Source organism: Chryseobacterium sp. BGA-UO-ETr-SB22 (assembly GCF_059567885.1).
This window is the reverse complement of record NZ_JCAQOV010000005.1, coordinates 922,612-1,037,954: the sequence shown is the minus strand read 5'-3', so window position 1 is coordinate 1,037,954 and position 115,343 is coordinate 922,612. Positions and strand designations below refer to the sequence as shown.

103 protein-coding genes, 1 tRNA gene and 2 riboswitches (2 of these 106 only partly in view) are annotated in these 115,343 nt (G+C 36.6%); of the genes, 51 read left to right on the top strand and 53 right to left on the bottom strand.

The annotated features are described in order from the left end of the window. Window positions 1-508, top strand: partial view of a tRNA (5-methylaminomethyl-2-thiouridine)(34)-methyltransferase MnmC2 gene (gene mnmC2, locus AC57AW_RS11970; protein ID WP_496352057.1) — the 3' portion only. It extends 167 nt beyond the left edge of the window; the window shows 508 of its 675 coding nt (coding positions 168-675); its start codon lies beyond the left edge, outside the window; the stop codon is at window positions 506-508. A 128-nt stretch (window positions 509-636) separates the two neighbouring features. Then, on the top strand, window positions 637-1,053 hold the full coding sequence (locus AC57AW_RS11965) for an NUDIX domain-containing protein (protein ID WP_318846183.1): 417 nt from the start codon (window positions 637-639) through the stop codon (window positions 1,051-1,053). Between the two features lie 21 nt (window positions 1,054-1,074). Here AC57AW_RS11965 and AC57AW_RS11960 read toward each other — a convergent pair whose 3' ends face one another. Beyond that, window positions 1,075-1,779, bottom strand: a complete 705-nt coding sequence (locus tag AC57AW_RS11960; RefSeq protein WP_318846184.1) for a DUF4294 domain-containing protein — start codon at window positions 1,777-1,779, stop codon at window positions 1,075-1,077. A gap of 51 nt (window positions 1,780-1,830) precedes the next feature. Here AC57AW_RS11960 and chrP point away from each other — a divergent pair, with 51 nt between their 5' ends. After that, window positions 1,831-2,904: a chryseobasin maturation metalloprotease ChrP gene (gene chrP / locus AC57AW_RS11955; RefSeq protein ID WP_496352056.1), complete on the top strand. Its 1,074-nt coding sequence runs from the start codon at window positions 1,831-1,833 to the stop codon at window positions 2,902-2,904. 108 nt (window positions 2,905-3,012) lie between these two features. Continuing rightward, entirely contained in the window at window positions 3,013-3,663 is a 651-nt protein-coding gene (rpe, locus tag AC57AW_RS11950; RefSeq protein ID WP_318846185.1) for a ribulose-phosphate 3-epimerase, read from the top strand. Between the two features lie 218 nt (window positions 3,664-3,881). Here rpe and chrI read toward each other — a convergent pair whose 3' ends face one another. Genes chrI through chrA form a run of 3 tightly spaced genes read right to left on the bottom strand, consistent with a single transcriptional unit; the run spans window position 3,882 to window position 5,725 of the window. After that, a complete protein-coding gene (chrI, locus tag AC57AW_RS11945) occupies window positions 3,882-4,367 on the bottom strand; it encodes a chryseobasin maturation helper ChrI (protein ID WP_496352055.1) in 486 nt (161 codons plus the stop codon). A 35-nt stretch (window positions 4,368-4,402) separates the two neighbouring features. Next, window positions 4,403-5,500 carry an MNIO family chryseobactin maturase gene (chrH, locus tag AC57AW_RS11940; RefSeq protein ID WP_496352054.1) on the bottom strand — a complete coding sequence of 366 codons (1,098 nt, stop codon included), beginning with the start codon at window positions 5,498-5,500 and terminating at the stop codon, window positions 4,403-4,405. A gap of 3 nt (window positions 5,501-5,503) precedes the next feature. Continuing rightward, on the bottom strand, window positions 5,504-5,725 hold the full coding sequence (gene chrA, locus AC57AW_RS11935; protein ID WP_047422663.1) for an MNIO class RiPP chryseobasin precursor ChrA: 222 nt from the start codon (window positions 5,723-5,725) through the stop codon (window positions 5,504-5,506). 235 nt (window positions 5,726-5,960) lie between these two features. On the opposite strand from chrA, the gene AC57AW_RS11930 reads away from it, so the two are divergent. Then, window positions 5,961-7,808 (top strand): alpha-L-fucosidase, encoded by a 1,848-nt coding sequence (locus AC57AW_RS11930; protein ID WP_496352053.1) that lies wholly within the window; start codon window positions 5,961-5,963, stop codon window positions 7,806-7,808. Between the two features lie 87 nt (window positions 7,809-7,895). On the opposite strand, the gene AC57AW_RS11925 is transcribed toward AC57AW_RS11930, so the two are convergent. The 9 genes from AC57AW_RS11925 to AC57AW_RS11885 form a co-directional block, all read right to left on the bottom strand. Beyond that, window positions 7,896-8,312: a nucleoside-diphosphate kinase gene (locus AC57AW_RS11925; RefSeq protein ID WP_034687444.1), complete on the bottom strand. Its 417-nt coding sequence runs from the start codon at window positions 8,310-8,312 to the stop codon at window positions 7,896-7,898. A 589-nt stretch (window positions 8,313-8,901) separates the two neighbouring features. Then, window positions 8,902-9,828, bottom strand: coding sequence for a ribosome small subunit-dependent GTPase A (rsgA, locus tag AC57AW_RS11920; RefSeq protein ID WP_318846189.1), 927 nt, complete (start codon window positions 9,826-9,828; stop codon window positions 8,902-8,904). 197 nt (window positions 9,829-10,025) lie between these two features. Next, complete coding sequence (locus AC57AW_RS11915) at window positions 10,026-11,108, bottom strand: chorismate mutase (protein ID WP_318846190.1); 1,083 nt, start codon at window positions 11,106-11,108, stop codon at window positions 10,026-10,028. 401 nt (window positions 11,109-11,509) lie between these two features. Further along, on the bottom strand, window positions 11,510-12,085 hold the full coding sequence (locus AC57AW_RS11910; protein WP_318846191.1) for a DUF8439 domain-containing protein: 576 nt from the start codon (window positions 12,083-12,085) through the stop codon (window positions 11,510-11,512). Window positions 12,086-12,123: 38 nt separating this feature from the next. After that, window positions 12,124-13,209: a DNA polymerase III subunit gamma/tau gene (gene dnaX / locus AC57AW_RS11905; RefSeq protein WP_318846192.1), complete on the bottom strand. Its 1,086-nt coding sequence runs from the start codon at window positions 13,207-13,209 to the stop codon at window positions 12,124-12,126. 97 nt (window positions 13,210-13,306) lie between these two features. After that, entirely contained in the window at window positions 13,307-13,939 is a 633-nt protein-coding gene (locus AC57AW_RS11900) for a TetR/AcrR family transcriptional regulator (protein WP_318846193.1), read from the bottom strand. Window positions 13,940-13,945: 6 nt separating this feature from the next. After that, complete coding sequence (locus AC57AW_RS11895) at window positions 13,946-15,202, bottom strand: aminotransferase class I/II-fold pyridoxal phosphate-dependent enzyme (protein ID WP_496352052.1); 1,257 nt, start codon at window positions 15,200-15,202, stop codon at window positions 13,946-13,948. Window positions 15,203-15,629: 427 nt separating this feature from the next. Continuing rightward, entirely contained in the window at window positions 15,630-15,986 is a 357-nt protein-coding gene (locus tag AC57AW_RS11890; protein WP_496352051.1) for a helix-turn-helix domain-containing protein, read from the bottom strand. A 93-nt stretch (window positions 15,987-16,079) separates the two neighbouring features. Then, window positions 16,080-16,817, bottom strand: a complete 738-nt coding sequence (locus AC57AW_RS11885; RefSeq protein ID WP_496352050.1) for a LuxR C-terminal-related transcriptional regulator — start codon at window positions 16,815-16,817, stop codon at window positions 16,080-16,082. Between the two features lie 89 nt (window positions 16,818-16,906). Between AC57AW_RS11885 and AC57AW_RS11880 the strand changes: the two genes are divergently transcribed. The 3 genes from AC57AW_RS11880 to AC57AW_RS11870 all read left to right on the top strand — a co-directional run bounded on the left by AC57AW_RS11880 (window position 16,907) and on the right by AC57AW_RS11870 (window position 21,905). Then, complete coding sequence (locus AC57AW_RS11880) at window positions 16,907-17,554, top strand: DUF1349 domain-containing protein (protein ID WP_318846197.1); 648 nt, start codon at window positions 16,907-16,909, stop codon at window positions 17,552-17,554. Between the two features lie 743 nt (window positions 17,555-18,297). Beyond that, window positions 18,298-21,288 (top strand): sensor histidine kinase, encoded by a 2,991-nt coding sequence (locus AC57AW_RS11875; RefSeq protein ID WP_496352049.1) that lies wholly within the window; start codon window positions 18,298-18,300, stop codon window positions 21,286-21,288. Between the two features lie 5 nt (window positions 21,289-21,293). Continuing rightward, complete coding sequence (locus tag AC57AW_RS11870; RefSeq protein WP_318846199.1) at window positions 21,294-21,905, top strand: response regulator; 612 nt, start codon at window positions 21,294-21,296, stop codon at window positions 21,903-21,905. Between the two features lie 127 nt (window positions 21,906-22,032). On the opposite strand, the gene AC57AW_RS11865 is transcribed toward AC57AW_RS11870, so the two are convergent. Beyond that, a complete protein-coding gene (locus AC57AW_RS11865) occupies window positions 22,033-22,878 on the bottom strand; it encodes a phage tail-like protein (RefSeq protein ID WP_496352048.1) in 846 nt (281 codons plus the stop codon). 256 nt (window positions 22,879-23,134) lie between these two features. On the opposite strand from AC57AW_RS11865, the gene AC57AW_RS11860 reads away from it, so the two are divergent. From AC57AW_RS11860 to AC57AW_RS11850, 3 genes are all read left to right on the top strand, one after another. Then, window positions 23,135-24,091, top strand: a complete 957-nt coding sequence (locus AC57AW_RS11860) for a helix-turn-helix domain-containing protein (RefSeq protein ID WP_496352047.1) — start codon at window positions 23,135-23,137, stop codon at window positions 24,089-24,091. A gap of 115 nt (window positions 24,092-24,206) precedes the next feature. After that, entirely contained in the window at window positions 24,207-25,409 is a 1,203-nt protein-coding gene (locus tag AC57AW_RS11855) for an MFS transporter (RefSeq protein ID WP_496352046.1), read from the top strand. Between the two features lie 197 nt (window positions 25,410-25,606). Beyond that, window positions 25,607-26,020 carry a hypothetical protein gene (locus AC57AW_RS11850; RefSeq protein ID WP_318846203.1) on the top strand — a complete coding sequence of 138 codons (414 nt, stop codon included), beginning with the start codon at window positions 25,607-25,609 and terminating at the stop codon, window positions 26,018-26,020. 95 nt (window positions 26,021-26,115) lie between these two features. Here AC57AW_RS11850 and AC57AW_RS11845 read toward each other — a convergent pair whose 3' ends face one another. Continuing rightward, the gene (locus tag AC57AW_RS11845; protein WP_496352045.1) at window positions 26,116-27,756 is read right to left on the bottom strand and encodes a serine hydrolase domain-containing protein; all 1,641 of its coding nucleotides are present in this window, start codon (window positions 27,754-27,756) and stop codon (window positions 26,116-26,118) included. Window positions 27,757-27,874: 118 nt separating this feature from the next. Further along, window positions 27,875-28,915 carry a helix-turn-helix domain-containing protein gene (locus AC57AW_RS11840; protein ID WP_496352044.1) on the bottom strand — a complete coding sequence of 347 codons (1,041 nt, stop codon included), beginning with the start codon at window positions 28,913-28,915 and terminating at the stop codon, window positions 27,875-27,877. A 210-nt stretch (window positions 28,916-29,125) separates the two neighbouring features. On the opposite strand from AC57AW_RS11840, the gene AC57AW_RS11835 reads away from it, so the two are divergent. The 5 genes from AC57AW_RS11835 to AC57AW_RS11815 all read left to right on the top strand — a co-directional run bounded on the left by AC57AW_RS11835 (window position 29,126) and on the right by AC57AW_RS11815 (window position 32,673). Continuing rightward, window positions 29,126-29,725 (top strand): Crp/Fnr family transcriptional regulator, encoded by a 600-nt coding sequence (locus tag AC57AW_RS11835; protein WP_496353882.1) that lies wholly within the window; start codon window positions 29,126-29,128, stop codon window positions 29,723-29,725. Window positions 29,726-29,789: 64 nt separating this feature from the next. Continuing rightward, on the top strand, window positions 29,790-30,410 hold the full coding sequence (locus tag AC57AW_RS11830; protein ID WP_496352043.1) for a hypothetical protein: 621 nt from the start codon (window positions 29,790-29,792) through the stop codon (window positions 30,408-30,410). 13 nt (window positions 30,411-30,423) lie between these two features. Further along, entirely contained in the window at window positions 30,424-30,825 is a 402-nt protein-coding gene (locus AC57AW_RS11825; protein WP_496352042.1) for a DoxX family protein, read from the top strand. Between the two features lie 241 nt (window positions 30,826-31,066). Continuing rightward, window positions 31,067-31,408: a YciI family protein gene (locus AC57AW_RS11820; protein ID WP_496352041.1), complete on the top strand. Its 342-nt coding sequence runs from the start codon at window positions 31,067-31,069 to the stop codon at window positions 31,406-31,408. A gap of 32 nt (window positions 31,409-31,440) precedes the next feature. Next, window positions 31,441-32,673, top strand: a complete 1,233-nt coding sequence (locus AC57AW_RS11815; RefSeq protein ID WP_496352040.1) for an RNA polymerase sigma factor — start codon at window positions 31,441-31,443, stop codon at window positions 32,671-32,673. A gap of 44 nt (window positions 32,674-32,717) precedes the next feature. Here AC57AW_RS11815 and AC57AW_RS11810 read toward each other — a convergent pair whose 3' ends face one another. After that, window positions 32,718-33,365 carry a DUF1062 domain-containing protein gene (locus AC57AW_RS11810; RefSeq protein WP_496352039.1) on the bottom strand — a complete coding sequence of 216 codons (648 nt, stop codon included), beginning with the start codon at window positions 33,363-33,365 and terminating at the stop codon, window positions 32,718-32,720. 508 nt (window positions 33,366-33,873) lie between these two features. Here AC57AW_RS11810 and AC57AW_RS11805 point away from each other — a divergent pair. Then, entirely contained in the window at window positions 33,874-35,289 is a 1,416-nt protein-coding gene (locus AC57AW_RS11805) for an aldehyde dehydrogenase family protein (protein WP_496352038.1), read from the top strand. A 126-nt stretch (window positions 35,290-35,415) separates the two neighbouring features. Further along, window positions 35,416-36,213: a helix-turn-helix domain-containing protein gene (locus AC57AW_RS11800; RefSeq protein WP_496352037.1), complete on the top strand. Its 798-nt coding sequence runs from the start codon at window positions 35,416-35,418 to the stop codon at window positions 36,211-36,213. Between the two features lie 113 nt (window positions 36,214-36,326). Here the strand turns inward: AC57AW_RS11800 and metE are convergent, their stop codons facing one another. Next, on the bottom strand, window positions 36,327-38,630 hold the full coding sequence (gene metE, locus AC57AW_RS11795; RefSeq protein WP_496352036.1) for a 5-methyltetrahydropteroyltriglutamate--homocysteine S-methyltransferase: 2,304 nt from the start codon (window positions 38,628-38,630) through the stop codon (window positions 36,327-36,329). A 176-nt stretch (window positions 38,631-38,806) separates the two neighbouring features. Then, window positions 38,807-38,991, bottom strand: a riboswitch (cobalamin riboswitch). 194 nt (window positions 38,992-39,185) lie between these two features. Between metE and AC57AW_RS11790 the strand changes: the two genes are divergently transcribed. Beyond that, window positions 39,186-39,647: an Lrp/AsnC family transcriptional regulator gene (locus tag AC57AW_RS11790; protein WP_496352035.1), complete on the top strand. Its 462-nt coding sequence runs from the start codon at window positions 39,186-39,188 to the stop codon at window positions 39,645-39,647. Window positions 39,648-39,730: 83 nt separating this feature from the next. On the opposite strand, the gene AC57AW_RS11785 is transcribed toward AC57AW_RS11790, so the two are convergent. The 10 genes from AC57AW_RS11785 to AC57AW_RS11740 all read right to left on the bottom strand — a co-directional run bounded on the left by AC57AW_RS11785 (window position 39,731) and on the right by AC57AW_RS11740 (window position 50,850). Beyond that, entirely contained in the window at window positions 39,731-40,513 is a 783-nt protein-coding gene (locus tag AC57AW_RS11785) for an enoyl-CoA hydratase/isomerase family protein (RefSeq protein ID WP_496352034.1), read from the bottom strand. 2 nt (window positions 40,514-40,515) lie between these two features. Continuing rightward, complete coding sequence (gene mmsB / locus AC57AW_RS11780; RefSeq protein ID WP_496352033.1) at window positions 40,516-41,400, bottom strand: 3-hydroxyisobutyrate dehydrogenase; 885 nt, start codon at window positions 41,398-41,400, stop codon at window positions 40,516-40,518. Window positions 41,401-41,439: 39 nt separating this feature from the next. Next, the gene (locus AC57AW_RS11775; protein WP_496352032.1) at window positions 41,440-42,537 is read right to left on the bottom strand and encodes an enoyl-CoA hydratase/isomerase family protein; all 1,098 of its coding nucleotides are present in this window, start codon (window positions 42,535-42,537) and stop codon (window positions 41,440-41,442) included. A 195-nt stretch (window positions 42,538-42,732) separates the two neighbouring features. After that, window positions 42,733-43,893, bottom strand: a complete 1,161-nt coding sequence (locus tag AC57AW_RS11770; RefSeq protein WP_496352031.1) for an acyl-CoA dehydrogenase family protein — start codon at window positions 43,891-43,893, stop codon at window positions 42,733-42,735. A gap of 97 nt (window positions 43,894-43,990) precedes the next feature. Next, window positions 43,991-45,487 carry a CoA-acylating methylmalonate-semialdehyde dehydrogenase gene (locus AC57AW_RS11765; protein ID WP_496352030.1) on the bottom strand — a complete coding sequence of 499 codons (1,497 nt, stop codon included), beginning with the start codon at window positions 45,485-45,487 and terminating at the stop codon, window positions 43,991-43,993. A gap of 105 nt (window positions 45,488-45,592) precedes the next feature. Next, window positions 45,593-47,044: a bifunctional 2-methylcitrate dehydratase/aconitate hydratase gene (locus AC57AW_RS11760; protein ID WP_496352029.1), complete on the bottom strand. Its 1,452-nt coding sequence runs from the start codon at window positions 47,042-47,044 to the stop codon at window positions 45,593-45,595. A 74-nt stretch (window positions 47,045-47,118) separates the two neighbouring features. Beyond that, window positions 47,119-48,273: a bifunctional 2-methylcitrate synthase/citrate synthase gene (prpC, locus tag AC57AW_RS11755; RefSeq protein WP_318846219.1), complete on the bottom strand. Its 1,155-nt coding sequence runs from the start codon at window positions 48,271-48,273 to the stop codon at window positions 47,119-47,121. Window positions 48,274-48,275: 2 nt separating this feature from the next. Then, window positions 48,276-49,172, bottom strand: a complete 897-nt coding sequence (gene prpB / locus AC57AW_RS11750; protein ID WP_496352028.1) for a methylisocitrate lyase — start codon at window positions 49,170-49,172, stop codon at window positions 48,276-48,278. Beyond that, window positions 49,159-49,392, bottom strand: coding sequence for a hypothetical protein (locus AC57AW_RS11745; protein WP_496352027.1), 234 nt, complete (start codon window positions 49,390-49,392; stop codon window positions 49,159-49,161). The genes prpB and AC57AW_RS11745 overlap by 14 nt, the downstream gene beginning before the upstream one ends. A 233-nt stretch (window positions 49,393-49,625) precedes the next feature. Continuing rightward, window positions 49,626-49,816: riboswitch (cobalamin riboswitch) on the bottom strand. A 491-nt stretch (window positions 49,817-50,307) separates the two neighbouring features. Further along, complete coding sequence (locus tag AC57AW_RS11740; protein WP_496352026.1) at window positions 50,308-50,850, bottom strand: hypothetical protein; 543 nt, start codon at window positions 50,848-50,850, stop codon at window positions 50,308-50,310. Window positions 50,851-51,291: 441 nt separating this feature from the next. Between AC57AW_RS11740 and AC57AW_RS11735 the strand changes: the two genes are divergently transcribed. The 8 genes from AC57AW_RS11735 to AC57AW_RS11700 all read left to right on the top strand — a co-directional run bounded on the left by AC57AW_RS11735 (window position 51,292) and on the right by AC57AW_RS11700 (window position 59,406). Then, window positions 51,292-51,729 (top strand): transposase, encoded by a 438-nt coding sequence (locus AC57AW_RS11735; RefSeq protein ID WP_496352025.1) that lies wholly within the window; start codon window positions 51,292-51,294, stop codon window positions 51,727-51,729. A 372-nt stretch (window positions 51,730-52,101) separates the two neighbouring features. Next, window positions 52,102-53,490, top strand: coding sequence for a hypothetical protein (locus AC57AW_RS11730; protein WP_496352024.1), 1,389 nt, complete (start codon window positions 52,102-52,104; stop codon window positions 53,488-53,490). A gap of 289 nt (window positions 53,491-53,779) precedes the next feature. Then, window positions 53,780-55,078 (top strand): helix-turn-helix transcriptional regulator, encoded by a 1,299-nt coding sequence (locus AC57AW_RS11725; RefSeq protein WP_496352023.1) that lies wholly within the window; start codon window positions 53,780-53,782, stop codon window positions 55,076-55,078. Window positions 55,079-55,400: 322 nt separating this feature from the next. Next, window positions 55,401-56,222 (top strand): phage tail-like protein, encoded by an 822-nt coding sequence (locus tag AC57AW_RS11720; protein WP_496352022.1) that lies wholly within the window; start codon window positions 55,401-55,403, stop codon window positions 56,220-56,222. 11 nt (window positions 56,223-56,233) lie between these two features. Then, window positions 56,234-57,094, top strand: coding sequence for a phage tail-like protein (locus tag AC57AW_RS11715; protein ID WP_496352021.1), 861 nt, complete (start codon window positions 56,234-56,236; stop codon window positions 57,092-57,094). 17 nt (window positions 57,095-57,111) lie between these two features. Continuing rightward, window positions 57,112-57,879 carry a hypothetical protein gene (locus AC57AW_RS11710; RefSeq protein WP_496352020.1) on the top strand — a complete coding sequence of 256 codons (768 nt, stop codon included), beginning with the start codon at window positions 57,112-57,114 and terminating at the stop codon, window positions 57,877-57,879. Window positions 57,880-57,902: 23 nt separating this feature from the next. Beyond that, window positions 57,903-58,226 carry a helix-turn-helix domain-containing protein gene (locus AC57AW_RS11705; RefSeq protein WP_496352019.1) on the top strand — a complete coding sequence of 108 codons (324 nt, stop codon included), beginning with the start codon at window positions 57,903-57,905 and terminating at the stop codon, window positions 58,224-58,226. Window positions 58,227-58,560: 334 nt separating this feature from the next. Beyond that, window positions 58,561-59,406, top strand: coding sequence for a glycosyltransferase (locus AC57AW_RS11700; protein ID WP_496352018.1), 846 nt, complete (start codon window positions 58,561-58,563; stop codon window positions 59,404-59,406). Window positions 59,407-59,686: 280 nt separating this feature from the next. On the opposite strand, the gene AC57AW_RS11695 is transcribed toward AC57AW_RS11700, so the two are convergent. From AC57AW_RS11695 to AC57AW_RS11685, 3 genes are read right to left on the bottom strand one after another with little or no spacing between them, the layout of a single operon-like run. Further along, complete coding sequence (locus tag AC57AW_RS11695) at window positions 59,687-60,052, bottom strand: VOC family protein (RefSeq protein WP_496352017.1); 366 nt, start codon at window positions 60,050-60,052, stop codon at window positions 59,687-59,689. A gap of 47 nt (window positions 60,053-60,099) precedes the next feature. Beyond that, entirely contained in the window at window positions 60,100-60,693 is a 594-nt protein-coding gene (locus AC57AW_RS11690) for a dihydrofolate reductase family protein (protein ID WP_496352016.1), read from the bottom strand. Window positions 60,694-60,727: 34 nt separating this feature from the next. Continuing rightward, entirely contained in the window at window positions 60,728-61,600 is an 873-nt protein-coding gene (locus AC57AW_RS11685) for an alpha/beta fold hydrolase (protein ID WP_496352015.1), read from the bottom strand. 286 nt (window positions 61,601-61,886) lie between these two features. On the opposite strand from AC57AW_RS11685, the gene AC57AW_RS11680 reads away from it, so the two are divergent. The 4 genes from AC57AW_RS11680 to AC57AW_RS11665 all read left to right on the top strand — a co-directional run bounded on the left by AC57AW_RS11680 (window position 61,887) and on the right by AC57AW_RS11665 (window position 65,096). After that, entirely contained in the window at window positions 61,887-62,030 is a 144-nt protein-coding gene (locus tag AC57AW_RS11680; protein WP_002980068.1) for a bacteriocin-like protein, read from the top strand. 27 nt (window positions 62,031-62,057) lie between these two features. Next, window positions 62,058-62,204, top strand: coding sequence for a bacteriocin-like protein (locus AC57AW_RS11675; protein ID WP_167375285.1), 147 nt, complete (start codon window positions 62,058-62,060; stop codon window positions 62,202-62,204). Between the two features lie 543 nt (window positions 62,205-62,747). Next, on the top strand, window positions 62,748-63,467 hold the full coding sequence (locus tag AC57AW_RS11670; RefSeq protein ID WP_496352014.1) for a hypothetical protein: 720 nt from the start codon (window positions 62,748-62,750) through the stop codon (window positions 63,465-63,467). Between the two features lie 87 nt (window positions 63,468-63,554). Next, window positions 63,555-65,096 (top strand): DHA2 family efflux MFS transporter permease subunit, encoded by a 1,542-nt coding sequence (locus AC57AW_RS11665; protein ID WP_496352013.1) that lies wholly within the window; start codon window positions 63,555-63,557, stop codon window positions 65,094-65,096. A gap of 53 nt (window positions 65,097-65,149) precedes the next feature. Here AC57AW_RS11665 and AC57AW_RS11660 read toward each other — a convergent pair whose 3' ends face one another. Then, entirely contained in the window at window positions 65,150-68,113 is a 2,964-nt protein-coding gene (locus tag AC57AW_RS11660) for a response regulator (protein ID WP_496352012.1), read from the bottom strand. Between the two features lie 443 nt (window positions 68,114-68,556). On the opposite strand from AC57AW_RS11660, the gene AC57AW_RS11655 reads away from it, so the two are divergent. From AC57AW_RS11655 to AC57AW_RS11610, 10 genes are all read left to right on the top strand, one after another. Then, window positions 68,557-69,099, top strand: coding sequence for a peptidoglycan-binding protein LysM (locus tag AC57AW_RS11655; protein WP_318846233.1), 543 nt, complete (start codon window positions 68,557-68,559; stop codon window positions 69,097-69,099). 200 nt (window positions 69,100-69,299) lie between these two features. Beyond that, window positions 69,300-69,845: a peptidoglycan-binding protein LysM gene (locus AC57AW_RS11650; protein WP_496352011.1), complete on the top strand. Its 546-nt coding sequence runs from the start codon at window positions 69,300-69,302 to the stop codon at window positions 69,843-69,845. Between the two features lie 362 nt (window positions 69,846-70,207). Beyond that, window positions 70,208-70,753 carry a peptidoglycan-binding protein LysM gene (locus tag AC57AW_RS11645; RefSeq protein WP_496352010.1) on the top strand — a complete coding sequence of 182 codons (546 nt, stop codon included), beginning with the start codon at window positions 70,208-70,210 and terminating at the stop codon, window positions 70,751-70,753. 202 nt (window positions 70,754-70,955) lie between these two features. After that, window positions 70,956-71,501, top strand: a complete 546-nt coding sequence (locus tag AC57AW_RS11640) for a peptidoglycan-binding protein LysM (protein WP_318846235.1) — start codon at window positions 70,956-70,958, stop codon at window positions 71,499-71,501. A gap of 81 nt (window positions 71,502-71,582) precedes the next feature. Next, window positions 71,583-72,383: a fimbrial biogenesis chaperone gene (locus AC57AW_RS11635; protein ID WP_496352009.1), complete on the top strand. Its 801-nt coding sequence runs from the start codon at window positions 71,583-71,585 to the stop codon at window positions 72,381-72,383. Window positions 72,384-72,392: 9 nt separating this feature from the next. Then, entirely contained in the window at window positions 72,393-75,197 is a 2,805-nt protein-coding gene (locus AC57AW_RS11630; RefSeq protein WP_496352008.1) for a hypothetical protein, read from the top strand. Window positions 75,198-75,207: 10 nt separating this feature from the next. After that, window positions 75,208-76,641 (top strand): hypothetical protein, encoded by a 1,434-nt coding sequence (locus tag AC57AW_RS11625; RefSeq protein ID WP_496352007.1) that lies wholly within the window; start codon window positions 75,208-75,210, stop codon window positions 76,639-76,641. 27 nt (window positions 76,642-76,668) lie between these two features. Beyond that, window positions 76,669-78,666: a response regulator gene (locus tag AC57AW_RS11620; protein WP_496352006.1), complete on the top strand. Its 1,998-nt coding sequence runs from the start codon at window positions 76,669-76,671 to the stop codon at window positions 78,664-78,666. 61 nt (window positions 78,667-78,727) lie between these two features. Next, window positions 78,728-79,462 carry a sensor histidine kinase gene (locus AC57AW_RS11615; protein ID WP_496352005.1) on the top strand — a complete coding sequence of 245 codons (735 nt, stop codon included), beginning with the start codon at window positions 78,728-78,730 and terminating at the stop codon, window positions 79,460-79,462. Next, window positions 79,462-80,106, top strand: a complete 645-nt coding sequence (locus AC57AW_RS11610; protein WP_496352004.1) for a response regulator — start codon at window positions 79,462-79,464, stop codon at window positions 80,104-80,106. Before AC57AW_RS11615 ends, AC57AW_RS11610 begins: the two co-directional genes overlap by 1 nt. Window positions 80,107-80,530: 424 nt before the next feature. On the opposite strand, the gene AC57AW_RS11605 is transcribed toward AC57AW_RS11610, so the two are convergent. From AC57AW_RS11605 to AC57AW_RS11570, 8 genes are all read right to left on the bottom strand, one after another. Continuing rightward, a tRNA-Ser gene (locus tag AC57AW_RS11605) sits at window positions 80,531-80,615 on the bottom strand. Between the two features lie 216 nt (window positions 80,616-80,831). Continuing rightward, window positions 80,832-81,326 carry a hypothetical protein gene (locus tag AC57AW_RS11600; protein ID WP_318847819.1) on the bottom strand — a complete coding sequence of 165 codons (495 nt, stop codon included), beginning with the start codon at window positions 81,324-81,326 and terminating at the stop codon, window positions 80,832-80,834. 64 nt (window positions 81,327-81,390) lie between these two features. Continuing rightward, entirely contained in the window at window positions 81,391-81,981 is a 591-nt protein-coding gene (locus tag AC57AW_RS11595; RefSeq protein ID WP_496352003.1) for a hypothetical protein, read from the bottom strand. A 6-nt stretch (window positions 81,982-81,987) separates the two neighbouring features. Next, window positions 81,988-86,781, bottom strand: coding sequence for an RHS repeat-associated core domain-containing protein (locus tag AC57AW_RS11590; RefSeq protein ID WP_496352002.1), 4,794 nt, complete (start codon window positions 86,779-86,781; stop codon window positions 81,988-81,990). A gap of 18 nt (window positions 86,782-86,799) precedes the next feature. After that, window positions 86,800-88,059, bottom strand: coding sequence for a tetratricopeptide repeat protein (locus tag AC57AW_RS11585; protein WP_496352001.1), 1,260 nt, complete (start codon window positions 88,057-88,059; stop codon window positions 86,800-86,802). Between the two features lie 6 nt (window positions 88,060-88,065). Further along, the gene (locus AC57AW_RS11580; RefSeq protein WP_496352000.1) at window positions 88,066-90,228 is read right to left on the bottom strand and encodes a type VI secretion system Vgr family protein; all 2,163 of its coding nucleotides are present in this window, start codon (window positions 90,226-90,228) and stop codon (window positions 88,066-88,068) included. Window positions 90,229-90,784: 556 nt separating this feature from the next. After that, on the bottom strand, window positions 90,785-92,551 hold the full coding sequence (locus AC57AW_RS11575; protein WP_496351999.1) for a S41 family peptidase: 1,767 nt from the start codon (window positions 92,549-92,551) through the stop codon (window positions 90,785-90,787). A 72-nt stretch (window positions 92,552-92,623) separates the two neighbouring features. Continuing rightward, window positions 92,624-93,127, bottom strand: a complete 504-nt coding sequence (locus AC57AW_RS11570) for a DinB family protein (protein ID WP_496351998.1) — start codon at window positions 93,125-93,127, stop codon at window positions 92,624-92,626. Between the two features lie 171 nt (window positions 93,128-93,298). Between AC57AW_RS11570 and AC57AW_RS11565 the strand changes: the two genes are divergently transcribed. From AC57AW_RS11565 to AC57AW_RS11555, 3 genes are all read left to right on the top strand, one after another. Next, window positions 93,299-94,432: a tetratricopeptide repeat protein gene (locus tag AC57AW_RS11565; RefSeq protein ID WP_496351997.1), complete on the top strand. Its 1,134-nt coding sequence runs from the start codon at window positions 93,299-93,301 to the stop codon at window positions 94,430-94,432. Between the two features lie 88 nt (window positions 94,433-94,520). Beyond that, window positions 94,521-94,856, top strand: coding sequence for a nuclear transport factor 2 family protein (locus AC57AW_RS11560; RefSeq protein ID WP_496351996.1), 336 nt, complete (start codon window positions 94,521-94,523; stop codon window positions 94,854-94,856). 100 nt (window positions 94,857-94,956) lie between these two features. Then, window positions 94,957-95,298, top strand: a complete 342-nt coding sequence (locus AC57AW_RS11555; protein ID WP_496351995.1) for a YciI family protein — start codon at window positions 94,957-94,959, stop codon at window positions 95,296-95,298. Here AC57AW_RS11555 and AC57AW_RS11550 read toward each other — a convergent pair. From AC57AW_RS11550 to AC57AW_RS11535, 4 genes are all read right to left on the bottom strand, one after another. Then, entirely contained in the window at window positions 95,295-95,858 is a 564-nt protein-coding gene (locus tag AC57AW_RS11550) for a DUF6624 domain-containing protein (protein ID WP_496351994.1), read from the bottom strand. The genes AC57AW_RS11555 and AC57AW_RS11550 overlap by 4 nt on opposite strands. A gap of 62 nt (window positions 95,859-95,920) precedes the next feature. After that, window positions 95,921-96,475: an AAA family ATPase gene (locus AC57AW_RS11545; protein ID WP_496351993.1), complete on the bottom strand. Its 555-nt coding sequence runs from the start codon at window positions 96,473-96,475 to the stop codon at window positions 95,921-95,923. Between the two features lie 52 nt (window positions 96,476-96,527). Next, on the bottom strand, window positions 96,528-97,523 hold the full coding sequence (locus AC57AW_RS11540; protein ID WP_496351992.1) for an MsnO8 family LLM class oxidoreductase: 996 nt from the start codon (window positions 97,521-97,523) through the stop codon (window positions 96,528-96,530). A 51-nt stretch (window positions 97,524-97,574) separates the two neighbouring features. Further along, complete coding sequence (locus AC57AW_RS11535) at window positions 97,575-97,931, bottom strand: winged helix-turn-helix transcriptional regulator (protein ID WP_047384292.1); 357 nt, start codon at window positions 97,929-97,931, stop codon at window positions 97,575-97,577. A 109-nt stretch (window positions 97,932-98,040) separates the two neighbouring features. Between AC57AW_RS11535 and AC57AW_RS11530 the strand changes: the two genes are divergently transcribed. Continuing rightward, window positions 98,041-99,183: an MFS transporter gene (locus AC57AW_RS11530; protein ID WP_496351991.1), complete on the top strand. Its 1,143-nt coding sequence runs from the start codon at window positions 98,041-98,043 to the stop codon at window positions 99,181-99,183. 52 nt (window positions 99,184-99,235) lie between these two features. On the opposite strand, the gene AC57AW_RS11525 is transcribed toward AC57AW_RS11530, so the two are convergent. From AC57AW_RS11525 to AC57AW_RS11510, 4 genes are all read right to left on the bottom strand, one after another. Continuing rightward, window positions 99,236-99,400, bottom strand: a complete 165-nt coding sequence (locus AC57AW_RS11525; RefSeq protein ID WP_496351990.1) for a bacteriocin-like protein — start codon at window positions 99,398-99,400, stop codon at window positions 99,236-99,238. 96 nt (window positions 99,401-99,496) lie between these two features. Continuing rightward, the gene (locus tag AC57AW_RS11520; RefSeq protein WP_496351989.1) at window positions 99,497-100,132 is read right to left on the bottom strand and encodes an ABC transporter ATP-binding protein; all 636 of its coding nucleotides are present in this window, start codon (window positions 100,130-100,132) and stop codon (window positions 99,497-99,499) included. Then, window positions 100,119-101,030, bottom strand: a complete 912-nt coding sequence (locus AC57AW_RS11515) for a hypothetical protein (protein WP_496351988.1) — start codon at window positions 101,028-101,030, stop codon at window positions 100,119-100,121. The genes AC57AW_RS11520 and AC57AW_RS11515 overlap by 14 nt, the downstream gene beginning before the upstream one ends. A gap of 368 nt (window positions 101,031-101,398) precedes the next feature. After that, window positions 101,399-102,700 carry an Ig-like domain-containing protein gene (locus AC57AW_RS11510; RefSeq protein WP_496351987.1) on the bottom strand — a complete coding sequence of 434 codons (1,302 nt, stop codon included), beginning with the start codon at window positions 102,698-102,700 and terminating at the stop codon, window positions 101,399-101,401. A gap of 237 nt (window positions 102,701-102,937) precedes the next feature. On the opposite strand from AC57AW_RS11510, the gene AC57AW_RS11505 reads away from it, so the two are divergent. From AC57AW_RS11505 to AC57AW_RS11485, 5 genes are all read left to right on the top strand, one after another. Continuing rightward, a complete protein-coding gene (locus AC57AW_RS11505; RefSeq protein WP_318847837.1) occupies window positions 102,938-103,819 on the top strand; it encodes a cupin-like domain-containing protein in 882 nt (293 codons plus the stop codon). Between the two features lie 134 nt (window positions 103,820-103,953). Then, window positions 103,954-104,667: a hypothetical protein gene (locus AC57AW_RS11500; RefSeq protein WP_496351986.1), complete on the top strand. Its 714-nt coding sequence runs from the start codon at window positions 103,954-103,956 to the stop codon at window positions 104,665-104,667. A gap of 53 nt (window positions 104,668-104,720) precedes the next feature. Further along, a complete protein-coding gene (locus AC57AW_RS11495; RefSeq protein ID WP_496351985.1) occupies window positions 104,721-105,257 on the top strand; it encodes a TetR/AcrR family transcriptional regulator in 537 nt (178 codons plus the stop codon). 224 nt (window positions 105,258-105,481) lie between these two features. Continuing rightward, window positions 105,482-108,292: a TonB-dependent receptor gene (locus AC57AW_RS11490; protein ID WP_496351984.1), complete on the top strand. Its 2,811-nt coding sequence runs from the start codon at window positions 105,482-105,484 to the stop codon at window positions 108,290-108,292. A 6-nt stretch (window positions 108,293-108,298) separates the two neighbouring features. Beyond that, a complete protein-coding gene (locus AC57AW_RS11485; RefSeq protein ID WP_496351983.1) occupies window positions 108,299-109,333 on the top strand; it encodes a phytase in 1,035 nt (344 codons plus the stop codon). 117 nt (window positions 109,334-109,450) lie between these two features. On the opposite strand, the gene AC57AW_RS11480 is transcribed toward AC57AW_RS11485, so the two are convergent. Next, window positions 109,451-111,700 carry an ATP-binding cassette domain-containing protein gene (locus AC57AW_RS11480; RefSeq protein WP_496351982.1) on the bottom strand — a complete coding sequence of 750 codons (2,250 nt, stop codon included), beginning with the start codon at window positions 111,698-111,700 and terminating at the stop codon, window positions 109,451-109,453. A gap of 51 nt (window positions 111,701-111,751) precedes the next feature. Here AC57AW_RS11480 and AC57AW_RS11475 point away from each other — a divergent pair, with 51 nt between their 5' ends. Next, on the top strand, window positions 111,752-112,174 hold the full coding sequence (locus tag AC57AW_RS11475; RefSeq protein ID WP_496351981.1) for a MarR family winged helix-turn-helix transcriptional regulator: 423 nt from the start codon (window positions 111,752-111,754) through the stop codon (window positions 112,172-112,174). Between the two features lie 10 nt (window positions 112,175-112,184). Here AC57AW_RS11475 and AC57AW_RS11470 read toward each other — a convergent pair whose 3' ends face one another. From AC57AW_RS11470 to AC57AW_RS11455, 4 genes are all read right to left on the bottom strand, one after another. Continuing rightward, complete coding sequence (locus tag AC57AW_RS11470; RefSeq protein WP_496351980.1) at window positions 112,185-112,907, bottom strand: sterol desaturase family protein; 723 nt, start codon at window positions 112,905-112,907, stop codon at window positions 112,185-112,187. A 79-nt stretch (window positions 112,908-112,986) separates the two neighbouring features. Beyond that, the gene (locus AC57AW_RS11465) at window positions 112,987-113,256 is read right to left on the bottom strand and encodes a hypothetical protein (RefSeq protein ID WP_047422568.1); all 270 of its coding nucleotides are present in this window, start codon (window positions 113,254-113,256) and stop codon (window positions 112,987-112,989) included. 260 nt (window positions 113,257-113,516) lie between these two features. Continuing rightward, window positions 113,517-114,857: a S41 family peptidase gene (locus tag AC57AW_RS11460; protein WP_496351979.1), complete on the bottom strand. Its 1,341-nt coding sequence runs from the start codon at window positions 114,855-114,857 to the stop codon at window positions 113,517-113,519. A 6-nt stretch (window positions 114,858-114,863) separates the two neighbouring features. Further along, window positions 114,864-115,343 carry the 3' portion of a hypothetical protein gene (locus AC57AW_RS11455; RefSeq protein WP_496351978.1) on the bottom strand. It continues 264 nt past the right edge of the window, so only the last 480 of its 744 coding nucleotides appear in the window; its start codon lies off the right edge, out of view; its stop codon occupies window positions 114,864-114,866.

Here is a 115,343-nt window from a genome sequence, read left to right as displayed (position 1 = left end):
CGGTTTTGGAACAGGTTTGAATGTTTTAGTAACAATTAATGAATATTTAAAAACTGACAAAAATCATGTCATTAATTATTTTTCTCTTGAAAAATATCCCATAAATGAATCCGAAGTTAAGGATTTAGCTTATTTTGAACATTTTGACAACCCTGAGTTTAAAAATATTTATCAGAAAATTCATCTGGCAGATTGGGAAAAGTCAGTAGAAATCATTAGTGGATTCAACTTAAAAAAGATAGAATGTGATTTTTTTGACCTAAAAGACATTGATTTGCCCAAAATCAATCTTGTTTATTTTGATTGTTTCGGCGCCAGAGTACAGCCTGATCTTTGGGAAAAACCACTATTTGAACTGGTTTCTGACAAAATGGCCATTAACGGATTATTAACCACCTATTCTTCTAAAGGCAGTGTAAGAAGAATTCTTCAAGAACTGAACTTCCACGTAGAAAAAAAACAAGGACCTCCGGGAAAGAGAGAGATGATCAACGCTGTTAAGCTGTAAGATTATAATAAGGTCATCATTAAAAAAGTAAAGAAACAAATTATATAACGGCTAATTTACAACTTGCTTTTTCGCTATTTTGCCCAAAATTCCTTACATTAGCTATACAAATATTATACATTATATATATGATAGATAAGATCAACATTAGAGTGTATGCGTGTGCGGTAAAAGATAAACAGGTACTGACCTTATTTGAAGAATATGCCGGCGAACCTTTAATGAAATTTCCGGGTGGCGGATTAGAATATGGTGAAGGAGTATTGGAGTGCCTGCATCGTGAATTTGATGAAGAGCTGAATGTACAGATCAATATCCTGGAACATTTTTACACTCAGGAAAACTTTCTGGTTTCCCGTTTCAAAGAAAATGAGCAGCTTCTCACCATCTATTATATAGTAGATATAGTGAATGAGGAAGATTTCATTATTATGGATCCCTGCATTGAAAAAACAGAATGGATTGATATAGACAGACCAGACAATCCTTTTCCTCTTCCGATAGATAAGATTGTATTTGATAAATTAAAAGAAAAATTCCTGTAAGTATTCTTACAGGAATTTATATTATTTCTTAACTTTAAAATCGCTTGCTCCCGGATAAGGCTGCAGATACCCTGAGTTCCAATTGGACTGAAGCAATGACTCTACAAATTCATCAGTTCTGTTTTTGTGTGGATCATATTGTTCTTTAAGATCAATATCAGCCATTTTACCTTTTACATTCCACCAGAAAGCACTCCATCCGCCTCTCAGTTCTTTGATGATTTCAAATACATTTTTTCCGGTAGCCCTGTTCATCAGCTTTGCAAAAACCTGCCCCTCGGTAGTAGTAAGATCTCTCAGTTGTTTTTCATACTGATCTGCCAGCATATTCTGTCTTTCTCTTACAAATTTTCTTTTAGCCTTACTGTCCATATCATTCATATCCTTTTGGATATCTCTGTACTGCTGTAATGCAGTAACAAATAGTGGATATACTCTGTACAGCTTTTTATTCAGAAAATAATAATAGTTTTTATCCAGTTGATTATTAAATCTCGGTTTATTAACCAAAATCAACTCGTCTAATACAACTACAGGCTCGCCATTGATTTCATAAATCTTGACTTTTTGCTGTTCGTCATAATAATATTTATTACCAAATTCATCCGTTTTCAAGGATTCAGCTGGATATTGATTGAGTGGTTTTGCCACTACACCATCCTTTTGGCCAAAAACACTGACTCCAAAAAAGAAAATAAAAAGGCAGACAATCTTACTAAAATTCATTATTTTTACACTTATAAGAACAAAAATTAAACGCAAAAATCATTCCTTTTTATGAAATTTGAAAAGAAATCTTTGAAATTTTTAGAAAAATATTTAAACACTTCATCTCCAACAGGTTATGAACATAAAGGTCAAGAAGTCTGGATGGACTACATCAGACCTTATGTGGACAAAATAGAAATAGACCATTATGGAACCTGCTACGGGATCATCAATCCGGAAGCTGAATTTAAAGTAGTGATAGAAGCACATGCTGATGAAATCTCCTGGTACGTCAACTATATTACGGATGACGGATTAATCTATGTAATCAGAAACGGAGGTTCTGATCAAACGATTGCCCCTTCAAAAGTTGTGCATATTCATGGAGAAAACGGAATCGTAAAAGGAGTATTCGGATGGCCTGCCATTCATACAAGAACAAATCAGAATGAGCCTACTCCTAAAATAGAAAACATCTTCATAGACTGTGGCGCTACTTCTAAAAAAGAAGTGGAAGAAATGGGAATCTTTGTAGGATGTATGATTACTTACCCGGACGAATTCTTCGAAATGAACGACAGATATTTTGTCTGCAGAGCACTGGACAACAGAATCGGAGGTTTTATGATTGCAGAAGTAGCAAGACTTTTAAAAGAAAATAAAAAATCGATCCCGTTCGGGCTGTATATTACCAATTCTGTACAGGAAGAAGTAGGTTTATACGGTGCAGATATGATTGCTGATACCATCAAACCGAATATTGCCATTGTAACTGATGTTACCCACGATACTACGACTCCGATGATTGAAAAGAAAAAAGAAGGAGATCAGAAATGTGGTGCAGGTCCGGTAGTATTCTTTGCTCCAAGTGTTCACCACACCATCAGAGAATTGATTATTGACACAGCAAAAACAAAAAAAATACCTTTCCAGAGAGCAGCAGCAAGCAGAGCTACAGGAACTGATACTGACGCTTTTGCCCATTCCAACGGCGGGGTACCAAGTGCTTTAATTTCCTTACCTTTGCGTTATATGCACACTACGGTAGAAATGGTATCTAAGGAAGATGTAGGTAATGTCATCAAGCTTATCTATGAAACAGTCCTTAAGATCAAGCCGGAAATGAAACTGAAATATCATTAATTGAGATTTCAGATATAAGACATCAGACACAAGACTCAAATGACTGCATACTTCTGCTCTTTAAAAATCTGAGATCTTATATCTAAATAAAAAGTATAAAAAGTAAAAATGAAAACGAAGCTTATTGCTCCATCCCTTTTATCTGCAGACTTTGGGAATCTGCAAAGAGACATTGAAATGCTGAATAATTCTCAGGCCGACTGGTTCCACATTGATGTAATGGACGGCCGTTTTGTACCCAACATTTCATTTGGCTTTCCGGTAATGAAAACTGTTCAGCAGCATGCCAAAAAATTTGTAGATGTTCACCTGATGATTGTGGAGCCTGAGAAATATGTTGATGAATTCATCGATCATGGTGCAGACCTTATTTCAGTTCATTATGAAGCATGTACACATCTTCACAGAACCATTCACCACATTCAGAGTAAAGGAGTAAAAGCAGGTGTTGTTTTGAACCCATCTACTCCGGTATTAATGCTTGAAGATATCATTGCAGATGTAGATCTGGTATTGTTAATGAGTGTAAACCCAGGATTTGGAGGACAGAAATTCATTGAAAATACTTACAAAAAGATTGCTGAAACCAAAGATCTGATCTTAAGCAACAACTCTACAGCGCTTATCGAAATAGACGGCGGTGTGAATCTTGACAACGCTTCTAAGCTTTTTGAAGCTGGAGCTGATGTTCTTGTTGCAGGAAACGCTGTTTTCTCGGCAGAAAGCCCTGAGAGAACTATTGAGCTTCTAAAGATTTAATAAATATCTTTATCATAAAAACAAAAGGCAGCCAATGGCTGCCTTTTCTCTTGCTTGGAATGAAGTCTTCTTGGTTATAAATTTTTTTTCAACATTTTGAAAATGTTAAAACGTTGTTTTGTCTTACTAACAATACAAAGATCTGAATTAAACCTTATGCATTCATCCGTAGAAATACTGAATCTGTCATTAAGTATTTCTACCTATTTCAAGTCCTTTTACACTTCCCTGTCCCAAATACAGGCACAGACTACAAAAATGATGGAAATAACGGAGAAAACAGTTCTTATGTTGTTCAGTAAATTCCATCTGTTTTCGAAATTATCACGCATCTGCCTGACTGCTTCCGTTGTAGAGCTGGAAATATCAAATGTATCAAGAGCGTCATTCATCGGAACATTCCCGGCAACCGTGACTCCGAAAACCCCGATCAGGTAAGCCAGTGCTGCTAACAGGAGAAAAATAAAAACAGGCTGATGTCCGCGGAACAAAAAAGCAGATACCGGAAGGAGAATCGCTGTTCCCATAAAACTTATAAAGAAAACAGGGTTTAGAATTTCCCGGTTGATGCTCTGCATAGCTTTCAGATATTCCGTATCAGAAAGTTTTCCCAACCCGAGAACTACAGAACATGAATAAGCATAGAAAAGTCCTCCTATCAAAGCAGTGAGGACAGCGGTAATGATCAATACTAGTGTTGTCATTTTCATATATTTTGATTTTGGTTATCAGGATAGAATTAATATGGATTCCATTTTTTAATGATATTCTGGGCTGTAAGAATCATTTCGGGGTCCCAATTCTCTGTTTTAAAATAATGAAAATCCTGATTTTTGATGTCCCCAGCTCCTGCCCCATCAAAAAGAAGCCTGGTAAGCCTCGATTGCTCTTCAAACAAAGTCAGATCTTCTAAAGGTTTTTCCGGAAGCTGTATTTCCCGCTTGCTCCAGTTGCTCTTTTCCCTTTCTTCCCAATCTGAAGTTTCGATTATCGTTTTAACTTTATTGAAATCATTCAGGAAATTTTCTTTATCATCTTCTGCTTTCAGCGTATGTCCAAGCCTTTCAATAATAAGATATTCCAGATTTTGACACTTTGCTAAAACAGAGGGCAAAATAGAAAATATCTCTTCAGGAATAACATCATCATGGGTATCTCTCCTGACCTGCTTTTTCCCATACACACTCTTCTGCCAGCTTCCTCCAGAAAGATGAATCTCTTTTACCTTATCCAATGGGTACAGATCAATTATTTCCTGCATTTCTACTTCAAAATTACAGGATTGGCAGTAAATATTATGAAGATCGAGAATCAGAAAGCCATTGGTATTTTCCGTAAGTTGGTCAAGAAACACTCCTTGCTCTTTAATATCATCAATTGAAAATGAAAAAGCCAGATTTTCTATACCAACAGGGATATTCACAGCCTCCTGAAGCCTGTGCAGTCTGTCTTTTCCTATCTGTAAAGTTTGGGGATGCAGAGATACCGGTAATGGCACTCCCTGATGAAAATTTTCAGTATTCATGAAACCAAAATGTTCCGTGATATGATTGTATCTCCTTAGATTGACTTCTTCTTTTAGCTTCTGCAGCCAATCTTCCTGTCTTTCTGTCCATCTTGCATCAAACAGGGAATAATAAACACCATGTCCTATCAAACGGTTATTTTCCGCATAAAAGTTCAGCAAATCACGAAGCCAATCCGGTTCATTAGCATGGTAAAGGGTATCAAAAGACCATTCCAGAACATCAATAGCGTTGTTCTGCAGCAATGGCAAGACAGCAGAAACAAAATCAGCTTCTGCCATCATTGATATTCCTAACAGTGGTTTATTCATCTTTTATCCCATTCCACACGCCGGACAGCCATGGCCACGAAGTACAAGCGTATCCTTTTTTACGATTGGCTTAGGAGTTCCCGGTTTTTTCTTTTCAACGGTATCGGGTGTTGTTGCTCTCTTTACTTTTTTTACAGGCTTTTTAGTTTTAGCTTCAGGTTTAGTACTCTGTGCAGAGACTCCTACCGCCAATAAACTTGCCATTAATACTACTGGGATTTTCATAATCGCTTTTTTCAAATAAAATTTACAATAAACGTTCCATTTATCTAATTCAATAGATTCAATCTTTTATTTTAAGTTTAAATTACCTGAAGATGGTTTTTTGTTTGGATTTTGGTTTAAATCATAAAAATACAATAATAAAGGAAACGCTTTGATAATTATTATGAGTAAATATCAAGAAATTATTGCAATACTGTTTACTTTATTTATATTTAGTGGTAAAATAAAACTATATATGAAAAGCAGTCTGATTAAAGCTGTTTTCCTCGGATTGGTATTGTCTGCTTACCATACCAATGCACAGGTTCAGACAGTTGACAACAGCAGGAAAATGGAATGGTTTAAAAATGCCAAACTGGGTATTTTTATTCATTGGGGAATCTACTCTGTGAATGGAATTTCCGAATCGTGGTCATTTTTCAACAATTATATCAATCACGAAAATTACATGAAACAGCTGAATGGTTTTTCAGCTTCAAAATATCAGCCAGAACAGTGGGCAAAACTGATTAAGGAATCCGGAGCAAAATATGCTGTTATTACAACCAAACATCATGACGGAGTTTCATTATGGAATTCTAAGGCTGAAAATGCAACTACTATTCCCGGGCAGTCTTTGGCCAAAAAAGATGTTTTAAGTCCTTTTGTTTCCGCTCTGAAAAAATCTGGATTAAAAACAGGGCTTTACTTCTCTTTACCAGATTGGAGCCATCCTTATTATGACATTAACACCCGGACAAAAAAACGGTACGAAATAAAAGACGACCCGAAAAGATGGCAGAATTTCATCAGCTATTATCAAAGCCAGCTTAATGAACTTTCTTCTCAATACTCGCCTGACCTCCTCTGGTTCGATGGAGACTGGGAACATACTTCTGAAGAATGGAAAGCTTCTCAGACGCTGGATCTGCTTAAGAAATACAATTCTGATATCATCATCAATTCAAGGCTTAATAATCATGGAGATTATGATACTCCTGAACAGGGAATTCCGGTAGTTCCACCACAAAATCCATATTGGGAACTTTGCTATACCATGAATGATTCCTGGGGTTATCAGCCTTATGATAAAAGCTATAAAACACCCAATATGATCGTAAGAACTCTGGCAGACGTGATCAGTATGGGAGGAAATCTTCTGCTTGATATCGGACCCAAATCAGATGGTACGATTCCCGAAGAACAGATTGAAATTCTGAAAAATCTTGGCCGCTGGACCTCCAAAAACCAGCAGGCCATTTATGAAACAACCCGTGGAATTCCTTTTGAAAATTATAAAGGAAAATCTTCTTTATCCAGCACAAAAAAGTCCTTATTTCTTTATCTGGAGGAAGCCAAAAACTTCACAAAGATCTATGGATTGGGAACAAAGCCTCTTTCAGCAAAAATAATAGGAGATCCTTCGGCTGTCATCAAAACAGATTACAATACTGAAAAAACACTGACATTGAATTTTTCCAATGTAAAATTTGACCAAGATGTCACCGTTGTAGAACTAACTTTCGAAACTCCACCTGTATTTTTGAAGGATTTCAAGGAGAAAGAGCGTTCTCTCAATGAAATTCTGGATAATAAAAATACACAGGAAGCGGTTTACAATATAGCCAATGCGTTATATAACGGTCATAATCTGCCAGCTTCTTCAGGTCTTACCAGTGATGGTCTTACTATGACAATCAAGAAAACACCTAATACCAACCAGGAAGCCCTGCAATGGATAAGCAAGCATTCGGAATCTCTTTTTGAAACTGAAAAAGGATTACCGGATGGTCATTATTCCGGAATGAGTGCGTTATCAAAAGACAAACAGACCCTCTATCTTTTTGTAGAAGGAACTCCTACAGGCCCTATTGCCCTTAAAGGAATAAAAAGTGAGATTGCAAGAATTAGAGTTGTGGGTGAAGGCACAATCCTCTCACACACGATTTACAACAAGCTTTACTGGAGCTCCCGGCCTGGAATCATTTACATTGATATTCCTAAGGAAAAGTTTGACAAGCAAATGACCGTCATTGCTGTTTTACTAAACAAACCTATTGAACTTTACCGAGAAAATATAGGCGCCATTGAAAACAATCTTTAATGGGAGTAAAGTTGATACACCTTGCCATCATAAAAAACAAAATCCGGAGAAAATTCTCCGGATCTTTTATTTTGTAAGATAATCTTTTTAGAAAATCTCTCTTCCTGAAAAATGGAACTGAGCTTCGATTAATGCATTTTCATCAGAATCTGAACCGTGAACAGCATTTTCTCCGATGCTTCTTGCAAACATCTTTCTGATTGTACCTTCAGCTGCTTCTGCAGGGTTAGTAGCACCGATTAATGTTCTGAAGTCTTCAACTGCATTGTCTTTTTCTAAAACTGCAGCAACGATAGGACCAGAGCTCATGAATTCTACCAACTCACCATAAAATGGTCTTTCAGCGTGTACTTCATAGAATTTTTTTGCATCAGCAACGGTAAGCTGAGTTAATTTTAAAGCTTTGATCTTAAAACCTCCTTCAGCAATCTTACCCAATATAGCACCGATATGTCCGTCAGCAACTGCATCAGGCTTAATCATAGTGAATGTAATGTTAGACATAAATGTATATTTTTTTAATGGCGCAAAATTACAAAAAATATCTTTGATTTTTATTTTAATTTTTTTTTAACATAAAAATAACTTTTATTAAGAAATTGTGAACCAACCTTTGGCACAGTAATTGTTTATTCTATTGCGATTCTCATGTTTAATTTGAGTTTTCATGGTTATTAGTTTTTACCCAGCTTCGGCTGGGTTTTTTATTTTTAAAAAACAGGGCTATTTTTTATTAATTTCATAATTTTAAAAGCCATATAAAAGCATATTTAATAATTTCATTGCTTTCACTTCAATTAATGAAATATTCACTTTTCCTGAAATACTATTTTCCAAATGAATGAAAATATGCCAAAAGTGGAGTTATCTGCCAAGACAGACATGCCAAAAAGTAGAGTTATCTAAAAACAGATTTTTTTTCGTTAAAAATCAAAAAAAAATAATTCATAAAAAACTGGAAGCTAACCAAAAAGGTAAATCTGATCTTTAAAAACGATGTGAGAAAATATTATTTTGATGTTGTGACAATAGAAAATGTACAGATTGTCCGAATTAATCTGCAGCTGTAATAATATAGTAAATTGATGTATACTTATTTCTGAGAAGCTTCTTCTGCTTCATCCATCAATTTAATGTAAGTAGAATAACGTGAATGTTGTATTTCACCTGTTTCAAGTGCGTCAAGAACGGCACACTTCGGTTCATTCACGTGAAGGCAATTGTGAAATTTGCACTCTTCTCTCTTTTTGAAAATCTCCGGGAAGTAATGCTGTACTTCTTCTTTTTCAATATCAATCATGGCAAATTCACGGACACCAGGGGTATCGATAACGTTTCCGCCAAAATCCCAGAAGTGCATCTGTGCAAAAGTTGTTGTGTGTTTTCCTTTCAGGTGGGTGTCTGAAATTTCGGATGTTTTTAAATTCAATCCTGGCTGTAACGCATTTACTAAAGTAGATTTTCCACAACCGGAGTGCCCGAAGAATACGGAGGTTCTGTCTTTAAGGATTTCTTCCAGCTGATCAAGATTCAGTCTTGAATAGGATGATATTTCCAGTGTCTGATATCCAATTTCCTGGTAGAGGAACTCAATGTCTTTTACAATTTCAATTTCTTCCTCATGAAGAACATCAATTTTATTAAAAAGAATCAATGGTTTAATATTATAAGCTTCACAGCATGCCAGAAATCTGTCCAGGAATCCTAAGGATGTTTCAGGATGTTTCAGGGTAAAGATAAAACATGCCAGATCAATATTGGAAGCAATAATATGGGCTTCTTTTGAAAGGTTTACTGATTTTCTGATCAGGTAATTGGAACGGGGTTCAATTTTTGTAATCCAGGCGATATCATCCTGTTCCAGCTGAAACTCAACAAAATCTCCTACAGCAAGTGGATTGGTAAGTCTTGTTTTTATCAATTTGAATTTCCCCCTGATCCTGGCCTCGAAAATTTTATTTGTTTCCAATTCCAAAACCTGGTACCAACTGCCTGTAGATTTAATGATTTTTCCTTTCATAGATAATGCTGGTGCAAATATAAGGAATTAGGGCTTAGAATTCAGTAAATAGGTTAAAAACACATGTTTCAATTCTCCTACATCCTGAGGTCTAAGCCCTAATTAATATTTATTGCCGGAAACTGGTAATCGTTTTCAGGAATTAAATCAAATTCTATTTATCCTAAATCCTAATCCTCTTACCCGTTATCTGCCGTTTATCTCTTATCGATCATAATGCTATTCTGAACTTCAATAGATTCTTCGTGAATCGCTTTGAAGACCTTTTCAATAAATTCATGAGACATTCCTGTTTCTTTTGCTTTCTGATTGGCGTATTCTGTGATTACTTTCCAACGTTCCGGCTGGAAGATCGCAATGTCGTTTTCCTTTTTAAGTTTACCAATCTTTTCAGAAATTTTCATTCTTTGTGAAAGAAGTTCAATTAACTGGAAGTCAAGATCTGAGATTAGAGTTCTGTGTCTTCCCATCTCTCCTTCAAAACCTGCAAGATTAGAGCTTCTTACTTTCAGATTACCAATAAGGTCTGCAAGAACCTCCGGAGTAATCTGCTGAGAAGCATCACTCCAAGCTTCATCAGGGTTGCAGTGCGACTCAATAATAGCACCCTGGTATCCTACGTTAAGAGCTTCCTGTGTGATATCAGCAAGACCGGTTCTGTTTCCGCAGATGTGTGACGGGTCTATCAACATTGGGATATTCGGAAACTGGCTCTTGAAATCAAGGGCAATCTGCCAGTTCGGGTTGTTTCTGTATTTTGTTTTCTGGTAAGTTGAAAATCCTCTGTGAATTACTCCAAGGTTTTTAATATCCTGACCTAAAAGTCTTTCCAATGCTCCAATCCATAATGCAAGATCCGGATTCACAGGGTTTTTCACGAATACAGGCTTATCTGTTCCTCTTAAAGCCATTGCAATTTCCTGTACCGTAAATGGGTTCACTGTAGAACGCGCTCCGATCCAAAGAACATCCACATCTGCTTCCAGAGCGGCGAACACGTGATGTGCATTAGCAACTTCGGTAGCAGTTTTGAAACCATATTCTTCTTTTACTTTTTTTAGCCAGTTCAAACCGATCACTCCTACTCCTTCGAAACCGTTTGGTTTGGTACGAGGCTTCCAGATTCCTGCACGGAAAACTGACACATTGGCATTGGATTCTTTAATTCTCCTTGCAGTTTCAAGCATCTGAGCTTCACTTTCCGCACTACATGGTCCCGCGATCATTAGAGGCTGTGTAAGCCCATCGATCCACTCATTTTTCAAATCATTTAAATTCATATTCTAAATTTTATTGTTTTTTTTATATAATTTTTTCGTTGACAGCAATAGCCCTTTGGATTATAAAATTTAATTTATAATTCTTTTCAAAAAATGCCGTTCAAAAATTTTTAAAGGAATCAGGAAAATAATAGGGCTCTACTTCTCCTGTATTTTTTGGAAAGAAATTCAGTTAACAGTACCAATAAAATCGGTAATACGTTCTGAAATTTCTATAATAAGAAGCAGAAAAACTAAAATAACCGCTAAAAAAGTAATTAGCGGGTGCAAAAAAAGACAGATATGTGTTAGTCAATTTTTCCATTTTATTCTAGAAATGCCTTTGTTTTAGCTTTTCTGGTTGTAATTTGTTCTTGTTGAAAACATATTTTCAACAGAAATATTTGACAAATATATAAAAATTATGTCAAATCAAACTTCATTAAATCATCAAGATCTTTTAAAAGTGGATTTTTTTCGATCAGTTTTTCAAACATTTTTCTTTTTGTTACCACTTCAATCTTCAGATTTTCAACGTCTCTGACGTATTCTATCTCAATCATATGGTTTTGAATTTTTCTTTTAAAATGATTAAAAAATTCTCCACTTATTTTATCAAATTCTACTTTGGCAGAATCTGAAGGGAATAAAACTTTGATTTTATTTTCGTCAGCTTTTATTAGCTTGAAGGTTTTTACTGCGTTAAAAACAAAGTTATTTTTTACCTGAAGCTGTTTCAGCATAATTTTCCATTCCATCTGCAGATCTGTATCTGTAAAATGGTTTTGAGGAAGGTTTTCAGTTTTCGCAACAATTGTTTCTGTTGTTTCCACTTTATCTTCTTTATTCAGGAAAGAATTGATGCTGAAGCCCGAAGAGATTCCCGGTCTTGATAATGGTTTGGTTGTCTTCGTTACTGGAGTTTCCTCTACTTTTTCTGAAGCTGCAGGCTGTTGTTCTGCCTTAACTTCTTTTTTCTCCGGAGTTTTTTCCGGCATCTTCACCTCCTGTTTCTCACTAAGAAACGGAGCTAGAATCAGGAACTTTTTTTTTTAGTATCGCCTAAATTAGCTGTCAGTGAAGCCAGCTGCATTAATGCAATTTCAACCGTAAGTCTTGGGTTTTTTGAATTCTTATAATTAATATCTGCATGGTTGCAGATTTCAATACCATCAATCAGCTGTTGGGCGGCCCACTTCTGTCCCTGCTCTATAAATTTGGATTTTGTCTTCTCTCCCACTTCAATGAGATCGATAGTAGAAGTATTCTGCGCCATCATCAAGTCTCTGAAATGATTTCCTAATCCGGCAATGAAAATATGGGGATCAAATCCTTTTTTCACAATGTCATTGAACGCGAAAAGCATTTCAGGAATTTTATTTTCCTTGGCAAGATCTACGATATTGAGGTATTGATCATAATCCAGAATATTTAATACTTCGGCTGCTTTTGCCAGCGTAATATTTTTCTGGGAGAATGTAGAAAGCCTGTCGAAGATAGAAAGTGCATCTCTTAGTGCACCATCAGCTTTCTGAGCAATCAGATACAATGCATCGTCTTCGTACTGAATATTTTCTTTCTGGGCTATATTTCTCAAATGATTTTGAATGTCTTCAATGACAATTCTTTTAAAATCATAGATCTGACAACGGGATAAAATTGTGGGAATAATTTTATGTTTCTCCGTAGTCGCCAAAATGAAGATTGCATGGGCAGGCGGTTCTTCCAGGGTTTTAAGGAATGCATTGAAAGCGGCAGAAGACAGCATATGAACCTCATCAATAATATACACTTTGTATTTACCAACCTGAGGTGCAAATCTTACCTGATCTATCAGTTCCCTGATATCATCTACGGAGTTATTGGATGCTGCATCCAGCTCATAGATGTTATAAGCAAAGCCATCTTCTGAAACCGAGCCATCTTTCTCATTGATCTTTCTTGCCAAAATCCTTGCACAAGTAGTTTTACCCACACCACGAGGGCCGCAAAAAAGTAATGCCTGAGCTAACTGACTTTCTTCAATTGCATGTTCTAAAGTATCCGTAATATGGGATTGTCCTACAACCGTATCAAACTCCTGAGGACGATATTTTCTTGCAGATACTATAAAATTTTCCATTGGTCAAAAATAAGAAATATAGTTTTAATTTGAAAATTAAAAGTTTTCAAATATCAACAAAAACGTATTTCTGTTTAAATCGGAAAACTTTTAACCTCTACTTCTTTTTGCTGTATGCGAAGTCAATCAGTTCAACAATAGCCCCTTCAATCTCTTTTCTTCCATCTTCAGTTTTCAGATCAATACCACAAAATTTATTGGCATTATATCCTGTATAAAGGTTAAGATAGTAAGCTCCAGAAACAATCAGAGCCATAATTGCTCTATGTCTTGTTGCCACACCATCTCCGAAATAAGGATCTGAAATATTTCCAAACAAAACCTCCCCTACATCTTCACGCTGTTCAACCAATTTTTTAAGAATAGGCTTGCTTTCTGAAAGCTCCCAAAGAATAATTTTCTGAAGTTCTTTATTTTTCTTCAGGTTTTCGAACTGATTAAGTACAACCATTTTGGTAAGTTCATGTCCGCCGTCGGAAAAATCCATATCGACGTCCTGATTCACCTGACTCCAGTAATCCTGAGATTTGATATATTCATCGATCAGTTTATCTGTACTTCCAAAGTACTCATAGATCAATTTTTTATCAAATCCGGCCACCGCAGCAATTTTACTTACTTTTAATCCGGAGTATCCTTTTACTCTTAAAATTTTACCAACTGCAGCAAGCAGTTTTTGCTTTGTTTTTTCTTTGTCCCTAATGGGGCCCTGCACTACTTTTCTAGGCATAATTTATTATTTTTTTGCAATATGCAATTTTTTATTAATATCATCAAACGCGTTCAGCGTTTTGTCGAGATGTTCTTTTTCGTGTCTGGCAGTCACACTCATCCTTATACGTGCATCTTTTCTTGGTACAGCCGGGTAAAGAATCGGGTTGGTATAGATTCCTTTTTCTATTAGTAGTTTTCCGGCCTCTCCTGTTACATAAGGATCTCCAATTTTTACGGGAATAATTGCGGAGCAGGTAACTCCCGTATCCAATCCTAAATCGTCAAGACCTTTTTTGAAGTAATTGATATTGTTCCAGAGTCTTTCTCTCCAGATAGGTTCTTCGTCTATTAAATCAATGGCTTTAACAATTCCTGCTGATGATGGTGGAGCTGTTGCTGAGAAAATCTGCTGACGGGATTGGAATCTGATAAATGCTGCTATTTTTTTATCGGCAATGACATATCCTCCAAGGTTACCAAACGTTTTACTGAATGTTCCTGTGATGATGTCTACTTTATCAAGCAATCCGGCCTGTTCCAAAGTACCTCTTCCTGTTTCTCCAAGGATACCGACACCGTGTACGTCGTCTACCATTAGAAAGGCATTATACTTTTTCACAAGATTGTAGATCTCTTTAATATGGGAGGTATCACCATCCTGGGAATACACTCCGTCCACAATAACGAGTTTCGTACGGTACAGATTTTCAGATACCTTCAAAATGTGTTCCAAAGATTCCAAATTATTGTGTGGAAATGTTTTTTTATTGGTAAAAGCACATCCTTCGTGTACACTGGCATGCACTGCCATATCTAAAATAGCCAGATCTTCTTTCTGCATTAAGCATTGTAAAGAAGCGCTGTTGGCTGTATAACCGGTGGTAAATACTACGGCTTCATCTTCTGTTCTTTTAAAAAAACTGGAGATTTTTTTTTCTAAGGCATTGTGGTAATCAAAATATCCGCCGATAAGAGGAGTAGCTCCTGTTCCTGTACCATATTTTTCGATTCCTTCAATAGCAGCTTGTTTTACTTTTGGGTGCTGCGTAAATCCTAAATAATCACTTGATACAAAACTAACAAATTCTCTGTTTTGGTTTGCAATATTTACATTCAGTATTGCATTGGTTCCTGAAGTATTCTTCAGTCTGTAATTCATGTGTCCATTAGACTTTACATAGTCTAAATATTCATAAAAAATTTCAGCCCTTTGAGCCATATCATTATCTGGTATATTCTCAAAGTCTTTAATAGTTGCTGTTGTGAAATTGATGCTCATCCTTAATCTTGTTTGTTGTGGTTTAAAAGAAACAAATATATAACTATTTAGAGGGCATAAACGCCTGCATTAAGATTAAATATTATTAAAGACACAATAATTTATTCTTATTATCTGGTAACCAAACTATTTTATATATCTGTATCTTTTTAACATTTTCTTCCTATTGAATTAATTAGTTTTTTCTTACCTAAATTTAATAAAAAAAGTAAACAATAAAGAAATATTAATATATAAATAATAAAAAAAGGCGCTTATTTTTTACAACCATCTCATTTATAAAAGATTATTTACTACTTGTTTTCTCGTAATTATTCACTGAAACATGCATTATAACAAAAACCTGGCAGGATTAAATCCCTACCAAGAGAGGAAATTCGTCACAAGTTCCCTGTCACAGCAATTTTAAAGAAATAAAATAGGCAGGCTAAAGTTTGTTTGATTTTCTGAATTCTCCAGGAGTAAAGCCGGTCATTTTTTTGAAAAATTTTGAAAAATTGGATGGATCGTAAGTAAAAATACGGGCAATTTCTGCTACAGACTTATCGGAATTGATAAGCATCTTTTTAGCCTGTTCAATAATTTTGTCATCATAAAAATAGCAGGGATGCTGTCCGGTTTCTTTTTTAACCGTATCGGTGAGATGTTTATGAGAAACAGCAAGTTCTCCGGCAATTTCGTTTAGTTCCATAAAATCCGGAACGGTCCCGGAAATAACCTCCTGTATATGGGTGTCCAAAAAGGTAAAATACTGACGGGTAATTTCTTCACTTCTTTTCATCATGTAGTGTTCTTGCTAATCCGTATTCAAGGTATAAATTTAATCATAACATCCAAAATAACATGGTGGACTTTTCGGATATTTAAAGTGGAAAAGTTAATAAAAACTATCTTTGAAAGCTTGTGTAGAATTTTTCACTTTCAGTTTTTCCAGAATATTCTGCCGGTGTCTGCTTACGGTATTGATACTAATAAAAAGCATATCAGCAATTTCCTTACTGGCGTAGCCCTCCCCTACAAATTTTAAAACTTCCAGTTCTCTTGGGCTCAGAATATTTTTATAATCAAGTTTATCTTTTACAACCACTTCTCCTTTTACTGTATTAATAATCATAAAATCAGGAACAGCAGATGAAGTCAGGGCAAGATTATAAAGACAGAGCGCTAGCCTCAGCCTCCCATTGGAAGGTGAGTACACATAAAACATACGGTGTTTTACCCAGCGGTACTCTTCATTTTTATCTTTCATCCTGATTTTTGACAGTACACTGTATTCTGTGCGCTGTTCCATATCCATAGTCCCCAGCAGTTTGAAAAAACGAAGTTCATGGATATATTTCTTTACCCGGTCATCGGGATGAATCTTTTTCAGCATCTCTTCTTCCCAGATTGAATCTATTTCTGTGGGGTTTTCACCTGTGGTCAGTCCAAGTTCTTCAGCCGCTGCAGACTTATAAATATAGCTTTTATTCGCCTGCATATCGCTCAATACACAGATTGCCCCTTCCATCTGTGAGTAAGCAAACGCTCTCTGTTTATAGACTTCTATATCAAGCATGCATTTTCTGGAGGCGTTATCGAGTAATTGATCGCTGAGCTGTTCACGGATTTCCATAATGGTTATTTATCAGTATTGACGTGATTAGGGTTTAATCATACTTTTGCTAAAATAATAATTTACCTTTAGAATTTATCCAAAAGAGAATGAAGAAATTGATTTTAGGTTTTTGTACCTTATTCCTGATTCAAAAGCTTTCTGCGCAGAGCCTGGAGAAAATGACCTGGTTTAATGAGCCTGAAAAATGGGAAATCAAAAATAACAGCCTTTCGATGTTTGTTACCCCGCAGAGTGATTACTGGAGAGTTTCACATTATGGATTTACAGTAGATGATGCTCCGTTTTACTATACTACGTATGGCGGTGAATTTGAAGCAAAAGTAAAAATCACAGGCAATTATAAGGCCCGGTTCGACCAAATGGGACTTATGCTGAGAACCGATAAAGAGCATTACATCAAAGCCGGAGTGGAATTTGTAGACGGCAAATATAACCTCAGCACTGTTGTGACTCACAATAAAAGTGACTGGAGTGTCATAACATTAGAAAAAACACCTCCTGCGGTATGGATAAAAGCAGTAAGAAGGCTGGATGCTGTGGAGATATTTTATTCTTTTGATGATAAAAATTACATCATGATGCGGAATGCTCCTCTTCAGGATAATACTCCTGTAATGGTTGGGTTAATGGCCGCCTGCCCTGACGGACAGGGATTCAATGCTGTTTTTGAAAACTTCAAAGTAAAACACCTGCCTGATGAGCGCAGACTGAAGTGGCTTGAAAACAATAAATAATGATTGAATTACACTTCAATATACAATCAGTTTAATTCGCCTCCCGTATTTATGGGAGGTTTTTCTATGTTTAAAAATGGATTTTTTGAATCGGAGAATAAAAAAGAGGCTTACTTTTGATGCAGCCTCTTTTGTTTTTGAGATAAAACCGTTTGTGTTCTTAGAATCATTATTTATACAATAAATCTTCTTTAATCGTTGTGAAAATATTTTTGCAAAAATATGAATATTCATAAGCCTTAACAAAGATATCATGTAGAATTAACCTCAGTTTTTTGTCAAACTTTTACTACAAAAAGCAATTAAATCTCACTAAAAACCATTCCTCAGGAAATCTTTAAAAAAATACAAAAGCATAAATATTCTTTATTTATGAAATCCTAAAACAAATCACAAGTTCGGTACAGCACTGAGATTTATAAAAGGTATTTCAAAATGAATCCGGTATAAATTTATCACTTATTATTGAAATATTATAATGTTTCAGAAAATTTCATGTACTCTATCGTCAGCAAACCATTATAAAACTTACACAAAACAGATTTTAAGATACTGATTTATCGCCATAATTTCACTATTTTTACACGATCAAAAAATATAAAACACAAAAGACCTGAAAACTTCAATGATAAAAATTTATTTTCAATCGTTCCCACCCATTAAAAAAGCTTTGACTTGTACAAATACTATTATTAACCGTCTTTTGCATTAGTGCAGAAGATATAGATCAGTTTTGCACATATATGAGAGTTTGGGCATTTATATTTGCTTTCATCTATTTAAACATTTACGGACAGAGCCATACTTCTACGTGGTACAATATAGACAATGGACTTCCACAAAGCAGTGCAAAGGCTATTGTTAAAGATAAATATGGTTTCATCTGGATTTCCACAGAGAACGGGCTTGTACGGTATGATGGAAGTTCGTTTATTACTTTTAATAATTTCAAAGCAAACAATGTTCATTTCGGGGAATTTATTGGGGATCCGACTCTGGACAGTATTACAGTTCTCAATAATTTTCAGGAGAATAAAATCATCATTAAAAACAGATTTCCAAAAATTTCCAGCCTCACCAAGAGTGATAAAATGACTTTTTCCAATGGCAATACTATTGTACAGCGGATTGCCAATAATATTATAACATCAAGCTTCTATAATGATATTCATTATTTCATACAGCTTAAAAACTCAGCCTATTATTTTACAGAAAAAAATTACATTATCTATAAAGAGGGGAAAAAGGAAACAAAAATAGCAATCCCTTTTACCAATAAGAATCTGAATAATCTTTTTATTCTGAATGATACTCTTTTTATTAATGATCTGAAAAAAAGGAAAACCTATACTATTTATAAAGGACAGCTTTCTGTTTCTGAAGAGCCTACACTTTTTAATCACCCGGACACTAAAATCTATTGGCAGCAGATAACCAATCAGACTTTTATCATCAATCATGATAATATTTATATTTTAGAAGGTAACGAAAAGAATCTCCGCTTAAAATTTCTCGTTAAGTTTGAGGAAATAGGCAATCACTCCTACTGCTCTATGTTTTTTGATAAAGACTTCAATAAGCTCTATCTGGGAACACTTAATAATGGGCTTAATGTAATTAAGCTCACCAATTTTTATATTTCAAAGAAAGAAGCCGATTTTTCCAACAATGTGTATTACGCTTCTCTCCCATTCAGTAAAAGTACAATCATTGCAGAGGACGGAACAGAATTCGGGAAAAACGGCATTGTCAATAAACACCTGTTCGGGTGTAATGACAATTATCTGATGATGTATGACGACTCCGAAAACATTCTGATCAGAAAAAGAAACAGCATTATCAGGTACTACAAAAATTCAGGATACAAAAAGAAGGATTCTACTTTTATCAGCAATGGGTTTGAAAGTTTCATGAAAAGCGGAAATCTTTATGGGACTACATTTACTGATCCTTTGGGTACTCAACTTCGTCTTTATAAAAAAGATCTGTTTACCTCTCCGGATTTCACTTATAATTTTAAAAGTTTTGTCAATATTTTTTTCCAATACAATGACCACGAAATTCTGACCGGTAATAGTGACGGTCTGTATTCGATAACACTGGGAAACAATACAATAACTCCAATAATCAAAAATATTCATGTTAAAAGTATTTTCAGGACAAGGGATAATCTGATCTGGGTTACTACGAATAAAGATGGGTTTTATCTTTTCAAAAACCACAAACTCATCAAAATGCCGAATGACAGGAATGGCTACCTGCAATCTGCTCATTATATGCTTGAAGATCAAAAGGGAGCTTACTGGATTTCTTCCAACAATGGCCTTTTTAAAGTTCCTAAAAAGCAATTGCTGCAATACGCAGAAAACAGAAAAACCCCGGTTTTTTATTACCGTTTTACCAAAAGAGACGGTTTCCTGACGAATGAATTCAATGGCAGTTCGGAGCCTAATGCCTATGCTTTGGAGAATGGAGAATTTGTATTCCCGTCTATGGACGGCTTTGTGTTTTTCAACCCGGCCAATATCCGGACTTATTATCCGGAAAGAAATAAGATCTACATTGAAAGGGTAAAAATTGGAAATTCTGAACCTCAGTCTTTTCATGAGACCCTTGATTTAAAGAATGATTATAAAACTGCAGATGTTTTTATTGATATCCCCTATTTTTCTAACCCGGAAAACCTTTATATCGAAGGAAAAATATCGGGAAAGGAAAATACCGGGTGGGAGCAGATTGCAACAGGAAACGAACTAAAATATACCATCAGCAACCTTTCTCCGGGTGAATATACGCTCAGTATAAGAATTCTTATTTCTCCGGATGGAAAGTATGAGGAAAAGACCATCCGATTCAATATTCAGCCTCTTTTCTATCAGACTTTATTATTCAGAGTGTCTGCTTCTGTTATTATACTGATTATCATCATTATCATTGTACAGCTGACTACCAACTTTTTAAGAATAAAAAATAAAGCATTAAAGCAAATTGTCCGTAATAAAAATTCTGAACTGAAAGAAACCTCTCTTCACCTTGAACTGGTGAAAGGCAACCTGCAAAAAGAAACGGAATATCAGAAAAAACTGGTGGAAACCATCAGTCATGACATTACTACTCCTATCCGGTTTATAGCCATGCTTTCCCAGAAACTTCACGAGTCTGATGATCTTGAGCTTCAGAAGAAATATTTTGACAGTATTTATAAATCTTCGGAACAGCTTTATCAGTTTACTCTGAATTTAAAAGAATATACAGAGCTTTACAAAGCGGAGAATATTTTTGAAGAAAAGGAATATCCCATCAACAGAATCCTGGAAATTAAGAACAGGCTATTCTGTGAAATTGCCAAAGAAAAGGGAACAACAATTACCCAACTTACTGAACATACTGTGTATTCTAAAGTGAACGAAAGTATTTTAACCGCCATTATTCATAACATTCTTGATAATGCCGTTAAAAATACCTTTGAAGGGAATATAAGTCTGAATATTACAGAAAACCAACAAAAATCCACAATCATAATTGCTGATACAGGAACCGGAATGTCTGCAGAACAGATTGCCATTTATATGAATCTGTTTAGAAATCCCAGGCTGGAAACTCCCAGCTTCAAAGGAAAAGGGCTTGGTCTGCACATGGTCATCCATCTGGTAAAAAAGATCAACGCTGAAATTAATTTCAGCCAAAACCAACCCACAGGAACGGTTGTGGAAATAATACTCAAAAAAAACTAACCTCTATGAATGAAAGAATTTTAATCGCTGATGATCATTATGTAGTAAGAGCAGGAACCTCTCTGGTTCTTGAAACTGCTTATCCGGAGTTGAAAATAGATTTTGCAGAAAACTATGACCAGGTGAAAAAAAAGCTTGGCAGTTCACGTTACGACCTTCTTATTTTAGATATTGACATGCCTGGAACTCAGTACAAAAAAATGATTCCGGAGCTTAAAAATATACAGAATGACCTCAAGATTCTTATCTTTTCAGGATATGACAAGGATGTAGCCATCCAATACATCAGAGAAGGAGCCGAAGGGTATCTGAATAAGCAAAGCAGCGAGGAAGAAATAAAAAATGCAGTGAAAACGGTGATCGAAAAGGGATATTTTTATCCTGCAGAACTGATTGGTCTTATTATCCAAAATAAAAGAAACAATCCGGTAGAAAAGCTGTCGTCCCGTGAATATGAAATCTTCAAGCTCCTGGCGGACGGAAACGGAAACCTTGAAATAGCCAACAGACTTAATATCCAGATGTCTACTGTGAGCACTTACAAAAAAAGAATTTTTCAAAAACTTGATGTCGCTAACATCGCAGAACTGATCAAGGCTTACGAAATGATGCATTAACAAAAGGGGCTGGAATATCCTATTATTCCAGCCCCAGAAAAAACACAAATCTCATTAGATTTTCATCGGTTGATCTGTTAATTTTTATAGAATCAATGTATTTTTAGAATCATAGAAAAACGTTCTGTTAATATAACCTCTGTACAGAAAGAAACAGTTCTCTTGTATTATCAGCAGTATTAGAATCCGTTGTAGTAGCATCACTGCTTCCTGTTGTAGATTTGTTATCTACACGGAATGCATAATACACTCTGTACCATCTTGGCTCCGGTTCCTGTATCGTAATATCAAATGTTACCGTTTCATTGTGGGACTGTGTAAGATAGACGCCATCATCAAACTGTCTGTAGGCTCCTGGTGATAGTTTAATATTCCCGTTGTCAGAATCACCGGTATGGGTAGACATTTCCGAAACCCAGATTTTCACATCTGAAGTTCCTGCATTATAAAGTCTTGGATTAAAAGTAGTGGCTGCCCCTGTACCTGATGAACTGCTGTTAAACTGAGCATCCAGTCTTAAGAAACCTCCTAACACGGGAAGATCAGAAAGATAGGTACTGGCCAGCGTACCAGCTCCGGAGGTACCTGCAGGAATGCTTCCATGATAGTAGATAAGGTCTCCAATGGTAATATCATCGTCTTTTCCTCCAAATGCAAACTTCCAGGTGGTTCCGTTGAACATATAATAACCGGCTTTATCTACTTTTGCTGTTTTCGAAGAAGGCATCGTCACAGCTTGAGTCACATACACCAATGCTCCAGTCTGTGCCGCTAAATAGACATCATCTTTCGCCCGCAGCTGATCACCCGTTACTCTGGGAGCCATTACACCATCAGGAACGGTAGTAATATCAGGTTTTCCTTCTACATGTAATGTTACTTTAGGAGAATCCGTATTGATGCCAACCTGGGAATATAGAGCAGCTGATGTACACATCATTATGCCAATAAGAGGTAATTTTATTTTCTTCATTTTAGTATATTTGTTTAAAATTTAGGGATGAATAAATCATGACGGTCAATTGACAGGTTATCAATTAACCATTGTTGAGCTAGCTGGTGCAAAGTTATCTGCACTGATAAATCAAATTCCTGAATTATCAATGAAAAACCGGAAACGGCTTACCAAAACACAAACAACTAACAATCAATATTTTATCGCAGCCATTTTTGGTATTTGACTGTTATAAAGTGCATTGAAATGATTTAAAAATTATCTGTTGCCACAAATGACTACCGCAAAAGACATAAAAATTGAAGAGTACAAAAGACAGCTGGTGTATTATTACAACATTCTAATGTCTGTGATTCTTGCTGTATTTGGGTTGATATTTACTTTTATCATCCCGGATAAAATAATGGCCTGGTATCTTTTTGGGGGACTTTTTTTACTGATCTACACTTACCTTATTGTGCGTAAAACGTATTCGGTAAATGTAATGGTGCATTCCTATATTGTGATTGCGACCCTCTACAATTTTTATATCATGCTTGCTTTCTGGAACAATTCTATAGCAAGTTTTGTCTGGCTTATCCCGATTCCGCTGGCAGCCTATGTTTTTTTTCAGAGGAAATATGTCCTGATCTACAGCCTGTTTGTATTACTGAATATTATTGTGGGATATCTTATTTCAAAAAACTTCAGCTTTGACTTCCCTCTGCACAGTCAGGATGATGTAAGAATTACAGATACTATCCTTATGGTTTCTAATGTAGCCGTAATATCCCTTCTGATCTATTTTAAAGATAAAATAAAACGAGTTGAAATTTACCATGAAATTGAGGAGAAAGCCCTGAATCCGGGAGTTCAATCCACATTGGTGACAGAAAAAGCTCCTTTTGCAGATGAGCTGTTTGAGAAAATTGAGCTTGTCATGAAAGAAAAACAATTGTATAAAGATGTTAATTTCAATATTTCAAAGCTAGCTGCAGAAATGGATATCAATAGCAGCTATATCTCAAAATCCATCCGAGCAAAAGGATATCCCAACTTCAACAATTATCTGAATAGGCACAGAATTGAGTGTGTAAAAAGACTGCTTACTGAAAATGATATTGAGAAAGTAACCCTTATGTACATTTATACCGAAGCAGGCTTCTCCAACCAGTCTACTTTCAACAGGGTCTTTAAACAGATGGAAGGTATTACTCCTTCCGAATACATCAGCAGTTTGCAAATTCACTGATTTGTTTCACCAATACCTATGATTGAGATTATGATTTTTAAATTCGGAAAATAATCAGGAAATTTGCAAGACTTAATTTTCTGTTAAACCACTGCATTTTAATTGCAAAAAAATCATGAATTCATCTGAAAAAGCCAGTCAGGGAAGCTCACGTTTCCGATATATAAAACTTTGTATTTTCTTTTCAGGACTTTCTGTTTTTGCACAGCTTTATCTTTTCCAGCCGATGCTGCCTATGGCTGCAGAACAGTTTGAGGTATCTGTAGGTGATACTTCCCTGCTTGTCTCTTCCTCCACAATTGGTATGGCACTGGGGTTATTGTTTTTTGCTTTTAAAGCGGACAGTTATTCTAGGAAAAGTCTGATGGTCTTTTCATTGATTTCATCTGCTGTACTTACCATTATCTCCACCTGGATACCAAGTTTAAGCCTCCTAATCACTATCGGAGTACTGAAAGGCTTTGTTGTTTCCGGAGTTTCTGCAGTTGCTCTGGCTTATCTCACAGAAGAAGTGAATGCTCTGGCAGTACCGGCAGCCATCAGTATGTATCTCAGTGGTAATACCATTGGTGGAATGAGCGGAAGAATAATGGCTACACTCCTTGCAGGGGAATTCGGATGGCGTAATGCTGTTCTTTTTATCGGAATAGAAAGCTTCATTCTGGGAGCTGTATTCTGGAAATTATTCCCGGAATCAAGGTTTTTCAATCCACAAAAAACAGATTATCACCTTAAGGTAAAACAGATGAAATTTTTCCTGACGAACCCTTATATGCTGCGTTTATATTGTACCGCCGCTTTGCTGATGGGTGTTTTTGTGAGTGTTTATAATTATCTGACGTTCAGACTAGAAGCAAAACCATTTTCATTAAGCCACTTTATCATCGCTTTTATTTTTCTCATGTATATTTTTGGGGTTTTTGGAACGATGATCGTAGGCCGTCTTTCAAGGAGATTTCCCATGAATGATATTCTGAAAGGCTCTATCTTGTTTATGCTCACGGGAGCAGCGTTGTTATTATCTGAAAACATCTATATTCTTATTTTCGGGCTTGGTCTTTTCACCCTTTCTTTTTTCGCTGCCCACACTATGGCCAGCCAGATGACTGCATTGTATGCCAAACGCGGAAAATCTTCGGCCACATCCATTTACTGGCTGTTTTACTATTTTGGTTCAAGTATCCTGGGTAGTGGTACTGGTTATCTCCTGCATGCTTATTCCTGGAATGTTTTCATAGGAGTTCTTATCATATCTGTCACCATTGCACTTCTACTGGCTACAGCTAATGTAGTACCCAAAGGAAGAACAAAAAACTAGTACCACATACATACCACATCAATTTTTTATTACAATCTGCTATGATCCGCCTATGTGGGAGTATTTTAACATATCATTAATTTTTTATAGTGAAAATTTAACCTAATCTTCACTAAAACAAGACTTAACAACGCGATGCAGGGCATAGTATTTGCTGGTTATACAGGACTATATCATCACCTAAAAATCAAAATATTATGAACGTAGCAGATTTAAAAATCAAGAACTTGGTGGAGTATAAAAATCAGATTTATACAATCTCCGAGATCTTTCACAATGTCGAGCAGGCTTATTTTGTTAAAATTGAAAATGATATTCAAAGTATCTCAGTCCCGGCAGCTTCCATTAAACCTATCAAAATAACAGAAGAATGGCTTGAAAAACTGGGATTCTCAAGAACGTACAGTTCGGATCAGAGTATACGGTATGAAAGACCGGAATCTTTTATAAAATATGATATAGACCTGAGTTCCAGAAAAATACTGGAGGGTCTGAAAATATATGGGAACGCGATAAAGTGTAAGTACATCCATGAGTTTCAGAATATTTTCTCAAGCTTGTTCGGAAAAGAAACAGCTTTGCATTATGGTTATTTGAAAACAGAATCGTAGTTTAAATAGTTCTAAGCTGTAGAAGACCACAATTTAACTTATAAATTGTGGTCTTCTTCTTTTAAATACGATTCAAAAGAGTTTTCCCCAAAAGACTATTTTATTTTTTTAAATTCAATCTGGTTAAGACTTGCTCCTGAAAGCATAAATCCTGAAATCGTTTTGTTCTTATCATATTTAAAATCAAGTTGTCCGAAAATGGATTCATAAGAATAAACTTCTGCCTCACTTAGAAAATACAGTGGGATATCGGCGTTTATAGAATGTCTGGCAACCAGCTTATTATTTTCGACAACCAATTGATAGATGGTATTGAATTCATCATTTCTATAGAAACCCACGTATTTATTAAGATCAATTTTATCCTCATTCAAAGGCTTTAATATTACTTTTTTACAAGTAAATGTAAAGTCACCAATTCTGAACGTTAACTTCCCTGGATGAATTGTGAAGCTTCCAGTGGGAAGAAAAGGAATATTAAATTTATTGTCTCCTGCAGTTTTTAAAGGTGTTTTATTATGATTCCAGTAAAGATTTTTGCCATCTGTTGTGATATCCAGATAATTTCCGGGATTCATCTCATAAGTACCTTCAAAAGACTTTAGTTCAGCACTGGTATAAGCTATTTTTTTAGGAGGATCCGGAAGAACCTGCTGATCTTTAAGCAATACATCTACCAATCCGTAGGCAACCAGCAATCCGTCAAAAACCTTTTTATTTCCCATAAGAACAATAGATAGATGATAGGCAGGAATATGCAGGATATAAGATCTGTAGCTGGCTGTACCTCCACCATGAAAGACAATATCCAATCCTTTATACTTTCCGGTTTGCAAGCCCAATCCGTAGTCTACTTTTTCACCAGTATTCAAAACCGTGCTTTGCTGCATCTTATTGTACATTTCACGCCTTCCAACGGTTGGTTTCTGAAAATTGACAGCCCATATACACAGATCATTCAACGGGGTAAAAATATTGGAAGAGCCATTTTCCATTTGTCCAAGAGGTGTTTTTACAAAACCGGAACTATCTTCCTGATAAGATTCTGCTCTATTCGGAATAATGTTTACCGGATCATTCACTGCCATCGTATGATCCATATGCAACGGTGTGAAAATATATTCTTTAAGGATCTGGGGAAAATCTTTTTTGTAAACCCTCTGGAGAATTTCGGCCAACAGCATAAATCCGGTATTGTTGTATCTGTATTCGTCCCCAGGTTTAAAGTTGACGCTTTTAATCGCCAAAACTGTTTTTACGGCATCCGCATGAGTCACTCTTACTTCAGTTCCAATTCCCTGCAGACCTTTTATACTTGTAAAATCCGGCAGTCCATGGGTATGATTAGCCAGCTGTCTTATGGTAATTTTATAAGGCAGATTTTTCAGCTCCGGCAGATAAGTTCTGATATCATCTTCCAATGACAATCTACCTTCTTTTTCAGCCAAAAGTGTCACAAATGCAGTGAATTGTTTAGAAACAGAAGCAATATCAAAAGCCGTAGAATCGGTTACGGGAATCCGGTCTTCAAGATTGGCGAGTCCGTATGTTTTTTTATAGAGTATTTTTCCGTCTTTGATAATGCCAACAGCCATTCCCGGTTCATTGGATCTGGAGTAGCTGTTCACGAGGGAATCCACTTTCCGGATTTTATCCTGCTGAATCTGTTGTCCGGAATAAAATCCAATGTTCAGGATAGTAAAAAGAAACAATGCGAATCTGATTTGTAGTTTCATCTGTTTAAATTTTAATGATGAAGCAAATCTGAAAATTTACACTGATTTAAATATCCGACTACCGGAAACCGAACTCTTTTTATCTGAAAAATCAGTCCGACTTAAAATCGGACACTATTTAAACAACTGATTTTCTGTAATCTGTAGGCGTTACACCTGTTTCTTTTTTAAAGGCAGTATAAAATGAAGATTTGGAATTGAACCCCACTTCGTACAGAACTTCAAGTACTGTAAGCTGAGGCTGATCTCTGAGAAGAGCTTTAGCTTTGTTTATTCTGAACTCATTGATAAAGTCGAAAAAGTGTTTACCCGTATGCTGATTAATCAATACAGATAATTGCTTTTCCAGCATACCAATCTGTTCTGCCAGTTTCTGTAAGGTTAGCTTATCATCCAGATAGGGCTTTTCGGTTTCCATAAATTTTAGGAGGTTTTTCAACTGCTCCGGTTCTTCTTTTTGAGATTCTTTAACTTGCTGTACAGGAATCAGATTTTTATTGATTCCCGCCAGAAGATTGGGACGGTATAAAGCATTTAATACAAACCAGCTGATGACAAATAACACAAATATAGAGTTCAACGTATATAAATATAAAAATGCAGTTTCATTATCTTTCAGAAACTCCCTGATCAATACAAAAGTATTTCCTATCAAAAAGAGAATTGTTGTCTGCATCAGCCATTTATAGGTAAGATGATGATTGCTGGAATAGTTTTCCTGATACAGCTTTCTGAATGTTCTCAAAACCAGAAATACGGCAGCAATATAAAAATAATACTGTACAGTGGAAACAACATCAAATGCCTGATTATTTTGCTCAGAAATTCCTGATATACTGAACCAGACCAGGAAGAACAAAAACGGTACTGCGTGAAGAAGGTGTTTTATACGAAGGGTAAAATTATAATAACAGGCCGCATTGACATATAGAAAATATAAAGGCATCTGCAACAGAACAGTGGCCATCTTGAATCCTTTGATTATTTTGTCATCAGGCGGTGGCAGGAAAAACCCGGAAAGGTCAATGATAGAAATCAACAGAAAGGCAGCAAATAAGTAATTCGGTAGTTTTCTTTCAGATTTTGCTGTAATCAGGAAAGCACTCAACAGCAGAAACAGGAAAAAAATAATTTTGCCCAAATCGTTGATCAATGACATATTCTCTATTTTCATGATAATCACAAAACTACAAATAATAGTTTCTTCTTGTGCACTTTACCCCATTGGAAGACTGCATTTTTCAAAACCTATGATCCTTTCAGTCCGTATTCAGCCTGCTTTCTCACTATATTTTTTTAATATTTCCGTAAATTTGTGCCTATAGCGCCCCCTGACATGATCGTTGGGAACAAAGCACAATACTTCATGATGGATACGGATACTATACTTTTACAGCTGATAAAACACTTTAAGGAAATCGTTTCTTTAGAAGATAAGGATATTGATTATATCACTTCTAAATTAGAAATCATACAGCTCAAAAAGAAAGAATATCTGCTTCGTGAAGGTCAGGTTTCCAGACACATGCGCTTCATTGCTCAGGGAAGTCTGTACGCTTATCATATTGATGAAAAAGGAAAAGAAAATACCACTCAGCTAGGTATTGAAAACTGGTGGGTGAATGATCTGTACAGCTATCTGAGCGAACTGCCTTCAAGAATGTTTATTCAGGCTAATGAAGATACCACGATTATACAAATCAGTAAAAGCCATTTGGAATTATTATACAAAGAAGTTCCGGCCATTTCAGAATTCTGGCGCCTGAAAATGCAGTCTGCATATGTTACGTTACAGGAAAGAACTTTTGAGCATTCAAGAGTTGATGCTTACACCAAATACAGGACATTCGTCACCACCTACCGCAATATTGAACAGCGTTTTCCTCAATACATGATTGCTTCCTACCTTGGAATCACAGTAGAATACCTGAGTTATCTCAGAAAAAAGCACCTGTCTGACCTTTCTTAAGATTTCTTAAGTTTATTCCGTTCCAGCCCGAATAATTTTGCTCTCAGAATTTAATGAGTGAAATATGAAGGCAAAAATCATCACAATAACAGCTCTTGCGTCAGCTTCCCTGAATCTGAATGCGCAGAAACTTTCTTATACTCCGGATCTTGTTTTAGGACATCGGTCGTATACCTATATGCACAATGTCAATTATCAGCTGAATGAGCGGTTGAAACTGAACAATCTTACTTTATTTGATACAGAATACACCAAAGACAAAGAAAATATATTCTTCATCAGAAATACCCTGGCTTATAACTTTACCAAAAGACTTAGCGCCAACGCAGCGTTTGGAATTAAAAATCCGGGAGCATTTTTCAGTGCTTACCTGCAATACAAGATCTTCCAGCCCAGCTATTCTCTCTCCTACTCCATAGGAACTACTTATCAGAAAGGATTTTCGCTGGAGCAGTCCATATCATTTGAATATACTCCTTATCTGACAAAAGATCTCAAAGGATATATCAGTGTACTGGCTATTGGAAATCTTGATGACAGCGGATATCCCAGAGGACTGCAGTTTATCAGACTTGGTGTGAAACAGGATAAAATGATGTACGGGCTGGCCTCCAATTTTGATCAGTTTAATAACGGAAAAAAGACCCTGGAAAATATCGGGGCATTTATAAAATATAACTTTTAAATAATAATACGAAATGAAAAAGAACATTGATTTAGGAATGCTTATCTGCAGAATAGCTATCGGATTTCCCATGTCGGTTTATGGAATCAGCAAACTGATCCACGGAGTTGGATTCATTAAAGATATGATGACCATGCACGGTTTACCAGCATTCTTTGCTTATGGTGTCTTTGCGGGTGAAATTATAGCTCCTGTTATGTTGATTATAGGATTCAGGGCAAGACTGGCAGGATTAATTTTTACTGCTAATTGCTTTACTGCTACCCTCCTTGCGCAAACAGCTAATATTTTCAAACTTAATGAATTTGGAGGCTGGGCTTTGGAATTACTGGTGATCTATATGCTCATAAGCCTAAGCTTTTTCTTTACAGGAGCAGGAAAGTATGCCGTTTCTACCCAAAATAAGTGGGATTAAAATACCTTAAAATTTTCTATTCACTAATTGATAAATCAGGATCTCAGGATTCTGGTTTATTTTTTTATCAAATGACAATAAAACAGACATCAGATCTCTGGTTTCATTCCGTATTTTTACCGTAAACTTATGTATTTTCAGAACAACTATGTATTTGAAATAATTCTGGCGTTTATAGAAAATAAATGTCCCCATTGAAGAAAATTAGTCGTCATCAAGATGAATCAAAAATTTGAATACAATGAAAGAATTCTTATTAGTCTTCCGTGCAGATTACAAGTCTATGCCTAAGACATCACCGGAACAGATGCAGGCCAACACCCAAAAATGGATGAACTGGATTGCAGGAATTGCTGCGCAAAATAAACTGACAGACAGAGGAAACCGCCTGGAAAGCACAGGACAGGTTGTAAAATCTGATGGAATAATTTCTGATGGTCCATACACTGAAATCAAAGAATCCATCATGGGATATACACTCATCAATGCAGAATCTATTGAAGAAGCGACTGCTCTATGTAAAGAATGTCCTATTCTGTTATTTGGGGGAAGTGTAGAAGTAAGGGAAATCAGTACATTGTAATAACTATCTTTGTTACAGTCTTTTCATCAGCCATGACAAATCCGAATGAAATAACCCCGCATTTATTCAGAACTGAGTATAGCAAAATTGTTGCTGTACTTTGCAGAAGTTTTGATATTAAACATATCGAAATTGCAGAAGATATTGCCAGCGAAACCTTTCTGAAAGCTTCGGAATATTGGACATTAAACGGGATTCCGGACAATCCTGCAGCCTGGCTTTACACAGTGGCTAAGAATAAAGCAAAAGATTATTTCAAACACCTTTCCATTATTGAAAAGAACAAAGAAGAAGCAAGAACCACCGAAAAAGAGCATCCAACCATAGATTTCGACACCAAAAACATCACTGACAGCCAGCTGGAAATGATTTTTGCGGCCTGCAACCCTGTCAATTCCCCGGAAACTCAAATATGTCTGGCCCTTCAAATTCTTTGCGGCTTCAGTGTTGAGGAAATCGCCAATGCCTTTCTCTCCAAAACGGAAACAATTAAAAAGCGTTTGCAACGAGGTCGGGAAACTCTCAGGGCATACCATTTTACAATAGATTCTTTACGTGAACAGGATATTCACCAGCGATTGGAAACGGTACTGACTACTTTATATTTATTGTTTAATGAAGGCTATTTTTCCAGGACGAATACTCTTTTAATCCGTAAAGATCTTTGCCTGGAAGCCATGAGACTTACCCTGATCCTTACTGACAATCAGTTCACCAATACTCCAAAAACCAATGCCTTGCTGGCTTTGATGTGTTTTCAGAGCTCGAGGCTTGATGCAAGAACCAATGATGAAGGTGAAGCCATTCTTTTTGAGGAACAGGATGTAGCATTATGGGATAAAGCATTGATCGAAAAAGGCAATTATTACCTGTTAGAAGCCTGCCAGACCGACAGTACTTCCGTTTCAAAATATCATCTGGAAGCTGGTATCGCGTATTGGCACACTTCATCTGCTAAAGATAGATGGCAGCATATTTTAAATCTTTATAACCAACTTATTATCATTGAGTACTCTCCTATTACTGCCTTAAACAGGGCTTTTGCTTTTTCCAAAGTGTATGGAAATGAGAAAACAGTCACTGAAGCAGAAAAACTTAATCTCACGGGCAACCAATATTATCATGGACTGCTGGGATATTTGTATGCTGAAATCAATCCAGATCAAGCGATTCAACATTTTGAAGAAGCCATTCGTCTTACGAAGTCAAAGCCGGAAAAACAGACTTTACAGAAACAGGTCAATCTTTTGAAAAAAACAAAGTAAGATTAAAAAAGAACCTCCCAAACTAGTATTGAGAGGCTCTTTTATTATTGAGCATCTTCGGTCCTGAGAAATAATTCCTCTTTCCCCATAAGGTAGATGTTGATCAGTGTTTTTTTGTCGATGGTAACCGTATCACCGTTTTTAATCTTGTATTTCTTTTGTAACGGTTTTTCGTTAAAATAAACTGTACCTGAATCAAGCAGAAGGTTCAATTTAGATGATGAAAGGCCTAAACATGTCCTGACAACAGTTGAAACTCTTACGTTACAATCAAAAGAACATTGTATTTGAAATGAAATCGTCTCATCATCCATCTTGATCAGATCTTCAACAGAAATGGGAGTGTACAGAATTTCATATGCTACGCTTTCCATATCTGCTTCTACATTATTTTTCCTTCTTATTTCCTGTGAAAAGGCATATTCCCAGGCAACCTCAGTATTGTTTTCTGAAAATTTATTGAAGAGCTCTTTACTGACAGATTCTGTTCTTATTCTTGAAAAAACAGTCATGTTATAGGTGTTGCTGCATTTTACACATCGGTAAATCAACCATATATCAATATTCTTTTTTTGTGCATTCAATCTGAATTTATCGCTGCAGTAAAACCTGTCGCTGTTACAATGATTGCATTTCTTTTTTAGTAAGGGGGTGTTTTTTGCTTTTACCTCCCAAATATGTTGTGTACTCATTACTTATAATCGTGCTTGGTATTCTTTGTTGGATTTTTTCCATATTATTCACGCATTACAAGAAGGTTGATACATCTGAGATTTACCCAAAGACTATTCTTAAGGTATAATTTGATCTGTATTCAGTCTTCGAAAATCATAATGATTAAAACTAAAATCACAGATATAGCTGCCTTTTGCAGGCAATGCAGTAGATAATATGATGAAATGAAAACCTGTTCGGATAGAATTATCCAAACGAAAGAACGATCAGCCTGTGGTTACGAAGACTGATACTAAGCAATAATAAGTTTAAGTGTTGTTCTCAAAACGACCTATTTACTTGGTTATGATAAAAGTAGTCAATTTCAGGGAAGAACTCACCATTTTTTCATGTTAAATCAAAAAGGAAGACAAACAGCTAATATTTTATACACAAATCTGAACCATACAACAAATAAAAATTGAACTATACAGCAAACCTGTCTTTTCTGTTTCTGACGAACTTTGTCGTATTAAAATCATCAAAATGAAACAGATTAATACAATTTACATCAACGGTGAATTTGTTACACCGAATGGAACAGAAACATTTGACCTTATCAACCCTACGAACAATCAAAAAACAGGAGAAGTAGTTCTGGGAAATGAAGAAGACACCCGAATAGCCATCGCCGCAGCGAAGAAAGCTTTTAAAACCTTTTCAAAAACTACAAAAGAAGAACGCATCAATTTACTTCAAAAGCTGCATGAATCGGTGAGTAAGCGGGAAGATGAGTTGGTTTCTGTGATGGTAAATGAATATGGAGGAACGTTACAGTTCTGCAGAATGAGTGTTCAGAATGCAATTTCAGCCTTTACCACAACCATTACTACACTGGAATCTTATGACTTTGAAAAGACAGTGGGACATTCTAAAGTACGTTTTGAATCTTTGGGAGTGGTAGGAATTATTACTCCATGGAATGCCAGCAACAGTTTCATCTGCAACAAACTGGCTACTGCTATTGCAGCCGGTTGTACAGCCGTCATCAAACCAAGTGAAATGAGTGCTGCCCAAACCCAGCTGCTTACCGAATGTTTCCATGAAGCCGGATTACCTGCCGGGATATTCAATATTGTAAATGGGTTAGGAAATGTAGTAGGTGCAGAAATTACCCAGCATCCTGATATCGCAAAAATCTCTTTTACAGGATCTACCCTTACAGGAAAAGCTATTGCCAAAGGAGCCGTAGATACCATGAAAAGAGTAACCCTTGAACTTGGCGGAAAATCCCCGAATATCATTCTTGAAGATGCGGATATGGAAAAAGCTATTCCAATGGCGGTTTTCGGAGCGTATATGAACAACGGACAGGCCTGCATCGCTCCTACCCGTCTGCTTGTTCCCAAAAACAGATTGTATGAAGTGAATGAACTGGCTAAAAAGGCTGTAGAACAGGTAAAAGTAGGAAACCCTGATGAAGAAGATACCCTTGTAGGGCCTATGGTAAGCGCCAAGCAGTTTGAAAGAGTACAAAGCTACATCCGTCTGGGACAGGAAGAAGGTGCTACTCTTCTTGCAGGCGGCGAAGGGAAACCGGAAGGTCTTGAAAACGGTAATTTTGTAAAAGCAACCATTTTCACCAATGTTCGTAATGATATGCGTATTGCGCAGGAAGAGATTTTCGGACCTGTGCTGTCTATTATTCCTTATACTAATGAAGAGGAAGCTATTGCTATTGCGAATGATACTACTTATGGATTGGCAGCTTACATCAGTTCTTCTGATAAAGAGCATGCAGAGCGAGTTGCAGCACAGATTGATGCCGGGAGAATCTGTATCAATGGATTTTCGCATGATCCTTATGCTCCTTTCGGTGGGTTTAAGCAAAGTGGGATCGGCCGTGAGTATGGGGTATTCGGATTGGAAGCTTATCTGGAACCTAAGACCATTCTTGCCTGATAGTAAAATCCTCAAAGTCTGTGAATAACGGGCTTTGAGGATTTAAACACTATGCAATTCATCATTGATACTAAAAAAGTTTTGTAAGTTTGAAAAAGAATCGATCAAGAAATAACCGTCTGAGCCATGAGCGAAAATAATATTCCTTTACCTATCAATTATTCCTGTCATTTTTCAGAATTCAGGGAAGGAGAACAGTTTGCAAGAATCCACAGTCTGGGGCTGGTTCTTTCCGGGGAAATGGAACTGAATGACGGGATCACAAAGACAATATTTAAAGAGGGTGAACTTTATTCTGCGAGAAAAAACCGTCTCCTGAAGTTTGCAAAATATCCTCCTAAAAATGGGGAGATAAGAACGGTAACTATCTATTTTGATGAAGCCATCTTAAGAGATTTCAGCCGTGAATATGGTTATCAGGCAGAGAAGAAAGACAATACTCCAGCTTTTATAAAACCAGATCAAAAGGCATTAACGTCTTTCATGTACTCACTGCTGGCTTATGAAGAACTTCCTGCTTCTATAGAACTGCTTCGCCTCAAACAAAAAGAAGCTTTACTTCTGATGCTGAGCGATGATCTGGGTCTTAAAGACATTTTATTCGATTTCTCTGAGCCTTACAAAATAGATATTGAAACTTTTATGAACAAAAACTTTCATTTCAATGTCAATGTAGAGCGGTTTGCTTATTTAACTGGGAGAAGCCTGTCTGCCTTTAAAAGAGATTTTCAAAAGATATTTGGTGTTCCTCCAAGACAATGGCTGCAGCTTAGACGATTAAAGGAAGCTCATTTTCTGCTTACCCAAAAAGGGAGATCGGTTTCTGATATTTATCTGGATCTGGGCTTTGAAAATTTATCCCACTTCTCTTTTGCCTTTAAAAAGCAGTTTGGCTATCCGCCGAGTTCATTACAGGCAAAATAACTTAGACTTCATCTAAAAAAATGTATCTGAAAGCGAGGATAATCAAAACAACAGATCGTGCCATGAAAATCATAACACGATCTGAATAATTGAATCTAATTATTTAAAGTTTTTTAAAGTGCATATTCTACGGAAGCTTCTTTAGCAGCTGCCACCATTGCTATCAAAGCTTTTTCTGTTTCTTCCCAGTGTCTTGTTTTCAGCCCGCAGTCAGGATTTACCCAAAGTTGATTGGCAGGAATTACGTTTTGTGCTTTTCTCAATAATTCAATCATTTCTTCTTTTGACGGAACTCTTGGTGAGTGAATGTCGTATACTCCGGGACCAATTTCGTTTGGATATCTGAAGTCTGCAAAAGCATTCAGCAGCTCCATCTGAGAACGGGAACATTCTATGGTAATCACATCAGCATCCATATCAGCAATGTTTTCAATAATATCATTGAATTCCGAATAACACATGTGGGTATGAATCTGAGTGGCATCTTCTACTCCGCTTGCAGAGATTCTGAAAGCTTCTACAGCCCATTTCAGGTAATTCTGCCAGTCGGTTTTTCGTAATGGAAGTCCTTCTCTTATCGCGGGCTCATCAATCTGAATAATTCTGATTCCCGCTTTTTCAAGATCTACAACCTCATCACGGATGGCCAGAGCAATCTGTTTACATGTTTCTGAACGAGGCTGATCATCACGTACAAAAGACCATTGTAAAATGGTAACGGGACCTGTCAGCATTCCTTTTACCCATTTTTCAGTCTGGGACTGAGCATATTGAGACCAATATACCGTCATCGGCGTGGGGCGGGAAACATCACCAAAGATCACAGGAGGCTTTACACAACGGCTTCCGTAGCTTTGTACCCAGCCATTTTTCGTAAATACAAAACCTTCCAGCTGTTCTCCGAAATATTCCACCATATCGTTACGCTCAAATTCCCCGTGAACCAATACATCTATCCCTATTTCTTCCTGCCAGTTGATGGTTCTCTGGGTTTCTTCTTTCAATAAAGTATCATACTGCTCTGCCGTAAGCTCTCCTTTCTTGAATTTTGCTCTCCAGCTTCTTACCTCCGTAGTCTGTGGGAATGATCCGATGGTTGTTGTTGGAAATAAAGGAAGCTGCAGTACTTTCTGCTGTTCTTCTTTACGGATTTTGAAGGTATTGATCCTTTGTGCATCTTTTTCAGTAACAGCATTCGCTCTTTGCTTCACCTCATCATTATGGATAAGCGAAGATGTTCTTCTGCTTGCAATTGCTTTTTTATTTTCTTCAAAAGAGGCAAGAATCTTTTCATTTTCTGTTCCGGATGCCAGTTCTTTAAGCGTTACCACTTCTACCACTTTCTGTTTAGCAAAAGCCAGCCAATTTTTAATTTCCGGATTAAGAGTGGTTTCAAAATCCAGATCACATGGTGAATGAAGTAATGAAGAGGAAGGAGCAATTAAAACCCTTTCAGACACCAATTTCTCAACTGCTTTTCTGATGAAAGACAAAGATTTTTCATAATCATTTTTCCAGATATTTCTTCCGTCAACTACTCCTAATGAAAGGCTTAAGCTTTCAGGAATACTTTTAAGGATTTCATCTAATTGCTCAGGATTTCTTACCAGATCTACATGCAATACATTCACGGGAAGTGATACAGCAAGTGATCCGTTATCATTTAATCCTTCAAAATAAGTAGCCACAATCAATTTCAGTTTCGGGAAGCGTTTTCTTATTTCAGCGTAAACAAAATGATAGGTATCTTTTGCTTTCTCCGTTAAATCCAATGCTAAGAAAGGTTCATCAAACTGAATCCATTCTGCGCCCTGCTCCTGAAGTTTGGTTAAAATCTCTGTGTATACCGGAAGAAGATTGGCAGTCAGATCCAGTTTATCAAATCCTTCTTCTTTTTCTTTTCCTAATAACAGATAAGAAACCAGCCCGATGATTACCGGTTTTGCATTGATTCCTGCCTGTTTTGCTCCTGCAAATTCATTGAAAATTTTATCTGAACTCAGTTTAAACTGCTGATTTTTATAAAACTCGGGAACGATATAGTGATAATTGGTATCAAACCATTTTGTCATTTCCATCGCAGTGATATCCAGTCCATCTTTCTGGTATCCTCTTGCCATGGCGAAGTAAAGATCCAGCTCAGAGTTGTTCTTTTTAAGCACTACTTCATGATAACGTGTAGGAATTGCTCCTACCACAAGGCTCATATCCAATACCTGATCATAGTATGAAAAGTCATTGCACGGAATAAGGTCTATTCCTGCTTCTTTCTGAATGTTCCAGTTTTGGTTACAGATCGTTCTGCCTGTATTCAGAAGTTCTTCCAAAAGGATTTTACCTGACCAATATTGCTCGCAGGCTTTTTTGAGTTCTCTTTTGCTACCAATACGCGGATAGCCCAGAATGTGAGTTTGCATTTTTAAACTTTTTAATTAAACTTAATATCAAGTCTTTTTAAAATGCTTCGTAATGTTTTAACGGATAAAAAATTTCATGGCTCATGATATAACCAACAACACAATTTCCCTTACAGAGAAAATGTATTCATTCGATATATCATCTGTATGACCCAAAAGCTTCAGACCGCGAAAGCATTGTCAATTCAGTAAAGGCAGGTCTCCTGACTTGTAACAGTTTCCGTCATCCTTCCCGCTTTTGACAGTGGATATCCAAGGACAGAAACCTTTGTATGTTACTTACAGTTGCGCGACAGCTCGTGATTCTCACACGATTCCCTATTAATCTACGTTAAGTAAAACCTTTCCTGTTTGATGAAGTATCTCTAAAGAACTGTACTTTTACTCATAACATGGTCATCAGTAAAAGTTTTTAATTTTGTGTAAAATTACTAATACAGAACAAAAACACAATCAAACCCAATTAATTAAGCAAAATAAGCTTTTAAAAACACCAATAAAAGCATATAATTCTTTACATTTGACTGTTTTTATAATCTAAAAGAATAATATTCTGTGGAACAACTCGATGATAAGGATGTACAGCTGCTGAGGCTGCTCCAGAAAAATGCAAAACTGACCGTTAAAGAGCTTGCAAAGGAAGTGAATCTTTCTACTTCGCCGGTTTTTGAAAGGGTAAAAAGATTGGAACAGGAAGGATTTGTGAAAAGATATGCAGCTGTTCTTGATGCTGAAAAGCTCAACCGTGGGTTTACAGTTTTCTGCCAGATCAAGCTGAAAATTCACGACAGATCTGTAGGGTATGATTTTGTAAAAGAAATTTTAGAAATTGAAGAAGTAGCTGAATGCTATAATATTTCCGGAGATTTTGATTTTCTTCTGAAAGTTCAGGTACTGGATATGAAACATTATCAGGATTTTGTATTTAACAAACTGGGATCTGTAGATTCTATCGGGAGTACCCACAGTACATTTGTCATGGCTGAGGTGAAAAACAATCATGGGCTGACCATTTAAGTAATGGAAAAACAGAGAATTGAAAATGGAAGATGATGCTTAAGTTAAACCATATTATTTTCAATTCTCTATCTTCCAATCCATTAGTTTCCTTTAAAGTCTGGATTTCTTTTTTCTATGAATGCTCCGATGCCTTCATTGTGATCTTCTGTTGTGAACAATTCTCCGAATAAAACGGCTTCCTGTTTCAATCCGTCTGTGATATGAAGTTCAAATCCTGTATTTAAAGACTGTTTCGCTTTTGCCACAGCTACAGGACCTCTTGCAGCAATTTTTTCTGCCAGTTTTTGGGCTTCGTTCAGTAATTCTTCGGGAGCGAAAACATGGTTGACAAAACCAAAATCTTTACAGGCTTCCGCGGAATAAAATTCTCCGGAGAAAACCATTTCTCTTGCTTTGTATAATCCAATAGCTCTTGGCAAACGCTGGGTTCCGCCAAAACAAGGCAATAATCCCAATGTCACCTCAGGGAGACCAAATTTTGCTTTCCCACTGGCCAGAATAATATCACATGATAATGCAAGTTCACAGCCTCCTCCCAACGCAAAGCCATTTACAGCGGCTATCACCGCAAAAGAAAGTTCTTCAATAGCGTTAAAAGCGGTCTGTGCAGCAATTGAAAATGCCTCTGCTTCTGCGGGAGTCATCTGCTGCATTGCTTTAATATCAGCCCCTGCAACAAAAGCTTTTTCTCCGGAACCGGTAATAATTAATACCCTGATATTTCGATCTGATTTTATCTGGTCAGCAAATGATTTCAGTTCCTGTAAAACCTGTTCATTCAATGAATTTAAAGCCTGCGGACGGTTAATTGTTAATGTTCCAATATGTCCGTTCTGTTGATATAGTAATGTTTCAAAAGTCATTTTTAAAGGTCTCTGTTTAGAAATTGAATAATGCTTGAAAAGTCTGTTTTTCCGTTTCCGGATTCGCTCCACATTCTGTATAAATTCAATGCGGTATTGCCCAGAGGTGTGGATGTTTTGGTTTCCAGACCTGCTTTTGCGGCCAGCCCAAGATCTTTTGTCATCAGATCTACAGCAAAACCACCGGAATAATTACGGGAAGCCGGAGCATTTTCCATCACTCCCGGATAAGGGTTATACACGTCCAGCGACCAGTTTTTCCCGGAGCTCTTCTGCATAATCTCACTTAAAATCTGAGGATTAAGACCATGTTTCACCCCCAGATTGATGGCTTCTGAAGTTCCGATCATATGAATGGCCAGCAGCATATTATTACAGATCTTGGCAACCTGTCCTGCCCCGGATTCTCCGGCATGAAATATATTCTGCCCCATACACTTCAGTATCGGCCTGGCTTTTTCGTAGTCTTCCTGTTTACCGCCTACAATAAAGGTGAGTGTACCCGCCTGAGCACCAGAAGTTCCCCCGGAAACAGGGGCATCTATCATTTTGCAGCCTTTTGAAACAGCTAGTTCAGCCACTGTACGGGCCGTAACCGCATCAATGGTACTGCTGTCAATCAATAATGTATTTGGTTTCAGGCTGCTTATAAACTCTTCTGAATAGAGTTCAGCAACGTGTTTTCCTGAAGGCAGCATTGAGATCACCACATCTGCGTTCTTAGAAGCTGCTACAGCAGATTCGGCAGCCTGGCCTCCCTCTGATACCAATATTTTCAACGCTTCTTCCGAAAGGTCAAAGCCCACCACGTTATGACCTTTTTTGATCAGGTTGACGGCCATAGGTCCGCCCATATTTCCTAATCCTATGAATGCTATATTTGACATAATTTTTAAGTTTAAAGTTGAGCGTTCAAAGCGTAATACTTAAATCTCTATTCTCAATTTTTCATTTTCAATTTTCAGTTCTTTAAAATAGGAATCGATCCATTCTTCTGTAATATCTTCCCATGTTGCAGGATGCCATTTCGGAGACATATCTTTGTCTACTAATAATGCTCTCACTCCTTCTGCGAAATCAGGGTGAATGCAGCATTGACAGGATAGATTCAGTTCAGATTGAAAAACCTCCTCAAGACTTAAATCTTTACCTTGTTTCAGTTGTCTGAAAATAATATGTGCCGAACTTGGAGATCCGGATTCAAAGCTTTTTATACCGTTATTGATCCATTCATCTTTATCATTATGGCTGATTAATATTTTTCTGAAATCCTCCAGAGAATCTACACCTTCAAACTGTCTGATAAAAGGCTCATGTAATGCTGCCTGAGACTGAGGAATAATGACCTCTTTTGAAATATTTTCCAGGATATTGGAAACAGTTTTATGAGATGCTCCGTTCCAATCTGCCTGCAGAAGGGCATTCAGAATAGTTTCTTTTGAAGAGAATTCTATATAATAATCTGCCAGTCCTAAGAATTTACAATCTGCACCATCCAATCTTGCGCCTGTTAATCCTAAATAAACGCCATAAGCGGAAGGCATTTTATTCAAAAACCAGGTTCCTCCTACATCAGGGTATAGGCCAATTGTAACTTCAGGCATTGCCAGCTTACTTTTTTCGGTAACAATTCGGTGTGAAGCACCCACCATTAAACCAATTCCGCCACCCATGACGATTCCGTGTCCCCAGACGATGACAGGTTTTGGGTAGGTATGGATGGTATAATCTACTTCGTATTCTTTTGAGAAGAAGTCGAAACAATCCTGCGGAACTTTTGTGTCATCTATTGTACGCTGTGCAATAATGGCATCATGTAATTTTCTTACATCACCACCAGCACATAATGCTTTTTCACCAGCTCCCTGAAGGAATATACAGGTTACTTCATCAGAGGTTTTCCAGTCTTCCAAAACGGCTTTAAGTTCTTCTATCATTTCCAATGATAGCGAATTGAGCGTTTTCTCTGAATTCAGGGTAATAATTCCGACCTTATTTTTTATTTCTGTTATAATTACACTCATGGTATTTAATTAAAAATTGAGAGTTGAAAATTGAAATTTATTATTTAAAAGTTATCTAAACTTTATACAACCACAAAAGTCACAAAAGTTTTTATTTTAAAATACTTTAATTCCCTTAAGTAAGTTTAAAATGATGCCGCAGAAAAGCTCACATAAGATGAAAATCAAAGATTCTACAGTAATGAAAATCTGTTATCATCTTATTTGTAAAGTAGCTCCTTCTTCAAGGATCTTTCTTGAAATAACGAGTTTCATAATTTCATTGGTTCCTTCTACGACCTGATGTACTCTGGCATCACGCATCAGCCTTTCTACCGGAAAATCCTGTGTACAGCCATAACCGCCTAAGATCTGAAGAGCATCATTGCATATATTGAAACTCATATCTGTAGCCAGTCTTTTGGCCATTGCACAATAAGTAGTGGCATTGGGATCTTTGGAATCAAGCTTAAATGCTGCCAGCTGTACCATTTGACGGGCTGCAACCAATTCTGTCGCCATATCTGCAATTTTAAACTGAAGAGATTGAAACTGGGCCAATGATTTCCCGAACTGCCGCCGCTCATGCATATAACGCTGAGCCTGATTAATTGCTCCCTGTGCTGCTCCTACGGAACAGGTTCCGATGTTGATACGGCCTCCGTCCAATCCTTTCAGAGCTATTTTAAATCCTTCCCCTAATGTACCTAAAAGATATTTTTCATCTACCTCTACATGATCCAAAAACACAAAACGGGTCGGCTGCGTATTCCACCCCAGTTTTTTTTCTTTTTCTCCGAAACTGATTCCCGGAGTATCGGCATGTACTACAAAAGCACTGATTCCTTTGGTACCAGATTCACCTGTACGGGCCATGACAATTAATATATCGCTTTCACCGGCGCCGGAGATAAATGCTTTGGTTCCGTTAATACGATATTTATTTCCTTTTTTTATGGCAGTTGTTTTCAAACCTGCTGCATCTGAGCCTGAACCGGGTTCGGTAAGACAGTAGGAACCTAAGAGTTTACCTGATGCAAGATCCGGACATAGTTCTTTTCTGATTTCATCGCTTCCAAATTCATCAATCATCCATGAAACCATATTGTGTATGGTAATATAGGCTGTGGTTGAAGGACACGCGGCTGCTAATTCTTCAAATATAATAGCAGCATCCAGCCGTGATAACCCCAGCCCTCCTCCTTCTTCACTGGTATATACTCCGCAGAAACCCAATTCTCCGGCTTTACCAATAGCCTCTCTGGGAAATTTCTTCTCAGCATCCCATTCTGAAGCATATGGAAACAGCTCTTTTTCAGCAAACTTTCTCGCAGCATCCTGAAATGCCAGCTGATCTTCATTTAGATTAAACTCCATAATATTGTATTGAAAATTTATTTGAATTGAGAATGAATAATTGAACGTAAAAGTGGATAACTGAGCATTACAATCATTTTCAATGATCTACTTTCTCTTATTTTAAGTTGATGGTCATATTTACACTTCCTCCCGGCACATCTTCTTCAAACCAACGGGCCGTAATGGTCTTAGTTTCGGTGTAGAAACGAACGCCTTGTTTTCCGTAAGAATGCAGATCGCCAAAGAATGATTTCCGCCATCCTGTAAAAGAGAAAAACGGCAGTGGAACAGGAATCGGAAGGTTAACGCCAATCTGCCCTACTTCAATTTCATGCTGGAATTTTCTTGCAGCAGCTCCTGAATTGGTAAAAATAGAAGTTCCGTTTCCGTATGGGTTTTCATTAATGATTCTGATCGCCTCATCTAAAGTTTCTGCCTTTAACAATAACAATGCAGGCCCGAAAATTTCTTCTTTGTAGATGTCCATATCCACAGAAACATTATTAAATAAGGTGGGCCCTACAAAATATCCGTTTTCATAACCTTCTACGGTACAGCCGCTTCCATCCAACAGAACTTCTGCTCCCTGATCATAGGCACTTTTGATTAACCTTAGCACTTTTTCTTTGGATTGCTGATTGATCAATGGACCAAATGCAGCAGATTCATCAGACCAAACTCCTGGTTTGATTGTACTTAAAGCAGTTTTAATATCTTCTACCCAGTTTTGTGCCTCTCCTACCAATACGGCAACACTGATCGCCATACAACGCTGGCCGGCAGCACCGCAGGAAGCTCCCACCAGATTATTGATCACCTGATTTTTATTGGCATCCGGCATAACCACCATGTGATTTTTTGCCCCGCCAAAAGCCTGAACTCTTTTCAGATTATCAGTTCCGGTGCGGTAAACATGTTCTGCAACCGGTACAGAGCCTACAAATGAAATAGCCCTGATGTCAGCATGATTCAAAATATGATTTACCTGATCTTTGCTACCATGAACAATATTTAAAACACCTTTAGGGAAACCAGCCTCCAAAAACAGCTCTCCCATTTTCATAGAGGTCATAGGAGTCTGCTCAGAAGGTTTCAAAATAAAGGTATTACCGCATGCTATTGCCATAGGAAACATCCACAAAGGAATCATGGCCGGGAAGTTAAAAGGAGTAATTCCTGCACAGACCCCAAGAGGCTGAATGTAACTGTAGGTGTCTACCCCTCTTGCTACATTTTCTACCGTTTCCCCCATCATCAGGGTCGGAATATTACAGGCATGTTCTACGACTTCTATACCTCGCCACACATCTCCCATAGCATCTGCGAAAGTTTTTCCGTTTTCCTTAGAGAGAATTTCTGCAATTTCTTTTTGATGTTCTTTTAAAAGATGCTGGTATTTCAGGAATAGTCTTGCTCTTTCCGGAGTGGCAACTTCTTTCCATATTTTGAAGGCTTCCGCAGCGGCTTCAATAGCTTCATCTATTTCAGATAGTTCCGTGAGAGGAACTTCTGCCAGGATCTCCTGGGAAGCAGGATTTTCTACAGGAAGATAGTTTTTCGTTGTACTTTCTGTAAAATTTCCATTGATTAATATTTTTATTTTTTGTGACATAGTTTTTAATTAAAAATTGAGAATGGAGAATTGATTATTTTTCAAAAAACATCGACTATTTATTAAAAAAGTTTTGCAGTTCAATTCTCCATTTTCTTATTGATTTTAAATGACTAGAAGATCTACAAATTCATTGACGTTAAGATTCACTAAGGTTTCATATTCCAATGAATTTTCAAGAATTGTTCTTTGTTGTTTTTCCGGGAAAATACGGGCAAGATTAACTTTATATTTCTTGATCAGTTCAGGAATACCTTCGCCCCTTCTGCGTTTGTGGCCAATAGGATATTCTACCACTATTTCGTCTAAAACAGTTCCGTCATTAAGTTCTACCGTCATCGCATTTGCAATGGAGCGTTTTTCCGGATCGTGATAATCTGTAGTAAACTGAACATCTTCCACACATTCAATTTTATCACGAAGTACATCAATTCTTGGGTCGGAAGCGATGTTATCTTCATAATCAGCAGCTGTCAATCTTCCGTGAATCAATGGTACGGCCACCATATATTGGATGCAGTGGTCGCGGTCAGCAGGATTATTTAACGGTCCTTTTTTATCGATAATTCTAATCGCTGCTTCGTGAGTACGGATGGTAATTTTTTTGATATCATCTGTTGTTTTCCCAAGGCCTCTTAAAGTTGTGTGTAATGTCATTGCAGCTTCTACTGCAGTCTGCGAGTGAAATTCTGCAGGGAAGGAAATTTTAAAGAGTACATTTTCCATTACGTAAGAACTGTATTCTCTCTGGAATTTGAATTCATTTCCTTTGAAAGAAACATCATAGAATCCCCATGTTTTTGCCGTCAATACAGATGGATAGCCCATTTCTCCTGTTTTTGCAATCAGGGCAAGACGTACAGCTCTTGATGTAGCATCTCCTGCAGCCCATGATTTACGGGAACCTGTATTGGGAGCGTGGCGGTATGTTCTTAAAGACTGTCCGTCCACAAAAGCCAGTGACACGGCATTGATAATTTCATCACGGTTTAACCCGATCAGCTTTCCTACTACTGCTGTGGAAGCCAGCTTTACCAATAAAACGTGGTCAAGCCCTACTTTGTTGAAAGAGTTTTCCAATGCCATTACACCCTGAATTTCATGAGCCATGATCATTGCTTCCAGTACCTGCTTCATTTTTAAAGGTGCTTTTCCTTCTGCAATATTGGTTCTGGATAGCCAGTCTGCAGTCGCTAAAATTCCTCCAAGGTTATCAGAAGGATGTCCCCATTCTGCCGCCAGCCATGTATCATTGAAATCCAGCCAACGAATAATCGCTCCGATATTGAAAGCTGCCTGAATCGGGTCCAGCTGAAATTGGGTACCCGGTACTTTTGCTCCGTTAGGAACCACCGTACCCTTTACCACAGGTCCTAAAAGTTTTGTACATGCGGGGTAAGTCAATGCTTCCAGACCACAGCCAATCGTATCCAGAAGACAGTAATGAGCGGTCTTCCATGCTAAGTCATTTTTAATTTCGTAGTTTAAGACATAGTCTGCAATGTCTGTTAATACCTGATCGGGTTGTGGTCTTTCGTTTGAGATGTGTGAACTCATTTTTTATTGTTGAAAAATTTTAATTAATTAAAAGTTAAGAGCGGAAAATTGAAAATGAACTATTGATATTTCCATTATTTCCTGTCGTTGATGGACACAAATTCTTTGTTTTCGGGTCCTGTATAGTTGGCACTTGGGCGGATAATCTTCCCATCCTGTCTCTGTTCTATAATGTGGGCACTCCAGCCTGTAACTCTTGAAATGACAAATAACGGAGTAAACATCAGGGTAGGAACTCCCATCAAGTGATAAGAAACAGCGGAGAACCAATCCAGATTCGGGAACATTTTCTTTTCTTCCCACATTACAGTTTCAAGCTTTTCAGCAATAGTATACAGCAGCATATCTCCTGCTTCCTCGGAAAGTTCTTTAGCTACCTTTTTGATCACGACATTTCTTGGGTCTGAAATGGTATACACTGGGTGTCCAAATCCGATAATCACTTCTTTGTTCGCAATACGCTGGCGAATGTCACTTTCTGCTTCATCCGGAGAATGATAACGGCTTTGGATTTCAAAAGCTACTTCATTAGCTCCACCATGTTTAGGCCCTCTCAAAGCACCAATGGCTCCTGTAATGGCAGAATAAATATCAGATCCTGTACCGGCAATCACACGGCTGGTGAATGTTGACGCATTAAATTCATGTTCTGCATACAGGTTCAACGAGATTTCCATTGCTTTTACCCAGGAATCTGAAGGTTTCTTTCCGTGTAACAGGTGAAGAAAATGCCCTCCTATTGTATCATCATCGGTTTCTACATCAATTTCTTTTCCATTATGGGTATAGTGGTACCAATATAACAGACCTGAGCTGAAAGATGCGAGTAATTTGTCTGCAATATCTCTTGCTCCCGCCATATTATGATCGTCTTTTTCCGGCTGAATACTTCCGACAGCGGAAACCATAGAACGCATAACATCCATTGGGTGGGCTGCTGCAGGAATACTCTTAAGGATATTTCTCACAGAATGAGGCAGTCCTCTCAGAGATTTTAATTTGGCTTTATAGTTTTTCAACTGTGCTCCAGTAGGCAGCTGGCCATAGATCAACAGGTAGGCTACTTCTTCAAATTGCGTTTTTTCTGCCAGATCCAGAATATCATATCCTCTGTAATGGAGATCGTTTCCACTTTTTCCGACACTGCAAAGCGCAGTATTACCTGCTGCTACCCCTGAAAGCGCAACGCTTTTTTTAGGTTTAAATGTGGGTTCACTGTTCGTTGACATTATCAATTATTTTGTTTAAAAAGGTTGTCTAATTTTTGTTCATAGTCGTAGTATCCAATGCTTTGATAGAGTTCTTCTCTGGTTTGCATGGTATCTAATACATTGACCTGTGTTCCGTCTTTGCGAAGGTGTTCGTATACATTTTGAGCCGCTTTATTGGCGGCACGGAAAGCCGAAAGCGGATAAAGAACCAGTCCTACGCCTGCATTTTTTAATTCTTCCACTGTGTACATTCTGATCATCCCGAATTCTGTAATATTAGCCAGTACGGGAACTCCTGTAGCTTCAACAAACTTTTGGTAAAAGCTTAAGTCAGGAACGGCTTCTGCAAAGATGAAATCTGCTCCGGCTTCTTTGTAAGCAACTGCTCTTTCCAATGTTTTTTCCAATCCTTCATTAGCAAATGCATCGGTACGGGCACCTATTACAAAATTCTCATCGGTACGGGCATCTGCAGCAGCTTTCAGCCTGTCTACCATTTCTTCTTTGGTTACAACTTCCTTTCCCGGGCGGTGTCCACAACGTTTTGCACCTACCTGATCTTCAATATGCAAAGCAGCAGCTCCGGCTTTAATCAGTGACTTGACGGTTCTTGCCACATTGAATGCTGAAGGCCCAAATCCGGTATCAACATCTACCATCAATGGTACATCGCAAACATTCGTGATACGCTGAACATCAATCAATACATCTTCCAGCGTAGTAATTCCTAAATCCGGAATACCCAGAGAGCCTGCAGCAACACCGCCTCCTGAAAGATAAATTGCATTGAACCCAGCCTGCTGTGCTAGCAGCGCGTGATTGGCATTAATGGTACCAACAATCTGAAGGGGACTTTCTTTTCGCATGGCCTCCCGAAATTTCATACCGGGAGACTTCAAACTTTCACTTGTAGTCATTATAATATTTATTGTTTAGTTGAATTTTGTTTACAGAAGACCATGAATAGACGCAATAATAGCCACCATTCCATGATGTGGTAAAAAGGAAATCAAAAGGAAGCAGAACTGTTTTATTCGTTTTTTGTAATCCGGAATTATGCACCATTACCTCCCTGCAAACCTGTTTATTTCCAAGTCTGCTGCTCCTGCATGAATAACCGAAATCGAATGGGTACATTTTTTAACTTTTTATATTGATTAAATCCTCATAAAAAGTTCCTGATAAACTTCACAATGCCTGTGGAAAAGAAAAATATGGAAAAGGAAAATACGATGAATACACGATAATGAAAGAGCATACTGCCCCACTACTTACCTGCATCACAAAATAACACGAGCTGACAAAATATATTGATCCCACTGTTATCCATATCGTATCATACCTGACTATAAGCTTCATACCGCGAAAGCATCGTCAATTCGAAATAGGCAGGTCTCCTGACTTGTAACAGTTTTTATCGTCCTTCCCATATAACGAGGCATACAGTGGACCTTTTTTGATAAAAACCTTGATGTTACTTACAGTTGCGCGACAGTTCGTGATTTGCACACGATTCCCTTTTAAGACACAGCTAAGTGTAACCAGTTTCGGTTGATAAAGAAGATGTTAAGAACTCCTTGGTGGTAAATATAGGTATTTTATAAAAACGTGAAAGATATTTTATGCAAACAATAATTATTTAACCATAACCCACTGATTTTGTTATTATTAAAAATACATTTTTTATTCAACAGACATTGTAATTTAGATGATTCCGTTCGTTTTTCGTTACTAAATTCTTAAGATATATAATGAAAAAATGAAACAACTTTAAAGAAATAACTTCCTCGTTGTCATTTTTCACCCTGGAATTGAAGTGTTTTTTTGAACTGTTTTTTTTAAGAATTGTGAATGTTTATCTTTTCATATTAAATGATCTTTTTTATATCATTTTTAGTAAGAAACTTGAATCTTTATTCTACAATCCATTTTCTAAAAGCAGCTGTGTTGCTTTGTAAGCAGAGATTTTTTTCTCCTTATTATTTAGAATGAATGGATAAAAAAAATCCGCCAAAAAATGACGGATTTTATAGTATTTGAAAGCTGTTGAAATTAATTGGCAGCCGGATCAACCAGTTCTGTGGTAAGTGCTAAAGATTTTAGCAGATTTTTATTGTTAAAAAACAAGGTTGCATAATGTTTTCCTTTCTTAAAAATCAGTTTTGAACCTCCTGGAAATTCACTGTCAGAACCTAGCTTCTGTGTTTTAGCACTGTACTTACTGAACTTCGTTTTGCTGTCCTGCAGCGAACTTTTATTCATGATAAGCCCAAATGGAAGCCCTTCTACCACTACGGGTTTATTGTCTGAAATGGTAAAGAACATCTCATTAACAGCATTACTTTTTCCCAGGCTGCAATACAGTTCCAATCCTGTTTTTGTAGGCCATTTCACATATTTTTCTTCATTGGCATCTTCATAAAACACAGGTTTCATGTTCAATGCTTTTGAGATCTTATCGGGAGTCTGTGGAAAAATAAATTCTGAATTTTTATCTAATAGAGAGTTTAGAACAGCTGTTTTCTGTGAAAATGCTGTGATACTTATCAGTTGAAAAAAGATAATTAAGATGAAAGTTAATGGTTTCGTCTTCATGGATTATTTAGAATTTTAATGATTTGAAAGTTAAAGGTATTAAAATTTACTCTATCCGGTTACTACAAAACAATAATAATATGATCTCTTCTTCTTAATTTTTACAGAGCTTCCTTTTCTCTTTTAATATTCCATAGGTGTAATTCTTTATTGCAACAACTTTTACATATGATTCTGATAGCAAATGAAAGCTAACTATTCTTAATTTATTCTGTAAAAATCAGGTTTTAATGATCCGATTTAAAAGTTCACATTTTCATAGACCACTTTTCCCAAAAAGCCAAAATTAACCAGCAAATAACAAAATTCGATAAGTTTTGACAGTTATCGACAGCTACGATAACCCCTGTATTTATGCAATATTAATAATTTTGCATACGATTTGAAATGATATAGTTCACTTCAAATATTTTTAGAAAAACACAAATTTAATACTAAAGGATGATTCACGATATCAAGAATATTCATATGGGCGACCTCATCACCCAAAGAATAAAGGAATTTGAAATAGATCAAATACGAATCTGTAAATTTTTGAAATGTACAGATGAAGAATTAACTCAAATATTATCCCAAAAATCTATAGAAAGCGATCTTATTTTACGGTTCAGTATTTTACTTGAATATGATTTTTTTAGAGTTTATTCACATTATCTTATACTCTATGCACCTCCTGCTAATGTAAATACAAGCAATACAACTATCCAATCTTCACTCCCTCAGTTCAGAAAAAAACTGTATACCCAAGAAATTATTTCTTTCATTCTGGATCTTATTGATACAGGGAAAAAGAGTAAGCAGGAGGTCATGAATGAATATAAGATTCCCAAGACTACCTTATACAAATGGATGGGTAAATACAAAAACGGATTCAATTAGTAACACTTTACATTCGTAATTTCCAGTTCTCATAACTGCATTCAATTAAAGGTGAAAAAACAATTTTACCATATGCTCTATGAAAATAGACAGCTCAAAAAGTGTTATTAAATTTCATAAATAATTATCTATATCAATATAGATATAAAACTTAATTATTACATATTATGATAATTCAATAAACCACAGCAAATAAATAAGTAACTTTAAAAAGTAAACTAAATGAATCAATTTATGTTTATTAATGGGATTTTATTCAACGTATAAAAATTTTTATTTGTGAAAATTAAATTTTTACTGATAATTTTAGTTGTCTTTTATAATTTTTGTTATTCACAGGATAATATTAAACAACAAAAAAGAATCGATAGTATGATTATTGTTGTCCAGGATAAGGGCATATATGCCAATAAAGGCAGCAAAGAAATCTTAAGAATCTGTACTGAAATATATTACCAATCTAAAGAGATTGACTACTCCAACGGAATGATTCAGGCAGATATGAAAATGTCGGAAGTTTACCTGAATGAACAAAATTATAAAGCTGCTCTTGAGAAGATTCTGCAAGGCAAAAGTCTTGCAAAGGAAGAATATAATTATTACCTATTGTCTCTTTTCTTTATACAGGAAGCTGTTGTTTATTCTGAACTGGGATATGTTAAAAAATCTCAAAAAGCACTTAGCAGTTCTTTAGGACTTCTTAATAGAATACCTGAAAAAGAAAATTATTTAATAAAAGGGCTTGTTAACAGGACAAAGGCAAAAAATATTCAAATCTCTGCAAACAGTACGAAAGACTCAGCTTTGGTTTATTTATATCGTGGTCATCAGGAAATAGGAAAAATGGACAATAAAAGTCCTTATAAAAACTTTTTTCTTGGCCTTTTTGCAACAGATCTTGCCGAAGAATATTATCTGAGAAATAATTATTTAAAAGCAGAAATATTTCTCAATGAATTTAAGGAATTGATGTCTCAGGAAAATGATCAATCTGAATTTATCCGTTATTATATCCTTAAAGGAAATATAGAAAATAAAAAGAAAAACTATACGCAGGCACTGGAATACTTTGATAAAGCCTTAGAAATTAATCAAAAATATAAAATATACACGCTCGCATTAAAAGATATTTATTCGGGGAAAGCAGAGTCTTATTTAATGCTTAATGATTTCAAAAACCAGGCAGCATACAGTACAAAAGCAAAAAGAATCACAGACAGCATGGTAATAGCTGATCAGCAATTGCTGAACACGACAATAGATATCAATGAGAATGAGGATCCTTTTACGGATAATGAAAATAACAACTACTACCTTGCAGCAGGCATACTTATAGCATTGGCGGGATTAACATTTTATATTTTACGTCATAAAAATTCAAAAAAAGAACGTGTAGAAGAAAAACATCTGGAGCAAGCCCCTAAACCAATTATTGTCCCTGAAAATGAAAAGTCTGAAACGGAAGTTGAAGCCCTTAGGGAACTTGTTCAACTGGCTAAAAATGATGATAAATCCTTTTTACTCAGATTTTCTGAAGTTTTTCCGGCCTTCAATCAACAGCTTTTGAGTATAAATTCTCAGCTTACTCATTCAGACCTGGAATACTGTGCCTTAATCAAATTAAAATTTGACACTAAAGAGATCGCTCGTCATAAAAATCTTACTATAAATTCTGTAGTCAGTAAAAAATACAGGATCAGAAAAAAACTGAATATAGGCACTGATGAAAATATGTACACATGGATGTTGAATATCGGATAGTCATATTTAATTTAATCCTGCTTTATAATAAAAGTTTGGTGTTCTTATTTATATTTTACTTTTTAAACTTACTTCTGTGAAAACAAAAATCATTTTCTTCATACTCCTTATTTCCAGTACTATAAATTGTTATTCGCAAGATTATTCTAAGCGTAAAAAAGAAATTGATAGCTTAATAAAAATTGTAAAAAATAAAAATGCATACCATGATATTGGCAGCAAAGAATTATTAAGATTGTGCAATAGTATATTTTCACAATCAAAGAGTATTCAATATCCAAAAGGAATCATGGAATCTATGAAAGTAATCCCTTCCATTTATATGAATGAGCAGAGGTACGAAGAGGCCATGAAAATAATTCCTGAAGGTAAAATTTTAGCCGAAAAATATCATGATTATAATACTTTAGCATGGCTATATATGGAAGAAGGAATGGTTTATTCCGAGTTAGGCTATACCAAAAGATCCCGAAAATCAATCAATAAAGTTTTTGTTCAGACAGATAAGATCAGTAATGAGGAAGCTCACATCATAAAAGCGACGGCATACAGAACCATGGCGAGAAATCTCAGAAAAGAGGGTGGAAACGAAAAAAAAGATTCTATCTTGATTTATCTTCACAATGGTTATAATGAATCAAGAAAAACAAGCCCTACATTTCAATACAAGAATTTTTACCTCTCTTCATTTGCTATAGAATTAAGCCAGGAATATTATTCTAAACATGATATCATCAATACTGAAAAATATCTGGCTCAGTTTGCCCGAGATATGAAAACAGAAAAAGATCAATCAGAATTTATAAGCTATTATACATTAAAAGGAAATCTAGAAAACAAAAGAAAAAATTATACTACAGCGTTAGAAAATTTTGAAAAAGCAACACAGGCAGCCAAACAAGCTAAAATTTATCCGTTACAGGTAAAAGATATTTATTCTGGAAAGGCTGAATCTTATTTGGGGCTTGAAGACTATAAAAACCAGGCACTCTATTCTGCAAAAGCCCAAAAGTTAACAGACAGCATCTTAACCGTTGAAAAGAAAGTCTTGAATAATGTTATTTCTCCTCCTGACAAGGAAAACATTTCCAATACAGAAAATACAGAATCAAATAATAATCAACTTCTGATTATCATTATCATTTTATTTATTTCGGTTATTGGCTTTGTCATATATGTATTTTATATCAAAAGAAAGAGCTATCATAAAACAATTGAAACATTCACTGAGAGTAATGAAAGCTCAATACAAAATGATGTACTTCCGAATAAAAATATAAAACAAAATATCAATACTGAAGATTGTTATGAACTTATACAGCTTGTTCACAACAATGATAAATCTTTCCATCTGAAATTTTCTGAAACATTTCCTACATTTAACAAACAATTGCTGGAAATCAATCCACAACTCTCCCATTCTGACCTGGAATATTGTGCGCTAATCAAATTAAAATTTGACACCAAAGAAATAGCACATTATAAAAATGCGACCCTCAATTCTGTTATCAGTAAAAAATACAGAATCAGAAAAAAACTGAATATCAGTACAGAGGAAAATATGTATTCATGGATACTAAATCTTTGATAATTTTCAACGTTTTTACCTTTTTAACAATTCCGATTACCCAAACGACAGGTTTTGCTAGTTTATGACAATGTCTTTATAGTGCTAATAATTAAACCTTAAAATAACTTTGCCATAGAATTCAGATGATCAATTGAAATAAATGATTAGCATAATATTATTGTCACAATGAACAGTTTTAAACTATGTCATTATGTATTTATTGGGCTTCGATTCTATTAACACAAATGTTATTATATTTTGAATTAGGAGGAAGGATATTTTCCCATATCCTTCTTTCCTAAATCTAAATTTAAAACACAAGAATGTAAAAAATTATACAATGAAAAAAACACATTTCATGCTATTCTGCATGCTGACCGTTAGCGGATATGCTCAGGTTAGTATTTCTACCAACCCCAGTGATCATGAGCCGCACCCTAACGCTATTCTGGATGTAAAATCCACAGTTCCGGCAAAAGCTGTATTACTGCCCTCGGTATCTCAAATAAGCAATGCAGCCAATCCTGTTGGAGATAATACCTTCAAAGGAGCATTAGTATATAGTAAGAACAATGCTTCTGTTTACGAACATGATGGAACCCGCTGGCGAAGCACATATGATTATGTAGTGGAAACCAAACCACAATATTTTGCTCATTTTTCCAGGCCTTCAAATGTTACATTGTCATGTACTATTCCCTTTCTTGGAAATGGCTGTACGGTATCAAACGTAATAATACCAATTAGTAATTCGGGAAGTTCAGACTTTCAGGGAACTAATATCAATCTGTCACTTGCCTCTAATATTATCACGGTAAACGAGACCGCATTATACAGAATTACCTATAGATCGTTTGCAGCATTAGCCACAGCATCTAGTGACGTACGATTGAAACTACAAAAAGCAAATGCAGCAACCCCTACAACTTTTGCTGACATTGATTCTCAATCATTTACTTCTGACAATGCCCGCTTAGGATATAATCCTGTATTTAATGGTTCAATTGTTATTCAGCTCAATGCTGGTGATAAAATTTCTATGTCAGGTTACATGCAGTACTCTCCTACGATACCTCTGGCTGGTCTTTCTGCATCTGCCACCTTCCAGAACAATGGAACAAACGGAACCGGGGAAATTATTTTTGAAAAAGTAATCCTTTAATTATACATATAATGAAAACAAAAATATTTACTTTTCTTTTTTCTGTGTTGCTTGGCGTTTCCGTCTCTTCACAGATCCTGATATCTAAAACTGCAGGTAGTCCTAATGTTAATGCATTGCTTGATATAAAGGATTCCTCCAGAGGACTTATACTCACCAAAACCAGCACTATAGGTAATTTCCCTCTTTACAATACCTCAGTAGAAGATCACTTTGATGATTTACCTTCTTTGGAAGGAGCTCTTCTGTACAATAAAGAAGATAAGCAGTATTATAAATATGACGGAACTGTATGGATTCCTGCCTTGCAGCTGGGCGGATTTTACAATCCCTTTGAAGCCCGTACAAAAGCAAACGGAGCAAAAAACTGGACATGTGTTTCACTTCTGGGAATTAACACCTGTGATTTAACACAGTTGTTTGGAAGTAACAACAGACAGACTATTCCTTTATCCAATCTTACCAATAGATCACAATTACTCGTTAATAATTTAAATACTCAGATTGGAACTGATTATATCGTTATTCCTGCAGCCGGGCTTTATCACGTTTCAGGTGTAGTAGGTTTTGCCGGAACCAGTTTACTGGGATTTGGACAGGATGTTTCTTATTGGGTAAATCTGGATGTGAGCTATGACAACGGAGCAAGTTGGTCTACTCTGGCCTTTAAAGAAACCAGCCAAAGCGGAGGAATATTTATTGACCTTGGACAATCCGGAAATAAAAGTGCCAGTGTATCTTCCACCATTACATTACCTGCTAACAGCAGAATCAGATTGGCAGCTGCCGTATCCACAAGCTCTCTTATCTCTAGTTACTCCAGCTCTACGGACCATACAGATACTTTTATTAATGTACAGAGAATCAGATAACTTTTAATACACAAACGATGAAAAAATACATATTATTAAGCAGTATATTGGGAGGATGTTTATTCAATGCCCAAGTAATTATGGGAGGAGCCAATGTTACATCTCCATATACACAGTTAGAACTACAGAATACTACTGGACAAAAAGTATTGATACAGCCTGCTGCAAATAACAATACAACTTTACCGAAATATAATGCAGCCCAGCCCGATGGCTATGATGATGATGCTACTATGGATGCCATGCTGATGTATGATAAAAATGCATCCGTTTCCAAAGTATATGATGGTATCACATGGAAACAAGCGTTTATTCCGCAAGGCAAAGCCACTACATGGACTCGTGCAAGAATAGAAACATCTAGTGTAGCATGTCTAAGCTTCTTGTGTACTTCCGGAAACCTTCCTTTATCTATTCCCAATAACAGTAATCAATTTTCGGATTACCTATCTGTTTTTCGGCCATCAGATACTTTCCGCATACGCCAGAAAGGACTATATAGAGTCAATTTCAATGTATTATTCAATGGAGCTAACATAGGTTTTGCAGGCGTAAAAGTAAATATAGCTATCGCTGTAAACGGAGAACAAAAGGCTTATATGTCAGCCAATGCGGCCTTTATCAGTTCAAATAGTTTTTCAGCTTCTGCAGATACTGTTTTATTTCTTGATGTAAATAATGATGTGAATTTCAGAGTTAACATTAATACTCCAGGATTGTCTATTGCAGCTTTTACATTTGGAGGAACACCGGACAGCAGTATCAGTTTAGAAAGAATACTATAAATGAAGTTTACAAACAGTAACGAATGAATAATCCAGATTACAAAAAAATATTTAAAGATATTATTCAATATCAATATTCCCAAAAAGCAAAGGATTGTGAAAGTATTTTGAATAAGGAAAGCTTAACAGGAATAGATGTTATTACACTGAACAATATTATTTTTGGATCATGCAGTCAGGAAACGGCTGTGTTCAACCAAAAGCATCGTTTTTACGATAAGCAATCAATTACACAAATATTAGAGTATCAAAAAAAACACAACCTTAATAATACTCAAATTGCTCAAAAATATAAACTCAGTAGAAATACTGTTGCCAAATGGAAAAAGCTTGGACTGAATCAATAGTGAATAATTTCTTGTTCATCCAGCAGTATGTGTTTTATAGCCTTCCCCTATTGGGGAGGTTATTTTTTACTCATTAAATAGAAGAGATTAGACCTGTTTCTTAATAAGATAATATTCTTTTGCCAATTGGACTGAGAAAATTAACCTTTAAAAATATTTCTTACATATTTAATAACAATAAGGACTTTTATCCCTGTTTTTTTATAAGGTTTAATTCACTTTCAAATCAACGAAAACCTATCTATTCATGGCATTAACAGAGTGATAGAATTCTTTCCAATTCCTGTTTTTGATATCGTGTCCAATTCTTACATACCTCAATTCAATAAATTAAATGATGAAATTTTCGATTCTTATTGCCAACTACAATAATGGCAAGTTTTTCAAGTCCTGTTATGAATCCTTACTCAATCAAACCTATAAAAATTGGGAAGCAATTATTTTAGATGATGGTTCCACAGATGATTCGGTAGAAATAATCAAAAATATTGTTGGTAAAGATCTTCGGTTCAGTATTTTTGAAAATGATAAAAATTGTGGTGTAGGAGTAACTAAAAGTAAGTTAATCGAGTTATCAGATGGACAATTTTTTGGTTTTGTGGATCCTGACGATGCAATAACACCTAATGCCATTCATTCAAGTATTAAGGCTTTCATCAAAAATCAGGATGTAGTGCTCACTTATTCCAAGTTTATCAGATGTGATGAGAACCTTACCCCGATTAATACTCCAAAATTAACAAGGCAGGTCAGGAACAATGATCAGTACTTTTTTAACTGCCCGGTACAGATCGTAAACTTTACGGCCTTTAGAAAGGATGCATATGAGGAAACTACAAAAATTGATCCTACTTTAAGAATAGCAGAAGATCAGGATTTATATCTGAAGTTATATGAAAAAGGGAAATTTAAATTTATCAATGAAGCTAATTATTTGTATCGTATGCATAATGGTGGTATTTCTCAAAACTCTAATAAGGAAAAATCAAGAGAATATTTTGCAAAAGTAATATTCAATACCATGAAACGCAGAAAACTGCAAATGATAAATGGAAAAAAAATTCCAGATCAGTATAATACACCTTCTGATATTTACACTTTGTTAGAATATAAACATTCCAGACTGCATCGTTTGAAAAATAGAATCCACGTATATATAGAACTTTTATGGGGCCTGTAAATAAACTGAATACAGGATGAAGAGTATAATCTTAATAACATATCAAATTGCTATAAATATAAACTCAGCAGAAATACTGTTGCCAAATAGAAAAAGCTTACATAATGAGTAATTTCTTATTCACCCAAAGCTGTACGTGTTTTTTTATTACCTTCTCAAGCGGGAAGGTTATTTTTATACTAGAATATCAAGCTCAGAAAAAAATAAAACGATACCAACTTCCTTATTTACCCTACCTCTCCTGTTTCTTTCTTATATATTTTTTAGAAAATATTTTCTATTATTTTTGCTGTAAATTAAACACGGTACCAGCAGGGTCTGTAATCCAATGCATATTTTCAGGAAGCTCTTCAATTTCGTCACAGGTTTCTACTCCGTTCGATTGCAGATATTCTGTAGCTTCTTCTACATCAGGAACGGTAAGCTGCAGCCAGGTTTCGGAATGGGTATAATTATCTACACAGTCCAGCCAGATGATATTATTACCGAATTTTACCTCATGGGTTCTGGAAACAGTTGGATTATTAATCGGTTTTTCTTCAACATTTAACTTTAAGATGTCTCTATAAAAGACTACCGTTTTTTCATATTTATTTTTAGGAATTTTTATGGCAATATTTATTCCTGCTTCAAATTTCGTATTCATATTGTAAGTTTAGCAATTGTAAAAAATAAAATTAAAAAGATACTCATTTACACTTCAACGTTGCCTGTCACAATCTCACCGGAACGTTTGTAATTGGCTATGATAACTCCTTTTGATGTCACATGGCTTTCTGTCAGGGTAAAAGCGGCCGGAACCGAACTATTATCAAACAGTTTTTTCCCTCGGCCAAGAATCAATGGATATATTTTTAGGCGAAGTTCATCTACAAGATCATGTTTCAACAGCAGATGAATGAGTTCACTGCTGCCCCAGATCTGAATATCAGCGCCTTCTGATTGCTTAAGTTTCCGGATATCATCCAGGTTTTTGAGGAAAAAGGTATTCTTCCAATCTGAATTTTCAATGGTTTGAGACAGCACATATTTATTTCCTTCGTTGATTCCCGGCCAAAATTCAGCATGCTGAGGCCAATACGATGAAAAGATATCGAATGTTTTTCTCCCCAGAAGATAATCAGTCTGTTTCATTTCCTCCTGCATGATTTCACCGAAAAGTTCATCACCATAAGATACAGTCCATCCTCCATATTTAAAGTTTCCAGATGTATCTTCTTCAGGACCACCTGGTGCCTGCATGACACCATCCATTGTAATCATTGATAAGACCGTTATTTTTCTCATTATATTCAATTTTATGAAATGATAGTGTATCTCATTATTTTAAAAAGCCGTTCAGATAATTCAGAATGGTTGCTGTCTGCATCATCAGGCTGACATGGGTTTGTCCCGGAGCAACGGCCAATTGAGATTTTGGCATTGGTCCCATATCTGCAAAAGTATCACCTCCCAATAATTTATAGGTTTTTGATAACTCGGTTTTATCCAATCCATCATTGTCACCCGCAATAATTAAAACTGGTGCCGAAATTTTAGCAATATTATCATCACCCAGATCGAATGGCTGTCCGGCAGAAGCAATCATCTGCTCCAGAAACTTGGTCCATTTTGTTTTATCTGGTGCCACGGCATTGTAGGCAGTATGCATAGGGCTGTTTGTAAAGAGTTCGGGTTTCATCCCTTCAAGAGCTTTATTTACTTCAGGCAGCCAGCCGTTAGTTTTATATGTTGATGAAATAATCACCAGTTTGTTCAGTCTTTCCGGGCTTTGTATAGCCAATTGATAAGCTACTTCTCCTCCAAAACTGTATCCTGCAACATCTGCTTTATCAATTTTCAGATAGTCCATTACTTTTGTAACATCACTAGCTAAAATAGCATGAGATAATTTCCTTTCTGAAAACGGTGTATGTCCGTGTCCCTGTAATTCAACAGCGATTACTTTTCTGTTTTTAGACAGTTCGGGAATCAGCTGTCCCCAATTTGTATCAATGGTCATGAAAGCGCCATGCAGTAATACAATAGGCTGGCCTTTTCCATAGACCTCGTAGTAAACTTTTATGCCATTAGCAGGTGCATAGCCACTTTCAGAAGGCTTCACTTTTTGTCCGTATATCTGGGAAGTGGTAAGGATAATGGTTAAAATCAGTAATGATTTCATTAGGGCTGAGAATTTGAATAGATTTTTCATAATAGTATCGGATTTGGTGGTTAAACTTTTACCCAAAATTAGCAAGTCATTATGAAATCCAACTTGCCACAAGACAAGATTTTGTTCAAAAGAAATTGATTCTTTGTGCATCTCTTTAGTAAGGCCTATTTACCCCCACTTCACAGACATTACATTTTACTTCATTATAGAAAATCCAAAGGAAATTATCAAACAATGAACTTATTGAAAATAAAAATTTTCTTGATAATTCTACAACAGTTGATAAAAATTGATTAATTTCGAATAGAACTAAACCTATATTATTATGAAAAATTTAAAGAAAATCGAAAGACAGGAATTGAAAACAATTAAGGGTGGTATTGACTGCAGAGGCGGACAGCTTTGTTTAATCGGCGGAAAATGGCAATGTATGCCCTATGACGGATGTGGTGGTGGAAACCAACCTTAATTTTTAGTTTAATTCAATTACTTGACTATGAAAAATTCTAAAAAAATTTCAAGAGATCAGTTGAAGAATATTAATGGAGGAGCATTGAGTTGTTCTGAAGCATGCTGTCCTCCTCCGGGAATCAAGAGATGCCCATGGGTAATTTGTATAGCACCATGTGAGATATTAAGTTAAGACACTGTATTCTCCAAAATAAAACCTGCAATTCCTATGAGTTGCAGGTTTTTATTGTTTGTATGGTCTCTTTTTCTTACTTTGTTGTTCACATAATATTTCCCTAAGGTTCTGACTTAAAACCGGATATAAAAGAAAATATTGCAGAAAAGAAAACTCTCTTTTCTCTTTAACGGTGATCAATTTTTATAACATAAGATTAGCTCAATAGCATTTTCAATAGCAGAAAATATAATATTTCATAAAAAATTCAAATAAATATACCGAACGGTATATTTATTTTATATCTTTGCAACTGTAAAAGTTTTCCAAATTTAGGATATAAAGAATATCAATACTAACTGATATATACATGAACTGAATGCTGAAAAGCATATTTTTTTAAACAACAATATACCGATTGGTATATTTCAATCAATACAAATGAAAACAATACTAACCGTAGCAACTAAAAAAAACTTTCGCAGGTGTCTTTAAAACTTTTGTGGTTTCAAAAACCTAAACAACATTACTTCTGAAATATAAAACAATAAAAAGAATTTTATGAACAGTTTATTAGAATTTACAATTGAAGCTCATGGCGGTCTCGAGAACTGGAACAGGTTTGAAAATATATCAGCTCATCTAAAAGTAGATGGACTCACCTGGATCCGGAAGCAGCAACCGGGGCTTATCAGTGATACTTTTGTGTCAGTGGATACCCGGAAACAGTTTGTATCTTTCCGCCCGGCCCTTGCGGATTGGAAAACAACATTTGAAACCGATCATGTAGCTGCTTTATCGGAAGATGGTGAAATTATTGAAGAACTTTCAAATCCAAGACAATCATTTTCCAATCATAAAAGGGAAACACCCTGGACGAAGCTGCAGGCATTTTATTTTGCAAGTTATGCTATATGGACTTATATCAATGCGCCGTTTTGTTTTGCCAATCCTGGCTTTGAAGTCACAGAAATTGAACCCTGGGAAGAAAATGGTGAAACATTCCGCAGACTGCAGGTAATTTTCCCAGAATCTATTGCAAGCCATAGCCGCATTCAGACATTTTATATAGATAAAACCGGACTTATACGAAGACATGATTACAATGTAGAAATTTCCGAAAATGTTGCCAGCGCACATTATCTGTATGATTACACAGAAGTACAGGGTATACAGTTTCCTACCAAAAGACAAGTATTTATCCGTAACGAAGATAATACAGCTCTTCAGCCTGAACCGGTTCTGGTAGTTGTGAGTTTAAGTGAAATCATTCTTAAGTAATTCACATTATAGTCATCATTTAAAATAATTTTTTCGAGCTTAAAAATACCGATCGGTATATTAAGAAATAATGAAAACCAATAAGGAATGAACCGAATACTCCTGATCATCACCGTTATATCAGCTGCAATAATGGAACTGATAGACACATCAATCGTCAATGTAGCTATTAATCATATGAGCGGAAGTCTGGGAGCAACGCTGGAAGATACTTCCTGGGTTGTCACTTCATATGGTATCGCCAATGTTATCATCATCCCGATGACCGGATTTCTTGTCAATAATCTGGGACGCAGAAATTATTATATCGGCTCTCTCATTCTTTTTACATTATGCTCTTTTATGTGTGGCAATGCAACCAGCATATGGGAATTAGTAGCTTTTCGGTTTTTACAGGGCATTGGCGGCGGTGCATTACTTTCTGTATCTGCAACCGTTGTTTATGAATGCTTTCCGAAAGAGAAGCAAAATATAGCAAGTGCTTTATTTGGTATCGGTGTTTTTATAGGACCAACGATAGGTCCTACGCTGGGCGGCAATATCATTGACAATTATTCCTGGTCCTGGATATTTTATATAAATATTCCTATCGGGATCATTACCGCTATTATCTGCTACCGTTTATTACCGGAATCTCCCACAAGGAAAAAGGTAAAAGAGATTGACTGGATTGGCATCACCCTATTAATTGCTGGTGTAGGCTCTTTGCAGACCATTCTGGAGCGTGGAGAAACTGAAGATTGGTTTGAAACCCGGTATATTACGGCACTTACTATTACTGCTTTCTTTTCAATTATTCTGTTTGTATACAGGGAGCTTACTACAGCGCACCCGGTTGTTAAGCTATCTATTTTACAATCTCCTTCACTGAGTATTTCCGCTTTGCTCACTTTCATTACCGGAATGGGAATGTTTACTTCCATTTATCTTACACCGGTACTTGCTCAGCGGCTTTTACAATTTACCCCTTCTATGGCAGGTCTGATGCTGCTGCCGGGCTCTATAATTGCGGTATTCGCCCTGATCATTACGGGACGTATACTGCAGAAAGGGGTACCGCCCGCGCTTATTGTATTGATTGGCTTCTGTTGTTTCATCTATTTCAACTGGTCTATGTCTCAGGTCAGTTTAGATGTATCCTTCGCAACAATTTCTGTTAATTTAATTTTCCGGGCAATGGGGATGGCCTTATTAACGGTTCCGCTTTCCACCCTTGCAATTTCTTCATTGAAACCCGAAGATATACCCCAGGGAACAGCCATCAATAATATGATGAGACAGCTTGGCGGCTCTTTCGGGATTTCTATTATCAATACGTTTATTATCAGAAGAATGGCAGAGCACAGAACAGACCTGGTTTCAAACATCACCCCTACCAACAATCTGGTAACGGAAAGACTGAACAATTATACACAACTGTTTCAAAGTAAAGGTTTCGGATTGCAGGATGCCCAGCACAGAGCCATCAGCCTCATGGACATGATAGTACAAAAGCAGGCTTTCATCTTAAGCTATATTGATGCTTATCTTCTTATTGGGGCAGCATTCGTTCTATGTTTACCGCTGCTGCTGTTTTTCTCTATCAAGAAAGGTAATAAAAAGGTAATTATAGCATCAGCAGATCATTAAAAATATATTTTAAATATTAACAGAAGAAATCCATCTCCATTTTTTCATAAGTACTAAACACTAATATATTTTTTGAGTACTTCAAGAAGGTCTGCCTGCCGTATAGGTTTGGGAAGAAAGTCATTCATTCCGGCTTCAAGGCACTTTTCTTTTTCACCCAGCACATTTCCCGCTGTAACGCCTATGATAGGTATGTGTTCATATCCCGGCAGCATTCTAATATTTTGTGTTGCCTCAATACCACTCATTATCGGCATCTGTACATCCATCATGATAATGGAAAACTGCTTTTTCCTGCATTCTTCCAAAGCCTGCAGCCCATTAACAGCTTCCGTTAGATGTATACTGGGAGCAAGAGACTTCATTATTCTATTATTCAGCACCATATTCACTAGGTTATCATCAACCAAAAGCACTTCTAATTCTGAGGCAAATAAATGCGAAACTTTCTCAGACTGATCCTTACTAATTTCTACTGCATTACTTTGGTCTACCTTTTTTAAGGTTTTATATAGATCATGTGATTTGATAGGCTTCAACAGTAAATGTGCATTTTCTATTTTCCTAACTGAAGTAAGTATACCCAGTTCTTCAGAAGAAGAAGAAAGTATTATAAATGGAGAAGTCTCTTTTCGCTGGTTGAACAGCCCTGTTATTTTATCTATTGTTTCTAATCCGGACATAATAGGCATATGGTAATCCATCAGGATCACATCGAACCGATCACCTTTCAACAGGATCTCCAGTGCCTCCAGCCCATTAGAAGCCAAAGTTGATTTGATATTTTTATAGGTAAGCATATGCTCAAGAATGATCCTGTTGGTTTCATTATCATCAACCACTAAGGCCGTTTTAATAGTTATTTCCTCCTCCTCTTTCAATTGAGAGATCTCGTAAGGAAGCTCAATGTCAAAGAAAAATACAGAACCACTTTCCTTTGCGCTGCTCAGCGACAAATAGCTTCCCATATATCCCAGGATATTATTTGAGATCGTAAGCCCTAGACCCGTGCCGCCATATCGTTTACTGATAGAACTGTTTTCCTGAGTAAAGGCATTAAAAATATACTTTTGTTTCTCAACAGGAATGCCAATCCCCGTATCTCTTACCGAGAAACGCAGAGCAACAGTAGTATCATCCATACGCAATTTCTCTACTTTCAGCTCTATTTCTCCCTTTTCTGTGAATTTCACAGCATTTCCCAGAAGATTAATCAAGATCTGTTTTAACCTTGCTTCATCCATAAAAAGTATTTTTGGAAGACCTGGTTCAATATTGAGAAGAAGTTCGATATTTTTTTTCTGGGATTGATAAATAATAACATTTATGACCTGACCCAACATATCATAAACATCACATTTCTCAATCAAAAGTTCCATTTTTCCGGATTCTATTTTAGAAAAATCCAATATATCATTGATGATGCTAAGCAGGTTTTCCCCTGATTCATTGATATAATTCAGATATTGCATCTGTGTTTCATTCAGCGGTGTCGTGAGGAGAAGGTCTGAAAAACCAATAACTCCGTTTAAAGGAGTTCTGATTTCATGACTCATATTGGCCAGAAATTCGGATTTTGCTTTGCTGGCTATATCTGCTGTTTCCTTGGCATTTTTCAGTTCTTCATTTATCTTTACAGCATTTGTAATATTCTGTATGGAAATAATTACTCCCCCTACTTCATCTTTTGTAAGATACCAAGGTCCGACTTTAAGGTCGTAATGCTGAATTTCTTCTTTTCCTTCCACCTTGAGTATAAAGTCACTGTTGATGTACGTTTTTCCCAACAGCGCATTGTCATAGATCTCTTTTCTTTCTTCGGGAATATTAGGTGATATCGTGAAAAGATTATTACCGATAAGATCTACATTATTCATACTAAATTCCTCTCTCCATCTGCTGCTTACGGCAATATAGTTAAGGTCTTTATCAAACATGGCCAAAGGAACAGGAACATCAGTGGCAAAGGACTGCATTATAGCCTCCTTTCGGGTAACCTCCAAAAACATTTTTTTGAAGGCATCAATGTCCTGAATGATTCCGAAAACTCTTTTGCAGATATCACCTTCAAATTCCGGAATACCTTTTACTCTTACCCAAATCGTAACGCCATCATTACGCAACAGCTGAAGTTCCTCATCAAAAGCAATTCCTTGTTGTATTGCCCTGTTCAAAAGATATTTTATTCTCTCCCCGCTTTTTTCTTTGTAAAATCCAAGGGCATTTTCAAAAGTAGGCTGGAAATTATTTTCTATTTTGTGAATTTCTCTTGTACTTTGAGACCAGAAGATCTTCCCGGTCTTCATATTGGCTTCCCAACCTCCTACCTGGGCTACTGAGCCTGTTTCCTCAAGCATTTCCTTAGTGTAAAACAGATCGTTTTCTAACTTACCACGCCGGATAAGGTCAGATTTTAGTTGTATATAAACAAAAAGGGTTACACCGATGGCTGCAACAGCAGAAAAGATGATAAATAAAACAGTCCAATTCGAAGACTTCTTCAGATCATCATTTTTTATGGCGAGTTGAACTTCCTCAAGTTTTACAAATTTCTGAACGAGCATGCGGCATCTGTCCATAACCTCCTTATTTTGTACAAGTTCTTCTGGACTCATTAATATTCCCTTTTTACGATTCTCAATGAGCAGGACATATTCTTTCATCAACATTTCTGAAGTATGTAGCAGTTCATTTAGGATATTAATCTGATCTTTCTCTCTAAGATTAAGTCTATCTTTGTGAGAAACAAACAGCGGATATTCATTCCTACTTTTATTGAAAGGTTCAAGGAAATTTTCCCGGCCGGTAAGCTGATATCCCCGATTGCTCGTTTCAGCATCTAAAAGAGTATTTAAGATATCTTTTGCTAAGCTTATAGATTCCTTACTTTCCAAGAAGTCTTTCCTATTCTCCATTTGCTTATGTATGCTTATATAAGATGCTATGGAACTAGCAATCAGAAGCATCAAAGAAATCACTACTCCTATCTGAAGATTTCTTATAATTTTTTTCGGCATTGAATAGTATTTTTGTAATAAAATACTAAAAATAGGTCATTTTATAATATTTACAAATTAATTTAGAAATTTGTCAGCAGATATTGGAAAATGAATCAATTTAAGTCGTTTAAAGATGGAGTTGCTAAAATTATAAAAGTTTATTTTGTATGGTTTCCTGATTGTTTTTCTTGCCTTTCAAAAATTCGGAATCAAAACACAAAAAGTTAAATGAGCTTCATCTCTTTTCTTATTCAAGTTAATTTGATTCAGGAGCTTTTACCTAAAACGATAATAAAGCATTCTGTGAAATAAAAAATTACTTGATAATAACAGCTCATCCATTAGAAACCGTCATATTGATTAATTAATAACAATGAAGGCTTTGTCATGTCAGATAATGTTATTAGATTTATAATGAGTCTAAATGACCATATTATTACACCTCACTAAATTTATTAATCATGAAAAAGCAAATCTTTATCGTTGCACTTTCTCTGGGAGCAATCGCCTTAGGAACCCACCGGGTTATGGCACAAAATTCAGAGCAGGTGAGTACATCAGTAAATATTATTTTATCGGACGTTATTGCAATGGACATTGGCTCTGTTGCTTCAGAAGGTGCTGTAGATTTTAATTATGGGAGCACGAAAGACTATAATTCATCAAAAAATGTGACCGTTCCCAATAGTTTAGTCATTATTTCCTCTAAAAATTTTGATATAAAGGTAAAATCTGAAGGTGCACACTTTGTAAGTGGTGCAAACGTAATTCCTGTAGATATATTACAGGTAAAAGCAATACCAGGGGGAAGTCTGGTAGGAACCCTGAATGAGGTCACTTTATCTACAACTGATCAGGTGCTGGTGAGTAATGCAAGTTTAGGTACTAAACAGTCTTTAAATATTGCCTATTCTATTTCGGCGGAAAATGCATCCAAGGTACTTCTAGGTAAACCACAGGGAACTTATACACAAAAAATAACTTATACTGCCACTGCATTGTAAGTAAATACCAATTTTTAAATAGAAAAACCCTCAATACTTAGTGTTGAGGGTTTTTCTATTTAAACCACATGAGTAATGCTGTAGTGATTTTACTACATGAACTTCCATTTTCCACTACAAATAAACTTTTATCGCCGCTGTAAATTTGCAGTATACAAAAGAGAACAATTAAATAAAAATAAAATTTAAATATTACTATCATGAAAAAACTAATCGTAATCGCAGCCTTAACTTTTGGAGCAATCATATTAGGAACTAACAATGTTCAAGCTCAAAATACGACAGCAACCACAACGGTAAACATTACTCTGAACGATGTAATCTCCATCGACGCGGGAAGTACTGCAATTGGTAACACGGTTGACTTTAACTATGCTACTGCAGCTGATTATAACTCTGATCAGACGATTACTAAAGCCAACTCTTTAAAAGTTACTTCTACAAAGAACTTTAATGTTAAAGTAAAAGCAGGAGGTGCTAACTTTATGAATGGAACGAACTTAATTCCTGTAAATGTTTTGACTATCAAAGCAGCTACAGCTGCCGGAACTATGGGTGGAACAAAAAGCGCTGTAGTTTTATCTGCAACGGATCAAACTTTAGTATCAAACGCCCCGCTTGGAAGTGCATTAACACTGAATCTGGATTACACTATTCCAGCAGTAAAATCATCATCATCTGATATTTTAGGTAAACCAGCAGGAACTTATACACAAACAGTAACTTATACTGCAACAGCTTTATAAGTTAATTTTTTCATATTAATATTTTGTGATTTGGTGTTTCGAAGGCTTCCTCAGGAGGCCTTTGATTTTGTATGTATTGTACCGATATAGATAAAATTCAAAATCTGGGAATAAATATCTGTGATCTGTAAGGTAGATTATATTACTACAGCTTTATAATAGAAATAACAGGAATTTATATACTCCCTCAATACTTAGAAAGTGTTGAGGGTTTTATTATTGAAGTCAAATGAACAACCCGTGTAGTGATTTTACTACATGAACTTCCATTTTCCACTACAAAGAAACCTTTATCACCGCTGTAAATTTGCAGTATACAAAAGAGAACAATTAAATAAAAATAAAATTTAAATATTACTATCATGAAAAAACTAATCGTAATCGCAGCCTTAACTTTTGGAGCAATCATATTAGGAACTAATAATGTTCAAGCTCAAAATACTACTGCAACCACAACAGTAAACATTACCCTGAACGATGTAATCTCTATCGATGCAGGAAGTACTGCAATTGGTAATACGGTTGACTTTAACTATGTTACTGCAGCAGACTATAACTCTGATCAAACAATTATCAAAGCCAACTCTTTAAAAGTTACTTCCACAAAGAACTTTAATGTTAAAGTTAAAGCGGGGGGAGCTAATTTTATGAATGGAACGAACTTAATCCCTGTAAATGTTCTGACTATAAAAGCAGCTACAGCTGCCGGAACAATGGGTGGAACAAAAAGCGCTGTAGTTTTATCTGCAACGGATCAAACTTTAGTATCAAATGCCCCGCTTGGAAGTGCATTAACACTGAATTTAGACTACACTATTCCAGCGGTAAAATCTTCATCTTCTGACATTTTAGGTAAGCCAGCCGGAACTTATACGCAAACAGTAACGTATACTGCGACTGCTTTATAATAAAAAAAAACACATCAATATATTTGCCCTCAGCACTTTTCAGTACTGAGGGTTTTTCTATTTAAACCAAATGAGTAATCCTGTAGTGATTTTACTACATGAACTTCCGTTTTCCACTACAAAGAAACTTTTATCGTCGCTGTAGATTTGTAGTGTTCAAAAGAGAACAATTAAACAAGAATAAAAATTAAATATTACCATCATGAAAAAACAAATCGTAATCGCAGCCTTAACTTTTGGAGCAATCATATTAGGAACGAACAATGTTCAAGCTCAAAATACAACAGCAACCACAACAGTAAACATTACTCTGAACGATGTAATCTCTATCGACGCAGGAAGTACTGCAATTGGTAACACGGTTGACTTTAACTATGCTACTGCAGCAGACTATAACTCTGATCAAACGATTACTAAAGCCAACTCTTTAAAAGTTACTTCAACAAAAAACTTTAATGTTAAAGTAAAAGCAGGAGGTGCTAATTTCATGAATGGAACCAACTTAATCCCTGTAAATGTTTTGACTATCAAAGCAGCTACAGCTGCCGGAACAATGGGTGGAACAAAAAGCGCTGTTGTTTTATCTGCAACGGATCAAACTTTAGTATCAAACGCTCCGCTTGGAAGTGCATTAACACTAAATTTGGACTACACTATTCCAGCGGCAAAGTCATCATCTTCTGATATTTTAGGTAAACCAGCCGGAACTTATACACAAACAGTAACGTATACTGCGACTGCTTTATAATTAAATTTTTAGTTTGCAAAGGTTCCTTTTGCTATGTTTTCAGTAGTTTTGGGAATCTTTTATTATTAAACTATTTACACCATGCACAAGTTTATTCACCTTTTCATTTTCTTTATCCTTACAGGGTCTTCTTCACTTCTGGCACAAAGTATCTCTATGTCACCTACACGCTTGTTTTTCACAGGTAATCCAGGAGAAAAAGTAACAAAGACAGTCACGCTTCAAAACAGCTCGGACAAGGATTATGTTTTTAATCTCAACTATAAAGATTGGGTTAGAGAAGAAGACGGAAATAAGGTTTATCTTGAGGCAGGCAGTTCAAAAATTTCCAATGCCTCCTGGATCTCCACCTTAGAAAATGCTGTAACAGTTCCTGCGAAAAGTACAAAGGAGATTGTAGTAACCATGCAGATCCCGGCAAACGCATCACAGTCTGCCGTTACGAACAGTATGTTGTTTTTCACGCAACTTCCTCAGCAGGCAGATAAGGCACGTGTTCAAAATGGTATTGGTATTATCACCTTGTTTGAGGTGGGACTTCACATCTTTTATACTCCACCGGGAAACCATGTGAAAAGTTTGGATATTACCAATATTTCAGAGGTAAGTAATGAGAATGCAGCGAACAGAAAAGTCGCAGTAAGCATCCATAATGATGGAAACACTATCAATGATGCCACCGTTGAGTTTGAACTAACCAACACAGACAGTGGTAAGGAAATAAAATTGCCTTCAATTTCTATCTCCATGCTTCCGGATACCAATCAGGTTGTTCAATTTTCTTTACCAGAGAATATTTCAGGGAACTTCCTTGGTGTGGCTATTATCAAAATGGCAGAATCCAATGATTTACGTGTAGGAGAAAAAAACTTTAAATTTTAAAATTAAGCTTTGAAACCACAGAATGGAATATCAATATCAGTACTAAGAAGAACAATCTTATTTTTTGTATTTGTTCTTCTGCAATTTTCGTGGGCTTTTGCGCAGGAAAAGAAGGATATTCAAATCCATTTTGAAAATGACAGTGTTGCTGTTGAGAAAGGTTCTACTTTTACTAATTTTCTGGTCATTGAGAATAAAAGTTCTGAAGAGATTACCATTCAGAATATCATACCTCAGGAAAAATATCCGGGATTGCTTTTTTATCCCAAAAATGACTTTACCTTAGGCGCAGGTCAGTCTAAAAATCTTCCTGTGAAACTGATCGCCAACGTGGATTTTATGAAACTGAGATCCAATGAGATCAAATTTCAGGTTTCGTATACCAGCCCAACAGTTACCAAAACTGAAAATGCCTCTTTCTTCGTTGCTAAAGAAGAGAACAAAAACATCGCAGTTTATACCGCCACCTACGAAAATTTCATTAACCCCGCATTGCCCCAATCTTCAATTCTGTTGACTGTAGAAAATCAGGGTTATAGTAAACGAACTGTTAGAATTGATTTGCAATCCATTCCTGACGGTTTGGAAATAATGCCAAAACAACAAACCATATCTCTGGAAGGTCTGGAAAAACAAACGGTTGAGATCAAAATTGCGGTAAGAAAACAGAATACACTTTATCCGGAATTTAATATTAATGCAATTGTCACAGACCTGCTTGATAATAAAATCGTGGGAAGCAACACGCTTTACTTAGTCATTTTGTCGCACAACAGACAACTTGCCCGCGGAAACGAAGCGTTGAGCGGAAGTAATTTTGCGGAAATCAGCTATAATGAAAACAGTTCAGGTTTCAATTATCTTCAATTGAGGGGGAATACAGCGTTTCGGGTGACTGATAATTTAAAATCGAGCTTCAATATTGGTGCAGATTACTATGTTGAAGACGGCCGTTATAACCTCTATGATACCTGGCTGGAGCTGGAGAGAAAAAATACAGTATTACGGTTGGGAAATGTTAATAGCAGTGATTACGATTATCCGGTTTTCGGAAGAGGTGGGAAAGTTTCTACCAAATTTGGTAACAATAATCAGATTGAAATTCTTGCGCTGGAAAATAATTATAATCTGTATGGTACTTATTTCCAACAAACAGAAGGATCTACCATCGCGGGTGCAAAATATGCTTTTGGGAATGCTAAATCTTTCAATGGGAAAGTGTCTTATATATTCGATCATGATCCGCGCTTTAACATAGATACGCAGGTGGCGAATGCGGTAACATCATTTTTAATAAATGATAAAAACACAATCCGCACTGAGGTTGGTCTGAGCCACGAAAAAGGCCTTTTGAACAAAGATGAAAACGCAGGAGCTTCAATGGGAGCCAATTACGATGGAAAAATAGGGAACTGGGATATACAATCTGTCAATTCCTTTGCTACCAAAAGTTATGCAGGGATCAAAAGGGGATCCTTTTTCTCAAATCAAAGGATTGGCCGCCAATTTTCTACCTCTCAGCGTGCTTTTATACAATATCAGAATTCACAGATAGAGCCCGAATTCCTGAGTTTTCAGGGTGCATCAACCCAACCTGGGAATACCTCTAATTTACGTTATTATTTCAACAGTACAGAAGCTTTGGGATTAGGTTATCAGTTTTCTTTAAAGAAGTGGAGTTTTCTACTGTCTCCAAAGGTTGAAAAGCAAAAAACAGCTAATTTTTACACATCCCAGGAACTTTTTTCATACCGGTTGGAAGCTAATATCAGCACTACATTAGGTGCCCACGGATTGAACCTGACGGCAGAATACTCTTATTCAAAAGAGAACAATAAAGCGGACTGGTTCAACAGTTTGAAAACAACTTTATCTTACAGATATAAATCATTCTCTCTCAACGGAACAGCCCAATGGAACGCAACCAGTGTCTTTGATTTAAATTCTTATTATGATGTAAGCCGTAATTTCGCCAACTATAACGTTTACGCCTCATATAATTTCCAGATGTTTAATCATAATCTGACTGGATCTTTTTCAGCGGGAGCCTTCTATTCAGAACTTTATAAAAATTTAAACAGTAATATCACTGGTAATCTGGAATATAAGATTTCACCTTCATGGTCTACCACAGGTTATTTTAATCTTTCCGGTTATAAATCTACGGCTGAATATGCAACCAGTGGCAGTTATTATCAGTTCAGAGTGGGGATTAAAAAATATTTTACCACAGCTACGGCTCTTGGAAATCATAGAGTGTCGTTCCAGTTCTTTGAAGACAAAAATTTCAATGGACTTCTGGAGTCCGGCGAATCGGTACTTGCTAATGAAATTGTAAAACTGGACAATTATGTAGCGATGACGGATAAGAATGGAAAAGTAGTTTTTCAGAATGTGCCTGAAGGTACTTACACACTAAAGGTGAACGAAAGTGCGGGTGCCCGATTGATGATGGATCCTGTCATTATGGTACATAGCAATATTAACCGCAAAGTGGGCTTGGTAAAAAACATCAGGGTAAGTGGGAAATTAACAGAGATCAAGCAAGCCTACGATGTTTTGGAAACGGATGTAACCGGAATAGTGGTGTATGCAAAAAGTGAAGATGGCATGGTCTATACTGCTGTGGTGAACCAAAAAAATGAGTTTGAGTTTTTCCTGAAAGATGGAAAATACAACCTCTATATTGAAAATGACAAATACAGCTATACACAACCCACCCAAACTATTCAGGTGACAAAAGAAGGGTATTCAAAAACCGTAGTTTTTGAATATAAGAAGAAAGACACCACCATTAAGGTGAAAAAGTTTTAAATTTAAAAGTATGAAAAAGATGAGGGTTTTTCTAATAGGAATTTTTACCGTGTTCTGCGGGTCTACAGTCACTAAAGCTCAGGATGTGTACCTGTCGATTCCTGACAGTAATATTTTTAACAGGAGCGAATTTACTTCAGTACCTACAAGGGTAATGACGAACGCCAACAGAACAAACTGGGATTATGCCTTTTTGGGATTACTCCCAACAGCTCCTACATTTACCTCTGTTTCCGGACCAACTTTTACTCACTCTTCTTCCTCATCTACTTTACCCAGCTCCACTCTTCTGTGGCAGTTAGAAAGTATGGGCGGGCAGCTACCCTATACTGGACTTTCAGGTTATTTGCCAGGTTTTCAGTCGTTCAGTACAAGTGCTGTAAAATGGTTTGAACCACCATCACTCAGTATCGGGGGAGGATTCAACCGGGGAAATATCAATTTTACATTTAAAATTCCTTCCTCACAATTTACTGCCAATGCCTTCCGGGCCGGGAATTACTCCATGGATATAACTCAGAACTATAATGACTTCACACCACGTAATTTTAAAACAATTTTAGTCATTCCTTCATCTATGCGATGGGTTGCAAACTCTTTAACAAAATACATAGAAATATCTTCTTTGAATGACTACCGCAATACTAGCACACGGGTGTGGGATTTGGGGAATACAGAAATCGCGCATACAGTTGATTTTAATTTTTGGGCGAAAGCTGCTTCCACAAACATTCAGTTCACCTCTTCTAAAGGTGTTCCAGGAACCAGGAATATAGCAAACATTAAGTTGGGTAGTAATGGAGCTGCACTTACAACCAAAGCCTTATCTGCCGATTTCCAGAATTTTTCCGCTGCTAATTTCAGTGTTGTAGCGGGAAACAGAAACAGCTTTATCCCGGAGCTTTATGTGTCTGCGGATGATTTTAAAAACCTTTTTTTTGAAGCCGGAACTTATACGTTTGAATTGAACTTCAATGCCAGAAGTACAGATAACTCAATTAACAGTTTGCAAAATACGGCTGTTCAGTTAAAAGTGCTTCCTCTGTCAGAGATCACCATCCCCAGTTCCGGGCGCAATGTAAACTTCAATTTTAATACCGCGGCCCAATACACCAATGGTCAGTCACAAATGATTCCCAACCAAATTATGTTATCCAATAATGAAAATTTTGAGCTCTATGTAAAATCGGACGAAAATTATTTCAAGAAAGGCGGTCTGCAGACCAACATCAATTCCAACATATTACAAATTGGCATAGATGGAAGTTCTGTAAATGCTCCATTATCCAAAACGCCTCAAAAAATACTCTTTAACGGAGCACCGGTTTTGGACCGGGGACTGAACGTAAAATACACCATATCACCTGCAGGTGCCCAAAGTTTGGTAGGGAAGGAAAATACCACCTACTCTATCAATGTTTATTATAGCTTTACAGCAATTTAACAATACTTTCTAAAAAAACTCTTCCTTATGGACCATATTAATGGCAATAGTCAATCACCGGATCAGCACTATATTGATAAATTAAATGCATTCGAAAAAAAATATACCGATGTTTTTGATTTCTTAGTGTTCGCGGCGGCTAAGATGATCAACATGGAGATTTGCACCATGAGCATTACCACGGAAGGGCAAGTTTATGTTCTCGCTTCCAGTGATGCGTCCCTCAATCAGATCTATCCCCAGAATCCACACTTTATTTTGGAAGACCAGACTTCGGTTTATGAGTTTAAGAACGTGGAATTTAAATTTCATAGAAGTTATCCCATCCCCGGTCTTGAGGACAATCTGATCGCTCATTTAAATTTATTCGACAAGGAAGAGAAAAATTTAGATAAAGCAGAGGAAGAGTTGGTCAACAAGATATTGAACCAAGCGTCAAAATGGCATTTGAGTAAAGAAAAAGAACTAGCAGAAAAAGCCTATGCTTTAAAATCAGAGTTTGTGGCCAATATGAGTCATGAGATCAGAACCCCGTTAAATGGGATTATCGGTTTTACAGAGCTCCTTCTGGAAACGAATCTGAACGAAACACAGAGACAGTACCTGGAAATCATCAACCAATCTGGTGTATCCCTCTACAGCATCATCAACGATATTTTGGACTTCTCAAAATTAGAAAAGCAAAAACTTAAGCTAAATCTAGATAAAGTAGAGATCGAAGAACTGGTTTCAGAAGCCTTCAATATTGTTGCGTACAGTAATACTAAAAAGCAATTAGAAATGCTCATTGATATTGACGACACCATACCTAGATATATTTGGACTGATGAGATGCGCTTAAAACAGGTTTTCGTCAACCTTTTGAGCAATGCTTTAAAATTTACTGAGGAAGGTGAGATTGTTTTATATGTTAAAGTTTTAGATGATTTAGGAGAAGGAAAAAGACGAATCCGATTTGGAGTTCGAGATTCAGGTATTGGAATTAGCAGCGAAAAACAGGCTGAAATTTTCAACCCTTTTTCACAGGAAGATGGCAGTATCACTAAAAGATATGGGGGTACTGGTATGGGACTCACCATTTCGAACCAAATCCTGACACTTGCCGGCAGTGTTTTACAACTCGAAAGCGATCAGGGGAAGGGCAGCAACTTTTTCTTTGATATTCTGTTTGACACGCAGGAAGAGGAGTATGATTTAAGCTTAACTGATATTAAGAGAGTTTTGATTGTGGACGATAATGAAAACAATCGGAAAATCCTGAAAAGGATGCTGGAAAGAAAAAATATCGAAGTAACGGAATGCGATAGCGGGTTGAAGGCTTTGCTATTGATCATGGACAAATCCAAATTCGATGTGATCATTATGGATTATCATATGCCCATCATGGATGGCATTGAAACCATTAGAAAAATGAAAAGTATTATTCCCGATACCAACCACGTAGCGCCGTATGTTGTTTTGTACAGCTCGTCCGATGATAGTAATTTACAGGCTGCATGTGACGAATTAGAAATAGAAAATCGGCTTGTAAAACCGATTCGTATGAAACAGATGTACCAGGTTTTATCCGCCTTAAAGAGTTCTGAAAAGAAAAAACCGGAGCAAATAAAAAATGCAGCAAATGAAGTGAACGAGCGCGAAATAAAAATTTTAATTGCGGAGGATAATGCTATTAATTTACTTCTTACCAAAACTTATTTAAAGGATATTATTCCTCAAGCTTTCATCATCGAGGCAAAAGATGGCACTGAAGCGGTTGAAAAATACCAAAAAGAGAATCCTGATCTTATTTTAATGGATATTCAGATGCCTCATCTCAATGGTATTGAAGCAACCAAAGAAATAAGAGCCTTGGAAAAAAACATCGAAATCCCTATTATTGCACTAACAGCAGGGAGCCTGCCTGGTGAGAAAGAAAAATGTATGCAAGCCGGAATGTCAGATTTTTTAACCAAACCTTTATTAAAACAAACCCTGTCTAATATGATTCAAAAATGGTTTGGTACAGAAATCGAAAAAGAATAAATAATAAACTATGCTTACAAAAATACCGGAGTAGATTTTTTTAAGCTTTGATACAGAATTTATGAATGACCCTAATAACGAACTACAATTAAAAATCGAAAGACTGGAAAATGAAATCAGTTTTAAAAATGGACTGATCTCGATATTGTCTCACGATTCAAAAGAAATGTTTGGAAATTTTCTGTGGCTGATAGAAGCGGTAGAAGAAAAGACCATAAGTGAGGAAGATTTTTTTAAATTGTTGCCACAGTTAAAATTCGATGCCCAGAAGAATCTGCAAACCATTCAGGACAGCACCTCTTGGTTAAAAACGCAATATGGGGAATTTAAGATTAAACCTGAGAAAATCATGGTGGTGGATCTTTTTCACCATTTTGAAGAAAAATATGCTGCTAAACTAAAAGAAAAAAACATTAGATTTCATTTTAAAGAAGATTCCAAAGCATTTGTTACTACCGATCGTTTGTTACTGGAATATGTTTTAGACAAAATTTTAAATAATGCAGTAAAATACTCTTTTTCTGGGAACGATATTCACTTGCAGGAAGTTACAGATGATCATCAGGTGACAATTTCCGTGATTGACTTCGGAACGGGAATGGATGAAAAATATGTATCTGAAATCTTCACTTATGGCAACCCCTTATTCCTTGGTACTGCTGGTGAGAAAGGAGTTGGATTAAGTTTGAAAATTGTAAAAAATTTTGTATCCTTGATGCACGGAAACATTCAAATCACTTCCACTGGAAATAAAGGCACTACGGTTTCCATTTTTGTACGTAAATTTATAGAATAATGGGTTTAAAAGTAAACGTTCGTATTATTGTAGCAGATGATCATGGTATTGTCAGGATGGGTTTAATACAAACCATACAACGCCTCCGCCCTGATGCTATAATCTCTGAAGTAGAGGATTTTAAGTCACTGTACAAAGTAATTTTAAAGGAAGAATTGGATTTGGCCATCATGGATGTTAATATGCCTAATGGTTCTGTTCAGGAAGCGATTGATTACATAAAAATGCACCAACCCGGCTTAAGAATTCTTATATTTTCTTCTCAAGATGAAGAGGTGTATGCAATGCGTTATCTAAAGATGGGTGCCGGTGGCTATTTAAGTAAACAAAGCTCCAATGCAGTAGTTGAAACTGCTTTGACGGCAATGCTCAGTACTGGCCGGTATGCAAGTGACGATGTAAAAGAAGCGATGTTTTTAGAATCGATAAATGGCACGACAAAAAACTCACCCTTCGAAGCACTATCAGACCGCGAATTGCAAATTGCCAATAAGCTTGCTGAAGGTCTTCCTCTCAAAGAAATTTCTAATCAACTTAATCTCCATTCATCGACGATCAGTACTTATAAAAACAGGCTGTTTGAGAAGCTGAAAATACGATCCATACCTGAATTGGTAGAGATTCTCAGGCTGTATAATCAGTAAGCATTCTATTATTTCCCGCATTGTCATCCTGGAGAATTGTGGGATCTTGTACATCTGAAAAAGATTTTTCACTCTACTACCCTCCAGAGAGGTTTAGCTAAATCACGTTGTATGTACAGAACAGGAGAGATTGGCAGAAGCCAAGCTCACGAATTCGCTGTATTATCAGATATATTTTTTTCTGAATCAAAAAACCTTTGAAGAAAGAGTGCTCTGAATCTTTTAAGGTAGAGATTCATTACTGATTTTATTCTTTTTTATAAAGAAAAATAGATTAATGTTTTGTTTATTGTGTGATATTGAAAAACATTTAAAAAGTCGGACACATTTTTTTACTTAGCCCCCAACTTTTGCGCTTGATCCATACTAAGACAAATTCACAACAATAAAAAAGCCTCAAATCTTTTGATTCGAGGCTTTTTAGCGGAGAGAGAGGGATTCGAACCCCCGGACCTGTTACAGTCAATAGTTTTCAAGACTATCGCAATCGACCACTCTGCCATCTCTCCTTAAACTCCGGTAGTACCGTTGTTTTCAGTGGTGCAAATATAGAAAGTTTTTTATTACTGACAAAATATTTTTTTAATAAAATTTACATTTCTATTTTTTTCAAGAAAATTTTATTTTTCAAGGCTGTTAAATCAAAGTGATTAACAGCTAAAATTCAACTGTTTATCCCTTGACAAAAGGGATTCAGCTCTAATAGATATTTTTAATGAAATTTTTTAGCCGTAATAATATTCGGTAGTGACATCACCGCTAAAAGCCGGATGCATGTCCTGTTTCTGCATATTCAGTTCAAATAATCTTTCACCATCTTTTTTACCTCCCCGTATTTTTAATGAATACCATCCGTTTTCTAGAGATAAACTAATGCTGTTTTCATCATTGATAGAAGTAATGTCTTTTAAATAGCCAATACCAACAACTCTTACTTCATTATTAGCGGTCTGAAATACCCAGCCTCTGGACTCCACTTCTACTTCATCATCATTCAGAATCTTTTCGCCGTTCATAGAGACCCGGAATGTATAATGATCTTCTTCTACGCCTATTATGGGGATTGCGATTCCTGATTTCGTTATTTCATCCCCATGTTCGTTTTCTACAAAATATTTTAAAATATTATTACCCTGAAGATGATTTTCTTCCAGGTATTTTGCTAAAAGCTGTGGACTGAATACCACAAAACCTTTAAGTTCAGAGAATATTTTCTTCATATATGGATTGGATTTGGATTAAATTTCACTTGACATTTCGAGGTTGACAAGTGGATGTTGTCTCTTAATTGATCATATTTTCTTGATTAAATGTTATAAAATCATTTTGTGAAATAGTATCAATTATGTCTATTAGTTTATCTTCTGCTGAAATTTCTTTATCATAAAACTGTTCAATAAATTCTTCACACTCTTCATCATCACCATCAGGATCGTTGGTAAAAAATTCTTCAGATTTAAGGTTGTTGATTACATCCAGAGTATAATCTATTGTTGATTTTATCTTTGCTTCCTCTCCTTTTACTATTTTAATAATATTAACGGCAATCAAGGCGATATTAACTGCAATTGCGGCCTGATAACTGCTGTATTCATCATCTTCAGGAGCTAAACTTTCAAGGGTATTGAATCTCTCAATACCTGCAGAATTCAGTTCATTACCTGTAAAAACACTATTTAAAACATAATCTGAAAACTCAGCAAGCTGTGTACTTCCATTTTTAAAACGTTGGGCATACTCATAATCATCATCTTTAATTTCTTCCTCAAAAAGTTGATACAAGTCTTTAATTCTTATGAGTGATGACAGATTAAATTTGATTTTATTTTCTTTACTTAGGTTTAATGATTTTTCCTTAACCGAATTTTCGCTCATATCTGTTTATTTATATTTTGGTTGATATTTTCCTTCAGGAATATGATATTTTCCTCCTTCCTGACGGTTTTTGCTAAACTTACCCGTTGTAGCTTCTTCAAATTTAACATTATTATTATTCATGTGATGCTCACAATCAATACAAATTTTAGTGCTTGGCTCAATTTCTTTAATGCCTTTTTTAGCATTGATTAGGGCTTCTTCAGCGTGAACATTATCTGCTTTACTCTGAATCACAGTGACACCCATTTCTTTGGCCCAGTCTTTTATCTGCTTTGGCACATATTTCTTACTTGAAGAAACGTAATAGTTACCATTACCATCAGTACCCACAGCCGTTACACTAAATCCTTTAGCGTCGCCAAGAGTACTGTGCGCATCCTTAACCAATTCCTGCAAAAAGTTGACAGGATCGTTATGCAGACCAAAGATGTCAACCCAGCTGTTACTGTCGCTTACAAAGGCATACATAGTATCATTATTCCCCATTAATCCGATGGGGTCTTTTGATATATACGTTCCTGAAGAAGAATCATAATATCTCCATCTGTTATAATAAAGTCCTTCTAGTTCCTGATCTTCATATTGCCCAAGCTGCCGGAACGGAATGAAAAACGGATCTCCTTTCGTGTTTCTCAGATTTCCATATATATCAGACTCTGCACTCCAGATGAGCTCTCCATTATCATTATAAGATTGTACAGGTCTTCCCATATAATCTGAAATTATACTAAAGTGCTCTCCGTTTACAATTTTTGCAGAAGGAACAAATACTCCTCTCTCGTATACCCACGTGATAAGATTCTTTACTGTTTCATCTTCAGATTCCAGTTTACCCTCATCATTGATGTGTGTTTTAGGGATTTCTTCTGTATCATAGCTCCATTCATGTAAAATAAGATTAGCATCCCATACAAAGCGGCTTACTCTATTCTCTGTAGTTTTTGAAATTCTTCTTCCCAGAGCATCATATTCAAAACTTATTTCTTTACCATTTGGGCGCTTAACTTTCGCCAGCATTCTGTTGGCATTCCATGAATAGGCCCAATCTCCAGATTCCCATTCCTGTTTTTGAACTTCTGTTGAAGGATCTTTATATAAGTCAGGTAAAGTATTTCCATCAGGCAGTTTTGGGCTGTTCAGCCAATCTGAGGCAATGTTTTTATAGTAAGGATGAGTATCTTCGTATTTTTCTGTATGTTCAGGTTTAATGTTATTGATGGGACGTTTACTTTTCAGCAGTAAGCAGCCTTCTTCATCATAATGATAAAACCAGTTTTTATCACGCATCAGCTTTCCTCCTTTATCATAGATACGGTCTGTCTGCTTTGCACTTTCATACAAACAGCCTATTTCATCAGGATTTTTATACTGTATTTCTCCATTAGAGTATTCTGCAGACACAAGGCTTCCAAAAGCATCATAATCAAATCTTACCCTTCCGCCAGTTACTCTGTCCAGAATGTGTAACAAACGGCTTCCAATGCCCCAGTCATAATCTTTATGGAAAGTCGTATTTGTTTTATTGACTGTTATTTTCTGGCTTATTGGTATTCCAAGGTGATCAAATTCAAAAGTGCTTTCCACCCCTCCTGTCATTTCGCGGGAAAGCATCTGCCCGTTACGGCTCACTTCAAGATTCATCTGCCATGGAGTATTAGCATTCTGATGGGCAGCAGTTACTGTTTTCAGCTGATCAAGATCATTATAAGAATACCCGATTTCTGCTCCCAAACTACTCTTTAAACTGAGTAGATTCCCATGGTTGTCATATTCATATTGAATGGAATGCTCACCTTGCTGCTCGTTGGTAACCAATCCTAATTTATTTCTCTGAAAGGCAACGCTACTGTTTTCATTATCTGTCTTAATTAATAATCCTGAAGTATTATACTGATACGCTTCCCATGAACCATCAGGATAATGAGTCTGAGTCAGTCTTCCCGCCAGATCATATTCATAAAAAATATTTTTTCCGTGTGGGGTTCTGGTTTGGGTCACCAGCCCGTCTTTATCTCTTACAAAGAATTTTTTCAGACCATCAAAACCTGTTTCACCAATTATTTCACTGTTATTATTTCTTTCAAAAGAATAAGTTTCTCCTTTTTGGTTGGTAATGCTCATTAAGTTTTCATAAGCATCATATCCAAAAGCAAGTGTTTCCTCTTTTTTACTGGTAATAGCATTCCGGCGAACCTGCCGCTTCAGACTTCCCATTGGCGTATAGCTCATCAGCCATTCTGCACGCCCATCTGTAGCATAAACCGGAAGATCATATGCATCGTAACGAAGTTTTAATGGCAATTGTCCCTGTTCATTCACTTCTACTACTCTTCCCATTTCATCCCTGTTCCAAAGAATTCTGTTCAAAGGTTCCGGACTAAAGACCAGAAGTCTTCCATATTCATCATATTTCCAGTACTGCTCAACTCCGATAGTATTGGTCAGTTGAATGAGCTGACCTCTCTTATTATACTCGTAATGTGTTGTAATATTTTCTCTTATACATTTTTCAGGAATTCCTTCGCCATCAGCATATTCATAATAAATACTATCTTCAGTGGGATCTGTATAACTTATCAGCTTCCCATCTTCATCATAGCTCCATGTTTCTGAAACCCCTGAAGGGGATAAACGGGCTAAAACCTGCCCGAACTCGTTGTATTGATAATGATATTCTTCGCCATCAAGACTATGGAAAATTTTAATATTTCCCATCTCATCATAGGTGTATCCCTGAACTTTTCCTTCCGGAGTTCCTATCATTTTCAATTCGTTGTGAGCGGTATAATCGTACCAGTACTCTCCACCTTCTCCATCTACTTTTTGGTAAACAAGAAAATTTTCATCATAATAATAACGCTCTGTTTTATTGTTCTGTTTAGGATATATTACCTCTGTAAAGCCTTCCTCCTCATTATAAAGAAGCCTACCTTCCATGTACCCGTCCACTCCTTTGGTATGAACTACTCTTCCTTCTGCATCATATTCCCACTGATAGCTCATTCCGTTTCTGTTGGTTCTTCGGACAACATGGTTTTCTCCATCATATTCAAAGACAATGGCTTTTTTGTGAATATCCCAGACATGAGTAAGATTCCCGTGATCATCATAATCATAGCGAACCTGAAGATCTCTCTGTTTTTTATAGCAGTAAAATACTTCTTTTACTTTCTTATGCTCTGGATGAACAGCCGTTTCTATACTAAATCCGCTCTTAACATCTTTGATTCTTTTCAGGACAATACTACGATCTTCATACTCATATTCCCGGATGGTTCCGTCACCATATTCAATGCGACTTACCTTATATATTGTACCTTCTGTAATATGATGAAAACGTTTATAGGTATAGATATCAGTTCCTTTACGAACAATCCAGATACTGCTGCTTGGTCTATACTGCCATATCTTCTGGTCTCTGAAATAGGTCATTTCTTCTCCTATTTCAGGTGCAGGAATCAGCATAGCTATATTTTCGTCAGGATGCATCCATCCGGCAAACTTATTGTCTTCTTCAGGAAGGATAAACAAATCATGATTATTAAAGACAGCATTTCCCAAAGGTCCAAAATCATAAGGTCTGTCACTATGCCATACATTTCTCCAGGTTAAAGGTGTACTCCCCTGAATGGCAAAATCATCCCACTCAAAAACCATTGCCCCAGTTACGAAATTGACAGGCTCGAGTCCTAAATGACATAATTTCTTGGATAAGGCATTCGCAAACTTGAACTTATTGAATGGTGCTTTCTTGAGAACACTGTTATTGAGTTTCTTTAATCCATTCGCACCCAGTTTCCCTATTTTCTTGGTCAGGCTTCTCATTAAAAACATCCCTGCAAGACGCATCAGCATTTCTCCGGGTGTATAAACATGGGGAACAAAAGCTCCTCCCACCAATACAGGACCTCCCGTATTGATCTGGATATACATGCTTGAAAAATTATTATAGAAGGCAAAATAGGCCAATGGGTTTTTCTTTGGCTTATCCGGCATGGCAGGCAGCATAGTCATCCCGAAAGGGAATCCCATACAGGTAAGAACCTGTTGAGGCTGGTTTCCACTCATTTTACTTCCCTGCGCCAAAACAGTTTGTGAACCATAATAGACTTCTCCTTCGTGTGGTGCCTCCTGAGGAAAAGGTATCAGATACACCGGAATCAAGGATGTGATATGTTTAAACGGAATCACGACTCCCATAACACTGGTTGTGGTAGTTGCTTTGTGTCTTCCGTGAACGTATATAGAGCCTCCCATCGGAATACTTTCCGGCAGTGACGGCATCAGATTTCTTGCAAACTGTGGAATCGGAATAGTGATCGTAATGTAGTCCATGATGTCAAAAACAATCCCGATAAAAGGATGCGGCAACGGCAGAGGAATCAACATAAATGAAGGTGGTGGCGGGATCAGCGTCCAGTGGATATCAATTGCCAGTACAATATCAAAATGCTTACTTGTATGCTGAATTGCAGTAGAAGGCATTGCTGGAGTATTCACTTTGATCAGTTTTACTTTACTTTCCGGAGCTGCTTTTTCGGCAGTCACAGCACTGCTTCCACCGCCACCTCCACTACTTTTCCCAGGTTGTGCGCTGTCTCCTCCAGCTAAGGATTTAACCATAGAAACAGGGTTCAGGGAATCAACGTTATTTTTCATCCCGTTTTTCCACCCCTGTTTGGTTTTGTCCCAGCTAACCGAAGTAACGTCTGCGTTCACCTTCAGAGAGCGGTCCGGGTTCATATCCGGTTTTGCAACCTTTATGGGTTTTACTGTCTTTTTATTCAGATCTGCCATGATTCTTTTAATTTGAGATTACCCTGCTTTTGGCCTTTCTACACTTACCCTCCAGTCATCACCAAAATAAGTCTTCATTTCATTGTCCAGTAATGTTTTTTTATCATGATCACCTTCGTATTTGAGAATCAGCATTGAGGCTACAAACCGCAGGCTGCTTTGTTCCCGTATTGAAGGGTCCATTAATTTTGCTATGTCGAGGCATTTCTCAAAATACCTTATCATTTTATCTTTTGTCAGTAGAGTATCATTCAATGTTCCAATGATTCTATAACATTCAATAGCCATCGCATATTCTCCTATCTTTTGTGCGGCTTCAGCAGCTTTTTCAAATATTTTTTCTGCTTTGGATTTTTTGGAATTTCCTAACAGATGGCTACCGTAGTTCATATACATCTGAACTTCCAAAGGCGAGTCAGGTTCTACTTCATCAAATATGGTTTGGTAAGTATCTTCTGCCCTGTCTTTTTTTTTGTCGGCTGTATATGCCTGGGTAAGCATAAAATAGGCAGAGATCTCTCCTTGTTTATTTTTTTGTTCTTTAGCCAGCTTCACTGCTGTTTTCAAGGCGTGTTCCGCTTCTTTGAATCTTTCTTTGCTTAAATGATTACTCGCTATAAGAATCTGCTGCTGAAAATCTGTATCCGGGCTGTTTTTCTTCCGGTTAGTATGCGCTGCCGTATTCTGCATTAACTGATGAATATCTACTTCTACCCTGAAGCTGTGCGATGAAGAAATTCGTGATAACGTTCTATAGGTATGATGCTCTGCCCAGACCAGTTTAATATCTTTATTTTCCGAGATTTCACACATCCTGCACCATTCTTTCACCCAGAGAGACAGCTCTTCAGTATCGCTTATCCTGAGCGGAGCAATGTAAAGGTAGATTTTGGAGTCCTTAATATTCGGGAAGTTTTTCTTTAATTCCAGCAAAGGATAAAATGCTTTGTACGCATCAGTTTTAAAAGCCTGTTCCGGATCTTTTAAGTCCCATTGCGGAATATCTTCTTCACTTTTTTTCAACATTTCGTAGAACTCTGTCCATTCATCCAGTAAAGTCTGTCCGAAAGAACTCATCCCGTTAAATTCCTGATAATGAAGTAAAAAAATATCATCTCCTTCTTCATCTTCGGAAAGTTTCGACTTGATAAATCCGTCAAAAAGATCGGTTTCATGTTTTTCTCCTATGCAGATGAGCATAGGTTTTTCTTCGTTCTTTGAAACGACTTTCTGCCATTGTCTTTTTAATTTTACCAACTCCAAATCTACTGGATTCATCTGCTTTTAATTCAGTTTTACAGTTCCACTTACAATATTTGTTTCACTTCCGCCGCCTACATTTATTTTTCCTCCACTGCTGAGATTGGCTTCGGTATCTCCTCTCATAGAAAGGGTTTTGGTTCCGATATTCAGGGTATCCGATTTTATTCCGATTCCGGAAGTAGGATCACCATCTTCAGGACCTACTCCAACGCCGATACTTGTAGTTCCGCCAACTCCGATGTTAACCCCTTGTACAAATATTTCTTTTCCTTTGATTTGAATATTTCCATCTTTATCCATATAAATAGAACTGCTTCCACAGCTCAGGGTAATGGAAATTTTACTATCTATACTTATATTTCCTGCACCATCCAGAAAAACGGAATTTTGGTCTTTATCTCTTACCGTAATTCCTCCGGCATCATCCAGACTCATGGTATGTCCGCTTTTACTGCTCAAGCTTTTGATGTTATTTCCGGTTCCGCCGCCGCCGCCAACTCCGCCATGGAACATTCCTCCCATCACGAACGGACGGTCAGGATGCTGATGGGCAAAGTTGACCACTACCTGATCTCCTTCTTCCGGAATAGCCATAAAGCCACGGTTTTTGCTTACTTTCTCGCTTCCACCACCATCGGGAGTCATTACCCGGATATATTCTGTAGTGGTAGAGCCATTCTGCCAGTCAAACTGAACTTTTACTCTTCCTTGGTTCAAAGGGTCTGTATTAGAAATTACTTTGGCAAATTGTGCATCTGCTTTTGGTATATGAAACTCCGGACGGGGAATAAATCCTGTGTCAGAAGCTATTGCCTCAAATGTTCCGGTATAATATCCTCTTGCATCCACCTCATGATACATATCTATAATCATCAGTTTGGTGAAATAGGTGGTTTCACTGCTTTCTGCTTTCCGCATTTCAATATCAGCAATACAGCCAGGATACAGGAATGGTACTGTTGTAATCCCTGAAATAACAAATACTTCTGAAGCTTTACTTCCTGCTGTTCCTTTCTGAGAGTTCTCCACATCCATAAAAGACACTGCTTTTATTGGAGCTACCCTTAATGAAGGAGTAGTAAAAGTTTTTTCTGAAATTTCATAAGCTCTTTTAGCAATATCTGAAGTATGGGTAATTTTAGAATTCCCTGCTGTTAATTTTTCATTTTTACTGCTGTTATATCCATAAAATGACGGATTTACGTGCTGCGCTTTCATTTTGATCTTTACGTCACTCACACTGCTTCCGTAGGTAAGTTTTACAGGCTTTTCCTGGGGTGGAAGTTTCCCGAAATGCAGAACTTCACCATCATAATAAAATTGTTCTCCATATGCTTCTGCTATTCTTGCCAGATAGTTGTAATGGGTTTCTTCATATTGTGAGCTATATGAAATGTTTCCGTGTGCGGCATCAACTCTGAAATCAAAGGAATTCTGTCCAAGCCCTTCTTTAATAACTTGATCTGCAATACTGTTCAGGCTGATTTCCTGTGCTCCGCCAAAACTCTGAATGTGAGGAGCTGCATCTAAAAGAACAGTGGGACTTGACCCTGTAAGAACAATATTTCCCAGACTTCCTTTTTCCTGACTGAAACCTACTTCGGTGATGACCCCTACAAAGTTTCTTTCAGGACCGTCTTCAACGTCTTTGTATCTGAAAATCACTGTAATTCTTTTTCCCAGAAAGTTCTGAGCTTCTTCCAGATTATGATTTTCCGAGCTTCCCAGAGTATCGTGAGCCAGCATAAGATCGAACTCATGATGTTTTACAGCACTTTGTTTTAGCTGAAAATGTTTGAAATGTTTGATTACTTTTCCGTCAATTACAATTTCAAGCTTTATCACACGGTTGATTCCTGCTACCTGATTACCAGGGATTGTATTGGCGTTATAGATCCCGGAAGTAGGCTGTTTTGACCATACTTTGTCTTCTACCAATGTAGGTGGATTAGGCTGTTTAACCTGGTTCATAAACATTTGGGAACCGCTTTGAACCATTCCGGTGTAAGCCTGTGCCTGAACCATTTTTTCTGTAGCTTTTTTAATAGTCCCACTAGATTTCTCCTGTACTTTCTGGGCAGCTTTGCTTACTGCCTGATCTTTGAGAGTATCTTTTAGATTATTTACAGCTGGAATTTTATCTTTGGAAACAGGCATTTTTGATGAATGATCGTCCTGAAACATAGTTGTAATATTTTGATTGATTGGGTGTCAAATTTTTAAGGCTAAAATCTACCTGAGCAAAAAGTTCAGATACATTTTCGTTATCCGTTTTCATTACAAGAATAAAATCCGGATAAGGAGATCAAAAACAGGGTATAGAATAATAAGTAAAAAGGTAAAGCAGTTGTATCTACTTTACTCCCTGTTGAATTTTAGGTTTTTCTTTAGTTTATCGTGATGATAGGCAAATTGTAATCATTATTATTTTTTTTGTAGTTGATTGGTGGTATTACAAAGATAAAACGCTAATCTCTATCCAAAAAATTTTCTATAGGTAATCTTAAATTTTGTAGTAGTTCTACGACTTTCCATTAATAATTCCAAAATAAATGATTAAAAAATAGAAATAAATAACTCTTTATCAAATGGATATTTAACAGTTTTTAATAAATAAAAACAAAAAATTTATCACTTAAAATAGAAATAAGATAAAATAATACCGAAGTTCAACAATAAAAAAACCAGCTGCAAATAATGAATTTACGGCTGGTCTTTATATTAAAAAATTAAATCGTTTTTACTGTTTTCTCAATTCTGATACTTTTTTCATATAAACATCAGTCTGATCCAGAAATTCCTGATCGGTCTGCTGTATCTGAATGTGAGGAATGATTCCCTGCCCTCTTTTTTGGTCGGGAAGATTCTGTGCATCCTGAATGACATGCACAATAGAGAATCCGGTCTGAATACCGGTATTGGGAAGTTCATATACCAGTGGAAGATGGCCGTTATGCTCATAATATCCACCCACTGTTTCTTTCCCAATTACAATGGCATTGGTGTAAGATTTAATCAGTGAAGCCAGATGTGAAGCTGCAGAAGCAACGCGTTGGTCGGCAAGCAGATAAAGCTGTCCTTTAAAAGTTCTGGCATTAGGCAAAATTGCAGGGTTTTTATCATCAGCCCAGTAATATTTTCTTTGAACCCCCTTTGGATAAAGCTGTTTCAGATAGGCATTCAAGCCATGTTTATCCTGTACTCCATTGGAAAGAAAAAGAGATGTTATGACCAGTTTCTCTTCCATAGGCACTTCATTAAAGTTGGTATAGGCATATTGACTGTCACGGAAAGGTCTTGGTGTAAGGTAAGAGAATACTTTTTCATAAAGGGCTCCCGTACCTCCGGTATTTCCCCTGAGATCAATGATCAGGTTTTCTATTTTTTCTCGTTCCAGAGTGTCCATCATCTGCTCAAGAAAAATACTGAATTTTTTATAGGCAGGATCGTCTTTCCCTGTGGCAAAATCAAATCCTCTCAAGGACAAACGATAGATTCCATCTCCTTCTTTATTCAGGCTGTATTTTTCAGACAGCAGTTTTTTGTCAAAGGCAAGCGAATGTCTTGAATCCTGAAGTTTTTTAAAGTTTTCCAATGATATTCCCGGCAGCGACACTTCTTTTATGGTTCCGTTCCATTTGTAACTGATGACATAGTTTTTATGAGTTCCGAATTCGATATAAAATTTATCCATCATTCCTCTTTCAAAACCTGTTGTTTCTTTATAAGGAACTGAATATCCGTCAGAAAAATAATATTGAGAAAAGCGGCTGATCATTTCTTTTGCAGAAACTCCGTTGATGGAAAGTATTTCAGCACCCAGAGGTAATTCATTGTCTTTTGAGTCCTGAAGAAGACGTCCGTCAATATTCTTTAAAGTAATAGGTAAATATTCCGGTTTCTGTGTGAGATAATAAGAGGCATGATTGGGAAGATCTGTATAGTTATGACAGCTTCCTTCAAATCCGGTAACCTTTGCAATTACCTTATAAAAATCAAAAATATTTTTGCTGTTTCTTGCTTCTTCCTCAGCCTGTTGGTAAATACTGTCAATTTGCTTTCTTGTTCTATATACATAAAGTCCGGAGTTTGCTTTTTCTCTGATAGAACGGAATGTATGAAGATCTTCTACCAACTGATCCGGAGTAAACTGCCCCTCCAGAACTGACACCTTTTTGGATTCTGTAATGGAAACTTTGGCCGTTTTACTTTTTTCAACATAAGATTTGGCCCAGATTTTAAGTTCATATTTTTTTCCTTTTTCCGGGGTAAAATAGAAGCGTTCAACGCTCTTTATCCCTCTGGAATCATCCTGTTCTTTTACCTTTTTTCCATCTGTAAACAGGGCAACTCCAAGATTAGCATCTGCGGACTGTACAGAGATCCAGGAAGCTTTATGAGATTGGGGAGAATATTTTAGAGTATCTCCCGGTTTCAGCTCTGAATGGGTTTGTGCATAGGCATTGTTTAGAAAAAATAAAAGAGGAATGATGAAAGGTCTGGTCATTATTATTTTTTGAATAGGCTAATATACAAATTAACCCCAACGGATTGAAACTCTTCAAAATCCCGTTTCAACTTATAGTTTCACACTCAGCTCCTGAACTTCTTCGGCAGAAAACCCGTAGATCTGTGGTGTTTTTACATCCAGAAGATTCAGATAGATGTATAATTCTGCTCTGTGATGAATCTCGTGTTCTATCATCGCGCGGAGCCATTTCCATACGGAGATTTCACTGTTGGCCGGAGTTAAACATTTACGGGTAAGATCTTCATCAGAAAGATCACTGATAATTTCCAACGTTTGTCTGTGCATCTCATTGAAAAACTTCACGGTATTTTCATAGCCATCAGCCAGTTCTTTTCCACATCCCGGATAAGCACTTTTCTTTCCTGTAATGGTTTCTCCATACATATAGCGTTCTATAGTGGCAATATGTCTTATCTGATCACCAATAGTAAATTTCCCGGGCTTATAGGTAAAATCTATGTACTCAGGAGGAACAACTGCAATAATTCTGTTGGTTCTTTCTCTTATTTTTTCATAATAATCAATGAATGATTGTACTGTTTTTATTTCCATATCTATTGGGACTTGTCTGATCTGTTTGGTAGGATGAATGTAAGAAATCTAATGAGAGAAATTTTTGATTTTATTATAAATTATTCATAAAAATAAAAAAAACACCCAATAAGTGAGTGTGAAATTTGGCTGCTTATTAAATATCCAATATTTTAGTTAAAAATAACCATGATGAAAATAGGAATTTGCTTGTGCATCATTCTATTAGGCTTTAACAATATCACTGCCCAGTCAGCAAAAATTGATACTGAAAAGCTTCTTGAATATTATGAAACACAGCGTTATGCCGATGCTGCAAAATATCTTCAAAGCATATATCCCGGAGATACACAGGATATAAAAGCTCTTTCGCAAATAGCTTACTGTAATATGATGGCAGGAAAACTTCCGGAAGCAGAAAAAAATTATCTAAAAATCAACACCATACAACCGAACAGCCTGCCTACTCTATTTAGTCTGGCAAGCATCAATTCCAGACGTGGCAATGCAACCAATGCCAAGACCTATCTTCAACAAATTATTCAACTGGACAGTCTCAATTTCAGTGCTTATAAGCAACTCGCAGCCTATGCAGACACTCCTGAGTCCAAACTCAATTATTTAAAAAAAGCTAACTCTCTGAATTCTACGGATGCTGATGTGGCTTATGATCTTTCTCTCACCTACAATGGTTTGAAACAATACCAGCCTGCGTATGATGTTTTGAAAACAGCCATTGCTTCTGACCCTGAAAATTTCACTTTACAACAGGCGTTATTACCTGTAGCCAATCAACTTGCCCAATATTCAGAAGTAATTGAAATTGGTGAAAAGCTCCTGAAAAACCATACTGATGTGAATATAATAAATGATATGGGACAAGCTTATTTTTATGTAAAAGATTATCAGAAATGCATCAGCCTTTATAAAGTACTGGAAGATATGGGAGTGCAAAACGAAGGCACATTATATTTTATGGCTTTAAGTTATCGTGAACTGAAAGATTATAACAATGCTGCCATCTATGCACAAAAGACTATTGATGAAGCTATTTCAGATCATACCACTCTTTATTATGCAGCTCTGGCGGGCATTTATGAATCCAAAAATCAGTATAATGATGCGTTAACAGCCTATAAAAGAGGATTAACTTTTGGCAGCAGTAATATTATTTATTACCGTTTAGGTCTTCTTTATGATTTAAATCTGAAACAGCCTAAAAATGCAGCCATCTACTATCAGATGTATCTTAAAAACCGTCCGGATCAGGAAAAGGAAAAAGATCAGATTGCGTATGCTAAGGCCAGGATTCCTGTTTTAAAATAATAAAAAATCCGAGTCATTTTGTGATTATAGTCACAGGTGAAGCATCTTATGAACGGCTAATTTTGTACTCAACAAAAAAATAATATTTATGGACAATATAACCCAAAATGTGGCGGAACAGTTTATTCAATATTTAAATGAAGAAAATTTTGATAAGGCAGAAAGCTGTCTTGATCCTGATTTTAAATTTATCGGAGTATTGGGAAAAAGGGATAATGCTTCGGTTTACATCAAAGATATGAAGCAGATGAAGTTTAAATATGAAATTCTGAAAGCTTTTACATCTGGCGAAGATATATGTTTCTGGTATACTATTGACATGGGAGAGCAAGCGATAGAAGCTTCCGGATGGTACCAGATCAAAGATGGAAAGATTCATTCATTAAAAGTTTTGTTTGACCCAAGACCTTTATTGGATAAATAAAAAATGCTGAATATTACATTTAAGCAAAAACTAAAGGGCAAATTTAAAATACTGTCCCCATTCTTATGTCTTAATCGTCATGTAAATAAAGAATCTGATTATGAAAGAATTTGCATTAATCTTCAGGCTGAAAGATATTTCTGATTTTAAACCCTCCCCGGAGCAGATTCAGGAACGCCTGAGTTGGCTGGGAAGCATTGCTGCACAAAACAAACTTGTAGATAAGGGGAATACTCTTTTGCCCGCACCGGGAACTGCAAAAACGGTAAAACCGGATCATATTGTAACAGATGGTCCTTATACTGAAATCAAGGAATTCATCAGCGGATATATTATTGTACGGGCAGAATCTATTGATGAAGCAGTAGAAATGGCTAAAGGAAATCCTATTTTTAAAATTGGAGGAAATATTGAGGTTCGTGAAATTCTGAAGATCAATTAAATCCAGCCTACTTTTTTTCTCCAAACTGTATATTCAACATTTTTATCATCTATTTCCGGAATGTCTTCAGGTTCCGGAATTTTGTTGATTTCTGCCAATGCTAACGGCGGAAGGTTTACTTTTTCACGTTCTTCGTTTAAAGCTTCTTTGTTTTCTACAGGATATACCATTCCATCAGCGGTAAGCTGTGTTCCATATCTTTGAGGTTTGCTTTGAAAGAACTGAATCCGGTCGTATAAATAAGCTTTATGTATCGGACTAATATCACTGCTGTTTTCCTCCATCATGGTACAGCATTCTTTCATAAACTGAGGCTCACTAATAGCGTGCTGGATAATCAGCCATGCAGCATTGCTTCCTTTTTCACCGACTTTTGAGAGGGTTGGAAATCCTATTTCTGCTATAATTTCCCGAAGCCGATGGGAATTAGCTTTATGAATCTTTTCCATCTCGGGATGGTAACCTCCGGATAGTTTTCCAGCAGCGAGCAGCTCTCCTCTTACAGTCAGATCTTTCTCAGCAAGTTCGATCAGTTCTTTTTCAAATGGGAATTTGTCCATACTATAATAAATGATAATTGGTTGTTGATAAAGGATAGTCCTCAGCTGTGCTTATTTTAGTTTTACATCAAAACTCTCTCAAGGATAAAACGCGCTCTCATTTCTACAGTAACTTTCGGTACTTCAATGACAGTAAAGCCATATTCCTGATAAATTTCTTTCATACATTCAAAAGTAAGGGCCGCTTTTTCAATGGTTTGTTTTCTTTCCGGATCATTTTCATAAATCTCTTTCCATGGGGGAAGAATAAAAACATGGTTATTATAAACCATTTCTCTGGCTTTTGTTATCATTACTTCCGGAACAGGAATATTTTCAAGCCTCATATACCCCAGCGTATCCCATATTCCACGGTCAAAGAAAACGGGTTTCAAATGGGCGGATTGATTGATTTCCAGATAGGTTTCCACCGATTCTTCAAACATCAGACTGGCAAAAAGCTTTTTGTTAAGCCATGGAAGTCCTTCTCCACCGGACTCCATCTGTTCTTTTATAATTCTCCTGCCTTCCTCCGGAACTGTTGTCAATCCGTATTTGTTTAATTCATCCAACAGCGTTGTTTTTCCCGCTCCCGGACCGCCTGTAATGATATATAATTTTGAAATATCCTGCTTCATCGGTTTGAATTATTTTTAAATACAGCCCGAAACCTCAGGTTTCCTGCAGGGCTTACTTGTTATTTTTAATGATACTTTTATAGGTGTAAATACGATCTTCTTCCCGGTACATATTACACAATATCAAGAGATTATCCGTATTGTATTTTTCTGAAACCTGTTGTAATTTCTGCCCCACAGACTGTGGCGTTTCTATGATAATTCTTTCTAAAAAGGTGAAAAACTCATCTTCATCTTTAGTTCCCAAAACCTTCTGCTCTATGACTTCGGGAGAAAGAACAGCATTGGGACTGACTAATTGACGGGATTGTAAAAATTGGTAGGCCATTCCATAAGCATTCCGTCTGGCTTCTTCAATAGTAACTGCTACTGATACCGCAACTGCCAACTGCAAAGAAGGTTGCGAAAAATATTGAGTGCCATCAAATTCTTTAAGATAAGCTTCTGTATTTTCCATTCCGTTCTCACTGTTCATAAAAGCAGCGAAAGAATACCCTGTCCCATGTTTAGCAGCTTCTTTTGCTGAAGTCATTCCTGATCCCAGCCACATGATTTCAGGAATATACTGTAAATGGGTAGGCTGCGCAATAAGTCCTTCATAAATTCCTTCTCCATCACGGATCAATTGAATAATCTCTTCCAGTTTCGTTTCCATGTTTGATAAAACTACCGGTTTATGATTATTAAGTGCCATGACAGCATCTTTCAAACCTCCGGGAGCTTTTCCCAATCCGAGAATAAAACGTTCAGGATATAAGGTAGACAGCATTTTTGCCCATTCCGCAATTTTATAGGCAGAATAGTTTCGCATCATAATTCCGGCTGTCCCTATTTTGATACGGTGGGTTTTACTGAGAATAATTGCTGCTAAAAGTTCAGGACTGGAGCTACCATAGGCTTCTACTCCATGATGTTCGGAATACATGATGCTGTGAAAGCCTGTTTCTTCAGCCAGTAAAGCAAGATTGACACTGTTCTCCAGTGCAGAGGCTGCATTGCTGCCCATTGTTACAGGAGACTGGTCTAAAATCCCTAATTTCAGCTTCATACTACAGAATAAATTTTAGGTGAAGGTATGAAAAAAGGGAATATACTCTTCTTATTCTTTAGGCGGAAAAACAATTCCTTCATCTTTGATCAGGTCGTAGCCAAACTGCATAATGGTTTCAATAACCGGAATGGCTTTTTTCCCTTTCTCTGTAAGACTGTACTCCACTTTCGGCGGTACTACGGGAAATACTTCACGATGGATCATATCTTTGGCTTCCAGTTCGCGCAGCTGGCTGGTCAGCATTTTGTCTGTAATATGAGGAATATCCTTTTTAAGTTCACTGAAACGGAGGGGTTTCTCCTGTAGTCGCCACAAAATAGGCATTTTCCAGGTTCCTCCAATATGGCTTAATGCGAATTCAATTGGGGTATAATAGAGTCTTTTATCGTGGAAAAATTGAGGCATAATAATCGTTTTTTTATTGACACTATCAAAAAGGTAAGTATAGAACTAAAAGGTAAGTATATAGTTTTCTGATAGTCTATTCTGCAAATTTGCAAAAAAAATAATGAAAATGAACAGAAATCTTTATGTACTGGCACTTGGTGTTTTCGGAATCACAACCACAGAATTTGGAGTTATTGGTGTATTGCCTGAAATAGCTTCAGCGTTCCGGGTTTCCATTGAAAAAGCTGGATGGCTGTTGAGTGCTTTTGCGTTAATCGTTGCTGTTTTCGGTCCTTTTATGCTGCTGGCACTGTATTCTTTCAAAAGAAAAAGTCTGCTTATTTTTTCGTTGTTAATTTTTGTGACAGCGAATGTTCTTTCGGCATATATCACTCATTTTTATCTGCTTCTTGCTGTCAGAATGATTCCTGCATTTTTCCATCCGGTATACTGGTCAATTGCTTTATCCACAGCAGGAGAAATGTTAGATCCCAAAGAAAAGTCAAAGGCCGTAAGCATTATTTTTTCGGGACTTACCCTGGCTACTGTACTAGGTGTTCCATTGGCTGCTTTGATGTCTGATCTGTTTTCCTGGCAGTCTTCTTTTTTGCTTACGGCTTTTATTAATGCGGTCGCTCTGGCAGGTGTTTGGATCTATTTACCACCTATTCAGAGTAAAACCGGGGCTTCAACAGGATTTCCGGGTCAGATATTTCGTAATAAACACTTGTGGATCGGGCTTTTCCTTGCATTTTTCACTATTGCTGCCATGTATTCTACTTACGGTTATATGGCTGATTTTTTAAAGAATATAACGCAGATGAATGGAAAACAGATCAGCCTGATGCTTTTCTTATTTGGGATGGCAGGAATTATTGGGAATAAAATTGCAGGAAAATATACGAGCAGGTTCCCGTTTCAGACAACCCTTTTATTTTTGATCGTATTATCCGGCATCCATCTGTTGATCTGGTATTACGGGAGCCATTTTGTACCTATGATCTGGATTGTTGGATGCTGGGGACTGGTTCATTCCGGAGGATTTCTGATCAGCAATATCAATGTGACCTCTTCTTCAGATTCTTCTGAGTTTATCAATAGTATTTTTACTTCTTGCGGGAATTTCGCTGTAACAGCAGGTACACTTTTCGGAGGATTCTGGATTGCTCATTATGGCATCGAAAATATAGTGTGGTCAAGCATTATAGGGTTGATTCTGGCTCTCATCATGTTACTTATCAAAAGAAAATATTCAGAAACTAAGCTTTAATACAGAAAAAATAAAACCTTCCGATGTTCGGAAGGTTTGTTTATAAGAATCTTTATGCACATCTGAGGTCACCACAGCCTCCGCCGCCGCCGTTTCCATTTTTATAATAACATACTGATGTAGGGCAGCCACATGCAATACATTCACTTTCTGCAGCCGGACGGCCTCCAGTGATTGACTTTAAATTCTTTCTTTCGATTTTCTTTAAATTTTTCATAATAAATAAGTTATTAGTTTGAAAACCTAATTTAATAAAAAAATCATTGAAGATACTTACTCGTGAATGTTAAATAGTATTAAATTAAAATCCTGTCTAGAATTTAAGTGCATTCAATTGGCTGAATTCCTCCTTTTCATAGATCTTTTCAATGTTACCGTTTTGCAGAAAAGCGATTTTATCACAGGTATGAAAAAGAGTTTCAATAATATGGGAACTTACAATGACTATTTTGTTTTCGGATTTCAGCTGTCTGATAATATCATAAAGGATGTGAACGCCTTCAAAATCTACCCCATTGAAGGGTTCATCCAGGATATTAATAGGTTTATCCAGCATCAGCATTCCGATAAGAGCCAGTTTTTTCTTCATTCCGCTGGAATAGTACTGCACATATTTTTTCATCGGAAGATTAAATTTTTCAATAATTTCCTTGATTTCAACTTCTTTTTTTGAAGTAAAATAAGCAAGATATTCTTCTCCCGTAATGTAAGGGTAAAAATAGTTTTCGGTTTCCAGATAAGAAATCATTTCACGCTTCAACCGTTCGTTCTTCCAGATAATATCTCCGGAGAATGGAATACTTTGATACAGAGACTCGAACAGAGTGGTCTTTCCAGCTCCATTTCTCCCAAGCAGTCCCAATATGCAACCTTCTTCAATGGATAGGTTCAGATGGTTTAAAACATTCTGATTTTTAAAATGAACATGTATATTTTTAATCTCCAACATAAGTTCTGATATTTTGAGATGCTTCTTTTATATTTTTTTTCAACAGGAATACCGCTGGAATAATGATGATACTGCATATGATATACTCAATAAAAACACCTATCGTATAGTAATTGCTCTTTTCTTTATGATGATAATTCTTATATTTTCGGGTCAGAATCAGCATAAAATACAGGTTCATAAAGGCAAAATAATAAAGTATGTATAAACTTTCAGCAGGGTTCAGAATCAGAAACAGACAGTATGTTGGCAGCAGTAAAGCATTGAAAAGCAGAGAATTTCTTCTGAGTTTCTCTTTTAAAGTATATTTTTTGAAATACATTTCCAGCATTTCTTTATTTTCATTAGGCTCGTAAAGATGTGAGATATAATCCAATGCAAAAACTCCCGCAAGAATAAGAGTCACAAGGTGATAAGCTGAGCACCATAGAATGACGAATCCCAGAACTGCCAGCAAAGTGTTTTTTCTCAGAAAGCTCTTCCATTCAAATAAATCATCAGGAATAAAGTTCCACTGAAATGTCATCAAGGGTTGGGTTCTTGGAGTGATAAAAGCCAGTAAGACAAACATCGGCAGTGAAAGTAATGCGGTTTTCTCAAATGTATAATGAATATTTCCGCATAGCAAAATACTGTAAATGAATACCGCTTCCAGTACAATGACCCACCGCCAGCTTTTGACAAAGACTTTTTTAAGGAAAGGAATGTCCTTTCTTTCATAGTGAAACAGTAATACCAGTATAAAAAATAAAGGTGGATAATAAAAACTTTCGGGCATCTTCATGGCCATCAGAACGCCCAGAATAATCAGAACAGGTACACCCGCTCTCGGATTCAGGTTTAGCAGCCTGAAACTTTGATAAAATCTGAATCTTAAATGGTTAAATAATTTATTCAAGGTTTTACAGTTATCTTTTAATCCTCTATTTTAATTTAAAGGTAAATGCTTTTTAAGGGATACTTCCTTATTTCAAATCCTGATTTTTACGTAAACGTTTGTCTTTGATAATAGTTATTACTACAAAATAAATCAAAAGCCCCAGCATATGACACCCTGATAAAACAAGCAGAAAAAACCACCAAACAAGACCTGTTCCTCCACTGCTGTCATAGATTAAATGATAATATAATACTGAATTGTATAAGCAGAACAGTATCATATTAAAACCACCAAACTTCCGATTGTGCCAGAAGGTTACAATAATGACCAAGAAACAAACGATCGAAACCGTATACAAAAGCTGGTTATCATTCATGATGGTCAAACTATTTATCACTTGTTTTAAATTTCACCAAAAGCGTTTCATCTCTCAGGGGATACCCGTCTTTAGAAGCGAAACTTTTGTTCGTCAGTACAAATTCATACTCCTTCCCCGGTTTCAGATCTGCTGAAAGAACCAATGTGCTGTTATTATTTTCCATTCCTATTATTTTGGTAATTGGAAAATACTCTTTTCCTTTATCGGAAAGATTAATGGAATAGCTTTGGGGAACCATTTCTTTTGAAAAGGTAATTCTTATTTCTTTGGTATCAGCACTTACATGTACGGAACCGTTTGCAGGTTCTGTTTTTACAACATAGGGTAAATTTTTCTCATATTCTCTGATCAGTTTTTGCTTATCAATTTTTTCTTTGAAAAATTTTGATTTGGTGAGAAAGTCTTCAACAGCTTTATCATTATTGTAATTCAGTTCAATAATATCTTTTACTGCCTGTTTTTTATCTTTTGCGTTCTGGTAGTAGGATTTAGAGATCTCATACCCTACATAATATCCCAGATCGGCACTTTCTCCTTTTTTTCTCCCGTTATACAGCCAGTTTGCAAAATTACCAGTAAACATTTCTTTTTTAAACAAATCCTTCACCTCAGCGGCATGTGCTGTTCCATAAGACAGGTATTTTCTTTCTAAAGGTTTATTCATGACCAGTTCAGCAATCAGATCGCATACTCCTTCTTTGATAGATTGGCTTAGAACTCTTCTACGGTCTCCAATCTGCTGGGTATGGATATATTCATGAACATTTAAAGAGACAATATTATCCAGAGACTGCATTGCAAAAACACCCTTCAGCCAATCATCCTGAAACTCTGAAACATCTGTAGACGAAAGTCCGGTAGCAAGCTCAGCACCTACCAATACCTTATTTCCACTTACTGTTCCTCCGGAATTAAGTCCGCCTATCGTAAAATACATCTCAGCTTCTTTAAGTTTGGGATAGAGTTCCTTCAGCCTGACAACGCTGGCTTCCAGTTCATTTGTTTTGGTTTTTATCGCCAGGGTATTGGGTCTGATAGAATTCCAGAACTTAGGGTACTTATCAATGAGGTTTACAAATACAGTATCATTATAATCTCTGGCTTTCATAAAGGCTTTTAAGCCTTCTGTTCCTTTGTCTGTATACAGTTTTTTTATCAAATCCAGTTTTTGGGCCTGATCATTTGTCTTTTGAATGCTGTCATAGGCCACCCAAAAATTGTCAATATCTGAAGTAAAAATTTTAGTTGATTTCTGTGAAAAAGCACTTGCAAATACAAGTGAAAAAATGATTGTAGTGAAACTTTTCATGGTTCTTTTTAATATCACAATGATACACACAATTATTATATTTCACAACAATCATTTTCCAGTATAAACACTGTATATTTCAGAAGCAGAGACGCTAAAAATCTATTGCAATAACTCTACAAAAAAGAGGTCAGAATAGGTATTCCGTCATTTATTTATATTAATTCCAAATAATTTTATTTCTTTCCATTTTTATTGTCGTAAATATTTAATACTTTAGCTTAATAATTTGAACAAATGGGAATAATCCTTAAACCAATTGATATTGTAGATGACATTTCACAAGAAGATTTCCGTGAAAAATATCTAAAGCCATGTAAGCCAGTGGTAATCAAAAATATGGCTAGAAAATGGCCTGCCTACCAGAAATGGACGATGGAGTATATGAAAGAAGTGGTTGGCGACGTTGAAGTTCCCCTTTACGACAGTTCCAAAGCAGATCCTGCCGCTCCTATTAATACTCCGACTACGAAAATGCCTTTTAGCGATTATGTTGATCTTATCCAAAAGGAGCCTACTGATCTGAGAATCTTTTTCTTTGATCCTATAAAATTTGCTCCAAAACTTTTGGACGATTATGTTCCGCCAAAGAATCTGATGGGTGGATTTTTAGATAAATATCCGAGTATGTTTTTCGGAGGTAAAGGTTCTGTAACCTTCCTTCATTATGATATAGACATGCCTCATATTTTCCACACCCACTTCAATGGAAGAAAACATGTCATGCTATTCGAATATAAATGGAAATCAAGACTTTATAAACTCCCATATGCTACCTATGCACTGGAAGATTATGATATTTCCAATCCTGATTTCGAAAAATTCCCGGCATTGGATGGTATTGAAGGAATTGAATGCTTCCTGGAACATGGAGATACATTATTCATGCCTACAGGATGGTGGCACTGGATGAAATATCTGGATGGATCTTTCTCTATTTCTCTGCGTGCATGGGACAAAAGCTGGGCTGTAAAAGCACATTCTCTTTGGAACCTTGCCGTGCAGCGTAATTTTGATAATTTCATGAAAGGACGATACAAAAAAAGGTATATGGACTGGAAAGAAAGAAAAGCTGTAGAAATTGCTAATAATGCATTAAAAAGAGGACTTCCTAAATAACAGGAAGAATTTATACTCATAAAAGAGGATGGTTTATTACAATCATCCTCTTTTTTGTTTAGAGACTTTAATTTTTTAAGATATCGTTTAAAATTTAATTAAATTGCATACTGCGTTCCCTTAATACCCAGTATATGTTTGAAAAGTTAATCGATAGTTTTGAGAAGCTGTGTCTGCAGATTATTATTGAAATATTGTTGGTTCCGGTTACCATTTTCAAATTGTTTCAGGATCCCCGCCGTTGCTATGATCTTTCTGTACATGAGATGGAAAAAGAAGAGATTGAACGGTTCCAGGATCACCTATCACCTATCAAACTTTCCGTTTATACCTCTGTTATTATCTCTGTACTTCTGATGGATTACGGTGGTGAACACAATATTATTTCAAAGATCAAGGGATTAAGCATGGTAGAAAAAGCCCTGTTTGTATTTCTGATGAATAATATTACTGCAGTACTATTCAGTGTTGCCTTATTATGGTACAAAAAGGAGAAGGTAAATACAGTTGCTTTCCGAACCCTCCTTTTTTCTTTCATTTATACAACCGTATATACATCTACTCCATTTTTTATAGTGATCATTTCGGCCATGTTTTCAGGGCAGACCATTAATGTGGAATCTTATCTGGATCATCTTGGGAAAGTAACCAGCTATGAAACCAGAGATTATATCTTTTTTATAGCTTTCCTTGCTTTTATTATCATTAGTTTTATTGGTGTTTTCAAACTTTTCAAGGCTTTGCATTACATTCTGAAGAATAATTTCAGTTATCATCCTTATATCGTCTGGTTTTTCACGCTGTTGTTTTTCGTTATACAGCTGTATTATGCAAGAGGGTTTATTTAAAAAATGCACCAATCTGTTCATATTTTGTTTACATTTGTGGGATATCTTAAATTATGCCCCGACCTCGCGAAAGAATACTAAGCACCGCTATGGTCCTCTTCCATAGACAGGGCTACAACAATACAGGGATCAATCAGATCATTGAAGATGCAGAGGTCTCAAAAGCAAGTTTTTATCAGCATTTCAGGTCTAAGGATGAACTTTGTATTGAATTTCTTAATAAAAGATACGACTACTGGGCTTCTGAGCTTGAACAATTCACGTCAGATACCAAAACAGTGCAGGAAAAAATCCTAAAATCGTTTGATTTTTTGATTGATATGAATAAAAGAGAAGACTTCAGAGGATGCAGTTTTCTGAATATTTTATCTGAAATTCCGGCCGATAAAGAAGAGATTCACAAGGTAATCCGTTATCATAAAAACAAGCTGAGAGCATGTTTCAATGAAGATATTCAAAACGATGTTACAGCAGCACATATCTATCTTCTTTTTGAAAGTTCAATACTTACCAGCCAGCTTTACAGATCCAATGAATTAATCGAAAAGTCTAAAATCATCGTGCAGGATCTATTGAGTACTCCTGACTAAACGAAAATTCTAGGTTTGGGCTAAAGCCAATAGAATTATTTATAATTTGTAAGGCGGGTTAAAGCCCACCTCTATTGAATTTTAACGACAAGATCTTTTATCTTTTATCTTTTATCTTTTATCTTTCTATATTAACAATTCTTAAGAAACATTTAATTTTCTCTTCAACTTCTTTTCCAAACAGTCGTTTAATTTTGTGGTGATTGTTATCTAAAAAAGGAAAAGTGAAGAAAATTTTTACATCTGTTTTATTTTGTGCCTCTATTTTTTTCTATGCACAGACCGGTTCTCTTTCCGGAAACATTAATGACGACTCGAAAATTGCCCTGCCGGGAGCCAAAATCTCCTTGAGTCCGGGGAATATTTATACAACCTCAGATGAACACGGAAACTTTGTCTTCCTGAATGTTCCCCCGGGAAGTTATACCATGAAAATTGATTATCTTGGATATGGCGTACATGAATACAATGTAACAGTGGAGTCTGAGAAAAATACCCGCCAGAATATTATTTTCGACAAAAAAGAAAACTCTATTGCTGCAATTGTAGTGTCAGGAGCCACCTTAAAAAATCAGGCAAGAGCTTTAAACAAGCAAAAAAACAACGCCAATATTACCAATGTCATTTCTTCGGATCAGATCGGACGTTTTCCGGATGCGAATATCGGGGATGCTTTGAAACGTGTTCCTGGAGTTACCATACAGAATGACCAGGGAGAAGCCAGAAATCTTATTATCAGAGGACTTGCTCCCAACCTTAACTCTGTTACCCTGAATGGTGACAGAATTCCTTCTGCTGAAGGAGATAACCGTAATGTGCAGATGGACCTGATTCCTTCTGACATGATCTCCACGATTGAGGTTAATAAAACCCTGACTCCGGATATGGATGCCGATGCCATCGGAGGTTCTGTAAACCTGATTACCAGAGCTTCCCCGAACGGACAAAGGATTTCTGTAACCGTTGCCGGAGGATACAATCCAATCCGTGAAAAAGGAAATTATACTGCAGGATTTGTGTACGGAAATCGGTTTTTAGACAAAAAACTGGGCGCTGTATTCAGTTTTTCTTATAACAACAATAATTTTGGTTCGGACAATATAGAACCTGTATGGAGCCAGGCGAATGATCCTGCGAAGACCGTTTATGTAAGCAAAATGGGAATTCGATCTTATAATGAACACCGTATCAGACACAGTTTTGATCTCAATATGGATTATGAATTCAATTCCAAAAACAAAATCTATGCTTCTGCGATGTACAATTTCAGAAATGATAAAGAAAACAGATTTGCTTTGGGATATAAGATCAAACCTGTATACAATGCTGATGAAACCGAGATTACAGATTGGAAAGGAAGTATCACAAGACAAAACAAAGGCGGTGCTGCTGATAATGACAATACCCGTCTTGAAAAACAGAAAGTTCAGAACTATGCTTTACGAGGAGAACATTTATTAGGTTCTAAAGTAGATCTAGACTGGTCGGTAAACTATGCCATCGCCAGCGAAGATAAGCCGCATCAGCGTTATATAGAGTTTGAAAACAGTAAAATGAATTTCTCTCCTGACCTTAGCAATCCTGAAAAACCAATGTTCAATCTGCTTGCCGCTGATAATTTAGGAAGTTATAAATTGAGTGATCTTTCGGATGCCAACAACTTTACACAGGAAAAGGAACTGGGCGCAAAAGTGAATGTCCGTTTTCCATTTTCAGTAATTGATGGCCAGAAAGGACGTCTTCGTACTGGTTTTCGTATGCGTTTGAAGAAGAAAGAAAGAGAAAATGATTTCTATGCTTTTACTCCTGTGAACACTATGGGAAGCCTTTTATCTGTTCCAACAGTACATCTTGACGGTCAGAACTTCCAGCCTGGAAATTATGTTCCGGGAACATTTGTTGACCCTTCTTTCCTTGGAGGGCTGGATTTATTCAATCCTACTTTGTTTAATGGTAAATTAAAGCCTGAGAAATATCTTTCAAGCAATTACAATGCAAAGGAGCAGATCTATGCAGGTTATATCCGTTGGGATCAGGATTTCAATGATCAATTATCCATGATCGTTGGAGCGCGTATTGAAACAACCAACATCGATTACACCGGAAATTATGTAATGAATGAAGAAGATCTGGTAGGAAAAATCAATAATACAAATACGTATACGAATGTTCTTCCGAATATTTCCTTCAAATATGTTCCGATACAGGATCTTGTGCTTCGTGCAGCATTTACCACAGCTCTTGCCCGCCCGAATTATTATTCATTAGTCCCTTATCTGAATGTTATTTCAGAAGACGAGATTGTAGCTGCCGGAAATCCAAACTTAAAAGCAACCTATGCATATAATTTTGATTTTATGGCAGAAAAGTATTTTAAGTCTGTGGGAATACTTTCGGGAGGTATTTTTTATAAAAACCTGAATAACTTTATTTACACGTATTCCCAAAGAAATTATACGGCGAATGATTTTGCTAACGATTTTGCAGGACAGTCCAACCCCATTCCTGCGGGAGAAAGCAACTGGAAGTTTACCCAGCAGCGTAATGGTGACAATGTAGATATTTATGGGTTTGAAGTGGCGTTGCAAAGACAGCTTGATTTTATTCCAGGAGCTTTCTGGAAGGGACTTGGAGTGTATGTAAACTATACTTACACCAAATCCAAAGCAAAAGGAATCACCAATGAAGAAGGTGTTGAAAGAACAGATGTAGGGTTCCCGGGAGCGGCTCCTCATATGTTCAACGGATCTCTTTCATGGGAAAACAAACGTTTTTCAGCCAGAGTTTCTATGAACTATGCGTCTCATTATATTGATGAACTGGGAGGAAAAGCCTTTGACGACCGTTATTATGACAAACAGTTTTTCCTTGATGCCAATGCTTCCTACAAGATTACAAGCCAGCTCAGAATTTTTGCAGAAGCCAATAATCTTACCAATCAACCGTTAAGATACTATCAGGGAATTCAAAGCAGAACCGCTCAGGCTGAATATTACAGACCAAGGTTTACAATGGGAGTGAAATTTGATTTTTAAATACACATGAAAAACATACATTATATATTGGCTCTTTCAGTTCTTCCTTTTGTGATCAACTGTACAGGGCAGAAAGATTTAGCAGAAAAATTAAAACCAGCAGTTATTACAGAAACAGTGGCTCATGATACTGATGATCCCGCTATATGGATCAATCCACAGGATGCCTCAAAAAGTATCATCATTGGAACCGATAAAGATACGGATGGCGGATTGTACGCCTTTGATCTCAACGGAAAAATTATCAACAAAGTTTCAGGATTGAAACGTCCCAATAACGTTGATCTGGAATATGGTTTTATGCTAAACGGTAAAAAAACAGATATCGCTGCTGTAACGGAAAGGGAAACTAACAAAGTAAAATTATATACGCTTCCTGAGCTGAAAGAAATTGGAGAAATCTCTGTATTTGACGGAGAATCTGAACGTGGCCCGATGGGAGTTTCTCTATATAAAAATCCGCAGACAGAAGAAATATTTGTTATTGTAGGAAGAAAATCCGGTCCGGCTGACGGCTACCTTTGGCAGTATAAACTGACTGAAAAGAATGGATCTGTCACAGGTGAAGTTGTTCGTAAATTCGGGAAATACAGCGGACTGAAAGAAATTGAAAGTATTGCTGTAGATGATGAAATGGGTTATATCTATTATTCTGATGAGCAGTTCGGCGTTCATAAATATTATGCAGATCCGGACAAAGGAAATGAAGAATTATCTGTCTTTGGGAAAGGAGATTTTAAATCTGATGTGGAAGGAATTTCGATCTATCCTACTTCCAAAGGAAAGGGATATATTCTGGTTTCCAATCAGCAGAATGATACCTTTAATGTTTATCTAAGAGAAGATCAGTCCAAAGGAAGAATTGCAGAAATCCCAGTCTCTACGCTGGAAAGTGACGGTTCTGAAGTGACGAACGTTAATTTAGGACCCAAATTTCCTAAAGGAGTTTTCGTTGCGATGAGCAATGGCAGAGTATTTCATTTTTACGATTGGAGAATGGTTGAGAAAGCCATTCAATCTGCTGTGAAAGCTGGTAAATAAAATCAATCTTTAAACCATTAAGATTCGATAAGATTTTAAGAGTATTAAGTTGAAGATTGCTTCACCTATGGTTCGCAATGACAATGCAGTTCAACTTAATACTCTTCATTTTTTAGCTTACTGAACATGCTTCTTCAGAAATTCTGCTGTGAATGATATTTTGTTTTTCAACAGCTCCGGCGGAGTGCCTTCAAACAATACTTTCCCACCAAATTTTCCTGCACCTGGTCCCATATCAATGATCCAGTCTGCCTGTGAAATAATATCCAGATTGTGTTCTATAACAATCAGCGTATTATTCTGATCTACAAGACCGTTAAAAAAAGTCAGCAGTTTTTGTGTATCACTTGGATGCAGCCCTGTACTCGGTTCATCCAGAACAATGATCTGATTGGTGTTTTTCAGCTCTCTTGTCAGCTTCAGGCGCTGTCTTTCACCTCCGGAAAAGCTATCAAGCCTTTGTCCCAGAGTCAGATAATCAAGTCCCAACTGTATCAGCAGATCAAAATTTTTGAGAACATGTTCTTCCTTAAAAAAAGAGACTGCTTCAGAAACCGTCATATTCATCACTTCTGCAATTGTTTTTCCGCTGTAGGTATATTGCAGCACATCAGGATCAAATCCCGAACCTCCACAAACTTCACAAGGCTGCTCAATATCATCCATAAAAGCAAGATCAATCTTTTCTATCCCCAACCCTTTACAGTTTTTACAGGCTCCTTCACTATTTCTGCTGAACAATTTATCTGAAACATGATTAGATTGTGCGAAAAGCTTACGTACAGTATCTGATATCCCCAAATAGGTAAGCAAATTGGAGCGGGCACTTGCAGCAAACAAAGACTGATCAATAATGGTCACATCAGGATAAAGCTCCGGAAGAATACGGTTAATGAGAGTACTTTTGCCAGATCCTGCAACTCCCGTTACGACTGTCATTACTCCAGTTGGGATATTTACAGTTACATTTTTAAGATTAAACCTATTCGCATTTTTAATTTCCAGATATCCATCAGGCTTTCTGAATTTTTGCTTTATAAATGGTTTCCTTGCAAAATATGAACCTGTTTTTCCGGTTGACGTTTTTAAGCTTTTAAATGTTCCTTCATAGACCACTTCTCCCCCGTTTCTTCCTGAGCCTGGTCCTATATCAATAATATGGTCTGCCATTTTTATCAGGTCCGGATCATGCTCTACAATTAAAACAGAGTTTCCTTTATCCCTGATCTGCTGTATAATGGTGATAATATTTTGCAGATCTTTTGGATGAAGACCAATACTGGGTTCGTCAAAAATATATAAAAGATCTATCAGACTGTTTCCCAGACTCCGCACCATTTTTATACGCTGAGACTCTCCTCCGGAAAGGGTGTTGGTACTCCTGTCAAGAGTCAGATATTGCAGCCCTATCGTCATAATATTCTGTAATTTTGCCGAAAGTTCTTTGATGACCACTTCATATTGTTTTGAATCCAACGAAGTAATGAACTCAAGCAGTTCATCTACGGAAAGGGCCATACAATCTGCAATACTTTTACCTTCGATTTTACAGGACAATATTTTTTCATTCAACCGTTTTCCGTGACATGACGGACAGGTTTTTGTGATCACAATATTCTTCAGCGCATCTTTTCTTGTGATATTTTCTTTAGAATCTTTTTTCAGGAACGCTTTTTCTATTCTTGGAACAATTCCTTCATATTTTACAGTTTTTCCCCAATCTTTATGTGGATGTTTAGGCTTTTTTTCCGGTGCATGCAGCAAAATCTCCCATTCTTTTCCGGTAAAATCTTTCAGTTTTTTATCATTATCAAAATAACCGGACAAAGTATATCTTGTTAAACGCCAACCACCCGGCTGGAAGGTCGGAAACCGGATTGCCCCTTCATCTAAAGATTTCTCACGATCAATTAATGCATTCACGTCCAAAGTTTGAACAAAGCCCAGACCTTCACACTCAGGGCACATTCCCTGCGGATGATTAAATGAAAAAACGTTAGAATATCCTACAAAAGGTTCTCCCATTCTCGAAAATAACAGCCTTAAGGAAGCAGATACATCTGCTGCCGTTCCCACTGTAGATCTTGCATTTCCTCCTAACCGCTTCTGATTGATAATGATAGGAACATTCAGGTTTTCAATTTTATCTACATCAGGCAGACCATAATGCTGCAGACGATTTCTGATAAAACTGTTCTGGGTCTCATTGATCTGTCTCTGAGCTTCTGCTCCAATGGTTTCAAAAACCAATGAAGATTTCCCAGATCCTGATACTCCCGTAAAAACCACAATCTTATATTTTGGAATTTTTATGGAAATATTTTTGAGATTATTTTGCCGGGCATTGGTAATTTCTATATTTTCCATAATTAAAATGCTTAACTTTGTTAATAATTAACTAAGTTAAGTATATTTATCATGAAACACATTGAAAAAGAGTTTTTTAACACATTCACAAATTTCCAATGCCTTATTCTGGCGCATATGAACCGGGGAAATATCAATGGAGTTACAGCCGCTCATTATAATATCATTGAATTTATTTTAAGAAAAGAAACAGCCACAGGAAGGGAAATTTCAGCAGCATTTAACATCAGCCAGGCAGCCATCTCGAAGCAGTTGAAATTTCTGATCAGCAATGATTTGATTATTAAGAGACAGGAAGAAACAGATCACAGGAAATTTAATCTTTCAGTAACGGATAAGGGAAGATTTATCATAGAAAATTCAGAAACTTTCCGTAAAAACATTACCGGACAGACAGCTTCTATACTGACTTCTAAAGAATTGGAAAATTTTAATTACCTGTTAAATAAAGTATTGAATCATGTAAAACTATAATACTTCTCTCCTACTTATACGTTCTAAACAGCCTGTCCCAGATAGAAGTATAAAATCCAAAGTTTTTGCTTTCATCCAGGTGATGCTGATTATGAAATCTTGTTGTTCCTACGAATAAACGGTCAAATGAGGCTGGAAAAAACTCCCTGTTCAGATGTCCTATGGTTCCCCAGACAAGGTTGAGCAAAAGATAAATGGAAATAGAAATTACAGAGAAATCATAACCGATGAGTAAAGCAAGCATCATCAATCCAAATCCTACTGTTTCAAAAGGATGCAGAACAAAAAGGCTCAGAAAGTTGGTACTTACATGCTCATGGTGCTTTCTATGCAGAATTTTGTAGATGAAAGGCAGATGGGCTCCATAATGAAAGAAATACATCAAAAGATCCATCAAAAGTAGCAAAGCAATAACTTCCGCTGTTATCCTAATTACCGATTGAGTTTCTCCAAGCACAATCCATCCGTTTTTCCATAAGAAAACTCCCAGCAGCATCACAAAGCTATTACAAATTATGGTGAAAAGACTGAGAAAGAAATTGGATCTTGTAACGGGATGATTTGTTTCCTGCAGCTGACTTTTACGGCAAGTTTTTTCAATAAAAATATATAGACCTATAGAAAACAGGTACAGAAAACTGTTAATAACCAGGCTGAATATCATCCACTGTGGCCAGGAAAACTGCCAGAACAGATGCAAATAACCGGAAAGTTCTGTGTGATTAAAATTCATAAACCTTTCATCCTTCAGCTTGATGTCATAAAGGTATGAATTTCATGGTAAAATCAGCTGATAAAGTAAATTTCAGGTATTATTTCTGTCTTGCCTTTCTTCTAAGCTCCCGAAGTCTTACGGTAAGGTTTTTCCGTAAGTCATTATGATACTGCCGGTAGTTTTTGATGCTGTTTTCCAGATTTTTTTTATTAAGCAGATATTCTTCATACAGATGACCCAGTTCTGAAATCTGTGTAACCACATCCGAAGGCTGGCTTTCAGGATCTTCTGCAGCTTCTATCAACAGACGGTAATATTCAATACGGCTGGTCAGGTTCATGTGAAGTTTCGGTTCTATACCCTGCATGATTTTGTGATTTTATGGTGTTCCTGAATAGGTAAAGGGCAAAAAGGTTTTATCCTTTTACTATTCGATATTATTTTTTATTATTAAATAAACTTTTTAATTTTTTCTTGAACCATTAAGATTGTATTAAGGTGTTAAGATTATTAAGATAAGTTTCGCTTTAACTTAAAATCAGAATGATTGTTCTTAACTATACTTTAATTCTTCAAACTTCTTAATGGTTTAAAAATATGTACTACATTTTTTTCTCTATCCGAATTCTATTTTTCCATCATAACCGGAGGCACATCACTCTGATATAGAATTGTAATGCTTCCGTTCTTTTCCTGACCTGCAGATTTGAAATACCCTCCGTTAAGGGCTGAAGAAATAAGGGTTTCGTTAGGATCGCCCAAAGGCAATAGTGGCAGCCCGGCATATTCGTTGACCATGAGCTGTGGGGAAATTCCATTACTGTATTCTCCGGCACCGTTGGCATTAAATACTTTATAAATCACCGGATGAATCTGCCAGGAAATTTTTCTTGGCTTCCGTTTGTCTTCTACTACAAATCCAGCCATATCTTTACCTAAAGTAGTATCTCCGATCTGAATAACCTGCATATACGGCTTCAGGTTGTTGATGACAATTTCTGCTGCAGATGCGGTACTGTTGGAGGTAAGAATAAACACTTTCTGCAATCCCAATGCATTGGCGCGTAAAGCAGCAAAATCAAGAGCTTTGGGATCATAAGCGATCTGCTGGGCAAATGTTCTTTTCACTTCACCTCCGTTTTTATTTCCTTTAAAAATGATGAATGGCGAACCAGATGACAGCCCTGAGGGAATCAATGAGCAAAGAGCGGCAGCAGACGATACCGAGCCTCCATAATTGTATCGGAGATCAAGAATCAGTTCCTGTACTCCAGCAGCTTTAAATTCTGCAAACTTCTGGTTCAGGGTTTGTGTCATTCCGTCCGGGAAATCATAGATATACAGATATCCTGCTTTTTTACCGTTTTTCTCAAAGACTTTAGATAAAATAGGCTGTTCAAAGGAAAATCCATAGTAAACGGTAATGTTTTTTTCATTGGTAACCGCTCCGTTCTGCCATTTCCCTACCGTAAGATCTACAACAGTCTGGTCTTTAATGGATGAGGCCATTGATTCTGCATTGGCTTCTGTAATACCTTTTCCATTGATTTTGGTAATAATCATTCCCCGTTCCAGCCCTGCATTGAAGGCGGGAGAATTTTGAAGAACCAGTTTTACAATTGTAACAACCTGATTGTTGGCAATTTTGACAACGGTATAATCAAAACCATACATATTCCTTATGGAACGTGGATAGCTGGAAGAATCTTCAGTATTGACCATGAAAGAAAACCGGTCCTGGGAAGACAGCAGACTTTTAAAAAAATCTTTTACGGGAAGACGATAATCTGGTTTTGCAGGCATTTGATCTGCCCAGTAATAATACCGTTTCATACTGTCCTGAACCCAGAGATTGACAGATTCTGTACTTCCTTCCGGAAAAACAGGTGCGCTTTCGTCATTATTATTCGTACAGGAAATGAGAAAGACTGTCAGAGCAATCAGTTGAAGTTTTAGAAAGTTTTTCATATTCAATTACAGATATTCTGCTACATCAATGTCTCCTTTTACCACCCATTCTCCATTTTCCATTTTTTCCTGAAGAACAATCATGTTTGCTCCTGTGTGCTGTTTCAGTTTCACCTGAATCATTTTAGATCCTGCATAAGGTTCTGTAGTTCCGGGTTTGTACAACTCCAGAAATATCGGAGCTGTAGAACTGAAAAAACTATAGATTTTCAACGCGGTAAAATTGTCTTTCCCTATGTTGTCAAATTCTGCCAGTACCACTCCATTTTCTCTTTTCAGAACGCCTTTCACCTCTTTCTGTGTAGTTCCGGAAAATTCGCCAAGATTAGGGAAAATAAATTCAAACCCTACTTTTCCAAGATTAACCTGAGGTTTTACAGCATATGTCTGCAGATAAATCCCCGGAAGATTGAAAAAATATAAGTTTTTAAAATCATTTATATTGTCATAGGTAATATTGTATTTTGCAATTTCGGTTCCTGTTTC

Coding starts and splice junctions, on each gene's coding strand:
- AC57AW_RS11870 (WP_318846199.1), top strand. CDS start 21,294: ATGAATGAAAGAATTTTAATCGCTGATGATCATTATGTAGTAAGAGCA.
- AC57AW_RS11550 (WP_496351994.1), bottom strand. CDS start 95,858: ATGGACAAATTCCCATTTGAAAAAGAACTGATCGAACTTGCTGAGAAA.
- mmsB (WP_496352033.1), bottom strand. CDS start 41,400: ATGTCAAATATAGCATTCATAGGATTAGGAAATATGGGCGGACCTATG.
- AC57AW_RS11505 (WP_318847837.1), top strand. CDS start 102,938: ATGGGAATAATCCTTAAACCAATTGATATTGTAGATGACATTTCACAA.
- AC57AW_RS11585 (WP_496352001.1), bottom strand. CDS start 88,059: ATGAATCCAGTAGATTTGGAGTTGGTAAAATTAAAAAGACAATGGCAG.
- AC57AW_RS11560 (WP_496351996.1), top strand. CDS start 94,521: ATGGACAATATAACCCAAAATGTGGCGGAACAGTTTATTCAATATTTA.
- AC57AW_RS11785 (WP_496352034.1), bottom strand. CDS start 40,513: ATGACTTTTGAAACATTACTATATCAACAGAACGGACATATTGGAACA.
- AC57AW_RS11855 (WP_496352046.1), top strand. CDS start 24,207: ATGAATTCATCTGAAAAAGCCAGTCAGGGAAGCTCACGTTTCCGATAT.
- AC57AW_RS11860 (WP_496352047.1), top strand. CDS start 23,135: ATGACTACCGCAAAAGACATAAAAATTGAAGAGTACAAAAGACAGCTG.
- AC57AW_RS11465 (WP_047422568.1), bottom strand. CDS start 113,256: ATGCAGGGTATAGAACCGAAACTTCACATGAACCTGACCAGCCGTATT.
- AC57AW_RS11640 (WP_318846235.1), top strand. CDS start 70,956: ATGAAAAAACAAATCGTAATCGCAGCCTTAACTTTTGGAGCAATCATA.
- AC57AW_RS11925 (WP_034687444.1), bottom strand. CDS start 8,312: ATGTCTAACATTACATTCACTATGATTAAGCCTGATGCAGTTGCTGAC.
- AC57AW_RS11500 (WP_496351986.1), top strand. CDS start 103,954: ATGTTTGAAAAGTTAATCGATAGTTTTGAGAAGCTGTGTCTGCAGATT.
- AC57AW_RS11775 (WP_496352032.1), bottom strand. CDS start 42,537: ATGAGTGTAATTATAACAGAAATAAAAAATAAGGTCGGAATTATTACC.
- AC57AW_RS11805 (WP_496352038.1), top strand. CDS start 33,874: ATGAAACAGATTAATACAATTTACATCAACGGTGAATTTGTTACACCG.
- AC57AW_RS11535 (WP_047384292.1), bottom strand. CDS start 97,931: ATGCCTCAATTTTTCCACGATAAAAGACTCTATTATACCCCAATTGAA.
- AC57AW_RS11530 (WP_496351991.1), top strand. CDS start 98,041: ATGAACAGAAATCTTTATGTACTGGCACTTGGTGTTTTCGGAATCACA.
- dnaX (WP_318846192.1), bottom strand. CDS start 13,209: ATGGAAAATTTTATAGTATCTGCAAGAAAATATCGTCCTCAGGAGTTT.
- AC57AW_RS11520 (WP_496351989.1), bottom strand. CDS start 100,132: ATGTTGGAGATTAAAAATATACATGTTCATTTTAAAAATCAGAATGTT.
- AC57AW_RS11710 (WP_496352020.1), top strand. CDS start 57,112: ATGAAAAAATACATATTATTAAGCAGTATATTGGGAGGATGTTTATTC.
- AC57AW_RS11565 (WP_496351997.1), top strand. CDS start 93,299: ATGAAAATAGGAATTTGCTTGTGCATCATTCTATTAGGCTTTAACAAT.
- AC57AW_RS11895 (WP_496352052.1), bottom strand. CDS start 15,202: ATGAGCATCAATTTCACAACAGCAACTATTAAAGACTTTGAGAATATA.
- AC57AW_RS11900 (WP_318846193.1), bottom strand. CDS start 13,939: ATGCCTAGAAAAGTAGTGCAGGGCCCCATTAGGGACAAAGAAAAAACA.
- AC57AW_RS11495 (WP_496351985.1), top strand. CDS start 104,721: ATGCCCCGACCTCGCGAAAGAATACTAAGCACCGCTATGGTCCTCTTC.
- AC57AW_RS11645 (WP_496352010.1), top strand. CDS start 70,208: ATGAAAAAACTAATCGTAATCGCAGCCTTAACTTTTGGAGCAATCATA.
- AC57AW_RS11680 (WP_002980068.1), top strand. CDS start 61,887: ATGAAAAATTTAAAGAAAATCGAAAGACAGGAATTGAAAACAATTAAG.
- AC57AW_RS11555 (WP_496351995.1), top strand. CDS start 94,957: ATGAAAGAATTTGCATTAATCTTCAGGCTGAAAGATATTTCTGATTTT.
- AC57AW_RS11960 (WP_318846184.1), bottom strand. CDS start 1,779: ATGAATTTTAGTAAGATTGTCTGCCTTTTTATTTTCTTTTTTGGAGTC.
- AC57AW_RS11595 (WP_496352003.1), bottom strand. CDS start 81,981: ATGAGCGAAAATTCGGTTAAGGAAAAATCATTAAACCTAAGTAAAGAA.
- AC57AW_RS11760 (WP_496352029.1), bottom strand. CDS start 47,044: ATGAGTTCACACATCTCAAACGAAAGACCACAACCCGATCAGGTATTA.
- AC57AW_RS11525 (WP_496351990.1), bottom strand. CDS start 99,400: ATGAAAAATTTAAAGAAAATCGAAAGAAAGAATTTAAAGTCAATCACT.
- AC57AW_RS11590 (WP_496352002.1), bottom strand. CDS start 86,781: ATGGCAGATCTGAATAAAAAGACAGTAAAACCCATAAAGGTTGCAAAA.
- AC57AW_RS11875 (WP_496352049.1), top strand. CDS start 18,298: ATGAGAGTTTGGGCATTTATATTTGCTTTCATCTATTTAAACATTTAC.
- chrI (WP_496352055.1), bottom strand. CDS start 4,367: ATGACAACACTAGTATTGATCATTACCGCTGTCCTCACTGCTTTGATA.
- AC57AW_RS11475 (WP_496351981.1), top strand. CDS start 111,752: ATGAAACACATTGAAAAAGAGTTTTTTAACACATTCACAAATTTCCAA.
- chrA (WP_047422663.1), bottom strand. CDS start 5,725: ATGAAAATCCCAGTAGTATTAATGGCAAGTTTATTGGCGGTAGGAGTC.
- AC57AW_RS11650 (WP_496352011.1), top strand. CDS start 69,300: ATGAAAAAACTAATCGTAATCGCAGCCTTAACTTTTGGAGCAATCATA.
- AC57AW_RS11820 (WP_496352041.1), top strand. CDS start 31,067: ATGAAAGAATTCTTATTAGTCTTCCGTGCAGATTACAAGTCTATGCCT.
- AC57AW_RS11685 (WP_496352015.1), bottom strand. CDS start 61,600: ATGAAAAATCTATTCAAATTCTCAGCCCTAATGAAATCATTACTGATT.
- AC57AW_RS11740 (WP_496352026.1), bottom strand. CDS start 50,850: ATGAAGACGAAACCATTAACTTTCATCTTAATTATCTTTTTTCAACTG.
- AC57AW_RS11725 (WP_496352023.1), top strand. CDS start 53,780: ATGGAATCTATGAAAGTAATCCCTTCCATTTATATGAATGAGCAGAGG.
- AC57AW_RS11695 (WP_496352017.1), bottom strand. CDS start 60,052: ATGAATACGAAATTTGAAGCAGGAATAAATATTGCCATAAAAATTCCT.
- prpC (WP_318846219.1), bottom strand. CDS start 48,273: ATGTCAACGAACAGTGAACCCACATTTAAACCTAAAAAAAGCGTTGCG.
- AC57AW_RS11665 (WP_496352013.1), top strand. CDS start 63,555: ATGAACCGAATACTCCTGATCATCACCGTTATATCAGCTGCAATAATG.
- AC57AW_RS11485 (WP_496351983.1), top strand. CDS start 108,299: ATGAAAAACATACATTATATATTGGCTCTTTCAGTTCTTCCTTTTGTG.
- AC57AW_RS11510 (WP_496351987.1), bottom strand. CDS start 102,700: ATGAAAAGTTTCACTACAATCATTTTTTCACTTGTATTTGCAAGTGCT.
- AC57AW_RS11620 (WP_496352006.1), top strand. CDS start 76,669: ATGGACCATATTAATGGCAATAGTCAATCACCGGATCAGCACTATATT.
- AC57AW_RS11580 (WP_496352000.1), bottom strand. CDS start 90,228: ATGTTTCAGGACGATCATTCATCAAAAATGCCTGTTTCCAAAGATAAA.
- AC57AW_RS11720 (WP_496352022.1), top strand. CDS start 55,401: ATGAAAAAAACACATTTCATGCTATTCTGCATGCTGACCGTTAGCGGA.
- rsgA (WP_318846189.1), bottom strand. CDS start 9,828: ATGAAAGGAAAAATCATTAAATCTACAGGCAGTTGGTACCAGGTTTTG.
- AC57AW_RS11765 (WP_496352030.1), bottom strand. CDS start 45,487: ATGTCACAAAAAATAAAAATATTAATCAATGGAAATTTTACAGAAAGT.
- AC57AW_RS11705 (WP_496352019.1), top strand. CDS start 57,903: ATGAATAATCCAGATTACAAAAAAATATTTAAAGATATTATTCAATAT.
- AC57AW_RS11865 (WP_496352048.1), bottom strand. CDS start 22,878: ATGAAGAAAATAAAATTACCTCTTATTGGCATAATGATGTGTACATCA.
- AC57AW_RS11625 (WP_496352007.1), top strand. CDS start 75,208: ATGAAAAAGATGAGGGTTTTTCTAATAGGAATTTTTACCGTGTTCTGC.
- chrH (WP_496352054.1), bottom strand. CDS start 5,500: ATGAATAAACCACTGTTAGGAATATCAATGATGGCAGAAGCTGATTTT.
- AC57AW_RS11850 (WP_318846203.1), top strand. CDS start 25,607: ATGAACGTAGCAGATTTAAAAATCAAGAACTTGGTGGAGTATAAAAAT.
- AC57AW_RS11570 (WP_496351998.1), bottom strand. CDS start 93,127: ATGGAAATAAAAACAGTACAATCATTCATTGATTATTATGAAAAAATA.
- AC57AW_RS11880 (WP_318846197.1), top strand. CDS start 16,907: ATGAAGAAATTGATTTTAGGTTTTTGTACCTTATTCCTGATTCAAAAG.
- prpB (WP_496352028.1), bottom strand. CDS start 49,172: ATGACTACAAGTGAAAGTTTGAAGTCTCCCGGTATGAAATTTCGGGAG.
- metE (WP_496352036.1), bottom strand. CDS start 38,630: ATGCAAACTCACATTCTGGGCTATCCGCGTATTGGTAGCAAAAGAGAA.
- rpe (WP_318846185.1), top strand. CDS start 3,013: ATGAAAACGAAGCTTATTGCTCCATCCCTTTTATCTGCAGACTTTGGG.
- AC57AW_RS11815 (WP_496352040.1), top strand. CDS start 31,441: ATGACAAATCCGAATGAAATAACCCCGCATTTATTCAGAACTGAGTAT.
- AC57AW_RS11910 (WP_318846191.1), bottom strand. CDS start 12,085: ATGCCGGAAAAAACTCCGGAGAAAAAAGAAGTTAAGGCAGAACAACAG.
- AC57AW_RS11545 (WP_496351993.1), bottom strand. CDS start 96,475: ATGAAGCAGGATATTTCAAAATTATATATCATTACAGGCGGTCCGGGA.
- AC57AW_RS11730 (WP_496352024.1), top strand. CDS start 52,102: ATGATTATTGTTGTCCAGGATAAGGGCATATATGCCAATAAAGGCAGC.
- AC57AW_RS11670 (WP_496352014.1), top strand. CDS start 62,748: ATGAACAGTTTATTAGAATTTACAATTGAAGCTCATGGCGGTCTCGAG.
- AC57AW_RS11600 (WP_318847819.1), bottom strand. CDS start 81,326: ATGAAGAAAATATTCTCTGAACTTAAAGGTTTTGTGGTATTCAGTCCA.
- AC57AW_RS11810 (WP_496352039.1), bottom strand. CDS start 33,365: ATGAGTACACAACATATTTGGGAGGTAAAAGCAAAAAACACCCCCTTA.
- AC57AW_RS11965 (WP_318846183.1), top strand. CDS start 637: ATGATAGATAAGATCAACATTAGAGTGTATGCGTGTGCGGTAAAAGAT.
- AC57AW_RS11615 (WP_496352005.1), top strand. CDS start 78,728: ATGAATGACCCTAATAACGAACTACAATTAAAAATCGAAAGACTGGAA.
- AC57AW_RS11540 (WP_496351992.1), bottom strand. CDS start 97,523: ATGAAGCTGAAATTAGGGATTTTAGACCAGTCTCCTGTAACAATGGGC.
- AC57AW_RS11575 (WP_496351999.1), bottom strand. CDS start 92,551: ATGACCAGACCTTTCATCATTCCTCTTTTATTTTTTCTAAACAATGCC.
- AC57AW_RS11700 (WP_496352018.1), top strand. CDS start 58,561: ATGATGAAATTTTCGATTCTTATTGCCAACTACAATAATGGCAAGTTT.
- AC57AW_RS11470 (WP_496351980.1), bottom strand. CDS start 112,907: ATGAATTTTAATCACACAGAACTTTCCGGTTATTTGCATCTGTTCTGG.
- AC57AW_RS11660 (WP_496352012.1), bottom strand. CDS start 68,113: ATGCCGAAAAAAATTATAAGAAATCTTCAGATAGGAGTAGTGATTTCT.
- AC57AW_RS11635 (WP_496352009.1), top strand. CDS start 71,583: ATGCACAAGTTTATTCACCTTTTCATTTTCTTTATCCTTACAGGGTCT.
- AC57AW_RS11655 (WP_318846233.1), top strand. CDS start 68,557: ATGAAAAAGCAAATCTTTATCGTTGCACTTTCTCTGGGAGCAATCGCC.
- AC57AW_RS11675 (WP_167375285.1), top strand. CDS start 62,058: ATGAAAAATTCTAAAAAAATTTCAAGAGATCAGTTGAAGAATATTAAT.
- AC57AW_RS11715 (WP_496352021.1), top strand. CDS start 56,234: ATGAAAACAAAAATATTTACTTTTCTTTTTTCTGTGTTGCTTGGCGTT.
- AC57AW_RS11930 (WP_496352053.1), top strand. CDS start 5,961: ATGAAAAGCAGTCTGATTAAAGCTGTTTTCCTCGGATTGGTATTGTCT.
- AC57AW_RS11735 (WP_496352025.1), top strand. CDS start 51,292: ATGATTCACGATATCAAGAATATTCATATGGGCGACCTCATCACCCAA.
- AC57AW_RS11830 (WP_496352043.1), top strand. CDS start 29,790: ATGAAGGCAAAAATCATCACAATAACAGCTCTTGCGTCAGCTTCCCTG.
- chrP (WP_496352056.1), top strand. CDS start 1,831: ATGAAATTTGAAAAGAAATCTTTGAAATTTTTAGAAAAATATTTAAAC.
- AC57AW_RS11835 (WP_496353882.1), top strand. CDS start 29,126: ATGGATACGGATACTATACTTTTACAGCTGATAAAACACTTTAAGGAA.
- AC57AW_RS11480 (WP_496351982.1), bottom strand. CDS start 111,700: ATGGAAAATATAGAAATTACCAATGCCCGGCAAAATAATCTCAAAAAT.
- AC57AW_RS11840 (WP_496352044.1), bottom strand. CDS start 28,915: ATGTCATTGATCAACGATTTGGGCAAAATTATTTTTTTCCTGTTTCTG.
- AC57AW_RS11885 (WP_496352050.1), bottom strand. CDS start 16,817: ATGGAAATCCGTGAACAGCTCAGCGATCAATTACTCGATAACGCCTCC.
- AC57AW_RS11915 (WP_318846190.1), bottom strand. CDS start 11,108: ATGAATTTAAATGATTTGAAAAATGAGTGGATCGATGGGCTTACACAG.
- AC57AW_RS11800 (WP_496352037.1), top strand. CDS start 35,416: ATGAGCGAAAATAATATTCCTTTACCTATCAATTATTCCTGTCATTTT.
- AC57AW_RS11460 (WP_496351979.1), bottom strand. CDS start 114,857: ATGAAAAACTTTCTAAAACTTCAACTGATTGCTCTGACAGTCTTTCTC.
- AC57AW_RS11745 (WP_496352027.1), bottom strand. CDS start 49,392: ATGTACCCATTCGATTTCGGTTATTCATGCAGGAGCAGCAGACTTGGA.
- AC57AW_RS11690 (WP_496352016.1), bottom strand. CDS start 60,693: ATGAGAAAAATAACGGTCTTATCAATGATTACAATGGATGGTGTCATG.
- AC57AW_RS11610 (WP_496352004.1), top strand. CDS start 79,462: ATGGGTTTAAAAGTAAACGTTCGTATTATTGTAGCAGATGATCATGGT.
- AC57AW_RS11845 (WP_496352045.1), bottom strand. CDS start 27,756: ATGAAACTACAAATCAGATTCGCATTGTTTCTTTTTACTATCCTGAAC.
- AC57AW_RS11825 (WP_496352042.1), top strand. CDS start 30,424: ATGAAAAAGAACATTGATTTAGGAATGCTTATCTGCAGAATAGCTATC.
- AC57AW_RS11770 (WP_496352031.1), bottom strand. CDS start 43,893: ATGGAGTTTAATCTAAATGAAGATCAGCTGGCATTTCAGGATGCTGCG.
- AC57AW_RS11890 (WP_496352051.1), bottom strand. CDS start 15,986: ATGATGAAAAGAAGTGAAGAAATTACCCGTCAGTATTTTACCTTTTTG.